The sequence below is a fragment of the Natrialba sp. INN-245 genome (assembly GCF_009807105.1).
GTDB classification, from domain to species: Archaea; Halobacteriota; Halobacteria; order Halobacteriales; family Natrialbaceae; genus Natrarchaeobius; species Natrarchaeobius swarupiae.
In genome coordinates, this window is the sequence record NZ_WUBV01000065.1 from 1 (window position 1) to 82259 (window position 82259).

An 82259-nucleotide genomic window follows, 5' to 3' on the forward strand; every position below is an offset into this window, starting at 1 on the left:
GCGTTCCATCTTTTCGATCGCCTCCTGGGCGGTGTCGGTGGTGTCGTCAGTGAGTTCCTCGGCGCGTTCGCTGGTGGCGCTTACCTCCTCGGCGTTGGAAGCGATCTCCTCGACGGTCGCCGAGAGGCCGGAGATCTCGCCTGCGATCTCGTTTATCGACCCCTCCTGTTCGTCTGCCAGATCGTCGATCCTCTCCGTCCGCCGTGTGACGTCGTCCGACACCGATCGAACCTCGTCGACCGACGATTTGACGCGCTCCGTCGCGGTTTCGAGGGCTTCTCGGCTGTCTTCGGTTCGTTCGAGTTTCGCTTCGTACTCCTCGATCTGGCGCTCGTAGTCGTCCAGTTTCGATTGCTGGCGCTCGAGTTTTGCCTCGTACGCCTCAACTTCATCGTCCCGTGCACTCGCGTACGCCCGCATCGCGAGTTGTTCGTCGACGTTTGCGATTCGGACGAACGCGAGCGCTCGATCGACGACGGCGTCGACTGCGTCCGAAACCCCGTTCGGTGAGTCGGCGTTGGTCGTGACGGCGCCACCGTCGGTTCGCTCGTCCTCGACCGGTTCGAGGTCGGTCTCGGGAGCGTATTCGGCTTTGACGTCGTCGGCGATCGCCCGGAGAACCCCCTCGTAGTATACTTCCCGAGATCCGAGGTAGGCGTCCGGACCGGCCGCGAGGAGTGTGGCGGTTTCGTTCCCCGAAAGCCGACGGTCGAAAAACGCCGCGTCGCACTCGCCGTGGGGGAGCTCCTCGAGTAATTCGCGTTGTTCTCGCTCGAGCGATCCGTCCAGCTCGTCTTGATCGAGGGCGTCGGCCGCTGGGTGTTCGCAAACGGCCTCGACGAATCCCGTGGCGAGGTCGTCGCGTTCCGCCGCGAACACGTGGGCGATCGACTCGAGCGTTCGTTCGTCGTCCGGACGAAGTGACGCAAGTTCTCTCGCCCGGTTCACGTCGGCGGATCCCACGTCGAACGTTTGAATGCGTCGGCTGGTATCGACGTCGGTATCGGTCGCTCCACCGTCGGATCTAGACATAGTCGAGAAAGTGGGAGACAGCTAAATAAGTGTTTTTGCACTTTGGACAGTGGTCGATGGTGCAGTCATGACAGTGGTCGATGGTGCAGTCATGACAGTGGTCGATAGTAGAGTCGTGACAGTGGTCGATAGTAGTGTCATGATCGTGGCCGGTGGTTCGGCCAGTGGTAATTCACTCGAGGGGTACGTAACCCACCGCTGGATACGGTGTCCAATTAGAACGATACCGTACAGCTGACCGTCCGATACGGTCTCTCGTCGCTCGGTACCGGTGATCGATGCTCCCGTTCGAGCGATCTCCGGTAACACGTGACAACAATTCGTATGGACCACGGGATCTCCCGTCCCCGTCGCGGACGGGGAGTTACCCCGTATTTTCGATAATCGCGTCGACGTCGAGCCAGGTGACGAGGCTGGTTCGGTTGTCGGTGTTTTTCTTGATGATCCCTTCGATGAACTCGTGTTGGTGGTCGGCCGTGGTGTCCATGACCGTTCCGGTCTCGTCGATCTGGGATTCCCGGTAGGTCACCGCCTGGGAGACGTCCGTGACGCGAATTCCGAGCTTCTGTTTGTCGTCGTCGCGTTTGAGGACGACGATGTACTGGTCGTCCGAACACTCGTTTCGTTCCACGTCGAGCATGGTCGTTGGATCGAGCACGCCGGTGATCTCTCCGCGGAGATCGGTGACGCCGTCGATCGCGTCCGGTCCACGAGGGAACCTGGTGATATCTTTCATCTCGACGATGGCGCTGATCCGGTCGATCTCGATGGCGTATCGGTTCTCGTTCAGGTAGAACTCGAGCATCTGAACGGTGTTTTTGGCGTCGTGGGCGGAGTGGATCAGCGTCTCGTCGCGATCGAAGACCCCCTCGTTTTCCCCGATCGAAGCCCTGCTCGCTTCGTCGACGTCAGCCTCGAGGGCGGACGCGTCGACGGTTGGTTCGGCCCCCATCGTCTCGGTCGCCGCCATCATGCTCGAGGTGTCGGCGATCGCCCCTTGGAGGGCGGCGTCGACGCCGCCCTGTGCGTCCGCCCCGGATGGATCGGTCGACTCCGCTCTCGATTCCGTCTCGGATGGGGCTGACACATTCGCCGTTGGCGGAGCGGTCGCCTCCGTATCGGGCGCACCAGCAGTCTCCGTGTCGGGCGCACCGCTCGCTGACGAAGCTGGCTCCGATTCGACGTGTTCGGATTCGTCGTACGAGACGGATTCTCCGCTCCCGTCGTCGCTGTTCGAGGCGTCGTCGCCCTCGATCGACTGTTCGTCCGCCTCGTCGGTCCGTTCGGATTCGGCGTCGGCGTTTTCGGCTGTGTCGTCTCGGCCGTTTCCGGTTCGGTTCCTGAGGTTACGAAGGCGTTCCGCTCTGTCGTCGGTCATGCGAGTACCTCCGTGTCGGTCATCGATTCCTCGACCTGTTCGGCGACATCTATGAATACCTCGGCCATATCGATCTCCTCGTCTGCTTCGAACACCGACGTTCCGGCGGTAAACGCCCGCTGGAGTGCGACGCGTTTTCGCACCCGGAAGATCGGGACATCCGGAAGCGCCTCCTCGAACCACGCGAGCATCGCTTCGTCTTCGCCCGTCGTTTCGATCCGGTTCGCGACGAGTGCGATCGGCTCGATCTCGAGGTCGTGTTCCATCTCGAGTGAGCCGACGTAATCGAACAGCAACTCGAGTGATCGCTTGCTCGTGGGTTCGGTCAGTGCGGGAATTACGATGTTCTCGGTCGCGTATAGGGCGTTGTCGGTGAGCACGCCGAGGTGGGGCGGACAGTCGACGACGACGTAGTCGTAATCGCCGTCGATCCCGTCCAACAGCGTCGCCAGACGCGTCTCGGGTCCGGACTCCTGTGCGAGCGCCGACGCGGCGGCGTTCATGTCGATGTTGCTGACGACGACGTCCATCTCCGCGTGCGAGTAGACGATCTCCTCGGGGGAGACGCCCGTCGGATCGATCAACGCATCGAGCAGCGACGGCGGTTCGGCGTCGTAGGCCTCGAGGAGGCCGAGTCCTTCCGTCGCGTTCCCCTGTGGATCGAGGTCGACGAACAGGACGTCGTGTCCGAGTTCGTTCAACGCACCGGCCAGGTTGACGGCTACGGTCGTCTTCCCGACGCCACCTTTCTGGTTTGTTACACACAGCCGAGCGGGTCCCGCCATTCGCTTGAGTCGTTTCAACTCTGCCTACATAACTGACACGGCCAAATCAGCCAGGGTTCCAGACAACGAGGCAACTCGACTGTCTCGATCGGCGGTATTGGCCGAATTCTTTATGCGCCGAACCTCACAATCCTGCCCCATGGCAGTGAACGTCTTGATCGTCGACAACTCCGAAGCGGTCCGATCAGTGCTTCGGGGGGCGATCTCCGAGGAGTTTCACGTCGTCGCGGAGGCTGGAGACGGCGAGGAAGCGATCGAGATCGCCCAAACGGCGGAGGTTGACGTCGTCGTCATGGATATCGTGATGCCGGGTGTCGACGGAATCGAAGCAACTGCCACGATCAAGGAACTCCATCCGGATGCGAAGATCATCTTCTGTACGAGCGTGACCCAACAGGAACGAATGGAACCGGCAATCGAGGCCGGGGCGGACGGCTACGTGACGAAGCCGTTCGAGAACAGTACGATTCAGAACGCGATCCACGACGTCATCTCCTGATGGTCCGAGCCGTCATTGCGGACGACTCCGCGGTCATGCGCGAAACGCTCGGCAAGATCCTGTCGGACGGCGGAATCGACGTCGTCGCGCGGGCAAAAGACGGGATCGAAGCGGTGGAACTCATCGCCGACTGCGAGCCGGATATCGCGACGATCGACATCCAGATGCCCGGATTGACCGGCCACGAGGTGATCGAACGCGTGATGGCGGAGAACCCGACGCCGATGCTCGTTATCAGCTCGCAGACGACCAGAAACGCCGACGCCACCTTCGAGGCGTTAGAGGCCGGCGCGGTCGACTTCATCGCGAAGCCCTCCGGGGACAACTCGGTCGACATCTGGACCCAACAGGACAAGATCGTCGACCGCGTTCGTGCGGTCGCGGGAGCGACCGTCGACACGAGAGACGACGATCGAGGGCGCACGATCCGAAGCGCGACGCCGACGGTCGACGCTACCGACGAGTTCCCGTCCGATCCGACGCTCGTCATCGGCGCATCGACCGGCGGTCCGCGAGTCGTAGAGCGCGTGCTGTCCGAACTTCCACACCGAGCAGGATTACGAATCCTGGTAGTACAACACATGGCTGATCATTACACGAAACGATTCGCGAAGCGTCTCGACGAACGAACCGACTACGAGATCCGTGAGGCAACCGACGGCGATACGGTCGGGCCCGGCGAGGGAATCCTCGCGAAAGGCGGGTATCACCTCGAGGTGACCGACGTGACCGGCGGTCGGCTCACGGTGGCGAACGACGACGGCCCCAAACGTCACAACGTCAGGCCGGCGATCGACGTGACGATGGAGACTGCAGCGACGCACGTCACCGGAAATCTCGTCGGCGTCGTCATGACCGGGATGGGTGCCGACGGCGCGGCGGGCCTCGAGTCGATCGCCGACGCCGGCGGCAAGACGATCGTCCAGGACGAGGAGAGCTCGCGGGTGTACGGGATGCCGAAGGTCGCCGCCGAGCGAGTCGACGTGGATATGGTTCTCCCCGAGGATCGGATCGCCGAGGGGATCACCAACGCGTTCAGGGGGTGGTCCTCGTGAGCGATCCGACGAGTACGTTCGTCCAGGAGAGCCAGGAGGACATCCAGCAACTCAACAACGCGCTGTTGGATCTCGAGAACGCCGACGACCCGGAGAACTCCGATTCGATCGAGACGGTGTTCCGGGTCGCACACAATCTCAAGGGTAACTTCGGCGTCATGGGGTACACCGACGCAAGCGAGATCGCCCACGCGGTCGAGGACTTACTCGACTGTATCCGAAGCGGCGAACTCGCGGTGACGGGCGAGCGGATGGACCTCATCTTCAGCGGCGTCGACCTGCTCGATCGGATGGTCCAGGAGATCTCCGAGGACGGAGAAACCGAGACCGACCCGGAGGCGACGATCGAGGAGATCCGGGCGTCGATCGACGACGAACGAACCGACGGCGAGGACGACGCTGGGGCCGACGAATCCGCCGGCAACGCCGAGAGCTTGGGCGACGTCTCGTCGGGACGGGACGTTCCACTCGAGGCGCTCTCCGAGGAGATCGACGCCGAGTTGCCGGCGGATGCCGACGTCTACCGTGCGGTCGTCGAGTTCGAGGAAACCGGCTCGGAACACGTCGACGCCATGTTCGTCATCGATGCGATCAAAGACGAGTACGACCTCGTCGGCCTCGAGCCGGACAGCGCAACGATCGAGGACGGCGAGTTCGACGCCTCGTTCGACGCCTACGTGCTGACCGATCCGGACGTCTCGACCGACGAGGTGGCGGCGTTTTACGAGGACAACCGATACGTCGATGCGGTTGCCGTCTCCCAGGTGACCGACGAGATCGCCGCCGAGCGGACGGAGACTGATGAGGACGGCGACTCGGACGGCGAGGACGACGCCTCGACAACCGACTCGGGTTCCGGGTTCGCCCACGCCAGCCAGGAGGTCGAGTCGATCAGGGTCGACGTCGAACAGATCGATCAGCTGTACAACCAGGTCGAGGAGATGGTGACGAGCCGGATCAAACTCCGGAAGATCGTCGAGGAAAACGAACTGGTCGAAGCGGAGGACGAACTCGAGGAACACGGCAAGATTACCGCGAGCCTCCAGGATACGGTCCTCGAAATCCGACTCGTTCCGCTGAAGAAGATCGTCGGTAACTTCCCGCGGGTCGTTCGCGACCTCGCTCGCAAGCAAGAAAAGGAGATCGACTTCCAGATGGACGGCGTCGACATCGAGATGGATCGGTCGATTCTGAACGAACTGGGGGATCCGCTGATGCATCTCATCCGTAACGCCGTCGATCACGGGATCGAGCCGCCGGAGGAACGCGAACGGAGGGGAAAACCGAGAGAAGGGACGATCAAGCTGATCGGCGAACGCGACCGCGACCGCGTCTCCGTTACGGTCCAGGACGATGGTCGCGGACTCGAGGTCGAGGAGATCCGAGAGAAGGCGATCAATCAGGGTGTCCTCACCGAGGAAGAAGCCCGTGTCCTCGAAGACTCGGAGGTGTACGACCTGATCTTCCACCCCGGATTCTCGACGACGGATGAGGTCACGGAGGTCAGCGGGCGCGGTGTCGGCATGGACGTGGTCAATCAGGTTGTCCGCGGCGTCGACGGTTCGATCAGCGTCGAAAGCGAACCAGGAGCGGGAACGAGCGTGACGCTAATGTTGCCGGTGAGCGTCGCCATCGTCCGCGTCCTCTTCGTTACCGTCGGGGACGAAACGTACGGGGTACCGATCAAGAACATCGACGAGATCTCCGAACTCGAGGACGTCACGATCGAATCGGTCGAGGGTCGCCAGACGGTGACACACGACGAGCAGGTCTATCCGTTGCTCTCTCTTGGCGAGCGACTCGACGTTCCGACCGACGAACCCTCGCCGGACGATATGGTCATTCGGATCACCGAGTCAGTTCGCCAGGTCTGTCTCCGGTGTTCGGACGTCGTCGGCCAGGAGGAGGTCGTGATCAAACCGTTCGAAGGGGTTCTGAGCGGTGCCCCGGGAATCAGCGGCGCATCGGTGCTCGGGGAAGGGGAGGTCGTGATGATCCTGGACGTGGACACGCTGTGACGGTGAACGTGTCCGGGTCTGACTCGAGCGCTGCTGGTCTCTCCGTCGTCGGGGATGTGGACCCGACTGGGTGTCGGCCGGAGTTGCTGTTCGGGGATGGTGGGCCCGACTGGGTGTCGGCCGGAGTCGCTGTTCGGGGATGGTGGGCCCGACTGGGCGTCGGCTCGAGTCGGTGGTGGCGACGATGACTGATCCGGCAGATGGGCCACATCGCCACGACCCGCCGGAGGGGGCCATCCTCGTCGGCATTGCCGACTTCGCGGTGACCGACGAGACGGTGTCGCTCAAGACGAGCGGGCTCGGCTCGTGTATCGGCGTTGCGATACACGACGAGTTCGCCGGCGTCAGCGGACTGTTACACTTCATGCTCCCATCGGCGACGGCCGCGAACAGTCGTCACCACCCGATGGCGAAGTTCGCCGATTCAGGGTTGTCGTCGATGCTGTCGGCGTTTCGTAACCTTGGTGGGGAGCCGAGCCGGGCGTGGGCGAAAAGCGCCGGCGCGGCGACGATGGTCGACTTCGACGGTGGCGATCGAACGATCGGCGAACGGAACGTCGACGCGCTCTGTCGTGAACTCGAGGACAACGGCGTGACGTTGGCCGCGACGGACTTTGGCGGACAGTACGGGCGGTCGATCGAGTTCGATCCGGAGACGGCGTCGCTCATCGTCAAGCGGGCGGATGGCGTCGAACGAGTCCTGTGATACGCTCTGCTGTACTGTGAGACTGCTGTGCGTCAGTACCGCCGCACCCGGAAAACGGGGCCCGTGTGCGGCAGACAGCGACAGCAATCCGTATGGGTCACAGAGGCGTCTCGAGAGAATTGCTCAGTACCGTCCCAAGCGTCGACTGATGAGTGAAACCAGTCACCCACACACGGTTTCACCCATCAGTGCAGGCTTGGGACGCCACTCAGTATCGAGTCAGCGGTCGTCGGTTCGGTTCTCGTCGGATCCTCGGTTCGACGAATCGGTCCCGTCCGAGTCGTCTGTCGGCTCTTTTCGTGGTGTCGTCCCGTCACCTTCGTCGCCGCTCGCTCCGGTGGTGTCCCGTTCGTTTGCGGTTCGATCGCCGCCTTCGGCCTCGTTCTCTGGCTCGTCGGTCGACTCCTCGTGGTCGGTGCGCTGGTGACTATCCCCGAGAGACCGACCGAACACCGATCGGTCCCCGTCCGACCCGCTCTGCGGTCTGGTTCCACCGCCCCTCTCGAGAAACGAGGGCTGTCGGACCCGATCGGTGCTGTCGTCCGGTCGGGAATCGACCGCCATACGGCGAAGTGCAGCGGGGACGGTCGTCTCCTCGAAGATATCTGCGTCAGGGTCGATGTCGTCGAATTCGTCGTCCTCACCCCGGTCGGGCGCTTCGACGACTGTTTTTTTCTCGACGAGCATCTCCCAGACCTCGTCGTCGTCGGCCGATTCATGCACTTCTCTCGCCTCGTTTCGGCCCTTCTGGTAGGCCAGATCGACGAAGCTCTGAGCGTAACTCGTCTCCGTCTGGGACTCGAGGCGCTCGAGTTCGCCCGGATGCGTTTCGCCAAGCCGTGCCGCCACGCCGAGTGCGAACGCACGTCGGACGACCTCTTCGCGGTCGTCGATGCGCTCCCAGTCGGTGCCGAAGGCTCGTTCGTACATCTCAGCTCTGGATCTTCTCGCTGGGGTCGACGCGCAGTCCGTGGTCCGTGAACTCGACCTTGCGGATATCACAGTCGATTTTCGTCCCCCGCATCTTGATGATCTGGATGCCCCGTGTCATCCCGCCGGACTCGAGGTAGTTGTGCATGAAGATGACGCCGTGAGCGAGATAGTGGCCGTCGGTGTAGGAGGTCGGGTCCGTCATCTCGGAGATCAAAAGCACCGTCGCGTCGGCTCGTTTCAGTTTCGTGAGGAACTTGATTAGCGCGTCGAGGTCGTCGGAGAAGTAGTACTCGAGCAACATCGCGGAGTCGATGACGAGTCGATCCACGCCTTTCGATTCGACGAACGCGACGAGCTGGTTCGCCAGGTTGTCGACGCTTTTGGGAAACTCGCTCGAGTTCCGTGACGACGACGAGAGGAGACGTTTGGCCTCGCTCTCGAAGGCGTTTATCACCTTCACGTGGCCCGAGTTGACCGCCTGGTCGAATCCGAACGAGTAGTTACCGAGATCCGAGACCAGCTCCGCTTCGGTTTCGTGAAGCGTCAGAAACAGCGTCGTCTCGCCGTCGATCGCCCCTTTCGTCACGAACTGTGCACAGAACGTCGTCTTCCCGCTTCCTGGGGGGCCGCTGATCACGTACAACCGGTCTTTCGGGATGCCGCCGTCGACCAGCGCGTCGAAGCCGGGTACGCCCGTTGTGATTCGCATTATCAACGAACAGGTTTGTCTCGAATAAATAAATTCTGTATTTATATTGAGTTTCACAGCTGGGAAATAACGTCGGACGACACCGTTCCGGCGGAACCGCCGCCCGGGTCGGGGGTTGCGCCGGAATTGACCGACAGGAAACCGTATGACTCGCGTGCTACCGCCGGTTACGTGTGGTTCGCGATGAGGATCCCGTCGGTCCGGAGAACGACGCCGATATCGCCGGAAACTCCCTGAAAGACCTCCTCGTGAGCGGTGATGTCGTCGACGCCAGCACCGACTTTGAACTGGCTGACGTTCGGCAACGATCCGAGATCGCGGCGTTCGTCCGGACCCAGTTCCATGTCCTCGAGAACGACCGTGTCGTCGGCGGTCTGACAGCGGACGCGGACGGTCGCCGCTCGAGGCAGTTCGTTCTGGACGACGAGCGTTCCCGGGCCGAGCCCGAGAATCGACTTGAGCGTCCCGACGTCGCCGTTTTTCGCGGCGGTGACGACGGCAGCAAGTGTGGTCTTCGCACGCGATGTGGCGGCCTCTGCGTGTGCCCGAATGGTGTCGCCGTCCGGCGGGAAGTTCTCCGGATCGTTTCGATACAGGAGTGTCGCGGCGGTGACGAGCAAGACCATCACCACGAGTACGAAAAAGACGACGGCTCCCACGGCGACGCGAAGCCAAGAGATCCCACTTTCCGGGTCTTCGACCGCTTCGCTCGGTTCGGATGGCTCGGCCGTTCCTGCAGGTTCGTCGTCGTCGGCAGGCTCGTCGTCGGATTCCGTCTCGTCAGGGTCGGCCGGCGCCTCGGTTGGCTCTTGGGTACTGCCAGTGATCGAGAGCGACTCCGTCGCCGTATGGTTCTCGGTCGACACCGCGTACTCGACCGTCTCCTCGCCCTCCGGTACCGTATCGGTGAACGTCACCGTCGTGTTCTCCACTGGGGGAAGGGTGGATCGATCGATGTGGACGAGTTCGTCGGCCGTCTCGATTTCGATGTACTGCGTTCCCCCAGCGGCACCCTCGTTCGTAATCTCCGCGGTGATCGGAATCTCCTCTCCCGCTTCGGCGGATTCCGGAAGCTCGATCTCCGTGACCTCGAAGCGTGGTGCGTCCGGTCGGACGGTCGCGGTCACTCGATCCTCGTCGTTCTCGCTTCTCGCGATCAGATCGACGACGGGTGGTTCGTTGCTTCCCGTCCGATAGCTAAACTGCTCGGTCGTCGTCTCGCCGACACCGAGGTTGATACTGGCGTTGTCCTGTCGTCGTTCGAGTCTGTTGTCCGGATCGTCTCCCGCCCGATCGACGATCAGTCGCACGTCCTGGGCGTCGGCGATGTCACCGATGTTCTGTATCGCGACGGTAGCCTGCATCCGTTCTGACTCGTTTACCGGCGCGTTCGTCTCGAGGATCTCGACCTGGAAGCCGCTGCCGAACACACGGACCGATTCGGACTGGCGATCGCCCGGCGTCCGAACGCCGGCAGTCACGTCCGGCGCATCGCCCTGGGTAGTCTCGTAGGTGAACGACTCCGAGACCGAATCGGAGCCCGGACCGGAAAGCGCCACGCTTCGCTCTTCGATCGTCTCGCCGTTCGCGTAGAAGACGACCGGGACGGTGTGGGATCCATCCGGGAGGTCGTCGTGTTCGATATCCGCCGTCAGCTCGAGGTCGTTGCCTTCCTCCGGTGCGTTCCAGCTGGTTAGATTCACCGCGGCCTCTTGTTTGTAGGCGTCCTCCGAGACGACCGGGACGGTTCGGTGGTCGACTCTGTTGTGCCACTCCGGATCGTCCGAAATATCTCCGTCGAACACCGTGAGCCCGACGTCGACGTCCGGGCCGTCACCCTCACTCGTCGAGTAGGTGAACGTCTCCGTCGTCGACGAACTCCCTGCGACCGGATCGACCGCCCTACTGCTGACCCGGCTCCAGTCGCCGTCCCGATCCCCGTCGACGAAAAACTCCATCAAAAACTGATCGTCGTAGTCGTCACGCGGAATGTCTCCGATGCGCTCGAGTTCCGCCGTCACCTCGAGATCGTCGCCTTCGGCGGGCCGGTTGTGATCGGCGACGTCGAGAACGATCTTCGCTTCCTCGACGTCGACGCTCGCGTTGTCGGGCGGTGCTGCGACACCGACGCTTCCCGACGCTCCCCCGATACTGGAACTGATATCGATCACCGGGGCGTCACCGTTTTTCGTCTCGTAGCTCTCCGTCGTGGTCGTCGACTCCCTGTGTTGCAAGCTGACGCCCGACTCGAACTCCTCGACTGGGCCCGACTCGTTCGCCATATTCACGGTAACCGTCCCGTCGAACTCGTGGTAGCCGAGGTACTCGACCTCGGTCGTCACATCGAGGGACTCACCCTCGGCGACTTCCGAGGTCGCCTCGACGATCTCGAGTGACAGCCGGGGATCACCGTCGAAGCGGACGCGGTCGTCGTCCACCCGAAGGTGTTGGTCCCCGTCGTCCTCGAGGACGACGAACCCGTCGTCGTCGACGACGAGCGACGAGTTGACGAACTCGCCGTCCGAGACGAGGAGATCGGGTTCCTGGCCGTCGAACTGGTGGATCTCCTTCCCGTCGACCGTGGCTTTCTCGCCGCTTTCGGTCCGGACGACGCCGTCGTCGATAGTCAACGTCTCACTCGAGTCCTCGACGTGGACGTACGGATCGGCGGGACAGTCGCCCGCGAGCGAGCCGCTGACGACGTTGTCGTCACCGAACCGGACGACGACATCGTCCGCCGCGGGATCACACTGCTCGTCGACCTGTAGCGGGACCTCAGGGCCGGCACCCGCCGTATCGGCGTAACTCGTACCGGCCGACGCCGCGGCGACGCCGATCGATCCGATGGCCGCGAGAAAACCGACGAGACAGACGACGACCGCGACGCGAACGAGCCGACGGGACCACCGAGTCGGTCGGCGTGGCGGGACGGCCACCTCGGTCGATCGTCCGATCCGCGACCGGCTCGGCGATGGCTCTTCTTCATCCGGGTGCAGCGGTCCGGCACACCCCTGTCCGGTATCGACTCGCCTCGGAGGGATCACGATAGCGGCGATAGGGAACCGACGTTTATTGTATTATCGGCCACGCCCGCGACTCGAGGCGGCCGGGTCGAGGCATCCCGTGGGAATGGCCGACGCGTTTTTGACCTCCTGGCGTAATTCTCACACAACGTATGCGAAAACCTCCTGTGGACACGGCTGACGCACCCGACGAGTCGGGACGACGCCACGACTCCGAGGAATCCGTGGCGAAACCGCGACTCTCCCGCCGGCAGACGCTCGGCGCGGTCGGTTCGCTCACGCTTTCGCTCACCGCCGGCTGTCTGGGCGTACTTCCGGACGACACACGCGTCGCCGCCGAACCCGAAGCGCCCGGCGACGACCCACAGGCGACCGCCGGGGAGTTTCACCACCTGCTCGAGGACAACGGCATCACCGTCGACGAACTGTATCACGACACCGAGGACGACGATCTCGTCCTCTTCTACGAGTCCGACGCGACGAACCGGGAGGAGTCCGACGAGGAGATCGGGCTCATCTACGTCGTGTTCCGGGATGGCATCGTCGCCGAAGGGGGGTCGTTCGACCACCTCTACACCGAAGTCGGCGATCGGTTCGAGGGACAGGTCGAAGGCTGGGGGGCGAACTCCCGGTGGGCAAAGCGCGACCTCGACGGCGAGATCGGCGAAATGGCCGTCTGGAACGCGATCGTCGATACGATGGTCTATCCGGACGGAACGGGCCGCCACGGGGAGGAGTTAAGCGCCACCGGTGTCCACGAACGCGAGTACGTCATCGGATCGAACACCAACGCCGACCGTCAGACGCTCTAACATGATCGGGTCTACCCTGCCAGTACCACCCTCCCGGGCGTGGTCTGCCGTGCGAACGCGAGACGTTCCGTCCGATTTCGGCCGGCAGTTCGGACTCGAGACGCCGCCACCGTTTCACCCCTCGACCGTCGGGGAAGATCGGTCCACGCGACGGCGCTCGATCCAGCAGCGACGGCGGGGGCCGCCGTCGTCGAGCAGGCGACCCACCCGTTCGAACTGCCCGCACAGCCGACACGAACAGAACTTTGAATACTCCTGGACGTCGTATCTCCGCCCAACGTCGACGGTGGGGTCGGGACTGGCGTATACGCACATATGACGCTGTTTGAACTCGAACGAAACGCGGATTTCGAACAACTCACGACGTATCTCGAGCGAAGCTCGAACCCCGACATTCGCCGTCGTGCAGCCGAGATCCTCGGCAGTCTGGCACCGAAGGCCGACGAGACGATCGAGCCCAACAACGACCCTGTCGACGCCCTCATTACGGCGGCCCAGGAAGACGACGAGCAGAAGGTGAAAGCGGCGTCGATCGACGCCCTCGATCAGTACGGCCAGGACGCACTCGAGCAGTTCATCGGCGAGATCTCCGGGCAGGATCTCGACTCCGTCGCGCAGTGGAAGAAAGCGGAACTGCTCGCGAAGGGGTTAGACGCCGACCAGCCGGAGCTTCGGATGGCGGCCGCGACCGGCCTCGGCCGGATCGGCGAGGACAACGTCCTCGAGGCGCTGGTCGAACGCCTCGACGACCCGAACGCTCGCGTGCGAATGCGCGTCTCGCGCGCCCTCGCGCGAATCGAGGATCCACGGGCCATCCCGGCGCTCGCTCGCAAACTCCACGAGGATCAGTACGACGTCCGGGTCGAGATCGCGTACGCGCTCGCGGATATCGGGACCCAAAACGCGCTTCGCGAACTGGTCGACATCGCCGATGACGACGACGAGACGCTCCGTCGGATCGCGGTGGACGCGCTCGGGCGACTCGGGAGCGTCGAGGCGGTCGAGATCCTCGCCGAGGCGTTGAGCGACGACGCGGAGGTCGTCCGCCGGACGGCGATGTTCTCGCTCGTCCAGTTGCTCTCGGAGGCTCCCGCGGATGCGAGTCACACGGTTCGGGAGAAGATCGTCGACGAACTCGAGGAGGCCAACGAACGCGAGGCGGTCCAGCCGCTGATCGAGATTCTCGACCGGAGTTCGGAGACCGCCCAGCGGCGAAACGCGGCGTGGCTGCTGGGGCGGATCGCCGACGAGGAGTACGTCCGCGAGGCCCAGGATGCGCTGATCGAGACGCTGGCAGACGACGACGAGATGACCTCGAAGTTCGCCGCGATGAGCCTCGCGTTGCTCGACGGCGAGGACCTCGAGAAGCGGTTGCTCGAACTGGTCGAGAGCGACCGGGACGACGGGATGTGCGTAAAGGCGTTGTTCGTCCTCGGGAAGATCGGCGGCGATCGATCCCGGGAGCGACTGTCGAAGTTCGTCGAGCAAACCGAGAACGATCGGCTGCGAAAGCGTGGGTTCTCCGCGCTGTCGAAGCTGGGTGGCTTCGAGATGGCGGGTAGTGATCTCTCATGAGCAAGTCCGAACAGAAACTCGCGGACGTGACGGGGCAGTTCACGCAGGTCGTCCGCGACGGGCGCAAGCTGTCGGATACGAGCTGGTCGAACGGCCGGATCGTCCTCTCGAACAAGCGGATGGTGATCGTCGGCAACGAGGGAAAAGAGACGGTTCCGTTGTCGAAAGTTCAGTCGATTCGGGGCCGCTACGACGTCAACCAGGCGATCGCGAAGGTCTCGAACTACATCAGTATCAACTACGGACAGAACGTGTATCTGATCTCGATGGAGGAGGTCGACACGTTCGAACTCGAGTTACAGAAGGCGATTCTAGACGGCGAGATCGTGTTGATCAAACATCCGGCGGTGAAAGGCGGCGTCGTCCAGGACTCCTCGTGGCAGAAGGCTCGCGTCAAGATCAACCCCGGTCTCGCGAACTTCGCGGTCGAGGACGGCAAACTGGTCCAGATCGAGGTCGACGACGTCGGTACCGTCGAGAGCGACGAGCGGACGGTCCACTCGAGCGAGCGGCCGGTGATCGAGGCCGAGCACACGGAGGAGGGCTCGAGCGTCCAGACCTATCTCTCGGGGTCGGCCCAGAACTGTGCGATTTTGAAGTCGGTGTTGGATCGCGGGGCGGAGAAAAACGCCTCGCAGATCGATCTCTCGGGGAAAGAAGAGGAGGTGTTGATGGCGATCTACTCGGGTGTCTCGCCGTTCGAGGTGCCGGAATTTCTCGACATGGATATCGACAGAGTCGAGGAGATCTACGAGCGGTTGATCGAACTCGACGTGTTAGAGGAGGTCCGGATTCGTCGCGAGGTCGCGTTGAAACCTCGCGGGCGTAACATCGCGAGCGAAGCGATGAACCACAAGTAGCTGCTCGAGGCGGAAAGGAGAAACGGCGACGACCTCGAGTCGTCTCGGTCGTTATTCGGTTTTGAGGTAGCTGACGTCGCGCTCGAGTTCGTACCCCTTCGGAACGCCGACGTTCTGGAGGCAGTCGTCACACAGCGGTTTCGCGTACGTTTGGTTGTTACTCTTTCCGAGGATGTTGGCGTCGTCGAGGTCGATGAGGTCCCCACACCGACTGCACTCGATCTTTTCGCCGTCGACGATATTCATGTGGTGGATATCGCCGGAGGTGGGAAATAAGTCTCTCGGCCGCGGGCGAAAACAGGTACGATAGGGTACACGTCTCGCCGAACTGCTCCTCGCTCGAGTCGCGATAGACTCCACGCTCGAGGTGCGATAGTGTATCCGACGACTACTGTGAAATCAACGTTCGAGGGGGTTTAAGCGGGGTTCCGGCGGCAACAAGATATAACCGTTGCTCTCGCCGTCGGCAAACACAGTTAAGTACCTCTACGGTCGGCAAGTAGAGTTAAATAGTGTCAGAACGGCGGATACGTTTATTACAGGACAGTCACAAGCCGTATGCACGCTTCGGGAGCCACTGAACTCGAGTCGACCAATCGCCCGCGATGCCGAGCGATCGACGTCGGCTCGAGTGGTTGCCGAAGACGATTGCAAACCAAAACCATGTTCGAACGAATCACAGACGAAGAAGAGCGCGGTCAGGTGGGTATCGGTACCCTCATCGTGTTCATCGCGATGGTACTCGTCGCGGCGATCGCGGCGGGTGTGCTGATCAACACCGCCGGTCTTCTTCAATCGCAGGCAGAGGCAACGGGTGAAGAGAGTACGGCACAGGTTTCGAACGTCGTCCAGATCGAGTCAGCCACCGGACAGGTTGCAAGTGGTAGTGAACCACTTGAAGGGTTCGATCTTGTTATTGATGATCTTGACGGGGGGGCAGAAGAAGCCACTGTCGAAATTAATGGTGAAGAGATAGCTACTACTGAACCAATTGATGGTGAATTGACGGTATATGACGTGGACGCCGAAAATGGGGATACAGTGGCCGTTACTGTCACTGACAATGACGGTACTGCCTACGGCACTACCGATAATGACAATATTGACATATACGAAAGCTATCTTGATGAAAATGGTAATATTGTCATAGAAATGGATGATGATGCAGACGACGTTGACCTATCGCATCCATTTGACGAAGGTGACCTGACTTTCAATATTGTCGAAGAAACTGGTGGTAGCGTTAATGAAGTCGATGTTATTGTAGGTAGTGAAAACCCTGAAACCGTTGGCGATCCGCTTCCGGAGACCACAACGGCTAGTTACACCCTTCATGAAGAAAATGAAGTAACCATTCGAGATGCTGATAACCCTGGTGAAGACACTGTCGAAGTTGATATGAGTGACTACGATGCAGCTAACTCATACGTTGAAATCACCATTACCGAAGCTGGCGAAGACTTTACCATTGAAACTCAGGGAGAAGGCCACACCAGCACTTCTGGTGACCAGATCGATAGCGTCTCAATGATGGTCTCTCTCGGTCCTGGTGCTGACGCTGTTGACCTTGAAGCTGCGACGTTTGAATACGTCGGTGAAGAAACTGAACGTGGTCAGGCCGGTGACTTAGAAAGTCTAGATATTGAAAGTCTAGAGGGAGACAGTCTTTCTGCTGGTGAACTTGATGATGCAGTCTTAACGTCGGACGATCGCTACCAGATCGAACTTGATCTGATGAGTGACAATGATGAAGACTTCACGCCGATCCCAGCCGGAGGATCTGCCGAGTTCACGATTGTCACCGCAGATAGTTCCCAGACCACCGAGGTCCTGATGGCACCGTCCACGCTCACCGAAGACTCGATCAGTCTCTAAGCAGTCGACAGAGACTGATTATCGATGGTGACAACAGGTGTATCGAACGACCGACGCGGTCAGGTCGGAATCGGAACGCTGATCATTTTTATCGCGATGATCCTCGTGGCGACCATCGCTGCGGGCGCGTTGATCCACACCGCCGGGACCCTCGAGTCCCAGGCGCAAGCCACCGGTGAGGAAAGCGCCCAGCAGGTCTCGAGCGGGCTCGTCGTGTTCTCCTCCGTCGGGGAGGTCTCCGACGACGGCGAGATCGAGACCGTCGAGATCACCGTCGGACCGACGCCCGGTTCGGGCGCGATCGACTTAGAGTCGCTCGTCGTCGACTACACCGGTGCGGGTTCGGGCGGCTACGAGGAGGTGGACGCCGACGACATCCACGATATCGAGGGGACGGTGCTTCGCTCCGGCTCCGACCGGGCGACGATCGTCCTCGACGACGTCGAACTCGAGGCCGGCGACGACGCACACGTCACGCTGATGACGTCGGAGGGTCTCGAGACCAGCACCGAACTGGTCGTCCCCTACGATCTCGAGGCCGGCGAAACGGTTTCGCTGTAAACTCGAGTCGACGACCGCGCTCGCTCGATCGGGACACGCCCGTCTCGTGGTCGGCGATTCGCGCCTCGAGAGCCGATGGCCGGTGCGCTTTTGACCGTGGCATTCGTGATACCGAACGAATGGGATTTAGCACGAGCGCTTCCGCTGCGATTTTGCTTATCGGCTGTCTCGTAGCGGCGAGCGTCTTCGTCCCCACCATGTTCTCGGTGAGCACCGACACCGGGAGCGCACTCGCGACCCAGAGCGACCAGACCCGCGACCGACTGAACACCGACCTCAACGTGACCACGGCGATCCAGGAGCTCCACGTCGTCGAATACGAAGATAGCAACGGTGATACGTACAACGAGACACACGTCGATGACGTCGTCGTTCGTATCGAAAACACGGGGACGACCGGGCTGGCGATCTCCAGTACCGACGTGTTGCTCGAGGGCAAGTACGTCCATCCGGACGACTACCAGACGACGGTCATCGACGGCGACGACGAGATCTCGGAGACCGACCTCTGGTACCCCGGCTCGACTCTCGAGGTCGTCGTCCCGATCGAAACCATCGAAACGATCTTCGGGGAGGAAGAGTACGAGGTCGACCGGATACAGCTCACGACCGAAACCGGGATATCGGCCGCCGAATCGATCACTCTCACGGAGACGGAGGGGTAACCCATGGCCAGCGTCTCTACCTCCCACCTCATCATGTTCATCGCGAGCGTCATCGTCGCGGCCAGCGTCGCCGGGACGGTCATCCTCGAGGTCAACCAGATGAGCACCGCGATCGAGATGCAAGGTTCGAACGTCGCGACCGAAGTCGAGACTGATATCGCGATCACGAGCGATCCCGGCTACCCGGAGTCGATTTACGACCGGGAAACCGAGACGGTGTCCGTACTGGTCAAAAACGTCGGCTCTGAGACGCTGCAGGTCCATCGCTCCGCGATCGACGTCCTGGTCGACGGCAGGTACGTCTCGAACGACCACCTCGCCGTCGACCGCCTCGACGTCGACGCGAACTCCTGGCGACCCGGCGGGATCGTCGAGGTGACGATCGACGTCGGCGAGATCGAGGACCTCGCGGTCGACGGCGATACGCGCGTGACGACGATCGTACACGGCAACGAGGACAGCATCGACTTCCACGTGGCGAACAACGCCGACTAGAGTGAACACAAATGAGTAGCATACTCGACGACGCTGACGAACCGGAGGACGATGGCGGTGACGACCTGCTGACCGACGACGATTCGCTGATCGACGGCGAGATGGAGTTCGGCGACGACGACGAAAACGACGACGACGAACTCGCCTACCGTCTCAACGAGGTCGAAAAGGAGATCGACTCCCTGCAGGGACAGGTCGAAACCGTCCGCGGCGAAAACGAGAAGATCAGCGACTCGATCCAATCCGTCGAGAAGAACGTCGACAAACTCGTCGACCTCTACGAGATCGTCACCCAGGGGATCAACCCGTTCGTCGGCGACCAGGAGATCGGCAACGCATTCGAGAACGCAACCGACGGCGGCTTCGGCGCGACCGACGACCCCGGCGAGGAGATCGACGAGGAAATCTCCGAAGCCAGCGCCGATGAGTTTCTCGACGACGATTTCGATGACGAAGACGACGAGGCGTTCAACGCCGAGTTCGCAGACGAGAGCGCACTCGAGGAGGAGGTAGACGACGACATGACCGACGACGACCTTGGCGACGAACTGACCGACGATACGCTCGAGGACGACGACGAGTTCGTCGACGACGATCCGTCCGCCGCGGATCCGTTCGACGCGGAGCCGACGGATGAATCCGACTTAGACGACGAGTTCCCGCTCGAGGAGGGGGACGACGACGCGTCCGCGGACGAGTTCGCCGACGCCGATTCGGCGGACGGGAAGTCCCCGGACGAGCAGATCGACGAGTTTCTGGCCCCGGACGAGGACGCGATGGCCGACGCCGACGACCCGCTCGAGGCGGACGAGCCGTTTGCGGACTCGGAGACGGAACTCCCCGAGGGAGACGACGTGGCCGACGAGTTCGACGACGCGAGCGCAGATCCCGACCTCGAGGGCGGCGAAAACGGTGAGATCGGCGACCCGCCGTATCTCGTCTCTCATCCCTCGCGGCCGGACGCCGAAATCCTGACCCTCGAGTTGCTCCAGTACCTCATCGAGGAGGCGGGAATCGACGGCACTGCCCGGACGATCGCCTACTACCGCTCGCTGGGCTGGATCTCCGAGCCTGTCGAGTCCTATTTCCACCGGCTGCTAAACGGCTTCACCGACCGGCCCGCGCCGATCGACGACCCCGAACCCCGCTCGTCGTTGACGACCGCCGAGCACAAACGGAGCCTCGAGTACATCGGTGCGATCGCAACCCCGGAGAAGAAGTCGTCGGTCGGGACCGACGCCGCTTCGGACGGCCGTTCGGACCGCCCCGCCACGGGCGAACGCAGCGACGACCAGAGCGACCTCGCGGACGACGAGGACGCGTTCGAACCCACCGCTGGATCCACCGATTTCGTCGAACCGACTGCCGTCTCCGATACCCCCGTCGAACCGACTGCTGTCTCAGACGCCCCCCTCGAATCCACTTCCTCAGCCGAGGAACCCGCGGAGCCGACCACTGCACCCGACGACCCTCTCGACGCTGCCGTCGGATCCGACGAACCCGATCTCGAGTCCGGATCGGACAGGAGTGCGGACGCCCTCGACATACCGGAAGACGATCCAACTCCGTCGAGCACTGGCGATACCGGGGCCGATGAACCGATCGATGCGGCCGTCCTCGACTCCGAACCCGGGGACATCCTCGATTCCGACTCCGAAGACGTCCTCGATTCCGACTCCGAAGACGTCCTCGACTCCGACTCCGAAGACGTCCTCGAGGACGGCGTCGACGGCGCTCACACTGATCCGTGAGCGGGTCGATCCGGTAGCCAGAAGTTTTGTATGGGGTGCAGACCGACGTAATTTGTGAGACGCGGGTGGAGATATGGTACTAGCCAGTGACGGAGCATCCATCAACGACCTGAGCAGGTCCATTATTCAGGCCTACGACGAGATGGAGCTCCCGGCGAGGATCTACGTCCTCTTGATCTTGCTGCCGGCGTTTGCGTTTTTCGTTGGCACTGTTGCCGTCGCCATGTTCCTCGAGACGTTTCTCGTCGTCCGTCTCCTCGTTCCCGTTTTGGGCTTGCTCATCCTCGTATCGGCGATCGGCTACCCACGGCTCGCGGTCGACCAGCGCCGAATCGAGATGGAAAATCGGTTCCACCTCTTTGTCATCCACATGACGATCCTCTCGACGACGAACATCGACCGGATGGAGGTCATGAGAAAACTCGCCCAGGAAGAGGAGTACGGCGAACTCGCCGACGAGATGCAACGGGTCGTCGACCTCGTCGACGTCTGGCACCTGAGCCTCGACGACGCCTGTCGGCGACGCGCCAAGGAGGTTCCGAGCGAATCCGTCGAGGACCTCCTCGAGCGCCTCGCGTACACGCTCGGTGCCGGTCAGGAACTCGACGAGTTCCTCTTTCAGGAACAGGACGTCCTGATCGACAAGTACTCCACCGTCTACCGCCAGTCGTTGTCGAACCTCGACGTGTTGAAAGACCTCTATCTCTCGCTTATCATCTCGATGACGTTCGCGCTGGTGTTCGCGATCGTGTTGCCGCTGCTGACGGGTAACAACCCGACGCTGACGACGAGCATCGTCATCGTTCTGTTCGTGTTCGTCCAGATCGGCTTCTTCTTCGTTATTCGTGCGATCGTCCCGGACGACCCGATCTGGTACCTCGAGGACGGCTACCGAACCGCGACGAAAAAACGGATGCTCGGGTCGACGATCGCCGGCGTCGGCCTTAGCGTGCTGGTGATCATCGGGATGACGCTCGCGTTCTTCGAGGTACTCCCGGGAACGGCGACGATTCAGTTTGGTTCGGTGCCGTTGCTGTTGTATATGCCGATCGCGACGCTTCCGCTTTTGATCCCGGGGGGTATCTTTCTCTACGAGGAACGGCGCGTCTTCGATCGGGACCGGGAGTTTCCGAACTTCATCCGTGCGTTGGGTACCAGCGAGAGCGTCAAACAGAGCACGACGACCGAGGTACTGGCCACGCTTCGAACGAAGGACTTCGGGCCGCTGACGCCCGATATCAACGACCTCTATCGCCGGTTGAACATGCGGCTGAACACGGAGAAATCCTGGCGACTCTTCACTGGCGATTCACACTCGTTTCTGGTCCAGAAGTTCAGCGAGATGTATCTCGTCGGTCGCGACATGGGTGGCGGACCGAAACGACTCGGCGAACTCATCAGCCAGAACATGAGCGAGATCGTCAACCTGCGCGAGGAACGTCGCCAGCAAACGACGACGCTCGTCGGCGTCATCTACGGGATCACGGCGGCGTCCTCGTTCTCGTTTTTCATCGGCCTCGAGCTCGCGTTGATGCTCTCGACGTTCGAGATCGACCTCGAGGGACAGGTCCTCGGCGGCTCGCTCGTCCACACCGAACAGTACAACGTTCCCGTCCTTCGGTTTCTCATCGTCTTCGTGTTGATCTTCAACGCATTTATCTCGTCGCTCGTGCTTCGGGTTGCTGACGGCGGCCACTTCGGCAACTCCTATCTCCACTTTACTGCGTTGCTCTGGGTGGGTGCGATCACCGGCACGCTGACCGAGCGATTGGTCGATCTGATCATCTCGGTCGATCTCTAACCGCCTTTCGCGCTTCGACGATCGACCGGTGGTGACTTCGAGACGCCTGCGGCCGCAAGATCAATGAGTCGATAGCGACGAGTGGCAGGTAACCACGTATGATTGGACACGGTATCAGTGACGACGCGAAATCACGCGCGATTCAGTCGGCTCAGAGCGGACTCGTTCTGTTCGGGTTTGCGATTTTGCTGACGCTGTATATGGCAGCAGTAATCTTCCTGAACGGCTCCTGACCGCCTGCTGTTTCCGACTGCCGGTCGGTGGCAGTGATCGCTCGAGTGAGGTCAGCGATCATTGGTAATGGCTGCCAACAGTTCCTGCCATCCGGTCTGCTATACACCGTTACAGCAAACCGTATCAGTCCTCGAGTGCGTCGAGGAGGTCGCCGAGGGTGCTGGATCTGTTGAGACCGTGGGCTCGTGCGGTTCGACGGATCTGTGCTGGCGACAGCGGTGGCGTGAATTCGGATTTGGCCATCAGCAGCGACGTGGTCCGCTGGGTCGGCGTCTCCGGTGCGACGTGCTGTGCGTACCAGAGAACGAGGTTGTCGAAAATACCGATCGGATCGTCCGAGGTCGTTCGGTGGCGAACGCCGTTGTCGTCGAACTGGGAGACGATATCGACTGCGAACCTGGCGTCGGCTCGCTCGAGTTCGCCCGCGAGTATCGATCGGGCCGCTTCCGGGCTCTGAATTGGCTGGTGGTCTCGCTGCGCATCGGCGGCTCGATCGGTCCCCCTCTCGTCCGTCTCTGATTTCTGCGTCGGCTGTGGGTTTGATCGGTTTCGTGACTGTGGCGGCGAGGAACGTGTGTCGTCGGCGACGTTCGGTGGGCTGTGGTCCGCCGAGACGACGTATCGCCCGTCGGAGACCTCTGACACGTACGGACTCTCCGTAAAGTCGAGGTCCTCGGGCGACAACGCGCCCCCACCGGCGGACGATCCCGATGGTTGTTCACCCGGAAGTACGGGCGGCACGTCGGCGTTCTCTTTCGGGTTTTTCTCGTTGTTGCTGTCCGTCATTCACTGCCCCTACGGAGAGTTCTATCCGAACCGAAAAGAATCATTTGTTGGATATACTGACAGTATACGTTCGAAACGCGTGCCGTCGCCGCTCGTCTGACCTTCGTCGGACAGTCGTCACATCGGCCGAAATCACTTAATACGTAGGTTCGTATAGTGTTCACAGATGATGTTTCGAGACCGTACTGAACGGGACGATACGGGTCTGGTCGGCCGTCGGTCCGGTCTCGAGTGCGGCGCCGTCAACGTGATGGGTTCACCATGTTACTGTCCATAATCGGTAATATACTCGGAAACGAGGACGACGACGGGAGTACTGACTCCGGGAACGGTGATGACCCCCTCGCGGACGGCAATCTCGCGGGAGGGATGAGCGAGGAGGCGCTCATGCCCGGAACGTCGACGGGCGGCGGCGAGAGCGCCACCGACGGCGGCAGCGGGAGTATGGGCGGCGGGATGGATGACACCGATCTCTTCGACGACGGCTCCGGGTCCGACGATAATCTCCTCGGTGACGACGGTTCCGGCTCCGACGGCGACCTCCTCGGCGGGGGCGACGAAATGGGCGGTGAGGCCGAATTCGAGATGGACGACGGCGGTGACGCGACGTTCGACGGCATGGACGAGGATACCGGCGGCGTCTCGAGTGAGATCGAAGCTCGCGTCGAGGAGATGGAAAACGAAGTCGGTTCGCTCTCGTCGACGGTCAACACGGTCCAAAGCGAGAACGAACAGATCGGCGAATCCTTAGAGGAGATCGAAGAGAACATCCGGAAACTCCTCGAGGTGTACGAGATGGTTACCCAGGGTGTCAACCCGTTCGTCGAGGGCGATTCGTTGAGCGACACGTTCGACGGCGGTGCCCAAGGCTCGGGCAACTTCGGCGGCCAGAGTTTGTTCGACGGCCAGGACGACGGCGACGACCAGGAGGACGTCGACGAGGACATCGCGAACGCCGAAGCGGAGGCGTTCCTCGACGAGAGTTTGATTGACGACGAGGACGACGAGGAGTTTGCCGACCCCGACGAGGGCGACGAATTTAGCGACCTCGACGAAGACGACGAGTTTGCCGATCTCGAGGCGGATGACGACTTCGAGACGGATGACGACCTCGAAGCGGACGACGAAACCGACGACGATGGCGGCGACCTCTCGTTTGACGAGTTAAAGTCACAGTACGACTCCGGCGATGCCGACTGGGAAGACGAGGAAGATGTCGGTGCGGATTCAGCCGATTCTGGTTCCGAACTAGACGCCGAGTCCGATTCCGAACTGGACGAACCGGACGACCCATTCGACGACGTGCAGGCGGACGACGAGTCGGAGGACCCACTGGCTGCGGACGATTCCCTGGCGGAACCCGATGCCGACGGTGACGACCTCGAGACCGACGACGCCGGCTTCGAGGCGGACGATCCCCTGCCAGCGGACGCTGGCGGAGCGGCCGTCGACGACGCCGACGCATCCGAGGAACCGTCACTTCCGGACCCGCCGTGGGACGATGGCGGCCGGCCGTATCTCGAGTCGATCCCGTCAGCGTACGACACCGAGTTCGTCGTGATGGACTGGCTCGACTACCTCGTCGACGAGGTCGGGTTGAACGGGGCGGCGCGGACGATTCGATTTTACGGCTCGATTCGATGGATCGATCCATCCGTCGAGTCCTACCTGCTAACGACGTTAAACGGGTTCGAGGACGGCCCCGACGTCGACGATCCCGAACCGAGTTCTGCACTCGGTGTCGACCACAAACGAAGTCTCTGGTGGATCAACCGGATCGCGACGCCCGAGAAAAAACGTGTCCCATTCGATCAGTGGCTGGTCGAAGAGGGCGTTACGGACGACCGGCCTGACGACCTCGAACCGTCCACGACCGGGGATACCGTCGAGGATGCCAACTCGACCGTGACCGAGGAGTCCGACTCGTTCGCACCGACCGACTCTCCCGCGGAGATGGAGGTTTCGTTCACCGAGGAAGCGATCGACCCGCCGTCGCCCGACGCCGACGGACACTCGAGCGAGACGGCTGTCGATGCAAAGACGGATCGGGATGTCACCTCGCTCGAGGTGTCAACGGACGATTCGGTCGACGACGAAGACCGGGGGGCGAGTGCTGGATCCGCCTGCAAGATCCACATCGACGAATCCGAGTCGACCGGCCGGAGCGATTCGGTTGGCGACGCTGACCGGTCGGTGGTCGAGGCGGACGAGCCCGACCGTCCGGTCGTCGCCGACCGGGACGCGCCGGAGCGCGACCAGCGGATGATCTGGGTCGACTCGGACGTTATCCTCTCGGAGTCGGGGATCGAACTCCGAGAACCACGTCCCGACCACGACGAGGACACCGCTCGATCGGTCCTTGAACCGGGTGCACAGTCGGAGGTCCGTGAGGTCGAGCGGGGCGACCGTGAATCCGTCAAACCGGTCGTCGAACGCGGCGGGGATTCCGAACTCGAGCGGTGGCAAGTCGAACTAATCACGTCGCTGTTCTCTGGGGCTGACGAGGGGCCACGACGATAGGTATGAGTCATCGAAATAACATCTTCTCTATCGGTCTCGACGATCGCGATCGCCTCAACAAGGAACTCGGTGGCGGCATTCCGACCGGAAGTATCGTCCTGATGGAGGGCGATTACGGAGCGGGAAAGAGTGCGATCTCACAGCGGTTCACCTACGGGCTGTGCGAGACGGGCAAGTCAGTGACGTTTCTCTCGACGGAACTCGAGGTCAAGGGGTTCGTCGATCAGATGAACTCGCTGAACTACAACGTCGAGGAACACCTGCTGTTCGAGAACCTGTTGTTCCTCCACGGCGATTTAGACAGCGGTGGCGTCCTCTCTTCCGATCCCGACGAGCAGAACCGGCAGGATCTCCTTACCGACCTCATGGACGAGGAGACGATCTGGTCGGCGGACGTGATCATTATCGATACGTTCGACGCGATACTGCGCAACGATCCGAAGTTCGAGGCGCTGGTCCGGGAAAACGAGGAACGTCAGGCCGCTCTCGAGATCATTTCCTTTTTCCGGAACGTGATATCCCAGGGGAAAGTCGTCATCCTCACGGTCGACCCTTCCACCGTCGGCGAGGAGGCGATCGGTCCGTTCCGGTCGATTGCGGACGTCTTTATCGAACTCGAGATGATCGAGGTCGGCAACGATATCCGGCGACAGCTGTTTATCAAGCGCTTTGCCGGGATGGGCGAACAGGTCGGTGACCGCGTCGGTTACTCGGTTCGGTCCGGTGTCGGAATCGTCATCGAGAACAGGAGTGTCGCCTGATTTCCAGTCAATGACTGAAATGGGAACGCCGAAGCCGTCGGACGAACTCCAGGAGCTGGCGGCTCGTCGGCCGCATCTTCGCGAGCACCTGAAGAAGTTTCGCCAGATCACCGGCGAGTTCCCGATACTGATCAACGAGCCGACTTCGGAGTACGAGGCTGAACATCCGAACGTGTTGTATCCCGTCGGTGGTCCGATCTACAGTCACGTCTACGGCGACGTCGGAACGAAGATGCAGTACTTCGCCGTCGAACCGACGCTCTCCGAGGACGAACAGGTCGTTTTCTCTCACGTCAAAGACTCGTTGCTTCGCCGAAGCGCGAGCAAGCAGGCTCCGGAGAAGGAAGCGGAGTACGACGACCGGATCGAGGAACTGCTCGAGGAGTCGACCCACATCAAAGGCGAGGAGGTCGACAACATCATCGAGCAGCTCAAAGTCAGGTTCCACCCGGGGATTCAGGAGGTCTCTCGGGAGACCTACGAGAACATCCGCTATCGGTTGAATCGCGACATCGTCGGACTTGGTCCACTCGAGCCGGTCATGCGAGATCCGGCGAACGAGGACATCCACGTGATCGGACCCAGCGAGTGTTACGTCGACCACGGCGTCTACGGCATGGTCGAGACGACCGTCGACTTCGGCACCAGGGAGGAGTTCGATCGCTGGCTGTCGAACATGGGTGAGCGCATCGGGAATCCGATGACGGATGCGGAGCCGATCATCGACTCGACGTTGCCGGACGGATCGCGTCTGAACGTCATTTACAGCGACGACGTAAGCGTCAAAGGACCGAGCCTCACGATCCGTCAGGGCGACGAGGTTCCGCTTACCGTCACCCAGATTACGAACTGGGGGACGCTTTCGCCGGAACTGGCGGCGTATCTGTGGCTCTGTCTCGAAAACGAGCGGACGGTGTTCGTCGTCGGCGAGACGGCCTCCGGCAAGACGACGACGCTGAACTCCATTATGTCCTTTATCCCGCGGGATTCGAAGATCTACACCGCGGAGGACACGGCTGAGGTGTTGCCACCCCACGACACCTGGCAGCAACTGTTGACTCGAGAGAGCCAAAGCGAGGACAGCGTCGACGTCGACATGTTCAATCTCGTCGAGGCCGCACTCCGTTCTCGCCCCGAGTACATCGTCGTGGGCGAGGTTCGTGGTGAGGAGGGTCGCATGGCGTTCCAGGCGGCACAGACCGGCCACCCGGTCATGCTGACGTTCCACGCCAGCGACATCGTCTCGATGATCCAGCGGTTTACCGGGGACCCGATCAACGTCCCCGAGACGTTCATGGACAACGCCGACGTCGCGCTGTTCCAGAACCGCGTCAAGCAAGGCGACGACGTGCTCCGCCGGGTGACGAGCGTCCAGGAGATCGAGGGCTACTCCGAGCAGATGGATGGCGTCGTCACTCGACAGGTCTTCTACTGGGACCCTGTCGAGGACGAAATCGTCTTCCAGGGGATGAACAACTCCTACGTGCTCGAAGAACAGATCGCGACCCTCCTCGGCTACGCGGACACCCGGGACATCTACGACGACCTGCAGTTCCGCGCCGACATCATCGAACGCATGATCCAGGAGAACATCCTCGAGTACCACGAGGTCAACTCGACCATCGACGCCTTCCAGCGTGACGGCGTCGAAGGGCTGCCGTTCCACGCGACGCGACCGGATTAGTACTTTTCCAAGCTCGATTCCAGGGTCAAATCTGATCACACCACCGAATTCGACCCTGCGCATTCGTTTCCGTCGATCGTGCTCTCTCCCAGTGTGTTCGTTTTCCCTGATACGGTCTGCTGTAAATCGTTACCGGCGAAACCCCGAGCCATCTGTGGTTTCACCGGTACACCGTTACAGCATCCGTATGACTGTCCGTGGTCTCTCGACCTCGAGGTCCTCCTCGTGGCGTTGTGCGGTTGCTTCGATCTCTATCGGATGAGTTTGACCCGCATTTCGTGTGCTGTGTCATGAACTTCCACACGTCGGCATAGGATGGATACCTCAGCTACCTATTCTAAATAGTTAGCTATTGCAACTATTGTGCATGTCGCCGGTGTATTCGAGAATTGGATCCACGAGAGCGCTACGGTCTCGGACGATTCTGACGTGGAAACCGCTGTAAAACGGCCGAATTGCCGTAGTCGGCACACGATCGAACCCTATCCTATAGTAACAACTCGTTGGTGGGAGTGGTACTCTCATGTTTGGTCTGACGCAGATGACCTTCCGAACGGTGGGGCGTACTCTCCGACCCAGCCGCACTCGATACGGAAAACTGTGGAAACAGGGAAGTCTTCTTTTCTACCACATTCTATACATGTATAATAGAGCTCAACTCACTCCCGAGATCGGAACTCGAGTCGCTGGAGTACTGTCTGGTGGTGGGTGTTACATCGACGAGAACGACGGTATCAGAGACGTCGTAATTTCCGGTAAGTTCTGCAGGAATAGCCCTGCCAGAAACAGGTTTGGAGTCGAGAACACCCGCGTATGATGTTTATCTGTTCGGTTCGGGAGTACCGACCACGTACCGCCAGTACCGTTGATCGTTCGATCGACGCCCCGTTTCGTCGAGTGTGATGCGTTTCGAACCACTACCGCCAGCAGGCTTCGGATCGAACGTATGCACCACACGTCAACAGTGTTTTGCGATCGTCGGTGTCAAAACTCTATACATCCAGAACTATCATTGAATCCGAGGGATCAGCGACGAAGAGTCGACCAGCAGGCACCGTCAGCGATTCAGCGTGTGAATCGCTTCCCCGAGTGCGTTCTCGGCCGCTTCCATCACCGACTCCGACAGCGTCGGGTGGGCGTGAACCGTCGAGGCGACGTCCTCGAGTGTCGCGCCGAGTTCGATCGCGAGGCCGAGTTCGGCGATCAGTTCGGAGGCCTCGGGCCCGACGATGCTCGCGCCGAGTACGTAGCCCGCCTCGGCGTCGGCGACGACCGTGACGAACCCGTCCGACTCGCCGGTCGTCAGCGCGCGACCGCTGGCCTGGAACGGGAACTGCCCGGTGACCGTCTCGAAGCCGGAGTCGATGGCCTCCGCCTCGCTCAGCCCGATCGTTGCGATCTCTGGATCGGTAAAGACGACGGCGGGTATCGCCTGATGATCGATCGCCGCGGGCTCGCCTGCGATGACTGCGGCGGCGACTGCACCCTCCGCACTGCTTTTGTGGGCGAGCATCGGTTCTCCGGCGACGTCGCCGACGGCGAAGATGTGCTCAGTGGATGTGCGTGCTTGCGAATCGGTCTCGACGAAGCCGCGCTCGTCGGTTTCTACACCGGCGGCCGCGAGGTCGAGCGTGTCCGAGACGGGTTCGCGACCGACGGCGACCAGGACGCCGTCGGCTTCGAGACTGAGAGCGTCGCCGGTGTCTGTCGTTTCGCCGGCTGCGACACCGCCGTCGGTCGCGGCCCGTTCGGCGAGGACCCGAATCCCGCCGTCGTCGCCGTGCTCGTGCCACTCCGAGGCCGTGTACCCGAACTCGAACTCGATGCCGAGATCGGCTGCTCGCTGTCTCACTGGCCGTGTCAGATCGTCGTCGTACCCCGGCAGGATCGAGTCACGCATCTCGATCACCGTCACGTCGGTTCCGAGCTTGGCGAAGACGCTTGCCAGTTCCATTCCGATGTAACCGGCACCGACGATGACGAGCGAGTCGGGAACGGACTCGAGGGCGAGTGCCTGCCGTGAGTTCAGAATGGGTTCGTCCGCGTAGGAGAAGTTCGGGATTTCGATCGGGCGCGAGCCAGTGGCGACGATGGCGTGTTCGAACGACACCGTTTCCGAGCCCTGCCCGTCGCCGTCGTGTGAGACGCGAACGGTGTTCTCGTCGACGAACGTCGCGGTTCCTTCGAGCAGGTCGACGCCGTTGGCTTTACAGAGCTTCTCGACGCCACCGGTCAGTTGCTCGACGATGTCGTCTTTCCAGTCGACCATCTCGGCGAAGTCGACGTCGGGGTCGGCGTGGATCCCCATCTCCTCGGCGTAGCGTGCCTCGTGAGCGACGTCCGTTGCGCTAATCAACGCCTTCGACGGGATACAGCCGTGATTGAGACAGGTACCGCCGTAGGCGTCCTTTTCGACGAGCGTCACGTCTAGTCCGAGCTGGCCGGCGCGGATGGCGGCCACGTAGCCGGCTGGGCCAGCGCCGATGACCAGAACGTCAGTTCCGGTCGTGACGTCACCGACGACCATCGGTCTCGACCTCGTTCGTGGGAGTGTGTCGTAGTATCATGAAATCTCTCTCGTTTGAATGGTGGTTCGGATCGTTCATTCGAGCAACAGCAGTTCGGGGTTTTCCAGGTGCTCGATTACCGTGTTGGTAAACCTTGCGCCGACTGCGCCGTCGATCAGGCGGTGATCGAACGATAACGAGAGCGTCAGTACCGAACGCGGTTCGATCGACTCTTCGCCGTGTTCGTCGGTGACGACGCGCGGTTTCCGTTTGATCTCGCCAACCCCGAGGATACCCGACTCCGGATAGTTCAGGATCGGCGTTGCGTACTCGCCGCCGATCCCGCCGACGTTCGTGATCGTAAACGTCGACCCGCGGAGTTCGCTCGGGCTGATCGAGCGTTCGCGTGCCTTTTTGGCCAACTCGTTTGTCTCCGAGGACAGCGACAGCAGCCCCTTCCGATCGGCGTTCTCGACGACGGGGACCATCAACCCGTTGTCCGTTGCTGCGGCGATTCCGATGTTGTAGTAGTCGCGATAGACGATCTCCTCGTTTTCCTCGTCGAGGACGGCGTTCATCTCGGGATACTCTTTGAGGGCGGCGATGACCGCTTTCGTGATAAACGGCATGTACGTGAGGTTGATCCCGCGCTCCTCGGCGTGCGGTTTGAGCCGTTCGCGTGCCTCGACGAGCGCCGTCACGTCGGCTTCGTCGTGGTGGGTGACGTGCGGGGCACTGTACTTCGATTCGACCATCGCCTCCGCGATTCGCTTTCGAACGCCCTGGAACGGCTCGCGGCGTTCGGACTCGCCGGGAGCGAACGCCTCCGTCCCGGCCCCGCCGACTGGTTTGCCGGCCTCGACCGCCGCTCGATCGGCGTCCTGCGCTCGTTTCTGGGCCGCCGCGTAGTTCTCGACGGCTTCGGCGGTGACGAACGCCTCTCCCTCGCGCTCCTCGACCGCCGGAACCGAATCGAGGTCGATCCCCTTCTCACGGGCGATCCGTCTGGTCGCGGGGGCGGCGAGTGTCCGATCCCTGTCTGCCGACTCGAGCGACGATGGTGGGGGGCTCGTCGCTCTCGAGTCGGTCTCGGGGCCTGTCCTCGTGTCGGCGGTTGTCTCCGCGTCGGAAGCCGCTGTGACGTCTGAGCCCGTCTTCGCGTCGGAATCGGCAGGTGCGTCTGCGCTCGTAACCCCGCCGCCAGTGATCGCCTGCGAGTCGCCGGCAACGGCACTACGAACGTCGGCGGCGGTGATCCGGCCGCCCGGGCCACTTCCCTGGATCGACGTCAGATCGATCCCCTCCTCGCGAGCCAGCCGCCGAACTCGCGGTGGCGCGAAGACGCGGTCCTGGGGCGTGGCAACCTCGTCGGCCTCCGCGCCGGTTGCGTCGGGGCTCCCGGCACCGTGCTCTGCTGATTCGGGGTCGTCCCCGGCCGTGTCGGCGGCGTCATCTGTCGATTCGACTGGCTCCTCGCCCTCGACGTCGAAGGTTACGAAGACGTCTCCGACGGGAATCACGTCGCCTTCCTCGTACCGAAGCTCCCGAATCGTCCCGTCGACGGGGGACGGAACGTCAACCAGCGCCTTGTCCGTCTCGACCTCGGCGATCGGCTGGTCTTCCGAAACCGCGTCGCCTTCTTCGACGAGCCAGCTAACCAGTTCGCCCTCTGCAACACCCTCGCCGACGTCCGGTAGTTCGAATTCCCTGACCATGTCAGAACTCCGTGACTGTTCGGATGCCGTCCTCGATGCGCGTCGCCTCGGGGAGATAGAACTCCTCGAGTGAGTACAGCGGGAACGGAACGTCGAACCCGGTAACTCGTTCGATCGGTGCCTCGAGGTAGAGCAACGCTTCCTCCTGAATCCGTGCGGTGACCTCGGCCCCGAGTCCGACCGACTTCGGGGCTTCGTGAACGACGGCGCTCCGTCCGGTCTTTTTGACCGATTCGACGATCGTCTCCGTATCGAGCGGGGACAGCGATCGAAGTTCGACGACCTCGACCGATATCTCGTCCTCGACGTTCTCGGCGGCCTCGAGCGTCGGCGGGGTCATCGAGCCCCAGGTAAACACCGAGACGTCCGATCCCTCGCGACGGACTGCTGCGTCGCCGATTGGGACGGTGTAGGACTCCTCTGGAACCTCGTCTTTGAAGCCGCGATACAGCCGCGCGGGCTCGAGGAAGACGACTGGGTCCGGATCGCGAATTGCGCTGGTCAACAGCCCCTTTGTGTCGTAGGGTGTACTCGGGACGACGACCTTCAGACCCGGGTAGTGTGCGAAGAAGGTCTCGGTGGACTCCGAGTGGTGTTCGGGTGCGCTAATCCCTCCGCCGTAGGGCGTTCGGATGACCATCTGACAGCTGTACTGGCCACAGCTTCTCGCCCGCAGCCGCGCGGCGTGGTTGATGATCTGCTCGAACGCCGGGTAACTAAAGCCGAGGAACTGCATCTCGGGGACGGGTTTCATCCCGTGGGCTGCGAGGCCGACGGCGGCACCGGCGATACAGCTCTCTGCAAGCGGGGTATCGACGACGCGATCCTCACCGTACTCCTCGTAGAGACCGTCGGTTGCCCGGAAGACGCCACCGTTCTGTCCGACGTCCTCGCCGAGAACGATGACGTCGTCGTCTCGAGCCATTTCGGATCGGAGTCCGTCTTGAACCGATTCAACGATCGTAAGCGACTGCGTGTCTTGGTCTGAGTCTGTCGTAGCCATGTTACTCGTGGTCGGTAAGTTCGTCGTCGCCGTACGTTTCGCGGAGGTACTCGAGCTGTTCGCGCTGGTCTTCGAGCAGCGGGGTCGCCTCTTCGTAGACGTGGTCGAACATCTGTTCGGGATCCGGCGGTTCGGTCGATTTGACCGTCTCGATTACGTCCGCGAGTTCGTCTTCGACGCTCGAGCGGATCGCATCGTCTTCCTCTTCGTCGAGACGTCCGGTCTCGATGAGATACGTTCGGAACCGGGGGATCGGATCCTTCTCCTGCCACTCTTCGGGTGGTTCGTCCCCGCGGTACTTGGTGGGGTCGTCGGCGGTGCTGTGGGCTCCCAGTCGGTACAGCATCGCCTCGATGAACGTCGGTCTGAGTTCGTCGTCGGCTGGCGATTTGGCCTTTTCGACGGCGGTCCGCATCACGTCGTAGACGGCCAGTGGATCCATCCCGTCGACCTGGATGCCCTCGAACCCGTACCCCTGAGCACGGCTCGCGAGGGAATCGGCCGCCGTCTGCTTTTCGAACGGGACCGAAATCGCCCACTGGTTGTTCTGACAGAAGAAGACGTTCGGCGTGTCGAACACGCCGGCGAAGTTCATCGCTTCGTGAACGTCTCCCTGACTGGTCGCGCCGTCTCCGAAGTAACACGCGTACACACTTTCGCTGTCGTTTACCAGTGAATCAGCCCACGCGAGGCCGACAGCGTGTGGTGGTTGTGAGCCGACCGAGCCGTTGATCGGGAACACGTTGACGTCGTCGGGAATGGCGTTTCCTTGCTCGATTCCCTTGTAGTAGAGCAAGATGTTCCCCAAGTCGAGCCCGTGTACGTGTAAGGCAGCGTGATCCCGATAGCTTGGAATCACCCAGTCTTCCGGCTCGAGGGCGTGAGCGCTTGCAACTTGCGCGGCCTCGTGGCCGTACAGCGGCGGAAAGGAACCAATCTCGCCGGTCCGGTTGAGCTTGACCGTTCGTCGGTCGAACCGACGAGCGAGATACATGTCACGATACAACTCGAGCATCGTGTCATCCGTCATCGATGGATGGTCGACGTCCTCTAATGGCATTCCGTCCGTGTCGATGAACTGAACTCGATCGGAAGGTTGCCGAAGTGTACTCATGATACGAAACTATATTACGGCAAGATTCATGAAATATATTTTTGCTCCCTTCTGTATCCCATTGGGCAATAACTGACATTGACGCTCAGTCTTTGGTACGATCTGTGATGACTGATTGCCGGTCGATCGCTCGTCGGTCTGCGGTCGACCGGTACTGACTCATAACCGTCCGCATGAAACAGTTCGATGTTCGAACGATTATCGCTACTCTCGGGTTTCGTTGACTCAGATCGAGAACCAATTCTCATACGGTTTCCCGTCAGTTAGTTCCGGTGTACCCGCCGTACTGGCTGCGGTTTCGCCGGTCGATCGGCACCGTAGCCCGCATCACGTGAACTGTGCTTCGAAGCCGGTCTTATCCTGTGACGATACTAATAATATAATTGTCTCGTTTCCATCTTCGATTGCGTTTGCCTGTTGAGTGATTGATGTGGTCACTGCGCGTTATATAGTTGTATAAAACAAACAACACTCGCCTGCCGACCGTCCGATTTCTCAGCCACGAGTTGTGGGGACAGCCAACTCACATCTATAGCGTATCAAACCTATTTACGATCGGGTTTCGCTCGACGTAATCAAGTTAATAGCTCGACGAAAGCCGAGTAACGGTAGTCTGGTGGCCGTAGCAATCGAGAAAAAACGCTGGCTCTGAGAACCCATCTATCTCGGCTAACCGATACAGGACTGTCGCGGCTAGATCGGTTCCTTGTCGTCCGATCACTGCGACGTCAAACACGATCCCGGATCGAAGTTACTTGTAGAATGTGTACAAGACTAATCGCTGGTGATCGTGATCGCAGTCTCATAGGGATTATCGTAGGAGTTCATCGTTTCCCAGTGAAGAACCGAGAGACAGTGCCGAAAGAGAGGATTCGAAACCGGTGGTTGGCTACGATAATCCCTATCAGCAACCGCGACCCGCGACGGATTCGCCGTCGACGGAATTGATACGTTGTAGAAAATAAACAAATTTGCTGTCTGATTATCGTCTGAGAACGACTCACGCTGATCAACGAAGAGTCGTTTGGCTCCCGGAGCGACGTCCTGTCGTGTGGTTTCGGACGACGAACATCCTGACGCGCGTCGCCGTCCTCTCGTACCGAATGTTGTACCGATGTACCGGCACGATCGCAGGACTGCTTGCGGTCGCACTGGAACTGACTGACAGTAGACCGTATCAAGGCGCTCGAGACTACGGTACTGATACGGTCTTCGATGGCTGATTGCCGGTCGATCGCAGACCGGCGGGTGATCGACCGGGACAGACTCATGACGGTCCGTATGATGCGTTTGGCGGGAACGGCCGGACACGTCAGCCAAATCTACATTTTGCACAACGTATTAGTCGGCCCGCGCCGATTCTCGGAACGACACGATGTGTACAAAGGTTATCGAGTGCCATACACTAGTAGATGGCATCAGTGACACGCCGGTCGACGATGCACGTCTCGTCGTCGACGACGGTCGGATTCAAGCCGCAGGACCGAAGGAGTCGGTTGCTGTCCCCGATGGCGCTGAGATCGTCGATCATTCGGAGCAAACGATCACTCCGGGGTTCATCGATGCGCACGTTCACCTGAACGGAACGCGATCGTTCTCCCCGTACGAACGCATTTCTCAGGACGTTCCGTACAAAACAGCGGTCGCCACGACCGATGCAAAGCGGCTCCTCGAGGCGGGATTCACTACGGTTCGGGACGTCGGCAGTGTGGCCGCCCTCGGACTCAGAGATGCAATCGACGCTGGCGAAATTCCTGGCCCACGGATACACGCGGCTGGGCGTGCATTCTCACAGACCGCTGGCCACGTCGACATGCACTCGCTGCCCCACGAGTGGGTCGACGAGGATCGAACGCTGGGCGTCCTGGCGGATGGCGTCCCCGAGTGTCGAAAGAAAGTCAGGCAAGAGCTTCGACGCGGAGTCGACGTCGTCAAGATCATGACGACCGGGGGGATGGCGTCGGAGAAAGATACGCCGGATCACGTTCACTACACGGACGAAGAGATTCGGACGTTCACCGAAGAGGCGCACCGACTCGACGTTCCGGTTGCGACACACGCACAGGGTGCAGCAGGTATCAACGCCGCGATCCGGAACGGAGTCGACACCATCGAACACGCGATCGGGTTCGACGACGAGGGAGTCGAGCTTGCCACCGAACACGGCGCGACGCTCGTCCCGACTCTCAGTGCAATCTACCGTCTCGCACACGACGGACCGGAGCACGATCTCCCCGACTACCACGTTCGAAAGGGGAAAGAGTACGTCGACATCCACGCCGAGTCGATCGTTCGAGCGTACGAGGCGGACGTTCCCATCGCACTTGGGACCGACTGCAACGGTTCGTACCTTCACCCCCACGGCGAGAACGGGATCGAATTCGAACTGCTGGTCTCACAGGTCGAGATGAGCGAAATGGACGCGCTCAAAGCGGGAACGAGCGTCGCCGCCCAGGCGCTCGAAGACGATTCGATTGGCTCACTCGAGCCAGGGAAGTACGCCGACATGGTCGTACTGGACCGGAACCCCCTCGAGGATATCGAAGCGGTTCGGGACGACGTCGCCGCCGTCTACAAGGGCGGGGATCGGGTCGACTCGCGTGGCCCCGTGGACGCGTGACCAGTTGACCTCCTGATCTTTCCTCCGAGTTTTCGAAGAACGGGCGTTTCGTAAGGATCGTTGCAACGACAGACCCGGGATCTACCTGTAACAGCGCGAGAGTCCCGCCCTTCCCGTGAGGGACGAGTGTTCCGACATCCGGTCGGAACCGAGGACCGAACAGGGCGGGCGTGAAGCGCGTAACCTTTAGTGAGATTCTGCCGAAAGCTCGCTGGCCCTGAGTCACCAACAAGACGGACGAGTTTCACTTCCACTGCGGATGGCTGACATTCAAACCAGAAGCGGACGTATACAGGAGTGGCTGATGAAGCGTACCAACACGTTCGCCGTGCGACCGCTCTCCGACGACGATGAGCAGGTGCTACGGGACCTGTTGGACGCTTCCGCCGCTCTCTGGAACGAAGTCAACTTTCAGCGTCTCATGCGGTACAACGACGAAAACGGCTTCGAGGGCGACGTGTTCGAGGCTGATACAGGCCGACTCGAAGGGAAGTACAAAGGCGTTCTCGGTGCGTCCACTGCCCAACAAGTAATTGGAAAAAACACCGAAGCGTGGAAGTCGTTTTTCACGCTCAAAGACCAGTATCACGACGAGTCAAACACGTCGGTCACGGAACACCCGGAGCCGCCGGGATTCCGTGGGAACGAAGACGACGGACGTGTTCTCAAAGGCGTCATTCGCAAAGATGCGTACACTGTCGAATGGGGCGCTCGCTCCCGACTTGAGACCGTTGTCGGAGAACAACTCCGAGACAGGCACAACAGCCCAAAAAGCCGTCTCCGGTTGGAAGTCGTCGGCGACCCGAACTGGCCCGACTACGAGGACCAGAGCCGGTTAGACCTGTGGTACGACGAGACTGATAGCACCTTCCGAGCTTCGCAACCCGTGACTGTTTCTGACGATTCACGGGGCACTCCACTGGCCGACCACAAGGCCGCTCTGGACATTGGTGCAAACAATCTCGTCGCCTGTACCACGACGACCGGCGACCAATATCTGTACGAAGGCCGCGAGTTGTTCCAGCGGTTCCGTGACACGACACGAGAAATCGCCCGGTTACAGTCGAAATTGCCCGAGAGACGAAGTCTCTCGGAATCACGGAAGACTTCGTCTTCCGAACGACTCGAAGAAGGCCGATACAGTAGCGAGCGTATCCGGCGGCTGTACCGGAAACGGACCCGCCGCCGCGACCACGCTCAAGAAGCACTGTGTCGTGACCTGCTCGAACGACTGTACGCCGAGGGTGTGGACACGGTGTATATCGGTGGCCTGACCGACGTGTTGGATACACACTGGTCGGTCGAAACGAACGCCAAGACGCACAACTTCTGGTCGTTCAAGAAGTTTACCGAGCGTCTAGCCTGTACCGCCGAGGAATACGGTATCTCCGTAGAGGTCCGGTCGGAAGCGTGGACCAGCCAAGAGTGCCCGCAATGCGGTTCGACAGACCGAACGACACGGCATCAGGACACGCTCACCTGCCCGTGTGGGTTCGAGGGGCACGCCGACCTTACGGCTTCAGAAACGTTTCTAAGACGGCACACAGAGAAGGCAGTCAGGCCGATGGCACGGCCCGTGCGGTTCGAGTGGGACGACCACAACTGGTCGGAGTCACCACGCTCTCACGAAAGTCCCAACGAACAGCGCACAGACCCGAGTACCGTCCACCGTGACGGGAATGTTGTCTCCGGGGAATCGGCATAGCCGAGACTCCCACGAAGGAAACCGCGCCGTTTACGGCGCGGAGGATGTCATGGATGGATCGGGTTGTTTCGCCGCTGCGTTCCCACTGTCCGTCTCAATCCGTGATCTCGAGGTCTTCTCCCGAGACGTCGTCGTGGTTGAACTCGCGCGTTCCGATTCGGGTTATCTCGAACACGCCGCCGACGTTCGGGTCCGGTCCTGCCACTCTGGTATCCGTCGTCATCCAGTCTTTCTCCCCGGTTTCGCGCTGCTTGGCAGGAAGGAGCGGGAGCAGGGACGAAAGCGCATAGAGCGAAAACGTCTGGCCCTCGGGCAGAACGATCTCTTCGCCGTGTACCTCGAAGTAGTCCCCGACTTCGTAGCTTGAAACGGCGTCGCCAGTTATTTCTACGCACTCGACTCGCAGGTCGTATAGAGTGAACGTATCGTCCTCTGTCATCAGCTATCGTTTGCCATATCGACTATGGGGAATTAAACCTTTCCACCTCGAAGACCTGATAATCGAGACTGGCTGTCGGTGTCTCCCCCTCAATCCGAGATGTCAGAGATACATTCACGGGTCTCTACTGTTCGGTCCCCTGTCTACCGTTTCTCCCTGACTGAAACTCACTCACCAGGACTGCCCAATCGGTAATACTATTACTGTAGAATATCTCCTATGTGATGTCGACTCATGCTAAAGTACGTCATCCGACGGTTACTGGTAATGATACCAGTCCTCCTTGGAGTCACTGTTCTTATTACACTACTCATCAATCTCTCACCGGGAGATCCCGCTCGAGCGGCACTCGGTGCACAGGCGGATGCACAGGCGGTCGCGAACCTTCGCCAGGAAATCGGGTTGGACCAACCGGTGTACATTCGGTACATCGAGTGGGTCGCCGGTGTTCTTCAGGGTGATCTCGGGACGTCGATCGTGACTGGTGAGCCGGTAAACCAGATGATCATGGAACGGTTGCCCGCCACGCTGGAACTGTCGATCGTTGCAATCGCCATCACGTTCGTTATCGCACTGCCGTTGGGCGTGATCAGCGCCGTCCGTCAGTACACGTGGATGGATACCGGATCGATGGTCTTTGCGATTTTCTGGCTCTCGATGCCCTCGTTCTGGCTCGGGCTGATCCTCATCTTACTGTTTTCCGTCGAACTGGGAATCACGCCGATATCCGGCCGCAGTGGGACAATTTTCACGGTAGAGTGGCTGAGTTATCTCGCGTTACCGGCGTTTGCGATCGGGGCTCGTCGGGCGGGCTTGTTGACGCGGTTGACGCGTTCTTCTATGCTCGAGATCATCAACGAAGAATACATTCGCACAGCTAAGGGGAAAGGAATCGGTGGTCGTGCGGTCATCTACACGCATGCGATGAAAAACGCGATGATACCGATCGCGACGCTCGTCGGATTACAGATACCGATGGTTCTCTCGGGGTCGGTGATCATCGAATACGTGTTCTCCTGGCCGGGAATCGGTCGGCTGCTGGTCGATTCGGTCAGCCGCCGTGATTATCCGGTGGTTCAGGGGATCGTTCTGGTGTACGCCGTTATCGTGTTGTTTGCGAACCTGATCGTCGATATCGCGTACACGCAGTTCGACCCACGAGTGACGTACGACTAACTTACCACAATGAGCTCTAAAACGAACCAATCGATACTCGGTCGACTCCGTACTTCAGCAACGGCTCTCAGAGAGAACAAGGTGTTGCGCCGCATTTTCCGGACGAAAACCGGGTTGATCGGCGCGTCGATAACGATCGGACTCGTAATGGTTGCCATCTTTGCACCGGAGATTGCCCCGTACGATCCGATCGAACAGAACTACGGCAGCGTAAACCAGGCCCCCAGCCTGTCCCATCCGTTCGGAACGGACCGATTCGGTCGGGATATCTTCTCGAGGGTAATATACGGATCCCGGTACGCCCTCGGTCTCGGCGTCGGCATTGTTGCGGTCCAGGTGCTGATCGGCGTTCCGCTCGGACTGATCGCGGGCTACTACGGGGGCCACATCGAGGCAGCGATCATGCGTCTCGTCGATATTACGCTGGCGATTCCCGGAATCGTACTGGCGCTCGCTATCGCCGGGATGCTCGGCGGTGGACTCGTCCCGCTGATCGTTGCCCTTGCAGGCGTCGGGTGGCGTGGCTTCGCTCGCCTCGTTCGTGGTGACGTAAAGAGTGTCATGGAAGAAGAGTACATCGAAGCTGCAAACGCGGCCGCGGTGAGCGACGTCAGAATCATGCTTCGTCACATTCTGCCAAACGCCAGCGCAAGCATCATCGTCTACGCGACGCTAACGTTGCCGTCAGTGATCCTTCAGACGGCTGCGCTGTCGTTTCTCGGTCTCGGTATTCAGGCACCTGCCCCCGAGTGGGGGGCGATCATCGAAGCCGGACGTGGTCAGCTCGCGACCGAATGGTGGATTTCGACCTTCCCCGGGTTTGCGATTATGATCGTTGTCATTGGGTTCAACGCTCTCGGTGATAGCCTGCGCGATGCGCTCGATCCCAAACAATCCAGACCGTTCTAACCATGACAGAACCACTCCTCGCAATAGACGACCTCAACGTTCGATTCCGGACCGAAGACGGACCAGTATACGCGTTAAACGGTGTCGACATAACAATCGAACATAACGAAGTGATGGGGATTATCGGTGAAAGTGGCTGCGGGAAAAGTGTGACCGCCCTCTCGGTGTTACAGTTGCTGCAGTCACCACCAGCAGAGATCATCGGTGGCGAGATCAGGTACAAAGGGGAGAATCTCCTCGAGCGGTCCGATTCGGAGATGGACGAGATCAGAGGGAACGAGATCAGTATGATCTATCAGGATCCGATGAAGGCCCTCAACCCGGTGCTTACGATCGGCCAACAGGTGACGGAACCGCTGTTGGCTCACCGGGACGTCACCAAAGACGAGGCCATCGACGAGGCGATCGAGATGCTACGGGCGTGCGGGTTAGCGGATGCAGAGCGACTCGTCGACGAGTATCCACATTCGCTCAGCGGGGGAATGCGCCAGCGTGTCATGATCGCGATGGGGTTGATAACGAAACCAGACCTGCTGATCGCCGACGAACCGACGACGGCCCTCGACGTTACGACACAGGCAAAAATCCTCGACCTCCTGGAAGACATCAGCGACGAGTTCGACATGTCGATCATGTATATCAGTCACAACCTCGCGACGGTAAGTGAGGTGGCAGATCGCATCACGGTGATGTACGCCGGAACTGTCGCAGAGCGATGCACGATGAACGAACTCTTCGAACGACCGTTGCATCCGTACACGCGAAAACTGATCGAGAGTATCCCGAAACTCGATACTGTCCACGAGCGTCTCCCGGCAATCGAGGGATCGGTCCCAACGTTCAACGAACCACCGTCAGGTTGCCCGTTTGCGTCTCGCTGTCCACAGTACATTGGCTCGGCCTGTGACGAGGTCGTTCCACAGGCGCAACCGCCAGGCGAAGCGTACGACGTCGAGGCAGAGCACACCGTTGCCTGTCACCTCTACACTGACGCGAGCAGCGAGAAACCACCATGGACCACCGAGGAACACACTCATGACTCAGCGTACTGAACGAGATCGAACGGACGCGACGGATTCGATACTAGCAGCGAACGACGTGTGTAAGTACTTCCCGGTCAACGGCGGGATACTCAACCGACAAGTCGGCTCCGTCAAAGCGGTCGACGGCGTTTCGCTCGAGATCGCCGACGGAGAGACGCTCGGTCTCGTCGGTGAGTCGGGCTGTGGCAAGTCGACGCTCGCCAGAACGTTGCTCCGGTTGCACGAACCGACCGGCGGTTCGATCCACTACCGCGGTGAGGATATTACGGCTGCGTCGTCTTCGCGCATGCAGGAACTGCGCGCAGACATGCAAATAATATTCCAGGACCCTGGCTCGAGTCTCAACCCGAGAATGACGGTCGAAGAATGCATCGAAGAGCCGATGCAGTCACTGACTGACTGGTCGAAACACGAACGGAAAGACCGGATCGCCGAGCTGATCACGGAAGTCGGCCTTACTGAAGACCACCTCTCACGGCCCCCTCATAAGCTCAGCGGCGGCCAACAACAGCGCGTTGGTATCGCTCGAGCACTCAGTATCGAACCAAAACTCGTGGTCGCCGACGAACCAACGAGCGCCCTCGACGTAAGCGTTCAGGCGAACATTCTGAACCTCCTGGACGATCTCCAGTCGGAATACGATCTCACCTATCTGTTCATCAGTCACGACCTCAGCGTCGTTCGCCACATTGCAGATCGGATCGCGGTCATGTATCTCGGGGAGATCGCGGAAATCGCTCCCACGGAAACACTCTTCGAGGACCCAAAACACCCCTACACCAGGGCGCTCCTCTCGTCGGTTCCCCGGGCGACACCCGAATCCATGGAGGACAGAATACTGCTCGAGGGATCCGTTCCGAGCCCGGAGAACCCACCGGCCGGCTGTAAGTTCCATACGCGATGTCAGGAGTATATCGGCGACATCTGCGAAACGGAGTGTCCGTCCCTCGAGTCCGTTGGACCTTCCCACGAGTGTGCCTGCCACCACCACGACTAACAGTTCACTCGACCGTCCAGCGTTCGACGCTCGAAAACGACATTCAAAACGGAAATCCGGTTCTAGAATTCGACTTCGCGCCAGTGGAGATGGTACTGTCCCCACCAGAGCGGGTTCTCGGTCCAGGTATCGATCCCTTGTAACTGGGTGTCGTATCCGTAGTTTCTGTTGAGGAGGTTGAGGTTCACAGCGACGGCATCGTCGTGGAGTATCCGCTGGGCCTCCATTGCGGCGTCGTCACGGGCGTCCGGGTCCGGGTCCGTCTGAATCTCGCCGATCAGGTCGTTCACTTCGGGGTTGTCGTAATTCGAGTAGTTACGCCCTCCCTCGGAGACCCGCTCACTCCCGTGGTAGTATCGGGAGAGAACCGACGACGCAAACGGCGTGAAGCTCCCGCCACTGGTCGCAATGTGGTGTTCGTCGTTTTCGAGGTCGGTGTAGAACGTCGAGGCTTCGGGTGCGCGATAATCGGTCGCGATCCCGACGTCTGTAAGCATACTCTGGATCGCCTCGGCCATATTCTCGAGCAAACCCAGTGGGAACGACAGCAGATCCAACTCGAGTTCTTCGCCGTCTCTCGACCGCACCGCTCCTTGTTCGTCGTTGGTCCAGCCCGCCTCCTCGAGCAGTTCGCGGGCTCGATCGGGATCGTATTCGTACGCCAGCTCTTGGTTTTCGGACTCGGAGAGTCCGCCGCCCCAGAATGGGGGGACGTACCCGTACAGGAGCTCACCTTCGCCGTCGAGACCGACCTGTAACAACGGTTCGCGATCGATCGCGTGTGAAATTGCACGGCGAACCTCGACCTCGTCGGTTGGTGAACGGTCGACGTTGATCGGAAGGAACGTCCACGTTCCCTGATTCCGCTCGACGTCGGTCCCATCGTTGGACTCGACCTCCCCGGTCTGAGCTAACGAGAGTTCGTATGCTGCGTCGACGTCGCCCACCATGAGTTCGTTCGTCAGTGTCGATGCCTCCGGAATGATTCGGATCTCGACCTCTTCGACGCTCGATTGCTGTTGTGTGGCGAAATCGGGCCCCCAATCGTAGTCGTCGTATCGCTCGAGACGGATGCGGTCTGCGGCTTCCCACTCGACGAATTCGTAGGGTCCAGTTCCGACGATCACCTCGCGGCCGAAATCGTCCCCTGCTTCTTCGACGGCTTCCCGCGAGACCATTCCGTGGAAATTACTGAACTCCGCGAGTTCCTGGAGCAACAGCGGAAACGGCGACTCCGTTTCGATCGTTAGTTCGTGTTCGCCAGTTACGTCGAAAGACGTAACGGGATCTAAATCACCCGAGTTGATTCCGATATCGATGATCCGATCGAAGTTCCACTCGACGACTTCGGCATCGAGTGGTTCGCCGTTGTGAAACGTTACGCCTTCTTGGAGCTGGAAGACGAACTCGGTCGCGTCCTCGTTAATTTCGTAGTCGGAAACGAGATGCGGTACCGGCTCGGCGTCCGGGTTGAGATAGAACAACGGTTCGTGAATCGCCGAGAGCGTTAATCGCTCCGGAATACGCGTCGATTCGTGGGCATCGAGCGTCGTCGGCTCGCTGTTTATCCCAACCGTCAGCTGGTCGGTATCGATCCCGCCGTTACCATTACCATTTCCGTTACCGTTCCCATTGTCGTCGTTCTCACCGAGACACCCAGCTAGTGCACCCGCGCTTACACCAAAGACGGTGAGGAGCCCCCGTCTATTGAGCTCACTGTGATTGTTTTTCACCATTCCGTACCACACTTAGAGAGGAACATACATATAGTTAACTAATGGCATGAGAGTTGTTCTCTCTTGGCTGGAACCGGGGTACGCGTATCGCTTCGGGGATACTTACGTTGGTAAGTACCGTAATCGTGTCATCGAGAACCAACCCTGGTCGGAGGCAGGTTGCGGTCGTTCACGAACACGATTTATACATTATATTCGCTCTACCTCGTCACGGTAGTTCCTCTCATTCAGTCTACGTATTCGAATTGTACTTCATAATATTCGCGTGTTTTGGGTCCTCACGCTCGGCGATATACACACCGCCGGGCACCCCGTCGAACTCGTCTAACGCTCGCTCGATTCGCTTCATATCCTGACTGTCGAGTTTGAATTCGGTCGTTCGAAGGTTATCGTCGATGTGGTTGGTATTGCGAGCACCGACGATTGCAGAACAGACGCGTGGGCGTTGTAAGATGTATCGACTCGCAACATTGGCGATCGATACCTCGTGTTTGTCCGCAATGGTGGAGAGTTCCTCGAGTAGCATCTGGAAATCGGACCAGCTGCCGTTTTCTTCGATGATGAGTTTGTACTTGGTCAGTGACCGATTCTCCATCGGGTGCTCCGGTTCGGGTTCGCCGAGGTATCGCTCCGTGAGAAAGCCGCCCGCGAGCGTTCCGTAACACAACAACTTGATATCGTGTTCTTCACAGAAATCTACGAGTTCCCTCTCGGGTCGGTCGTCGAGGAGGGAGTACTGAACCTGATTGCTGATAACCGGAATACCTGCATCGATGAGTTCCTCGAGATGCCGGACGTCGAAGTTCGTTACGCCCAGGTGGTCGATTTTCCCATCTTTTTTCAAGTCGTGCAGTATCTCCATCGTTTTGACGTAGTTGTCGATCTCGTAGTCCCACCAGTGGAACTGAACGAGATCGAGAGAGTCAACGTTGAGCCGACGCCGAGAGCGGTCGATGATCCGCTCTACGTACTCGGGGGTAATGCTGTCGAGTTTGCTTTTATCCGGGACGAACTTCGTATGAACGTTGATGCCTGGATAGCTGCCCGTCTCATCCCTGTACTGTTCGCGGAACGTTCCGAGTAGTTCTTCGACCCCGGTGTAGTGGTCAGCACAGTCGAACGTCGAGAACCCGGCGTCGACGAACGTAAATAAGTCTTCGACCGGCGTGTTGGTCCGGTTATCGCTATGATCTTCGGCTAGTTGCCACGCACCGGTGATTATCGGCTCGATAGTGTAGCCGTCGGTAAGTCTCCGAGACTCCATAGCCCCATATTTTCCGGCCCACCTATTTATTAGTATTGAATTTATACATACTGCTTAAAATAGCCGGGAATATAGGGTGAATAATTCAGAAAATAACGACCAATGCTTGCGTATCGTTTTCAAACGGGTAGGTTGTCGGTCCAACCAACAGATCGACCACGTCATTCGAATATGCGGAAGGTTGAAGTCTCTCTAACTCGTGTGGTTTCATAACATGGTGGATGGAACCGATCGACGAAACGAAGTACAGACCGCACACACGGCCTTCGATATTTTGGAATTGCTCAAGGAGACCGATGGTGCCGATCTCTCGACCGTCGCTTCACGACTGGATATCGCGAAGAGTACCGCCCATAGACACCTTTCGACGCTTCTCTCTCGGAACTACGTCGTAAAAGAAGGCGGTGAGTTCGTTGTGAGCCTCAAGTTCCTCGAGTTCGGCTCGTACGCGTCGAAACGGAAACCTGGATACGACCTTGCGACGGAACTGGTCGACCAACTTGCAGCCGAGACCGGGGAACACGTTCAGCTCTTCGTTGAAGAACACGGACAGGCGGTGTATTTGTACGGACAGGCTGGTGAACAGGCAGTCGAGAGCAGTCCGTTACTGGGTAAAAAGCTCCCACTACATGCAACCGCGGGGGGAAAAGCGATCCTTGCCCGTCTCTCGGACGCACGCGTAGAGGAGATCATCGAACAACACGGTCTCCCCGCTCTCACGGAGAATACGATCACTGACGAAGAACGGTTGTGGGAGGAAATTCGGACCGTTCGTACCCAAAACTACAGCCTGAATCGAGAGGAAGACCACGAGAACTTGTGTGCGGTCGGTGTGCCGATTCGGAAGGGGAAAGATGGGATTTTCGCTGCGGTGAGTATTTCTGGTCCAACGCGTCGAATGCAGGGCAATCGTCTCGAAAACGAGCTTCCCACGTACTTACTCGGCCGGGCTAACGAACTCGAACTGAACATCCAGTTTTCGAAGACGTCGTCGAACGATTCGCTCTGATCCGTGCCATGGTACTCTCACATTCCGTATAGTGGAATGGGTTCCTGGCCGAGCACATTTGGTTAATTTCGCCGTTGGAGCGTGTCTAGAGGATCTCTGAACAAGGGGTTACTCCGCCCCTCGATCCAACGTCACGCTGTGGCCTCGTCTTCTCCCACCGTCCAACACTCGGTCAAAATGCGATGATTGGACTCCCAAAGAGATCGGAGGAATACTGTCCATTTGACAGTAGTACTATTGTAATATTTGCGCCCGCTGCGCTCGAGAAACTGGGTCGAATGAGTGGGAGGTCCGTCCGTCATCACTGATATCGAGTTCGCGGTCGCAGTGATGATCGGTACGACTCGATCAATTTTCAAACCAATTCATGCACTTTAATATATTCTGTCTATACCACTATATGTATATAACACTAATAGTGTTGGCGTAACATATATCTTCTCGAAATATACAAAAAACCAAAATAAATCCTACGAAATCACTGTCTAAAACCCCAACCAACTAATTTGATCGGCAACAGTATTCTGTATGGCTATTACCTCATTAAATAGTATATAACTAGTGATTACTATATATCCGATGGGTCGTCCCATTCCAAACGTCGATCAATGAGTGATACGGTTTACTGTCCGTCGGTACCGCCGGACCCGCGACCAGTCTGCGGTTTCAGCGGTAACACGGTACAGCAATCCGTCTGAAACCGGGCGACCGCCATCGGTTTCACCACCTGTAAACTGTGGCGTGGCCGTACTCGCTTTAGCAACTTGTTTAACCCGCTGTGAATTATCCTGAGAGGGGAGCCCGGAAGGGATCTCGAGGAGCCACATGCATGTTACGACATCTCATACCAGTGGTGGAGCGTTTCGTCGGTCCACCCGATCACGGAGGCGAGTCGAACGCAGACGCACGCACCACGACGAACCGACCGTCGGAGGTGACGGTGCGTGAGTAACGTCCGAATCGGGGGTGTCGGAATGACGCCGTTCGAGAACGCCTCCGACCGGTCCGTCGTCGATCTCGCTGGGATTGCGGCCGAACGTGCCCTTGAGGACGGTGACTACTCGAGAGCGGAAATCACGTCAGTCCACGTCGGCAACGCGCTCTCGGAGGGACTCGGCACCCAGGCTGGTCTCGCGAACGCCCTGTCGTCGGCACTCGGCGTCGAAGGAGTCCGTTCCGACCGGATCGAGAACACGAGCGCGACCGGGGCGAGTGCCGTCCACCGGGGCGTCGAAGCCGTCGCGAGCGGCCAATCGGACGTCGCGCTCGTCGTCGGCGTCGAGAAGATGTCCGTCGGCGAGACCGCAGCCGTCACCGATTCGATACGCCAACTCGTCCATCCGCGGGAGTACGAACAGGGGTTGACCCTCCCGTCGTTCGCTGGATTGGCTGCGAACGTCTATCTCGACCGGTACGACGCACCCCGCGACGCGCTGGCTGCGGTCGCCGAGAAGAACCACCGGAACGCGGTCGACAACCCGGTGGCGCAGTTCCAGAAACGGATCTCCGTCGACGACGTTCTCGAGTCGCCGGTGATCGCCGATCCGCTTCGACTCTACGATTGCTGTCCGATGACCGACGGCGCCGCCGCGCTCGTCCTCTCGCGCGAGGAGGGGGTTCGGGTGGCGAGTATCGCCAGCGCGACGGGGACACACGCTGTCGCGGCCCGGTCGGACCCGCTGGCGATCGAGAGCGTCCGGCTCGCGGGCGAGCGGACGTTCGACGGGGTGGATCTCGAACGCGACGACGTCGACGTCGCCTGCATCCACGACGCGTTCACCGTCCTCGAGTTACTGGAACTCGAGGAACTCGGGTTCTACGATGCCGGAACCGCGTGGGAAGCGACGCTGGACGGTAAAACCCGGCTGGACGGCGAGCTCCCGGTCAACCCCGGTGGGGGGTTGAAAGCTCGCGGCCATCCGCTCGGAGCGACGGGGATCTCCCAACTGATCGAACTAGTGTGGCAGTTGCGGGGTGATCTTCCCGACCAGCGGCGCGTCCCCGACGCGGAGGTCGGATTCGCTATCAACGTCGCGGGATTCGGAAACAACAGCGTCTGTACTCTCCTGGAATCATGACTGACTCGAACGATACAGCCGAACTCGGTCCCGTCCCGGTCGACCATGCGTTCGTCTGTGCGGACTGCGGGCACCGGTGGTACTACACGCGTCGTCGGTGTCCCGACTGTGGCGGGACGGACGTCTCGACGTACGAACTTGCCGTCGGCGAACTCATCGCCTGGACCGAAAACAGGGTTACGCCGGCGGACATCCGGTCACCGAACCGGCTCGGTCTCGCCCGGTTCGGCGAGGTCCAGGTGATCGCACAGCTTACAGACGACGAGGCGTCGGTCGGCGACCAGGTCGCCTTCGAGGGTGCGTACCATCTCCGACACGGAAGCGAGACACCGAAGCCTCGATTGACTCCTCTCGAGTGAGGTGTTTCTGGCTCCACGGCGGTTTTCGGTGGACCGGACGACTCCGTGGTCCGGTCTCGCGGATACACTCTTTTCGAGTCTCGTATATTCGGAGCCATCTCTCATCTGATCCCGTCGTGTGGTCGTCTTTTCCTGCGAAATTCCATTCGTCCCACGATGTGGGATCTCTCCTCTCACGCCGGACGGACCGATCGGGAAGACGGGGACGTCGTCGGCAGATTACGCCCGTTGACCGCGTGCTGTGGCGGTCCGATTTCGAGTATTCGGATCGCGTTCGACGTTCGGTCTTAGCCGCGAACCGCGTGTGCGATCTCGAGTTCGAGTTCGTTGATCGCGCCCAGCACGTACTCCGGGAACTCCTCGGTCAACCGGTCGCCTTTCAGCCGATTTGCCGGTCCCGAGACACTCAACGCGCCGAGAACGCGTTGATCGGCGTCCGTCACGACGGCACCGACAGCGTTGACCCCTCGAGTCGTCTCCTCCACGTTGAACGCGTATCCCCGTTCCCGAATGGTTTCCAGTTCGTCGGACAACTCCTCGACCGATCCGATACTGGCGCTCGTTTCCGTCTCGAACGCGAGGTCGTCGACGATCTCGGTCCGTCGGTCGTCGGGGAGGTGCGCGAGGATGGCCTTTCCGCCCGCGCTCGTATACAGTTCGCCGCGTTTTCCGACGTGTGCTCCCGTCTGTACGGCGCTCTGTCCGACCTCGGTGTAGAGATAGATTCGCTCGCCGTGTTCCTCGACGATGAACTGGGCTCGCTCTCCCGTTTTCCTCGCCAGTTCGTCGACTTTCTCCTTGATCGTGGGAAACGCGGTAACCCGTCGCTGGGCGACGCCACCGACGGTCAGAAACTGGAGTCCGAGCCGATACCGGTTGTCGGTCTGCGTGACGAACTTGTGTTTTCGCAGCGTCGCCAGATGCCGGTGGGTGGTACTCGGCGAGAGATCCAGCTGGTCGGCGAGCTCTTCGAGCGTCGCCTCGCCGAGCTTCTCGAGTGCGTTCACTACCTCGATCGACGTTTCGGTCGTTTTTGCCACCGATTTGACCCCGTCTTCCATACGCCCACGACGCGTTCCTCGCACATAAAATCCCGCATATTCGGACGTGGCTCGGCCGCGGACGTACCGGAACTGGCGTGGGCGGATCGTCAGCCGTTCCGGTTCTCCACCCCGTCCGATTCGTCTTCGTCGCGCTGGACGACTCTCGGACGGATGCTGAACCTGAAGCAGCCGGTCCAGAACAGCGCGAGTACCAGACCGACGCCGAGCAACAGCACCCGGTCGTCGACGTCGAGCTGGATGACCGCGTATCCCGCCGAGAGGATCACGGCGTAGTTGTAGAACAGAACAACCAGATCGTCCATGGTCGGTCGCATACGTCAGTATCTCCCGGGTGAGTGATAAGTCATTATCTCTCGAGTGACGCCGAGTGGTCGTTCGGGTACGTTCGGAGCGGTCGCCGAGAACCGAACGCTTATATTTGTGATCCGACGAGCGCGTGTATGAACGATGCTGGCGAGGACGAGACGATCTACGACGAACTGGGGGTTCCCCCCGTGATCAATGCGGCCGGCACCAAAACCCGAATCGGCGGGAGTCGGATTCGTCCCGAAGCGGTTGCCGCGATGCAACGAGCGTCCCGTTCGTTCGTCCGCCTCTCCGATCTGCAGGCCGAAGCGAGTTCACGGATCGCCGACGCTACCGGGGCCGACGCCGGGTACGTGACCAGCGGTGCGTCCGCCGGGCTCGCACTCGCGTGCGCCGCAGCCCTCGCCGGGCGGGACATCGAACGGATGGCACAGCTCCCCGACACGACCGGCATTCCCGACGAGGTCGTCATGGCCCGGACCCACCGGACCGGTTACGATCACGCCTTTCGCGCCGTCGGCGCGACGATCGTCGACGTCGGAACGAACGACAGGCACCTCGGAACCGGCGCGTCGAACGTCGAACCCTGGGAGATCGAGGCTGCGATCTCCGAGGAGACGGCCGCGATCGGTTACGTTCAGAAACCGTACACCCAGCCTCCACTCGAGGTCGTCACCGACGTCGCCGCCGACTACGACGTCCCAGTGATCGTCGACGCGGCGGCCGAACTCCCTCCGGCCGAGAATCTCTCACGGTTCGTCGACGAGGGAGCGGATCTCGTCGTCTTCAGCGGCGGCAAGGCGATTCGCGGTCCGCAGACGACCGGAGTCGTGGCCGGGCGGGCGGAGTTGATCGAATCGATCGCCCTCCAACATCTCGACATGCACGCGGCGGCCGACGTCTGGACTCCCCCGTCGGGGCTCGTCGACGTCGACCAACTCGACGGCGTCCCCCGTCAGGGCATCGGCCGATCGATGAAAGTCGGGAAGGAAGAACTCGTCGGCCTCATCGTCGCCCTCGAGTCGTTCCTCGAGGAAGACCACGACGAGCGCCGGCGTGTGTGGCGAGAACGCGCCGACCGTATCGCGGCCGATCTCTCCGACGTCGCCGGACTCGAGACGGCCGTGACCACGGGCGACGGCGTCTCGGTCGCGCCGGAAGTCGTCGTGCGCGTGGATTCGGACGCCGCGCGGTCGTCGGCGACGAACCTCGTCCGTGTCCTCAGAGCGGAAACGCCACGCATTTTCGTCGGGTCAGACAGACTCGACGAGGAGGTCGTGATGATCTCCCCGCTCTGTCTCGAGGCGGGCGAGATCGACTACCTGCTCGAGCGAATTCGAGCGCACGCCGCGTGCGATTGTTGATCCAGGAAGTATCGATCAATCGAAACGACTCCGTGATCTCTCTCGAACGTAATCGTCGCTCACGTGCTTTTGCCGACTGTGATCACTGATCACGATACTGAACTTTCGATTACAGTGGTATGGCTGTAAATACTGCACGCGATAGGCGTCGGATCGCGCGTCGACTGGAACTCGTCTGGAGGGCGTCGATCCATCGGCTTCGTTGAGTTCGTTCGAAGAAAGATTCTTGTCCCGGCGCTTCGTGGTCGAACGTGATGCTCGATTACGTCGATCTCGAGGCCGACCTCGGGCCGGAAGAGCGATTGATTCGCGACACGACCCGTGAGTTCGTCGACGAGCGGATTCGCCCGGAGATCGCGGCCCACTACGAAGCCGGAACGTTTCCGACGGAGTTGATCCCCGAGATGGGTGAGATGGGATTTTACGCGCCGAATCTCGAGGGGTACGGGTTGCCGAACGTCTCGGAGACGGCCTACGGCGTGTTGATGCAGGAACTTGAGGCCTGTGACTCGGGGCTGCGGTCGATGGCGTCGGTCCAGGGGGCGCTCGTAATGTATCCGATCTACGCCTTCGGCAGCGAAGCACAGAAAGAGCGGTGGCTTCCGGCTCTCGGCGACGGCGACGCCGTGGGGTGTTTCGGCCTGACCGAACCCGAACACGGCTCGAATCCAGCGGGAATGGAGACCGCAGCTGAGCGGGACGGCGACGGCTACGTCCTCGACGGGTCGAAGACGTGGATCACGAACGCACCCATCGCCGACGTCGCGGTCGTCTGGGCGCGCGACCGCTCGCACGAGGACGATCCGGTTCGGGGCTTTCTCGTCGAAACCGACCGTGACGGCGTCTCGACGAACGAGATCTCCGAGAAGCTCTCGTTGCGGGCGTCGATCACGGGTGAAATCGGACTGAACGACGTCTACGTCCCCGAGGAGAACGTGCTTCCCGACGTCTCCGGGATGAAGGGGCCGCTGTCGTGTCTCACCCAGGCCCGCTACGGCATCGCGTGGGGTGCGGTCGGCGCGGCCAGAGACTGCTTCGAGACGGCGCGTGCGTACGCGACCGACCGCGAACAGTTCGGCGGACCGATCGCTCGCTACCAGCTTCAACAGGAAAAACTGGCCGAGATGGCGACGGCGATTACGCTCGCCCAACTGCTCGCATATCGGCTCGCAGATCTCAAGGAACGTGGCGACCTCCGGCCCCAACACGTCTCGATGGCCAAACGAAACAACGTCCGAACGGCTCGAGACCAGGCTCGAGTGGCCCGCGAGATACTGGGCGGAAACGGGATCACGACCGACTACTCCCCGATGCGCCACATGGCGAACATGGAGACGGTCTACACGTACGAGGGCACCCACGATATCCACACGCTGATCCTCGGCGAGGATCTGACCGGCATTCCGGCGTACAGCTGATCGGGACGACCTTCTACACCTCCCGCGGGACGAGCCCGCAGATCCAGTGTGTTCCGATCGTATCGAACCGGCCGTCGTCGCCGGCTGTTACCCGTCTCGGTCTGGCTCCGAGAGGGACTCGTCGTCGCCGGCTGTTACCCGTCTCGGTCTGGCTCCGAGAGGGACTCGTCGTCGCCGGCTGTTACTCCCGATCCGGCTCCGAGAGGGACTCGTCGTCGCCGGCTGTTACTCCCGATCCGGCTCCGAGAGGGACTCGTCGTCGCCGGCTGTTACTCCCGATCCGGCTCCGAGACGGGCTCGTCGACGCCGCGGTAGGCGAAAAAGCCCTGCTGTCGAAGCGTCTCGAGTAGCTCCCCTTCGCGGTTATTCATCGAGCCGTCGGGCGACGGCGTCCAGTAGTGAGCGAGTGCGCCCTCCCAGACGCGATCTGTGCCGGCGTAGAGTTCGTTCATCTCCTCGTAACAGGCCTCGAGAAGTTCGGGCGAGGGATCTTCGTAGGTGTCTTCGTGTACCACCGCGTCCAGGGGGATCCGCGGCGTCGGCTCGTCGTGTGTCTCGCCGACGGGGACGCCGATACAGAGCCCGAACGCCGGGAGGACTTCAGCAGGGAGATCGACGATTTCGGAGATCGTCGACAGTCCCTCGCTGATCGCACCGATCGGACAGACGCCGTAGCCGTAGCTCTCCGCCGCGGTGATCGTTCCCTGGGCGGCAAGGGCGGCGTCGACCGCCCCTTTGAGGACCGCGGTCATCGGCGCCATCTCGAACTCGAGGTCGCGGTGGTCGTGGAGCAGTCGGACCCGACGGAGGTCGATACAGACAAGGAAGAAGTGACTGGCCTCCTCGATGCGTGGCTGGCCGCCGCCTGCGGCCTCGTGGATTCGCGCCCGCATCTCCGGATCTCGGACCGACACGAAACTGTACATCTGGATGGTGCCGCTCGTAGGCGCTTTCCGGCCGGCGTCGAGGATTGCGCGAATCTCCTCGTCGGGGATCGTCGCGTCCGCGTCGTACTCTCGGACCGTTCGTCGTCGACTCAGCCACCCGGTCAGTTTCGGAACCGCTGGCATCTCGTCGGCGAGTGCCGGGCGGGCCGCCGTATCTCGAGCCGATTTCGGTGGGTTTTCGGTCATCGTAGAGCTTTCAGAACCGTTGCGCCTTGAGCGTACTGATCGACGACTGTGCGGACGAACCGACGTTCTCCGGCAACGACGGTACGTTCTCGGTGTGTATCGATTTATACACTATCGCTGAAATGGTCTATCACTAGGATAGTTCTCCGTTTCTGCCGGTATACCGACGATAAACCGGTGTTGTGCCGGTAGATCGCACGGTCATTCCTCTCAGTTGTCGACGGTTCCGATCGTTTCTCCCTGGGCTCACGGACGGACGGCGTTCTCGTCTGGCGGACGCCCGTGTCGTCTGCCGATAGTTGTGAGACTCGAGTTGTCCCGGCCTCGACCCGGTGTCGTTCGTCTCCACCGGTCGATCTGTCGGCTTCGTTTCGAACATACATCAGTACCAACTATTATGACAGTTCTCTGCGAATCCGAGCGTATGTCACTCCGAGTAGCAGTCATCGGAACTGGGACGGAACCGGACGAGCCGGGCGACGACGGGTACGCGATGGCCTATCACCACGCCGCAGGGTACGACGCCTTAGAGGAGTGTACCCTGGTCGCCTGTGCCGACATCGTCCGCGAGAACGCCGAGGCGTTCGCCGCGGAGTTTGGAATCGACGACGACGGCGTCTTCGAGGAGTACGACGTGATGCTCGAGAGGGCCGACCCTGATATCGTCTCGGTGTGCGTTCCGCCGGCGATCCACGACACGATCGCGATCGACTGTATCCGCTCGGGCGTCGTCGACGCGGTTCACTGTGAGAAGCCGATGGCCGACAGCTACGGCGGCGCTCGCACGATGGCCCAGGAGGCGAACAGACACGACGTCCAGTTGACGTTCAACCACCAGCGCCGGTTCAGCGACGCGGTTCGGACGGCAAAGCGGTTGCTCGACGACGGCGAGATCGGCGACCTCGAGCGGATCGAGTTCGCCGCGCCGGTCGGCATCTTCGATTACGGGAGTCACTCGTTCGACCTCTGTAACTACTTCAACGACGAACTGCCGGCGAGCTGGGCGCTCGGCCAGATCGAGTACTCCGAGCGGAACGTCCTGTTCGGAACGCACAACGAAAACCAGGCGCTCGTGCTCTGGGAGTACGAAAACGGCGTCCACGGGCTCGGAACCAGCGACAGCCTCGGGGAGAACAGCCCGACGAGTGCGATCGACTGTCACAACCGACTCGTCGGTACCGACGGGACGATCGAGCTCGGCCTCGCAGGCGACGGGAATCTCCCGACCTTGCGCATCCGAGGGGACGGACGCGAGGGCTGGGAGACAGTCGAGACCGACGACGGCCTCCACGACTGGGAACTCGTCTACCGCGCGATCGCCGATGTCGTTCGCTGTCTGGAGACCGGGGAGGAACCGGAACTCGGCGCGCGGAACGCGCTCAACGCAACCGAACTCATCTTCGCGACCTGGGAGTCTGCTCGCCGCCGCGGGCGGGTCGACCTCCCGCTCGAGATCGACGACAACCCACTCGAGTCGATGATCGACGACGGCGACGTTCGGCCGGAGCCGAGGGAGGCGGAGGGCGAGTAGATGCCGCGAATCTCCGTCTGCCTCGAGATGGTCTACGAGGACGAATCGTTCGCGCAGCGCGTGCGCCGGGCCGGTGCCGTCGGTGCCGACGCCGTCGAGTTCTGGGGCTGGCGCGAGAAGGACCTCGACGCCCTCGAGTCGGCTGCCGCCGATGCGGGTGTTCCGATAATCGGCTGTCTGGCGGGGGGAACGCTTACCGATCCAGACGAGATCGACGGGGCTGTCGCGACGATCCGTGAGTCGATCGAGACGGCGGCGACGCTCGGCGTCTCGACGCTCATCGCGACGACCGGCCCGGAGCAGGACGACCTCGACCGGGACATCCAGCGCGAGGCGGTCGTCGACGCACTCTCTCGAGTCGCTCCCGAGGCCGAACGGGCGGGCGTTACGATCGTTCTCGAGCCGTTGAACACGGCGGTCGACCATTCGGGACACTATCTCTCCCGTTCCGCGGAGGGGTTCGCGATCGTCGACGACGTCGGTTCGCCGAACGTGAAGCTGCTGTACGACGTCTATCACCAGCAGATCACCGAGGGGAACGTGATCCAGACGATCACGGAACACGTCGACCGAATCGGCCACTTCCACGTCGCCGACGTTCCGGGTCGACACGAACCCGGAACGGGAGAACTCGACTACGAGACCATCTTCGAGGCCATCGACGACACCGGGTACGATGGCTACGTCGGCTGTGAGTTCTCGCCGACCGGCGACCCGGACGAGGCGATGGAGGCCGTTCTCGAGTTGCGCTAACGCCGTCTTTCGACGTGTCTTCGAGGTCGCCGACGTCCGCCCGCGTCGCGTCGACGTCGATACCCGACTCGGTTCCGAGTTCGACGACGAGGGCCGCGCCGACGTTCGGATTCTCCGACGCCGCCGAGAACGCGTTCGGTCTGTACTCGAGCGAAATCCGGCTGATCCGATCCCATCTGGTGTGGGGTCGCACGGACCGGTCCCCCTGCGCTCGTTGCAATCTCGCTCGCGATAGAACTTGTCGTCACGGCCGTCGGATCACACCTCGGTGACCGTATTCGAGAGCGTTCCGATTCCCTCGATGCCGATCTCGATCCGATCGGCCGGCTCGAGGGTGAATTCGTCGTCGGGGACGAGTGACGTGCCGGTCAGCAAGACGGAGACGTCGGGGACCGCGTTGTGCCTGAGATACCAGTCGACCAGCTCGTCGATGGACCGAACCATCCGATTCGTGTTCGTCGACTCGTCGTACAACACGTCGCCGTCTCGTTCGATTCGCATCCAGATTTCGAGGTCGGCGGGATCGTCGATCGACGCGGCCGATCGAACCGCCGGACCGATAGCACAGCTTCGGTCGTACACCTTCGATTGCGGCAGATACAGCGGGTTCTCTCCCTCGATCGCCCGGCTACTCATGTCGTTGCCGATCGTGTAGCCGACGATCTCTCTGCCCGAGAGGACGACGCCGAGTTCGGGTTCGGGCACGTTCCAGTCCGAGTCGCCCCGGATTCCGACCCGGTCGTTCGGTCCGACGATCCGTTCGGGCGTGGCCTTGAAGAACAGCTCCGGGCGATCGCTGTCGTACACCTCGAGATAGAACTCCGGCTTCGAACTCTCGGCCTCTCGCGCCTCCTCGCTGATCCGATAGGTAACGCCTGCAGCCCACACTTCCTGGGGGGTTACGGGCTCGATCAACGACTCGCCGCCGACGTCCTCGGACGGAATCGGCTCCGCCTCGTCGATCAGTCGACGGCCGATCGTATCGATCTCCGTCTCCGCGACGTTCGACGCGTACAGGAGATCGGCGAACGTCTGCAGGCGCGGGTTCGCCGTCGAGAGGTCGGAATACGTCCCGTCTCGCTCTCCGACGAGGTGCGTATTTCCGTCGACGGATCGTTGATAATACCGCATACCTCTAGTTCTCTCCCCGATACACATCAACGTTTCTGTAAGATTAATATCCATTTTTCGCTTGTAACCGATGTCGTTCGGCGACGCGATTCACTCATCGCTTACACTCGAGCGGTCAGCAGGGCTGTCGTCGGCTGTTGGTTCGCGATCGGGACTGCGATGCCTGCCGACGACGACCCTCGGGTGTGCCGACTTTCGAAGCTCGAGTTCGGTGTCTTCGGTGTCGAGTCAGAATAGAATGATGATACAGTATCGGTCAGTTACGAATATTTTATACCACGTGTTCGTCACTCTCATCCAGCGCCGATCCACGGTCGGGTTTCGACGATTCCCGTCCGAGTCGCGGTCCCGGAACTCGTGAGCCGATTCGAGTACGAGGGAAGATTCGGGGCGTCACTGTCAGTGACCACGACTGACGTCGTGGACTTTCTCCTCGCAGTTCTGTAACGGCGCGTACGGACGTTGGATCATGTCGGCGTCGACGCCTCTCTTCACGTGCGTGTGCCAGTCACTCCGTCGCGATTACTTCTATTTCCACTCCGATATCGATCGGTAACTCGACGACCTGTACGGCACTACGAGCGGGATACGGATCGCTGAAATACTCCTGGTAGACCTCGTTTATCGCATCGTAGTCGTCCATGTCCGTGACGAACACGGTGGCTTTTACGGTGTTCTCGAGGGAGCTTCCCGCCGCCTCGAGGATCGCTTCGACGTTTTTCAGCGTCCGATGGGTCTGTTCTCGGATGTCCGTCGAAACGATCTCGCCGGTTTCCGGATCGACAGGCCCCTGTCCTGACACGAAAATTCGTCCGTCGTCGACGATCGCCTGTGAGAAGGGGCCGATACTCGCTGGTGCGTGCTCTGTTTCGATTTCGTTCATTCGACGGTACGAGATCGATCACCGCGGGGTAATAATGGCTTCGATCTCGTGGGTTCGTCACGCGCAGATCGGAACTGACTGTCCATCGACCGCTCCGTTCAGAATCGGTCGTCGCGGTGGTCGTGTCGACTCACTCCTCGAGACGGGACCGTTCGACGGAAACCGATTCTCGATCGAACGCCGGGGAGTTACCCATGTTCGAACGCCGGTTCGGCGGAGCGGTCGCTTGCGCTTCTCTCACCGGGGATATTACGAATGTATGACTGTAAATCCACGGCGACGGTTTCAGCCATGCTGAAATCAGTGTCCCTCGAACGGGTTGTTCCATGAGAACAGTTAATACAATTCAGAATAAAATAGCGATGATCAGAATCATGCCCCAAAACGACGAAAACGCCGTCAAAACGACGGCTCGGTCGCTGGACATCATCGAAATGCTCCGGGAACTGAACGGGGCTCGACTTACCGAAATCGCCGATGCCGTCGGATTGCCCAACAGTACGGTTCACAACCACCTTTCGACGCTTCTGGAACGCGGTTACGTCGTCAAGCAGGGACACCAGTACCACGTCGGACTGCGGTTCCTCGACTTCGGCGAATACGCCCGTCGAACTCGGGAAGCGTACCTGCCGGCCCAAGACGAGTTGGATCAACTCGCCGCCGAAACCGGCCAGACCGCCTTCCTCCTTACCGAGGAAAACGGCGTCGGCGTCGTACTCTACGTCTCTCGAGCCGATGGGGCGGTTCCGGTCGACCTCCGCCCCGGAAACCGACTGCCGTTGCACACTTCCGGGGTCGGCCAGGCGTACATGGCGTATCTGTCCGACGGGAAGATCGACGAGATCGTCGACCGATTCGGGCTACCCGAACGAACCGAGTCGACGATATCCGAACCGACTGAACTCCACGACACCCTCGCTGAGGTCCGAGAACGCGGTATCGCGGTCGAGGTTGGTGGTCGCCTTCCCGGCGTGACGAGTATCGGCACGGCGATCAAAGACGAGAGCGGAACGATCGTGGCGGCGATCGGAATCGCCGGCGCTGGGGGGAGTTTCGACGACGTCGACGGCGCAATCGACCACGTCAAACACACCGCGAACGTCATCGACCTCCGTATCGCTCACTCGTAACATCGCTCCAGAACTGTTGGGAACTCGGTTTCGACACTGCTGAAACGAGTCTACTCTCGTTCTGGCTCGAACCTCGGATTCCCATCACAAGGATTGATATAGGACGCCACGAGCATGGGGTACATGGCAATCACTGGGTTGGAGGCGATCCCCGTACGGATGGGTGTCGCCCCGCTCGAGGAGGACCTCGGGTTGGCTCCGTACGTCAGCAACCACGATCGGGTCGAATCGGTCGATCGCGTGCTCGTCCGACTGGAGACCGACGATGGAATCGTCGGCTGGGGGGAGATGTTGGTCGCCCTCAAATCGGCTATCGTCACGAAAACAGTCATCGAGGACGTGGTCGCACCGGAACTGATCGGCGAACCGATCGAGAACGCACACGCGGTCCTCGAGGAGTTTTACTACCCCTACGTTCGGATCGATCCGTTCCTGGGTGCGGTCGATACCGCCGTCTGGGACGCGCTCGGAAAGAAAAACGACGCGCCCATCTCGGAACTGCTCGGCGGACGCGTGACCGACGCCGTCGACGTCGCGTTCTGTCTGGGTATTCTCTCGCCCGAAGAGTCCGCAACCCACGCTCGAGAGGCCGCTGACGCGGGATTTACGGCGCTGAAGACGAAGGCGGGGCCGGACTGGAACGTCGACGTCGAGCGGTTGGCCGCGATGTACGACGCCGTCGACGGCGACCTCGACTTCCGTCTGGATCCGAATCAGGGGTGGACGATGACCGAGGCCGTTCGTGCGCTCACCAGGCTGGAAGAACAGGGAATCCTCCTCGAGTACATCGAACAGCCGCTTCGGACGGAGACGTTCGGAAGTTACGCGTCGCTGCGTTCCCGGACGCGGACGCCGATCGGTGTCAACGAGGATACGTACTTCAACGGCAATCTCCGGCAACTGCTCAAAGCTGACGCGATCGACGCCGCCGTCGTCGATCTCGTTCCGGCCGGCGGTCTCTCGGCGGCTCGAGGGCAGGCCGCGGAGGCCCAGGCGGCCGGCGTCTCGGTCTCCCATCACTGCGGGTTCGATCTCGGGATCAAAACCGCGGCGATGCTTCATCTCGTCGGCTCGACTCCTGCCATCGATCTCGCGCCGGATTCGGTCTATTACGGGTGGGACGATTACGTGATCGAGAATCCATTCGACGTCGAGGATGGGGCGTATCCGGTCCCCACCGGCCCCGGCCTCGGGATTACGGTCGACGAGTCAGCGGTCGAACGCTACCGTCTCGACGTATGATCGGCGGGAAGAACGCGGCCGGGATGCGAACGACTGGCAACGGGGATTCCGAATGACGGCCGTCTGGGCGTATCCGTGGGCACTCCGGGAGACGGGATTGGACCGAACCTGCCGGGAGCTCGCCGCTGCGGGCGTCGATCGAATCAACGTCGCGGCTCACTATCATTCGATCAGGACGCTCAATCCGCGCGCCGAATCGAACCCCTTTACCGATTCACCCGGTGGATGCTTCTTCCGTCCGACGGGAGAGCAGTTTCGTGACTCCCCGATCGAGCCACCCGTCTGTGACCTCCCGGGGTCGTCCGATCCCCTCGACGACGTGATCGCGGCTGCAGCCGACGCGGATCTAGAGGTATCCGCCTGGACCGTCTGTCTCCACAGCTCTCGGCTGGCGAGTGAACACCCCGAGTACCGTCCCGTCGGTCCCTTCGGCACCGAACACGAACACGGGCTCTGTCCCAGTGACCCGGCGGTCCAGAGCTACCTGTCGGCGCTCGTCAGCGCGCTCGCGGATCGCGGAGTGAGTCGGATCGACCTCGAGTCGATCGGCTACCCGACGGCGTTTCATCCCCACGGCGAGACCTACGGCCATCTGAAGAACTTCGCCGCGACCGACGACGTGAGCCGGGTCTTGCTCTCGCAGTGTTTCTGTGAGGCCTGTCGGGAGCGAGCCGACGTCGACCTCGAGGCGACTGCACAGTTGGTCCGGGATCTCCTCTCGCGGTCGTTAAACGGTGTCACCGAGCCCCAGGAGACGTCGATAACCGACCTCGTGGACGAACACCTACGTCTCGCAGATCTACTGGCGTTTAGACAGGAGACGATCACCCAGCTCGTCTCGAGTCTCGCTGGGAGTAGCGGCGACGTCCCGTTGAACTACTACGTCGCGGACGGATTGGGGAGGGGTGTCGACGACGGCCGGTGGGCGGGCGTCGATCTCGAACGACTCGCACCGCACCTGGATTCGGTGACGGCGCTGTATTACTCGGACGATACGGCGATGACAGACGGGCGCGTTCGCCGACTTCGGGACCGGACGGGGATCCGAACCGAGGCGGGGATCACGGTCGATCCGTCCCTCTGGGCCGACGAGTCGGAGTGGATGGAGGCGGTCGACGCGGTACTCGAGGAGGAGCCGGCGGCCGTCCACGTCTACAACCACTCGTTGATGACCGACCACCACGTCGACTGGCTTCGGCGGGTCGACCCGTGATCGGCGACCGAATCTTTAGCGGGTCGACCCGTGGTCGGCGACCGAACGGCGATAGTAGAAGCGTTTATTTACGATGGTCGTAGACTGATTTAGTAGAATGGTTACACTAGGGATCGAAGCGTTCCTCGATGCGGATCGGGGACGAGTGTCTCCGACGGTCGGGCTCGTCACGAACCCGTCGGGAGTCACGGCCGATCTCGAGTCGACGATCGATCTCTTGAACGGCAGTGACGCCGTCGACCTCGAGGCGCTGTTCGGTCCGACACACGGCATCCGTGGCAACGAACACTCCCAGGACGAGATCACCGAGCATATCGACGAGAAGACGGGGCTTCCGGTGTACGATCTGACGTCCCAGGGCACCGGTCGAAACGGCGGCCCGAACGGAACGACGGTCGAGCAGATCGCGAACCTCGATCGACTGATCTACGACATCCAGGAGGTCGGGACGCGCTTTTCGACGTTCGCCCGCGTCCTCGGACGCGTCCTCGCCGAGGCGGCGAAGGCGGGCACGCCCGTGACGGTGCTGGATCGGCCAAACCCTATCGCACCGTTCGGTCCTGCCGGGACACTCGCAGGACAACCCGGCGGGGCCGCGCTTCCGATCGTCCACGGGATGACGGTCGGGGAACTCGGACGCTACTTCGCAAACGAGATCGCCCTGGACGTGGATCTCACCATCGTCGAGATGGAGGGATGGTCCCGCGACCGGTGGTTCGACGACCTCGAGTTGACGTGGGTTCCGCCGTCTCCGAACATGCCGTCGTTGGATACCGCGCTCGTCTATCCGGGGACGTGTCTCTTCGAGGCGACGACGCTGTCAGAAGGTCGCGGGACCACGAACCCGTTCGAACTGATCGGCGCACCCTGGGTCGACGCGACGGCGTTCGCGGCGATGTTGAACGACATCGATCCCCCCGGGGTGAAGTTCAGACCCGCGTATTTCACCCCCATGTTCTCGAAACACGAGCGATCGGACGTCGAGGGAGTGCAGGTGCACGTTCTCGATCGAGCGGCGTTCGATCCGATCAGGGTCGGAGTTACGATGGTGCTTACCGCATTTTACGAGTACGCCGAGTGCGCCTGGGTCCGAACCAACGGTGGCTATCCGATCGACGGTCTCACGGGCGGGTCCGAACTGCGGACCGCGACGTCGGACGTTCGAAACGGGGCCAATCTCCGGATGACGATCGATCACATCGTCGAAGGGTGGGAACGCGAGGCCGCCCCGTTTCTCGAGGAGAACGCCGAGTATCTGCTCTACGACTAGCGTCTCGCCTCGAGCGGTTCGTTGACGCCCTCGTCTCGATCGCGCTCCTCGGTAGTTTTATATTGATCCAAGACAGTTCGCTACTCGAAGTATGCAACGCGATAGCAATGACGTCGGCATCTCTAGACGTAACGCTCTGCGTGCCGTCTCCGGAGTCGCGGTCGGAACCGCACTCGCAGGGTGTAGTGATGGCGACACGGAGCCACAGGAAGGAATCGGTGGGAACGGCAACGGAAATGGAAACGGCGTAGGGGCCGGTCAGGTTCTCAACGTGACGTTTCCCGACGATCCCGAGAACTTCGATCCGCACCTGACGACGATCAACATGGCTCAGCGGGTCCTCGAGAACGTCGTCGAAGGATTGTTCCGGCTCAACGCCGACCTCGAGCCGGAGCCGTTGCTCGCGACTGACTACGAGATCAGCGACGACGAGACCGAGTACACCATCTCGCTGAAAGAGGGCGTCCAGTTTCACGAACCGATCGGCGGCGAGATGACCGCCGCCGACGTCGTCTATACGTTCGAACGGGTGATGGATCCGGACGTCGGCTCGCCGCGTGCGGAGAATTTCACGCGAGTCGACTCCGTCGAGGCGGTCGACGAGTACACGGTGCGATTCGACCTCGAGGAACCGTTCGCACCGATGCTCACGGCGTTCGCGGAGTCCGTCGAGATCATCCCAGAGGGGGCCGCCGACGAGGTCGACCTCCAGGAACATCCGGTCGGCACGGGCCCGTTCTCGTTCGTCGACTGGACGGTCAATCAGGGCGTCGAGATCGAGGCCTTCGACGACTATCACGTCGACGGCGTTCCCACCCTCGAGAGCGTGGAGTTCGATATCGTCCCCGAGCCAGCGGCCCGACTGACGGCGCTTGAGGTCGGTGATACCCACCTTCTCGAGAGCGTTCCGTTCCAGGACATCGAGGGCGTCTCCGAGAGCAGCGAAACGGAGGTCGCGACCCAGACTGGTCTCTTCAACCAGGGCTACTGGTTCAACGGCGACGAAGCGCCGTTCGACGACGCACGCGTCCGGCGCGCCGTGAGCCACGCGATCGATCGAGACGCGATCATTCAAGGGGTACTCTTTGGCCACGGTGAACCGGTTCATTATCCGATCCCACCCGCCAGCGAGTGGGTGAACACGATCGATCCGGGTCCTGCCCCGTCCCAGGATATCGACCACGCACTCGAGTTACTCGACGACGCGGGTGTCGATCCGGAGTCGGTCGAAACGTCGATCAAGGTCTCCCGTACTCCCGGACCCGGTGCGGACGCGGCGACGCTGATCCAGGGACATCTCTCCGAACTCGGATTCGACGTCGAGGTCGTCGAACTCGACTTCTCGACCTGGCTCGACGAGGTCTGGGTCGACAACGACTACGAGATGGCGATCGGTTCCTGGAGCGGTCGCGTCGATCCCGACGGCTGGTACTACAGACAGTACCACTCGGAGGGTGCCTGGAATCACTGGGCGTACGAAAACGACCGGGTCGACGAACTGCTCGAGGAGGGACGGTCGGAAACTGATCCCGACGCTCGTGCGGATATTTACGGCGAGATCGAATCGATCGTCCAGGAGGAGGTGCCCATGACGTACCTCTACTTCGACGACGAGTCCGTCGGCTACCGAAGCGAAGTCGAGGGATACGAACTCGAGATCGCAAACCTCACCAGCTTCCACAACGTTACTATCGATAACTGACATCTCCCAAATGAAACGCTACGTCGTCAAGCGAATCGCCCAGTACGTTCCCGTCATGTTTGGCGTGACGTTGATCGCCTTTTTGCTGATCAACGTGGCTGGGGGCGATCCGGTCCGGACGATGCTCGGGACGGAAGCGTCCGAGGAACAGGTCCAGATGATCCGTGAAGATCTCGGGCTCGACCAGCCGTTGTACGTGAGATACGTCGATTGGCTGGGCGATGTCCTGACCGGGGATCTGGGCACGTCGATCATGTACGGACAGCCGGTGAGCGACCTCATCGTCCAGACGCTCCCGGTGACGTTCTGGCTGGCCGGTGGGGCTCTCCTCGTCTCGATCTTCATCGGCATTCCGGCCGGAATCGTCTCCGCAACTCGGCGGAACACGAAGTTCGACTCCGGCGCGACCATCGCCGCCTACTCCGGAATCGCGATTCCGAACTTCTTCCTCGGGATCCTCCTGATCCTGGTGTTTGCCGAGTATCTCCGGGTGCTTCCGGCGTCCGGATTCGTTTCGCCGCTTGCGGACCCGATCCAGGGAATCCGACACCTGATCCTCCCGTGGATCGCGCTGGGGACGGCACAGGCGGCGATCGTGATGCGGTACATGCGCTCGAGCCTGCTCGAGGTGATGGACCAGCAATACGTCGAAGTCGCACGATCGAAGGGGCTCGTCCCCGCGTTGATACAGAACAAACACTCGATCATGAACGCGCTCATCCCTACGGTGACGATCATCGGCATCAACCTGGGCTACCTGCTCGGCGGCTCGATCGTCATCGAGGAGATCTTCGCGCTCCCGGGATTCGGACGGCTCGCATTAAACGGCGTCCTGAACCGGGACTTCCTGATCTTACAGGGTGTCTTGTTGGTTACGGCGTTCCTATTTACGACGGTCAACTTCGTCGTCGACATCCTGTACACCTATCTCGATCCGAGGATTCGCTATGAGTGAGACACAGACAACCGCCGACGTCGACAGCGAACCGGCCGAGACATCGGACCAGCAGTCGTTTCTGTCGGTGTTCGCACGAACCGTCCGCAACGACCGACTCGCACTCGTCGGAACGATCGGGCTCGGAATCACCATCTTCGTTGCGGTGTTCGGTCCGTTCGTCCTTCCCCACGACCCGACGGCGACCAATCTGGACCAGATGAATCAGGCGCCGTCGTTCGTCCATCCGTTCGGCACCGATCGGTACGGCCGAGATATCCTCGCGCGGGTGGCACTCGGCGCTCGCACCTCGCTTATCGTCGCGTTCGTCGGGGTCGCCGTCGCGGCCGGGGTCGGCGTCACGCTCGGTGCGATCGCCGGCTACTACGAGGGCCTGCTGGGCGAGGGGATCATGCGCTTTGCCGATACGATCTTCTCGTTCCCGGCACTGTTGCTCGCACTCGCGATGGTCGCGATCATGGGCCAAAACTGGTACAACGTGATCATCGCTGTCGGGGTGGTCTACTGGCCGATCTTCGCCCGGATTACCCGCGGGAGCGTCCTGTCGGTCAAAGATGAGGAGTTCGTTCAGGCCGCCCGATCGATCGGGGAGTCAGATTTCCGGATCATTGGATCGGAGATCCTCCCGAATATTACGGCCCCGATCATCGTCCAGGGGACGATCAGTATGGCCGTCGCCATCTTACTCGAGAGTGCCCTTTCGTTTCTCGGACTCGGCGTTCCCCCACCGGACCCGTCCTGGGGACGTATGCTGGCGGATAGTCGCCAGTTCATGACGCACGCACCGTGGTGGACGATAGCCCCAGGTCTCGCGATCATGTTCACCGTGTTGAATCTCAACTTCGTGGGCGACGCGCTTCGCGACGCCCTCGACCCACACCAAGGAGACGAAATGGAGGCTACCCGATGAGCCACGATCGAAACGTCGAGACGGCGAGAACCGAGACGGAGCGAGATCAGTCGAACCCACCACAGCAGTTACTCGACATCAGCGACCTCTCGGTGACCTTTCCGTCCCAGGAGGGGCCAGTCGAAGCGGTCACGGATGTCTCGCTGTCGATCGAACCCGGAGAGACGGTCGGTCTCGTCGGCGAAAGCGGCAGCGGCAAGTCGGTCACCGCCGCGACGATTCTCGGATTGCTCGAGGAATCGGCCAGAATCGACGGCTCGGTCGAATTCGACGACCAACAGCTGCTCACGAAAACCGACGACGAACTCCGCGAAATCCGCGGCGATCGAATCTCGATGATCTTCCAGGAGACCGGGTCGTCGCTCAACCCCGTCCTTACGGTCGGCGACCAGATCTCCGAGACGATCCGGACCCATCGGTCGATCCCAAACGAGGGAATCAGCCGACTCGAGACGTCCGTACTCGGAAATCTGCTTCGGTCGAAGTCCCACCCGACGAACTACGAGCGGTCCTGGGAGCAGACCGTCGAGTTGTTCGAGCGAGTAGGTATTCCCGCCCCGGAACAGCGCGCACTCGAGTACCCCCACGAGTACTCGGGCGGCATGAAACAGCGTGCGATGATCGCGATGGCGATCAGCTGTCGGCCCGACCTGCTGATCGCGGACGAGCCGACGACGGCACTCGACGTGACCATCGAGGCACAGATTCTGGACCTGATCGACGAAGTGCAAGCCGAGTTCGATACGGCGGTGTTGTTCATCACCCACGACATGGGCGTCGTCAACGAAATTTGTGACCGTGTCGCCGTGATGTACGCCGGTCGAGTCGTCGAGCGGGCGCCGACCGACGAACTGTTCGCACACCCGAAACACCCCTACACGCAGGCGCTCCTCGACAGCATCCCGAGCCTCGAGGGCGGCCAGACGCTCGATCCGCTCGCGGGCCAGGTTCCGGACCCGACCGACAAACCGCCCGGCTGTCCGTTCGGTCCCCGGTGTCCGTCGGCGACGGCCTGCTGTGACGCCCGGTTCCCGCCGGAGTATCCGGTCACGACGGCGGACGAACCACTCCCCGTCCGGGAGGGCGGAGACGACGACGTTCCGTCTCCCCGGCGAAACGATCCGACGGGACACGCCGTCCACTGCGTGCTTTACGGGAACGGCGACGCCCTGGCACCGCGTCGGTCGCCGTCGGAGAGCGGTCGCTCCAACGCCAACCGAGACCGTCCGACGACGGATGGGGGTGAGCCATGAGCGCGAACGATTCACAGGATTCGACGGCCGAATCCGGCGGCGGTACGGAACCGATCCTCGAGGTCCGCGACCTCGAGAAGTACTTCCCAGTGAACGAGGGGGTGCTCGCCTCGCTCGTCGGCGGGACACAGTACGTCAGAGCGGTCGACGGCGTCTCGCTGACGCTCGCCGAGGGGGAGACGTTCGGCCTCGTCGGCGAGAGCGGCTGTGGCAAGTCGACGCTCGCACGAACGTTACTCCGGCTGGAGGAGCCGACGGGCGGATCGATCACCTTCCGTGGGACCGAGTTGACCACCCTGTCGGACCGCGAGTTGCGCCCCTTCCGCTCGGAGATCCAGTTCATCCACCAGGATCCGTCGTCGTCGCTGAACCCGCGAAAACGGATCGGGGACATCCTTCGGCGACCGCTCGAGCTTCACCGCGACCTCGACGAGACGGAGCGGGCGGCGGAGATCCGGTCGCTTCTCGACCGCGTCGGCCTCGATCCCGGGATGCGCCACCGGTATCCCCACGAACTCTCCGGCGGGCAGAAACAACGCGTCGAGATCGCACGGGCGATCAGCGTCAACCCGTCGTTCATCGTCGCGGACGAGCCCACGAGTGCCCTGGACGTCACCGTCCAGGCCCAGATTCTCGAGCTCATCACCGAGATTCAAGAGGAGTACGACCTGACGCTCGTCTTTATCTCTCATGACCTGCGGACCATCCGCTACATCACCGACCGCGTGGGCGTCATGTACCTCGGCGAACTGGTCGAGGTAGCGCCGACCGGGACAATATTCGATGAGCCGGCTCATCCTTACACTCAGTCGCTGCTCTCGGCAGTTCCGGAGATCGGCAGGAGCGAAACCGCACAGATCCGACTCGAGGGACAGCCACCGGACCCGATCGATACGCCGTCCGGCTGTCGATTCCACACCCGGTGCCCGCTCGCCCAGGAGGCGTGTTCGGCGGTCAAGCCCGAACCTGCTTCCGTCTCGCCCGACCATCAGTACCTGTGTCACTTCACCGATCCCGATACGCGGGCCGGCACGATCGGCGACCCGACGGACGCGGCCCCGGATCGGATCGAGGACACCGCCCCGGAGGTGTCGAATGACTGAATCGGCACCGTCCCACAACTCCTATCCGCTCCGACCGGTCCTCGAGCGCGGTCTCGACCGCGGCCTGTACGACGGTGCGGTCGTCCTCGTGGGCTCGAGCGCCGGCGTGGACGGAGAACTCACCGTCGGGGACCGAAACACCGCGGGCGACCCGGTCACGTCGGAGACGGCGTTCGACGTGGCGTCGCTCACGAAGGTGGTCGCGACGACGACGATCGCGGCCCGCCTCGTCGAGGCGGGAACATTGACGCTCTCCTCGACGATGAGCGATCACGTCGACGAACTCCAGGGAACGCCGCGGGGGGAGATCCCGCTTCGTTCCCTGCTGACGCACACCTCCGGCCTCCCGCCGTACAAGGCGTTTCCGTTCGGCTGGGAGTCCAGATCCGCCGTCCTCGAGTCGCTGTTCGACAGTCCGCTCTCGGTACTCGCCGATCCGGGCGAGTGGCACGTCTACAGCGATCTGAACTTCGTCTTCCTCGGGGAGGTCCTCCGCCGCGTGACTGGTGACTCTCTCGCGACGCTCTTCGAGCGCCACGTCACGGAACCGCTCGGACTCGAGGAGACCACGCTCGGGTCGGTTTCGACCGAGAACGTCGCGGCGACGCGCGACCGCCGCTGGGAGGGGCGGGTTCTCGAGGGGGAGCCCCACGATTATCTCGCCCGTGCGATGGAGGGCGAATCGGGGAACGCCGGCGTCTTTTCGACGGGTCGCGATCTGGCGACCGTCGCTCGGATGCTGCTGTGTGGCGGCGAGTTCGAGGGAGATCAGTATCTCTCGCCAGGGATGGTCGAACGGCTTCGAAGCGATGCGCTCGAATCGATGGAGGCGCGACAGGGTCTCGGCTGGAAACTCGGGGACGCCGATACGCCCGGAACGGCGTGGTCGGCGGAGGCCTTCGGCCACACCGGATTCACCGGCACCTCGATGTGGATGGATCCGCGTGCCGACCGATTCGCCGTGGTGCTCACCAACCACGTTCTGGCGATGGATCCGGACGGCTCCCTGGCCTCGTTTCGCCGGCGAGTCCACGACGTCGCCGCTGCGACTGACTCGAGCGCTGATTCCCCATGAGCGCGGACGTTCGACGATACGAGGACGACGACCTCGAGGCGATCAACGAGATTCTGGCGACGACCTCGCCGTGGACGGCCTACGAGGAGCGCTACCGACTCGAGGTGGCAGACGTCGCGGACGACGACCTGCTCGTCGTTGCGACCGTCGACGACACCGTCGCGGGCTTCGCGTGGACCGTTCCGAACGGCGCGTTCGATCGGTCGGGCTATCTCAAACTGATCGGCGTCGCCGAGGACGCACAGGGCCAGGGCATTGGCTCCGCGTTGCTGGACCACGCCGAACGGTTCGTCTCGACGGAGACGACGAGCGACGAGCTGTTCCTGCTCGTCTCGGACTTCAACGAGGCGGCACAGGCGTTCTACCGCCACCGCGGCTACGACCGGGTCGGCCAACTCGAGGGCTACGTACAGCCTGGGATCGACGAATACGTTTTCAGAAAATCACTCCATGACAGCTAACGCAGACGAGACGACGTCACGAGCGCATCGATCGGACGAACACTCCCGTGGGAGCCAGAGTTCGGATGGAGATCCACGAACCGGCCAGCCTCCCGTCAGAACGGACGGCGGGGACGCGCGATACGCCGTCGGGCTCATGTCGGGGACCTCTCTCGACGGGATCGACGCCGCCTGCTGTTCGGTGACGGAGACGGGAACGAACGAGGAGTATCCCTACGAAGTCGCCGTCGAGTCGTTCGTCTCCGAGGAGTATCCGGACGAACTCAGGGCGCGGCTCGTCGAACTCTGTGACGAGGAGACGGGGACCGTCGACGAGGCCTGCCGGCTGAACGTCGGACTCGGATACCTCCTCGCGGACGTCGCGACGCGGGCGATGGACGAGGCGGGAGTCGACCCCGATGACGTCGCGGTCATCGGCAGTCACGGCCAGACGATCTGGCACATCGGGACCCGGGAGTCGCTCCCCGGCGTCGCCACTCCCCGGCGGTCGACCCTCCAGATCGCGGATGGAAGCGTGATCGCGCGGGAGACGGGCGTGACGACCGTATCCGACTTCCGGACGGCCGACGTTGCGGCGGGGGGTCACGGCGCGCCGCTGGCGCCGTATCTGGACGCGACGGCGTTCAGCGACGGGGAACACCACCGTTCGTTGCAGAACGTCGGTGGTATCGGAAACTGTACGCTTCTCCCGCCGTCGCCCGGACGGGACGACGTCCGCGCGTTCGACACCGGGCCAGGAAACATGGTCATCGACGCCGTCGTCGAGATCCTCACGGACGGCGAACGGACCTACGACGTTGACGGGGAGATCGCGGCGCAGGGAACGCCCGACGAGTCGATGATCGATCGATTCATCGAAGACCCCTACTTCGACGAGTCACCGCCGAAGACGACCGGTCGGGAGGACTTCGGCCACGAATACGCTCGCCGGTTTATCGACGCGGGACGCGACCGCGGACTCGAGGATGCGGATCTCGTCGCGACGGCGACGGCGTTTACGGCCGAAACGATCGCCGAGGCCTACGAGCGCTTCGCGGAGCCCTACCCCGACGAGATGTTCGTCTCGGGCGGCGGGGCGTACAACCCCACGTTGATGGCCATGCTGTCCGAGCGCGTGGTGTGTGACGTCCATCGGCTGTCGACGCTCGGGTTCGATCCCGACGCGAAAGAAGCCGCACTGTTCGCACTCATGGGCGTCGCCCGCCTCGACGGTCGACCGAACAACGTCCCCGGGGCGACGGGAGCGGACGAACCGGTCGTGATGGGCAAGGTGAGCCTCCCGTGACGACCCGACCGATCGTCGACTCCCCCGACGTCTCGTTTCCCGAGGCGTCGACGTGGGGTACGAACCCGCGGCCGGAGCTCGCGGTGTTCGACTTCGACGGAACGCTCGTCGACCAGCGCGGCGGCTGGCTCCTCTTACAGGAGCTGTTCGGCACCCGTGAACAGGGGAAGGCTCTGACGGAGCGATACCGCGAGGACGAACTGACGTTCGCCGAGTGGTGTGACGAGAACGCGGCCCTGCTGGACGCCCGCGGCGTCGAGAAAACGCACATCGATCGTGCCGCGTCCGCCGTAAAGCTTACCCGTGGAGCGGGCGGGTTACTCGAGACGATCACGGACGCGAACGTTCCGTTCGGGACGGTCAGCGCCGGTGTGACGAACCTGCAGGACGTGTTGGCGGAATTCGAGCCCGCGTTCGTTCGGGGCAACGAGATTCGCTTCGACGATGCGGGGGCGATCACCGGGGTCGACGCCGGGGTGGGCCCGAACGAGAAAGACGACGTCCTCGAGCGGATCTGTCGCGACCGCGGGATCACCACGACGGACGTCTTCTACGTCGGCGACTCGCATACGGACGAGGAGGCGTTCGAAGTCGCAGGCACGTCGGTGTTGTTCGATCCGGACGATCGGATCGACGACGGCGTCTCCGAGACGGTCGACGCGGTGGTCGATACCAGGGATCTCCGCCTTGTCGAGCGACTGTTCGTTACCGCTGTCGGTCGGTAGTGGGTTGTCGGCGGGTCGAGGTCGAAGTTACCGATTCTGGACGTGGATCGCTTCGAAGAGGTCGGCGATCTCGTCCGTGAGATACTCGAAGAGCACCTCGCCTTTTTCTGCGGAGGCCCGTTCCGGGGCACCGATCGCACCCGATTCGGAGTACTCCTCGAACGGCCGGTAGACACCGAGTGGCCCCGGCTGGACGAGGTCCTCGTCGCCGAGGTCGTACGGTTCGTCGAACGGTTTGGCGTCCATGGCGTCTCGACCGACGAGCGAGGGATCCAGGTGGAACACGAGCGACGTCTCGAACTCACCACCGTGGGCCATGCCGCCGAGGTCGCTGTCTCGAATCTCCTCGACGAGATCGGTCGCGAGGTCGAAGTAGGTGAATCCGAGCACCTGACTGTCCGGATTCGCGTAGCCGACTTCGCTGACGACCGCGCCGACGAGCGCCCGGTTCCCGCCGTGGCCGTTGACGAGGACGACCGCGTCGAACCCGTTCGCCAGACCGGCTTCGACGATGCTCTGCGTGTGGGCGAGAAGCTGATCGAACGCGGCCGTGAGCGTCCCGCCGAGCGATCGGTGATGGGGCGAGTACCCACACCAGATCGGTGGCGTCACGAGTATCGGAACGTCGTCGACGGCGTCGGCGCTCGCCGAGGAGACGGCCGTCGCGAGGATCGTGTCCGTCCCCACCGGAAGGTGATAGCCGTGTTGTTCGACGCTCCCGACGGGAACGACCAACACGGACCCATCCTGGGAGCCGATCGCACGAATGTCGTTCGCTGGCCTCATTGCCCACGATACGGACCGATAGCTCTCGTCGAATCCGAACATACATCGAACTCACCGACAACCCCCATAAGACATTCGACGTGTCGAGCCGACAGGGAAACCTACTTCATGGATCTACGGCAACTGATATCACATGGACGATCGGGTACTCGAGGGACGGACAGCTATCGTCACGGGCGCGGCAAAGGGGATCGGACGGGAGATCGCGACGACGCTCGCGGCGGAGGGTGCTGACGTCGTCGCCGCGGATATAGACGTCGAGAACGCATCGGAGACCGTCTCCCTGATCGAAGAAGGCGGCGGATCGGCGCTGTTCGTCGAGACCGACGTCACGGAGACGGCGTGCGTCCGGTCGATGGTCGACGAGACGATCGCGGTGTTCGGATCGATCGACGTACTCGTGAACAACGCCGGCGGATCGCTCGACGACGACGTCGCCCACGCGGTAGATCCCGAAAGCTGGAAGCAGATCGTCGATCTGAACCTGACCGGACCGTACATCTGTACGCACGAGGTGTTGCCGGCGATGGTCGAGTCGGGTGGCGGCTCGATCGTCTTCGTCTCGTCGGCGAACGCACTCACCGGCATCGGTCTCCCGGCGTATTCGGCCGCGAAAAACGGATTACACGCCTTTTCGCGCCTCGTCGCGACCCAGTACGGACGGTACGGCATCCGATCGAACGCCGTCTGTCCGGGGACGATCGTCACCGACTCCCGACGCGAGCAACGCGCCGCCGACTGGGACGACGAGTTCCGCGAGCAACTCCTCGATCAGTACCCGATGGGGGAGTTCGGGACACCGGAAGACGTCGCGAACGCCGTGCTTTACCTCTCAAGCGACCTTGCACGCTTCGTGAGCGGAACCGAACTCGCGGTCGACGGCGGATTGACCTGTGGACTCGATCAAACCTTCCAGCGAACGCTCTACGACGTCGACCGCCTCGAGTGAGTCCCAGACTGCCCGGATGCCGTGCGTTCTCGGCGTGCTCGCAGGGCACAGCGTTTTCGGTACGTCTACGCTGAGTGTGGCGTCTTGGCACGTCTACGCTGGGCGTAACCGTTGGTACCGCTCGAATGTGAGCCACGAGGTGACGAGCAGACAGCCGACGAGTACGAGGAGAAATCCACCGTAGGCCACTGTGTATCCCAAGTGACCGCCCACGATTCCGACGTAGGCGGGGCCGAGACTTCCGAACGCCATATAGACCGTTCCGACGACGCCGTAGTCCCCTCCCTTGTGCTCCTCGGGAAACGCCGTGATGAGATACGACGACATCGGGGGCCAGAATCCGGTCAGTCCAACGGCGAGAAGCAGTATTCCAACAGCGACGCCGACGGTCGACGAAGAAAATAGAAGCACCGCGAGACCGACGAGACCGCTTCCGATTGCGGTGACGACGGCGGGGAGTGACCCGATGCGGTCGCCACAGTAACCCGAAAGCGGCGTGGCGAGAACGCCGACGGCGAACACCGCGGCGTAGGCCACGTTGCTCGCACTGCGAGAGAGCTCTCGGTCGGCCTCGAGGACGATCGGAAGGAAGCTGATCGTGCCGTTCCAGACGAACATGAACAGGCCCGCGACGACAATCGCCGATCGAAGCCCCGGGGTCAGTGCAATTCGGCGCAGCGTCGGACGAACCTCGAGCGTTGGTTTCTGGATCGTGTGCGGTTCCCTGCTCCAACCGCTGTACAGTACGGTAACGACTGCGAGGCCGATCAGAATCGGCGCGAACGCGTACCGCCAGGTTGCGACCGCGATCGCAACGGCGGCGAACCCGGATGCGAACACGCCGGCCAGGCTCACGGCCGCATCGTTCAACCCGAACGCGCGCCCCCGTTTGCGCTCGAAGACGTCCGAGAGCTGGGCGAACCCTGCGGGGACGTAGATCCCGAGTCCGATTCCGACGAACGACACGCCGAGAAGAAATGTCGGGTATCTCGTGGCAGTGGCGAGAAGACCGTAGCCGACGATCAGCGAGACCAGACCGAGGACGATCGCGGTCGTTCTCGAGAGGTCGTCGGAGATCCGACCCCCTGGATACCGGAATCCCGCCGTACAGGAGGCGAGTACGCTCAGTGCGAATCCCGCCCTCGCCTCGGAAATCGAGAGCGTCGTGATGATCTCGGGGAGCAACGGTGGGAGGACGAGAAAGCCGAGTTGTCCACAAAGCGTTCCGAGAGTAACGACGAGCAGGATTCGGCCGGAGTGGCCGCTCGTAAACGTCTCGTCCGCTCGTTGCTTTGCTGGCGCTTTGCTCACTACCATTTGATTATCGACCACAAACGTTAATCTTCAGATGGAGCACCGTAGCAACCAGTCCGAAACGGGTCAACGGCTCGACGATACACGCCTGATAGAGATACGAGCGCATACCCCCGCCTTCCCGTGAGTGACGAGTGTTCCGACGCTCTGTCGGAACCGAGGAGCGAACAGGCGGGGGTCGAGCGGACACCATAGTGTGGCAAGCACCGTTCTATTGCAGTGCCGGATTTCCCACGGGTTCACTTCCACTCCGGATGGCTGAGCTATATATCGAGCACAACCGAAATGCTCATACGGCGACGATGGGCGAACTCACGAAAACCCTCGAACTGAAGCTTGTAGCCCCCAACGCTCACAAGCGACAGAAACTTCGCGAGACACGCGACGCGTACCAGCGGGCGCTTCAGGCCGCCTTCGCCGCTGGCTGTGACACACAGTCAGCGGCCAACGACGTGGTTGTCGAGTACGACCTGAGCGGCTACGCGAAAAACGCCCTCAAGAAGTACGTCCCACAACTCTGTGGGAACAGCTACGACGCCAACGAGCTTCACGACGACCATCCGGTTCGGTTCACCAACGAGGGACTGCAACTTGACCATCAGCCACAGAACGCTATCGAGTGGTACGTCAAAGTCCCGCACCACGAAGATTACCACCTCTGGATTCCGGCATGCGCCAATCCCGAACAGCGGGATTGGCTCGAAGCGTTGTACGCAGACGCCGCCGAGATGGGTGAGAGTCGGCTGTTCGAGCGGGACGGAACGTGGTATCTCCATATCACCGCCACCCGCGACGTAGAGGACCAATCTGCGGCGTCCGACAACGAACAGACGCCGATTGGTGTAGACATCGGAGAAGCGAGTCTCGTCACGGTGTGTCACCGCGACGAGAGCGGTTCTCCTGTTCGCCCCCGACTGTGGACCGACGACGGTAAGACCGTTCGTCGGCTCCGCAAAACCTACTTCACCGCCAAGAGACGCCTTCAGAAGCGCGGCAGTGAGCGGATCGTAGAGTCCTACGGTGACGCACTGTGGGACCAGATTGACGATGTGTTCCACCGTGTAACCCGCGAGGTCGTGGAGTACGCCGAGTCTGTCGAGAATCCAGTGTTGGTACTGGAAGACCTGACGTACATCCGCGAGAACATGGACTACGGCGAGTACATGAATCGGCGGTTGCACGGGTGGGGATTTGCCAAGCTCCACGCACAGATTCGCTACAAAGCCGCCGAGAAGGGGATTCCCGTCGAGACGGTGAATCCCCGGAACACGTCGAAGGCGTGCCACGCTTGCGATGAACACGGCTACCGGCCACGACAGGCGACGTTCAGATGCTCGAACGGCGGCTGTTGGGTCACAGAATATCAGGCCGACGTGAACGGGGCGATAAACATTGCAGACCGCTACCGTAGTGGAGAGAGTCACCGCCGAAGCGACCGAGTTTCCCGGCAGAAGGCCGGTGACGATGACTCGGCTACGGATGGGGCCTCTTTGACCGGGCCACAAGACAGCCACACCGATGCTGAAGCCCAGCAGAAGACGTGTGGAACGTATGCGTCTTGAAACCAACAGGCCACAACGCTGGGCCTGAAATCACATGGTGGGATTCCCGCGTCTTCAGGCGCGGGAGGAGGTCAAGAGAAGGCCGATGCGGTATCACCCCGTCGTGAACAGTTGGTTTCCGTGTATATCCCCGATATGCCCAAATGCTTGTCATCGAACATATAATAATGACTTCAGCATCGCTACTGAGAATTATTTGTATATTTATGTGTCTGTTCGTGATGTGTTATAGTAATGTTGTAATTATACAAGATTCACTGTCATCTGTCGCCTACTCATCGATGAGTTGTGGAGCGGTTGACCCACACCTTTAGTGTATGAAATCACTTTCCTAGCAGTGCTGTCCGAATAGTCGAGTTGACGCTCGATCGTAATCAAAAGATGGCAATCAGATACTCGGGGTAATCGGGAAACTCAGCTTCCAAGAAAGTGCCACTCCATGCAAATATTACGACGTCGAAAAACAATTGTGAGTTGAGGCTAATTGTAGTATACACACAATATTAAAACCTGTTAAAACTAACAACTTTTTATTATTCTTGACATCACAATAGCTTCGCCATTGACGAGTTCGTCACATCATTACTTAGCTTTGCACGTAGTGTGAATGACGTATCTATCGCTCAAACAGCTACGAGAGGGTGTCTGCTGACTGATTTTCCCGATGCACGGAATGTTGAATTGATCACTACCCGAGGGAACTGCTCGCATTTTCGCATCGATAGGTGCACCGTCAACGTGGTCGGGTGCGAGACCAGCATCGGCATACCTGTTCAGCAGCGACTCTTCTACCGATCTGTCGACTCAAATTATAGGATATCCAACGTGGAAAGCCGAGATTGGTTCCTGATCGCCCACTACCCACCGCTCCACCCACCTTCCACGTTCCGGGCTGTTCACGGCCGACGAGCGTTTCGCTGTCGGCCTTTCGCACAATTCTCGTCTCACTGTCGTACCCAGCGCTTAACCCGATAGGGCGATTTACTTTAGTTGATGGAACGCCTTCCCCGCCAGAAAGAGCGCGATACTGAAACAGAGCACGAAACCACTGGACAGGAGGGCGTTCGAAGCTGTCCTGAATGTGAGTCAACGACGCTCACGAGAAGTGCAGATGGGAGTGAAATTAGCTGTGAGGACTGTGGACTGATTTTAGAAGAGGAGACGATCGATCGAGGACCGGAATGGCGGGCGTTCAACGCGGCTGAACGTGACTCTAAATCACGCGTTGGTGCACCGACGACGCAGACGATGCACGATAAGGGACTGACGACGACGATCGACTGGAAGAATCAGGACGCCTACGGACGGTCTCTCTCCTCGGAGAAACGCAGTCAAATGAACCGACTGCGGAAATGGCAAGAGCGAATCCGAACAAAGGACGCTGGCGAGCGAAACCTCCAGTTTGCGCTCTCTGAGACCGATCGGATGGCCTCTGCTCTGGGCGTTCCCCGCTCTGTCCGGGAGGTTGCAAGCGTCCTCTATCGACGTGCACTCGAGGAGGATCTCATTCGGGGACGCTCGATCGAAGGTGTGGCCACGAGCACGTTGTACGCAGCCTGCCGGATGGAAGGAATCCCACGATCCTTAGATGAGATTGCAGCCGTCTCACGGGTTGACCGAATGGAGATCGGTCGCACGTATCGATACATCTCGAAGGAACTGGGTCTCGAGATGCAGCCCGTCGATCCAAAAAAATACGTCCCCCGCTTTTGCTCTGAACTCGAACTTCCCGACGAAGTACAATCGAAGGCCAACGAAATCATCGATACGACTGCCGAGAAAGGGATGTTATCGGGGAAATCGCCAACAGGGTATGCCGCAGCTGCCATCTATGCTGGTGCACTTCTTTGTAACAAGAAAAAGACTCAGCGTGAAGTCGCTGACGTCGCGCAGGTAACTGAAGTCACGATTCGAAATCGGTATCAAGAGCAAATCGCCGCGATGGGTATTCACGAGTGAACTACCCCTGCCTACTCAGCCGCTGACGCGGCTTCCTTGAGGCAGGGGCTTCCTGTTTCAACGACGTTGTCAGACTGCGTCTGACAGCCTGTCGAGGGAACCTCGACAAACGCAACTTGCAGACACTGAAACAGAGTCCACAGCGTCCACGAGAACGGAGTTCTCGTGCGGCCCATCAGAACCTTCGGTTCTGAGGACGGTCGCAGTCTTTACAGGCGTTCGAAAATCGCTCAGCGATTTTCGCAGCCCATCAGAATCTTTCGATTCTAAGGACGTTGCTTCGGAGTGAACCACTCCTAGTTTCGACAATCCACGTGACTTCACGTTCAACGCTGCGTTCCAATCCCGATCAGTCTCGAACCCGCAGGAAGGACACGAGTGTTCCCGAATCCATAACGGTTTGTCGGTTTCCGCCCCACACGACGCGCACTCTTTCGTTGTACCTCTCGGATTGACCTCAACGTAGTGCGTGCCGTGCTTGTCACAGTGGTGTTCGAGAATCGCTCTGAACTCACTTCAACCCACTTCGGCCTTGTTCCGCGCGTTATCATCTAATTCCAGCATCGACTTCACATCGAGGTTCTCGACAAACACGGCATCGTACTCCGTCGCGTAGAAGTGCGTGAGCTTGTGCTTGTAATCGTGGTTCTTGTTCGACATCCGAGCGTGAACCTCGGCAAGGCGACGGCGCTGTTTCTCCCAGTTGTTCGACTCGTACTGTTTGCGAGAGAGCGAGCGTTGCTCCGTTCGCTCCTTGAGGACGGGGGCTTAGCACCCTCTACTTCAGCTAACTTAGGCGATTGCGATCTGGTTCACAGGTAGTAGTCCTCTCGTTCGACAACTTCACCGAAGCCGACGGTTTCTTTCACATCAGTGATTTCGATGGTCACCCGTTCTCCTTTCTCTGTCTCGGGGACGATGATCACATACCCTCGTTCGACGCGAGCAATACCATCTCCTTGCTCCCCGATACCTTCGATATCCACAGTGCGGTTTTCGCCTTCCTCAACAGGTGGCTCTGGACCCTCCACCGCTCGTCTCTGAGTACTGTCCTCTGTCGATGTGGGTGCTGTTCCAAGTAGTGCGACGCGGTACTTTTCGCCCTCTTGGAGGTTTCCAGTTTCAATTTCGCGGTCGGGAATTTCGAGAATGTAAGAATCGCGCTCTTCGATCACACGAGCACTGAACAGACATCGCAGGTTGTCGGGAATCTCCATCAGTATCGCTCCTTCTCAAAGAGCTATTTGGATAACCTCTTGAGACCATCGATAACAGACGTTCTCGATTGGGTCACGTCTCTGTTCCAGATGGTGATCACCGACGCGCTCGAGCCAGCGTTGACTTTGGCCGGACACAGGATCCATTCTTCGATCATCTGTTTCCAGATGTCCACGATCAGATGGATCTTTCTTCTCTCGATGAGGGAGATGGCGCCCCAGCAGCGTCAGATTCCCCGAGTGAGGACGTTGATGAGCCGGGAGAGTTTTTTCACCGATAGCCCGTTGCACGATTTCGAAATTAGCTCCGACCTATCGCGGTGTAGTCACTAGCGTCTAAATAGTCACTTTAACTAGACTAGAAGTCGGATCG

General features: G+C 60.8%; 68 protein-coding genes and 1 pseudogene. 45 read left to right on the forward strand and 24 right to left on the reverse strand.

What is annotated here, in order from left to right:
- From GRS80_RS19900 to GRS80_RS19910, 3 genes are all read right to left on the reverse strand, one after another.
- On the reverse strand, positions 1 to 1032 hold a 1032-nt coding region (locus tag GRS80_RS19900; protein ID WP_343161677.1), incomplete at its 3' end, for a protoglobin domain-containing protein.
- A 364-nt stretch (positions 1033 to 1396) separates the two neighbouring features.
- Positions 1397 to 2410 (reverse strand): chemotaxis protein CheW, encoded by a 1014-nt coding sequence (locus tag GRS80_RS19905; protein WP_160049109.1) that lies wholly within the window; start codon positions 2408 to 2410, stop codon positions 1397 to 1399.
- Positions 2407 to 3195 (reverse strand): ParA family protein, encoded by a 789-nt coding sequence (locus GRS80_RS19910; RefSeq protein ID WP_160049110.1) that lies wholly within the window; start codon positions 3193 to 3195, stop codon positions 2407 to 2409. The genes GRS80_RS19905 and GRS80_RS19910 overlap by 4 nt, the downstream gene beginning before the upstream one ends.
- Before the next feature lie 139 nt (positions 3196 to 3334).
- Between GRS80_RS19910 and GRS80_RS19915 the strand changes: the two genes are divergently transcribed.
- The 4 genes from GRS80_RS19915 to GRS80_RS19930 all read left to right on the forward strand — a co-directional run bounded on the left by GRS80_RS19915 (position 3335) and on the right by GRS80_RS19930 (position 7473).
- Entirely contained in the window at positions 3335 to 3694 is a 360-nt protein-coding gene (locus GRS80_RS19915; RefSeq protein WP_160049111.1) for a response regulator, read from the forward strand.
- Positions 3694 to 4749 carry a chemotaxis-specific protein-glutamate methyltransferase CheB gene (gene cheB / locus GRS80_RS19920; protein WP_160049112.1) on the forward strand — a complete coding sequence of 352 codons (1056 nt, stop codon included), beginning with the start codon at positions 3694 to 3696 and terminating at the stop codon, positions 4747 to 4749. The genes GRS80_RS19915 and cheB overlap by 1 nt, the downstream gene beginning before the upstream one ends.
- Entirely contained in the window at positions 4737 to 6767 is a 2031-nt protein-coding gene (gene cheA, locus GRS80_RS19925; protein WP_343161678.1) for a chemotaxis protein CheA, read from the forward strand. The genes cheB and cheA overlap by 13 nt, the downstream gene beginning before the upstream one ends.
- 184 nt (positions 6768 to 6951) lie before the next feature.
- Positions 6952 to 7473: a chemotaxis protein CheD gene (locus GRS80_RS19930; protein WP_160049113.1), complete on the forward strand. Its 522-nt coding sequence runs from the start codon at positions 6952 to 6954 to the stop codon at positions 7471 to 7473.
- Between the two features lie 219 nt (positions 7474 to 7692).
- Here the strand turns inward: GRS80_RS19930 and GRS80_RS19935 are convergent, their stop codons facing one another.
- The 3 genes from GRS80_RS19935 to GRS80_RS19945 all read right to left on the reverse strand — a co-directional run bounded on the left by GRS80_RS19935 (position 7693) and on the right by GRS80_RS19945 (position 12051).
- Positions 7693 to 8403: a hypothetical protein gene (locus GRS80_RS19935; RefSeq protein ID WP_160049114.1), complete on the reverse strand. Its 711-nt coding sequence runs from the start codon at positions 8401 to 8403 to the stop codon at positions 7693 to 7695.
- Between the two features lies 1 nt (position 8404).
- The gene (locus GRS80_RS19940) at positions 8405 to 9115 is read right to left on the reverse strand and encodes an ATPase domain-containing protein (protein ID WP_149081783.1); all 711 of its coding nucleotides are present in this window, start codon (positions 9113 to 9115) and stop codon (positions 8405 to 8407) included.
- Between the two features lie 167 nt (positions 9116 to 9282).
- Positions 9283 to 12051 carry a hypothetical protein gene (locus GRS80_RS19945; protein ID WP_160049115.1) on the reverse strand — a complete coding sequence of 923 codons (2769 nt, stop codon included), beginning with the start codon at positions 12049 to 12051 and terminating at the stop codon, positions 9283 to 9285.
- Between the two features lie 239 nt (positions 12052 to 12290).
- Between GRS80_RS19945 and GRS80_RS19950 the strand changes: the two genes are divergently transcribed.
- The 3 genes from GRS80_RS19950 (at position 12291) to GRS80_RS19960 (ending at position 15385) form a co-directional block, all read left to right on the forward strand.
- Positions 12291 to 12950 carry a hypothetical protein gene (locus GRS80_RS19950; protein ID WP_160049116.1) on the forward strand — a complete coding sequence of 220 codons (660 nt, stop codon included), beginning with the start codon at positions 12291 to 12293 and terminating at the stop codon, positions 12948 to 12950.
- 315 nt (positions 12951 to 13265) lie between these two features.
- Positions 13266 to 14525, forward strand: coding sequence for a HEAT repeat domain-containing protein (locus tag GRS80_RS19955; RefSeq protein WP_160049117.1), 1260 nt, complete (start codon positions 13266 to 13268; stop codon positions 14523 to 14525).
- The gene (locus GRS80_RS19960) at positions 14522 to 15385 is read left to right on the forward strand and encodes a CheF family chemotaxis protein (RefSeq protein ID WP_160049118.1); all 864 of its coding nucleotides are present in this window, start codon (positions 14522 to 14524) and stop codon (positions 15383 to 15385) included. Before GRS80_RS19955 ends, GRS80_RS19960 begins: the two co-directional genes overlap by 4 nt.
- 51 nt (positions 15386 to 15436) lie before the next feature.
- Here GRS80_RS19960 and GRS80_RS19965 read toward each other — a convergent pair whose 3' ends face one another.
- Entirely contained in the window at positions 15437 to 15631 is a 195-nt protein-coding gene (locus GRS80_RS19965) for a hypothetical protein (RefSeq protein ID WP_160049119.1), read from the reverse strand.
- A 417-nt stretch (positions 15632 to 16048) separates the two neighbouring features.
- Between GRS80_RS19965 and GRS80_RS19970 the strand changes: the two genes are divergently transcribed.
- The 6 genes from GRS80_RS19970 to flaJ all read left to right on the forward strand — a co-directional run bounded on the left by GRS80_RS19970 (position 16049) and on the right by flaJ (position 22533).
- Positions 16049 to 17260, forward strand: coding sequence for an archaellin/type IV pilin N-terminal domain-containing protein (locus tag GRS80_RS19970; protein ID WP_160049120.1), 1212 nt, complete (start codon positions 16049 to 16051; stop codon positions 17258 to 17260).
- 24 nt (positions 17261 to 17284) lie between these two features.
- The gene (locus GRS80_RS19975) at positions 17285 to 17821 is read left to right on the forward strand and encodes an archaellin/type IV pilin N-terminal domain-containing protein (RefSeq protein WP_160049121.1); all 537 of its coding nucleotides are present in this window, start codon (positions 17285 to 17287) and stop codon (positions 17819 to 17821) included.
- 119 nt (positions 17822 to 17940) lie between these two features.
- Complete coding sequence (locus tag GRS80_RS19980) at positions 17941 to 18486, forward strand: flagellin (protein ID WP_160049122.1); 546 nt, start codon at positions 17941 to 17943, stop codon at positions 18484 to 18486.
- A gap of 3 nt (positions 18487 to 18489) precedes the next feature.
- Positions 18490 to 18981 carry a flagellin gene (locus GRS80_RS19985; protein WP_160049123.1) on the forward strand — a complete coding sequence of 164 codons (492 nt, stop codon included), beginning with the start codon at positions 18490 to 18492 and terminating at the stop codon, positions 18979 to 18981.
- A gap of 11 nt (positions 18982 to 18992) precedes the next feature.
- Positions 18993 to 20732, forward strand: a complete 1740-nt coding sequence (locus GRS80_RS19990; RefSeq protein WP_160049124.1) for a FlaD/FlaE family flagellar protein — start codon at positions 18993 to 18995, stop codon at positions 20730 to 20732.
- 73 nt (positions 20733 to 20805) lie between these two features.
- Positions 20806 to 22533, forward strand: coding sequence for an archaellar assembly protein FlaJ (gene flaJ, locus GRS80_RS19995; RefSeq protein WP_160049125.1), 1728 nt, complete (start codon positions 20806 to 20808; stop codon positions 22531 to 22533).
- A 357-nt stretch (positions 22534 to 22890) separates the two neighbouring features.
- Here the strand turns inward: flaJ and GRS80_RS20000 are convergent, their stop codons facing one another.
- A complete protein-coding gene (locus tag GRS80_RS20000; RefSeq protein WP_160049126.1) occupies positions 22891 to 23553 on the reverse strand; it encodes a flagella cluster protein in 663 nt (220 codons plus the stop codon).
- A 261-nt stretch (positions 23554 to 23814) separates the two neighbouring features.
- On the opposite strand from GRS80_RS20000, the gene GRS80_RS20005 reads away from it, so the two are divergent.
- The 3 genes from GRS80_RS20005 to GRS80_RS20015 are packed head-to-tail and all read left to right on the forward strand — an operon-like array spanning position 23815 to position 28518.
- On the forward strand, positions 23815 to 26073 hold the full coding sequence (locus GRS80_RS20005; RefSeq protein WP_160049127.1) for a FlaD/FlaE family flagellar protein: 2259 nt from the start codon (positions 23815 to 23817) through the stop codon (positions 26071 to 26073).
- Positions 26074 to 26075: 2 nt separating this feature from the next.
- Positions 26076 to 26834: an ATPase domain-containing protein gene (locus GRS80_RS20010; RefSeq protein WP_160049128.1), complete on the forward strand. Its 759-nt coding sequence runs from the start codon at positions 26076 to 26078 to the stop codon at positions 26832 to 26834.
- 10 nt (positions 26835 to 26844) lie between these two features.
- Positions 26845 to 28518, forward strand: a complete 1674-nt coding sequence (locus GRS80_RS20015) for a type II/IV secretion system ATPase subunit (protein WP_149081797.1) — start codon at positions 26845 to 26847, stop codon at positions 28516 to 28518.
- A 1057-nt stretch (positions 28519 to 29575) separates the two neighbouring features.
- Here GRS80_RS20015 and lpdA read toward each other — a convergent pair.
- The 4 genes from lpdA to pdhA form a co-directional block, all read right to left on the reverse strand.
- On the reverse strand, positions 29576 to 31045 hold the full coding sequence (lpdA, locus tag GRS80_RS20020) for a dihydrolipoyl dehydrogenase (RefSeq protein WP_160049129.1): 1470 nt from the start codon (positions 31043 to 31045) through the stop codon (positions 29576 to 29578).
- A 75-nt stretch (positions 31046 to 31120) separates the two neighbouring features.
- Positions 31121 to 32740 carry a 2-oxo acid dehydrogenase subunit E2 gene (locus GRS80_RS20025; protein WP_160049130.1) on the reverse strand — a complete coding sequence of 540 codons (1620 nt, stop codon included), beginning with the start codon at positions 32738 to 32740 and terminating at the stop codon, positions 31121 to 31123.
- Between the two features lies 1 nt (position 32741).
- Positions 32742 to 33743 carry an alpha-ketoacid dehydrogenase subunit beta gene (locus GRS80_RS20030; protein ID WP_149081802.1) on the reverse strand — a complete coding sequence of 334 codons (1002 nt, stop codon included), beginning with the start codon at positions 33741 to 33743 and terminating at the stop codon, positions 32742 to 32744.
- A 1-nt stretch (position 33744) separates the two neighbouring features.
- Positions 33745 to 34857 carry a pyruvate dehydrogenase (acetyl-transferring) E1 component subunit alpha gene (gene pdhA / locus GRS80_RS20035; protein ID WP_149081803.1) on the reverse strand — a complete coding sequence of 371 codons (1113 nt, stop codon included), beginning with the start codon at positions 34855 to 34857 and terminating at the stop codon, positions 33745 to 33747.
- Positions 34858 to 36232: 1375 nt separating this feature from the next.
- Between pdhA and GRS80_RS20040 the strand changes: the two genes are divergently transcribed.
- Both GRS80_RS20040 and GRS80_RS20045 read left to right on the forward strand, forming a co-directional pair.
- Positions 36233 to 37477, forward strand: coding sequence for an amidohydrolase family protein (locus GRS80_RS20040; protein ID WP_149081804.1), 1245 nt, complete (start codon positions 36233 to 36235; stop codon positions 37475 to 37477).
- A gap of 304 nt (positions 37478 to 37781) precedes the next feature.
- Positions 37782 to 39182 (forward strand): RNA-guided endonuclease TnpB family protein, encoded by a 1401-nt coding sequence (locus GRS80_RS20045; RefSeq protein WP_160049131.1) that lies wholly within the window; start codon positions 37782 to 37784, stop codon positions 39180 to 39182.
- A 94-nt stretch (positions 39183 to 39276) separates the two neighbouring features.
- Here the strand turns inward: GRS80_RS20045 and GRS80_RS20050 are convergent, their stop codons facing one another.
- Positions 39277 to 39621 (reverse strand): TIGR04076 family protein, encoded by a 345-nt coding sequence (locus GRS80_RS20050; RefSeq protein WP_160049132.1) that lies wholly within the window; start codon positions 39619 to 39621, stop codon positions 39277 to 39279.
- Between the two features lie 234 nt (positions 39622 to 39855).
- On the opposite strand from GRS80_RS20050, the gene GRS80_RS20055 reads away from it, so the two are divergent.
- The 4 genes from GRS80_RS20055 to GRS80_RS20070 are packed head-to-tail and all read left to right on the forward strand — an operon-like array spanning position 39856 to position 43746.
- Positions 39856 to 40797, forward strand: coding sequence for an ABC transporter permease (locus GRS80_RS20055; protein WP_149081806.1), 942 nt, complete (start codon positions 39856 to 39858; stop codon positions 40795 to 40797).
- Positions 40798 to 40806: 9 nt separating this feature from the next.
- Positions 40807 to 41706: an ABC transporter permease gene (locus GRS80_RS20060; protein ID WP_160049133.1), complete on the forward strand. Its 900-nt coding sequence runs from the start codon at positions 40807 to 40809 to the stop codon at positions 41704 to 41706.
- 2 nt (positions 41707 to 41708) lie between these two features.
- Complete coding sequence (locus tag GRS80_RS20065) at positions 41709 to 42758, forward strand: ABC transporter ATP-binding protein (RefSeq protein ID WP_160049134.1); 1050 nt, start codon at positions 41709 to 41711, stop codon at positions 42756 to 42758.
- Positions 42742 to 43746: an oligopeptide/dipeptide ABC transporter ATP-binding protein gene (locus GRS80_RS20070; RefSeq protein ID WP_160049135.1), complete on the forward strand. Its 1005-nt coding sequence runs from the start codon at positions 42742 to 42744 to the stop codon at positions 43744 to 43746. The genes GRS80_RS20065 and GRS80_RS20070 overlap by 17 nt, the downstream gene beginning before the upstream one ends.
- A 62-nt stretch (positions 43747 to 43808) precedes the next feature.
- On the opposite strand, the gene GRS80_RS20075 is transcribed toward GRS80_RS20070, so the two are convergent.
- Entirely contained in the window at positions 43809 to 45482 is a 1674-nt protein-coding gene (locus GRS80_RS20075) for an ABC transporter substrate-binding protein (RefSeq protein WP_160049136.1), read from the reverse strand.
- Between the two features lie 232 nt (positions 45483 to 45714).
- Positions 45715 to 46746, reverse strand: coding sequence for an aldo/keto reductase (locus GRS80_RS20080; protein WP_160049137.1), 1032 nt, complete (start codon positions 46744 to 46746; stop codon positions 45715 to 45717).
- A gap of 214 nt (positions 46747 to 46960) precedes the next feature.
- Between GRS80_RS20080 and GRS80_RS20085 the strand changes: the two genes are divergently transcribed.
- The 3 genes from GRS80_RS20085 (at position 46961) to GRS80_RS20095 (ending at position 50192) form a co-directional block, all read left to right on the forward strand.
- The gene (locus tag GRS80_RS20085; protein WP_149081812.1) at positions 46961 to 47755 is read left to right on the forward strand and encodes an IclR family transcriptional regulator; all 795 of its coding nucleotides are present in this window, start codon (positions 46961 to 46963) and stop codon (positions 47753 to 47755) included.
- A 944-nt stretch (positions 47756 to 48699) separates the two neighbouring features.
- The gene (locus GRS80_RS20090) at positions 48700 to 49833 is read left to right on the forward strand and encodes a beta-ketoacyl synthase N-terminal-like domain-containing protein (RefSeq protein WP_343161679.1); all 1134 of its coding nucleotides are present in this window, start codon (positions 48700 to 48702) and stop codon (positions 49831 to 49833) included.
- Complete coding sequence (locus tag GRS80_RS20095) at positions 49830 to 50192, forward strand: hypothetical protein (protein WP_160049138.1); 363 nt, start codon at positions 49830 to 49832, stop codon at positions 50190 to 50192. Before GRS80_RS20090 ends, GRS80_RS20095 begins: the two co-directional genes overlap by 4 nt.
- A gap of 287 nt (positions 50193 to 50479) precedes the next feature.
- Here the strand turns inward: GRS80_RS20095 and GRS80_RS20100 are convergent, their stop codons facing one another.
- Entirely contained in the window at positions 50480 to 51253 is a 774-nt protein-coding gene (locus tag GRS80_RS20100; RefSeq protein WP_160049139.1) for an IclR family transcriptional regulator, read from the reverse strand.
- A gap of 89 nt (positions 51254 to 51342) precedes the next feature.
- On the reverse strand, positions 51343 to 51570 hold the full coding sequence (locus GRS80_RS20105) for a hypothetical protein (protein WP_160049140.1): 228 nt from the start codon (positions 51568 to 51570) through the stop codon (positions 51343 to 51345).
- 126 nt (positions 51571 to 51696) lie between these two features.
- On the opposite strand from GRS80_RS20105, the gene GRS80_RS20110 reads away from it, so the two are divergent.
- Both GRS80_RS20110 and GRS80_RS20115 read left to right on the forward strand, forming a co-directional pair.
- Complete coding sequence (locus tag GRS80_RS20110) at positions 51697 to 52926, forward strand: DegT/DnrJ/EryC1/StrS family aminotransferase (protein WP_160049141.1); 1230 nt, start codon at positions 51697 to 51699, stop codon at positions 52924 to 52926.
- Positions 52927 to 53180: 254 nt separating this feature from the next.
- On the forward strand, positions 53181 to 54344 hold the full coding sequence (locus GRS80_RS20115) for an acyl-CoA dehydrogenase family protein (protein WP_160049142.1): 1164 nt from the start codon (positions 53181 to 53183) through the stop codon (positions 54342 to 54344).
- A 269-nt stretch (positions 54345 to 54613) separates the two neighbouring features.
- Here the strand turns inward: GRS80_RS20115 and GRS80_RS20120 are convergent, their stop codons facing one another.
- Positions 54614 to 55477 carry a nitroreductase family protein gene (locus GRS80_RS20120; RefSeq protein WP_160049143.1) on the reverse strand — a complete coding sequence of 288 codons (864 nt, stop codon included), beginning with the start codon at positions 55475 to 55477 and terminating at the stop codon, positions 54614 to 54616.
- A 424-nt stretch (positions 55478 to 55901) separates the two neighbouring features.
- Between GRS80_RS20120 and GRS80_RS20125 the strand changes: the two genes are divergently transcribed.
- Together GRS80_RS20125 and GRS80_RS20130 are read left to right on the forward strand one after the other, a co-directional pair.
- Entirely contained in the window at positions 55902 to 57008 is a 1107-nt protein-coding gene (locus GRS80_RS20125; RefSeq protein WP_160049144.1) for a Gfo/Idh/MocA family oxidoreductase, read from the forward strand.
- A complete protein-coding gene (locus GRS80_RS20130) occupies positions 57009 to 57761 on the forward strand; it encodes a TIM barrel protein (protein ID WP_200840433.1) in 753 nt (250 codons plus the stop codon). It abuts the gene before it with no gap.
- A 258-nt stretch (positions 57762 to 58019) separates the two neighbouring features.
- On the opposite strand, the gene GRS80_RS20135 is transcribed toward GRS80_RS20130, so the two are convergent.
- Positions 58020 to 58892, reverse strand: a complete 873-nt coding sequence (locus GRS80_RS20135) for a fumarylacetoacetate hydrolase family protein (RefSeq protein ID WP_160049145.1) — start codon at positions 58890 to 58892, stop codon at positions 58020 to 58022.
- 508 nt (positions 58893 to 59400) lie between these two features.
- The gene (locus GRS80_RS20140) at positions 59401 to 59775 is read right to left on the reverse strand and encodes a RidA family protein (RefSeq protein WP_160049146.1); all 375 of its coding nucleotides are present in this window, start codon (positions 59773 to 59775) and stop codon (positions 59401 to 59403) included.
- 374 nt (positions 59776 to 60149) lie between these two features.
- Here GRS80_RS20140 and GRS80_RS20145 point away from each other — a divergent pair, with 374 nt between their 5' ends.
- From GRS80_RS20145 to GRS80_RS20205, 13 genes are all read left to right on the forward strand, one after another.
- Positions 60150 to 60905, forward strand: a complete 756-nt coding sequence (locus tag GRS80_RS20145) for an IclR family transcriptional regulator (RefSeq protein WP_160049147.1) — start codon at positions 60150 to 60152, stop codon at positions 60903 to 60905.
- 123 nt (positions 60906 to 61028) lie between these two features.
- Positions 61029 to 62147 (forward strand): mandelate racemase/muconate lactonizing enzyme family protein, encoded by a 1119-nt coding sequence (locus GRS80_RS20150; protein WP_200840434.1) that lies wholly within the window; start codon positions 61029 to 61031, stop codon positions 62145 to 62147.
- A gap of 52 nt (positions 62148 to 62199) precedes the next feature.
- Positions 62200 to 63360, forward strand: coding sequence for a hypothetical protein (locus GRS80_RS20155; protein ID WP_160049148.1), 1161 nt, complete (start codon positions 62200 to 62202; stop codon positions 63358 to 63360).
- 97 nt (positions 63361 to 63457) lie between these two features.
- A complete protein-coding gene (locus GRS80_RS20160; RefSeq protein WP_160049149.1) occupies positions 63458 to 64630 on the forward strand; it encodes a DUF1343 domain-containing protein in 1173 nt (390 codons plus the stop codon).
- 91 nt (positions 64631 to 64721) lie between these two features.
- Positions 64722 to 66332, forward strand: a complete 1611-nt coding sequence (locus GRS80_RS20165; protein ID WP_160049150.1) for an ABC transporter substrate-binding protein — start codon at positions 64722 to 64724, stop codon at positions 66330 to 66332.
- 10 nt (positions 66333 to 66342) lie between these two features.
- Entirely contained in the window at positions 66343 to 67287 is a 945-nt protein-coding gene (locus tag GRS80_RS20170; protein ID WP_160049151.1) for an ABC transporter permease, read from the forward strand.
- On the forward strand, positions 67280 to 68197 hold the full coding sequence (locus GRS80_RS20175; protein ID WP_149081827.1) for an ABC transporter permease: 918 nt from the start codon (positions 67280 to 67282) through the stop codon (positions 68195 to 68197). The genes GRS80_RS20170 and GRS80_RS20175 overlap by 8 nt, the downstream gene beginning before the upstream one ends.
- Positions 68194 to 69450: an ABC transporter ATP-binding protein gene (locus GRS80_RS20180; RefSeq protein ID WP_160049152.1), complete on the forward strand. Its 1257-nt coding sequence runs from the start codon at positions 68194 to 68196 to the stop codon at positions 69448 to 69450. Before GRS80_RS20175 ends, GRS80_RS20180 begins: the two co-directional genes overlap by 4 nt.
- Positions 69447 to 70553 (forward strand): ABC transporter ATP-binding protein, encoded by a 1107-nt coding sequence (locus tag GRS80_RS20185; RefSeq protein ID WP_160049153.1) that lies wholly within the window; start codon positions 69447 to 69449, stop codon positions 70551 to 70553. The genes GRS80_RS20180 and GRS80_RS20185 overlap by 4 nt, the downstream gene beginning before the upstream one ends.
- Positions 70546 to 71628 (forward strand): serine hydrolase domain-containing protein, encoded by a 1083-nt coding sequence (locus GRS80_RS20190; RefSeq protein WP_160049154.1) that lies wholly within the window; start codon positions 70546 to 70548, stop codon positions 71626 to 71628. Before GRS80_RS20185 ends, GRS80_RS20190 begins: the two co-directional genes overlap by 8 nt.
- Positions 71625 to 72089: an N-acetyltransferase gene (locus GRS80_RS20195; RefSeq protein WP_160049155.1), complete on the forward strand. Its 465-nt coding sequence runs from the start codon at positions 71625 to 71627 to the stop codon at positions 72087 to 72089. The genes GRS80_RS20190 and GRS80_RS20195 overlap by 4 nt, the downstream gene beginning before the upstream one ends.
- Positions 72079 to 73374, forward strand: coding sequence for an anhydro-N-acetylmuramic acid kinase (locus GRS80_RS20200; RefSeq protein WP_160049156.1), 1296 nt, complete (start codon positions 72079 to 72081; stop codon positions 73372 to 73374). The genes GRS80_RS20195 and GRS80_RS20200 overlap by 11 nt, the downstream gene beginning before the upstream one ends.
- The gene (locus GRS80_RS20205) at positions 73371 to 74099 is read left to right on the forward strand and encodes an HAD-IB family phosphatase (protein WP_160049157.1); all 729 of its coding nucleotides are present in this window, start codon (positions 73371 to 73373) and stop codon (positions 74097 to 74099) included. The genes GRS80_RS20200 and GRS80_RS20205 overlap by 4 nt, the downstream gene beginning before the upstream one ends.
- Before the next feature lie 27 nt (positions 74100 to 74126).
- On the opposite strand, the gene GRS80_RS20210 is transcribed toward GRS80_RS20205, so the two are convergent.
- A complete protein-coding gene (locus GRS80_RS20210; protein ID WP_200840435.1) occupies positions 74127 to 74885 on the reverse strand; it encodes a creatininase family protein in 759 nt (252 codons plus the stop codon).
- 133 nt (positions 74886 to 75018) lie between these two features.
- Between GRS80_RS20210 and GRS80_RS20215 the strand changes: the two genes are divergently transcribed.
- The gene (locus tag GRS80_RS20215) at positions 75019 to 75834 is read left to right on the forward strand and encodes an SDR family NAD(P)-dependent oxidoreductase (RefSeq protein ID WP_160049159.1); all 816 of its coding nucleotides are present in this window, start codon (positions 75019 to 75021) and stop codon (positions 75832 to 75834) included.
- Positions 75835 to 75927: 93 nt separating this feature from the next.
- On the opposite strand, the gene GRS80_RS20220 is transcribed toward GRS80_RS20215, so the two are convergent.
- On the reverse strand, positions 75928 to 77145 hold the full coding sequence (locus tag GRS80_RS20220) for an MFS transporter (protein ID WP_160049160.1): 1218 nt from the start codon (positions 77143 to 77145) through the stop codon (positions 75928 to 75930).
- A gap of 305 nt (positions 77146 to 77450) precedes the next feature.
- Here GRS80_RS20220 and GRS80_RS20225 point away from each other — a divergent pair, with 305 nt between their 5' ends.
- A complete protein-coding gene (locus tag GRS80_RS20225) occupies positions 77451 to 78710 on the forward strand; it encodes an RNA-guided endonuclease TnpB family protein (RefSeq protein ID WP_160049166.1) in 1260 nt (419 codons plus the stop codon).
- 993 nt (positions 78711 to 79703) lie between these two features.
- Positions 79704 to 80669: a transcription initiation factor IIB gene (locus GRS80_RS20230; RefSeq protein ID WP_160049161.1), complete on the forward strand. Its 966-nt coding sequence runs from the start codon at positions 79704 to 79706 to the stop codon at positions 80667 to 80669.
- A gap of 69 nt (positions 80670 to 80738) precedes the next feature.
- On the opposite strand, the pseudogene GRS80_RS20235 reads toward GRS80_RS20230, so the two are convergent.
- Both GRS80_RS20235 and GRS80_RS20240 read right to left on the reverse strand, forming a co-directional pair.
- Positions 80739 to 81425, reverse strand: a pseudogene (locus tag GRS80_RS20235) (transposase); the annotation flags it as partial.
- A gap of 56 nt (positions 81426 to 81481) precedes the next feature.
- On the reverse strand, positions 81482 to 81886 hold the full coding sequence (locus GRS80_RS20240) for a TRAM domain-containing protein (RefSeq protein ID WP_160049162.1): 405 nt from the start codon (positions 81884 to 81886) through the stop codon (positions 81482 to 81484).
- Positions 81887 to 82259 lie beyond the last annotated feature (373 nt).

Bases quoted from the DNA above. Each gene is read 5' to 3' on its own strand.
- GRS80_RS19905 (WP_160049109.1), bottom strand. From the start codon at position 2,410: ATGACCGACGACAGAGCGGAACGCCTTCGTAACCTCAGGAACCGAACC.
- GRS80_RS19910 (WP_160049110.1), bottom strand. From the start codon at position 3,195: ATGGCGGGACCCGCTCGGCTGTGTGTAACAAACCAGAAAGGTGGCGTC.
- GRS80_RS19915 (WP_160049111.1), top strand. From the start codon at position 3,335: ATGGCAGTGAACGTCTTGATCGTCGACAACTCCGAAGCGGTCCGATCA.
- cheB (WP_160049112.1), top strand. From the start codon at position 3,694: ATGGTCCGAGCCGTCATTGCGGACGACTCCGCGGTCATGCGCGAAACG.
- GRS80_RS19930 (WP_160049113.1), top strand. From the start codon at position 6,952: ATGACTGATCCGGCAGATGGGCCACATCGCCACGACCCGCCGGAGGGG.
- GRS80_RS19935 (WP_160049114.1), bottom strand. From the start codon at position 8,403: ATGTACGAACGAGCCTTCGGCACCGACTGGGAGCGCATCGACGACCGC.
- GRS80_RS19940 (WP_149081783.1), bottom strand. From the start codon at position 9,115: ATGCGAATCACAACGGGCGTACCCGGCTTCGACGCGCTGGTCGACGGC.
- GRS80_RS19950 (WP_160049116.1), top strand. From the start codon at position 12,291: ATGCGAAAACCTCCTGTGGACACGGCTGACGCACCCGACGAGTCGGGA.
- GRS80_RS19955 (WP_160049117.1), top strand. From the start codon at position 13,266: ATGACGCTGTTTGAACTCGAACGAAACGCGGATTTCGAACAACTCACG.
- GRS80_RS19960 (WP_160049118.1), top strand. From the start codon at position 14,522: ATGAGCAAGTCCGAACAGAAACTCGCGGACGTGACGGGGCAGTTCACG.
- GRS80_RS19965 (WP_160049119.1), bottom strand. From the start codon at position 15,631: ATGAATATCGTCGACGGCGAAAAGATCGAGTGCAGTCGGTGTGGGGAC.
- GRS80_RS19970 (WP_160049120.1), top strand. From the start codon at position 16,049: ATGTTCGAACGAATCACAGACGAAGAAGAGCGCGGTCAGGTGGGTATC.
- GRS80_RS19975 (WP_160049121.1), top strand. From the start codon at position 17,285: ATGGTGACAACAGGTGTATCGAACGACCGACGCGGTCAGGTCGGAATC.
- GRS80_RS19980 (WP_160049122.1), top strand. From the start codon at position 17,941: ATGGGATTTAGCACGAGCGCTTCCGCTGCGATTTTGCTTATCGGCTGT.
- GRS80_RS19985 (WP_160049123.1), top strand. From the start codon at position 18,490: ATGGCCAGCGTCTCTACCTCCCACCTCATCATGTTCATCGCGAGCGTC.
- GRS80_RS19990 (WP_160049124.1), top strand. From the start codon at position 18,993: ATGAGTAGCATACTCGACGACGCTGACGAACCGGAGGACGATGGCGGT.
- flaJ (WP_160049125.1), top strand. From the start codon at position 20,806: ATGGTACTAGCCAGTGACGGAGCATCCATCAACGACCTGAGCAGGTCC.
- GRS80_RS20000 (WP_160049126.1), bottom strand. From the start codon at position 23,553: ATGACGGACAGCAACAACGAGAAAAACCCGAAAGAGAACGCCGACGTG.
- GRS80_RS20005 (WP_160049127.1), top strand. From the start codon at position 23,815: ATGTTACTGTCCATAATCGGTAATATACTCGGAAACGAGGACGACGAC.
- GRS80_RS20010 (WP_160049128.1), top strand. From the start codon at position 26,076: ATGAGTCATCGAAATAACATCTTCTCTATCGGTCTCGACGATCGCGAT.
- GRS80_RS20015 (WP_149081797.1), top strand. From the start codon at position 26,845: ATGACTGAAATGGGAACGCCGAAGCCGTCGGACGAACTCCAGGAGCTG.
- lpdA (WP_160049129.1), bottom strand. From the start codon at position 31,045: ATGGTCGTCGGTGACGTCACGACCGGAACTGACGTTCTGGTCATCGGC.
- GRS80_RS20025 (WP_160049130.1), bottom strand. From the start codon at position 32,740: ATGGTCAGGGAATTCGAACTACCGGACGTCGGCGAGGGTGTTGCAGAG.
- GRS80_RS20030 (WP_149081802.1), bottom strand. From the start codon at position 33,743: ATGGCTACGACAGACTCAGACCAAGACACGCAGTCGCTTACGATCGTT.
- pdhA (WP_149081803.1), bottom strand. From the start codon at position 34,857: ATGAGTACACTTCGGCAACCTTCCGATCGAGTTCAGTTCATCGACACG.
- GRS80_RS20040 (WP_149081804.1), top strand. From the start codon at position 36,233: ATGTGTACAAAGGTTATCGAGTGCCATACACTAGTAGATGGCATCAGT.
- GRS80_RS20045 (WP_160049131.1), top strand. From the start codon at position 37,782: ATGAAGCGTACCAACACGTTCGCCGTGCGACCGCTCTCCGACGACGAT.
- GRS80_RS20050 (WP_160049132.1), bottom strand. From the start codon at position 39,621: ATGACAGAGGACGATACGTTCACTCTATACGACCTGCGAGTCGAGTGC.
- GRS80_RS20055 (WP_149081806.1), top strand. From the start codon at position 39,856: ATGCTAAAGTACGTCATCCGACGGTTACTGGTAATGATACCAGTCCTC.
- GRS80_RS20060 (WP_160049133.1), top strand. From the start codon at position 40,807: ATGAGCTCTAAAACGAACCAATCGATACTCGGTCGACTCCGTACTTCA.
- GRS80_RS20065 (WP_160049134.1), top strand. From the start codon at position 41,709: ATGACAGAACCACTCCTCGCAATAGACGACCTCAACGTTCGATTCCGG.
- GRS80_RS20070 (WP_160049135.1), top strand. From the start codon at position 42,742: ATGACTCAGCGTACTGAACGAGATCGAACGGACGCGACGGATTCGATA.
- GRS80_RS20075 (WP_160049136.1), bottom strand. From the start codon at position 45,482: ATGGTGAAAAACAATCACAGTGAGCTCAATAGACGGGGGCTCCTCACC.
- GRS80_RS20080 (WP_160049137.1), bottom strand. From the start codon at position 46,746: ATGGAGTCTCGGAGACTTACCGACGGCTACACTATCGAGCCGATAATC.
- GRS80_RS20085 (WP_149081812.1), top strand. From the start codon at position 46,961: ATGGTGGATGGAACCGATCGACGAAACGAAGTACAGACCGCACACACG.
- GRS80_RS20095 (WP_160049138.1), top strand. From the start codon at position 49,830: ATGACTGACTCGAACGATACAGCCGAACTCGGTCCCGTCCCGGTCGAC.
- GRS80_RS20100 (WP_160049139.1), bottom strand. From the start codon at position 51,253: ATGGAAGACGGGGTCAAATCGGTGGCAAAAACGACCGAAACGTCGATC.
- GRS80_RS20105 (WP_160049140.1), bottom strand. From the start codon at position 51,570: ATGCGACCGACCATGGACGATCTGGTTGTTCTGTTCTACAACTACGCC.
- GRS80_RS20110 (WP_160049141.1), top strand. From the start codon at position 51,697: ATGAACGATGCTGGCGAGGACGAGACGATCTACGACGAACTGGGGGTT.
- GRS80_RS20115 (WP_160049142.1), top strand. From the start codon at position 53,181: ATGCTCGATTACGTCGATCTCGAGGCCGACCTCGGGCCGGAAGAGCGA.
- GRS80_RS20120 (WP_160049143.1), bottom strand. From the start codon at position 55,477: ATGACCGAAAACCCACCGAAATCGGCTCGAGATACGGCGGCCCGCCCG.
- GRS80_RS20125 (WP_160049144.1), top strand. From the start codon at position 55,902: ATGTCACTCCGAGTAGCAGTCATCGGAACTGGGACGGAACCGGACGAG.
- GRS80_RS20130 (WP_200840433.1), top strand. From the start codon at position 57,009: ATGCCGCGAATCTCCGTCTGCCTCGAGATGGTCTACGAGGACGAATCG.
- GRS80_RS20135 (WP_160049145.1), bottom strand. From the start codon at position 58,892: ATGCGGTATTATCAACGATCCGTCGACGGAAATACGCACCTCGTCGGA.
- GRS80_RS20140 (WP_160049146.1), bottom strand. From the start codon at position 59,775: ATGAACGAAATCGAAACAGAGCACGCACCAGCGAGTATCGGCCCCTTC.
- GRS80_RS20145 (WP_160049147.1), top strand. From the start codon at position 60,150: ATGCCCCAAAACGACGAAAACGCCGTCAAAACGACGGCTCGGTCGCTG.
- GRS80_RS20150 (WP_200840434.1), top strand. From the start codon at position 61,029: ATGGCAATCACTGGGTTGGAGGCGATCCCCGTACGGATGGGTGTCGCC.
- GRS80_RS20155 (WP_160049148.1), top strand. From the start codon at position 62,200: ATGACGGCCGTCTGGGCGTATCCGTGGGCACTCCGGGAGACGGGATTG.
- GRS80_RS20160 (WP_160049149.1), top strand. From the start codon at position 63,458: ATGGTTACACTAGGGATCGAAGCGTTCCTCGATGCGGATCGGGGACGA.
- GRS80_RS20165 (WP_160049150.1), top strand. From the start codon at position 64,722: ATGCAACGCGATAGCAATGACGTCGGCATCTCTAGACGTAACGCTCTG.
- GRS80_RS20170 (WP_160049151.1), top strand. From the start codon at position 66,343: ATGAAACGCTACGTCGTCAAGCGAATCGCCCAGTACGTTCCCGTCATG.
- GRS80_RS20175 (WP_149081827.1), top strand. From the start codon at position 67,280: ATGAGTGAGACACAGACAACCGCCGACGTCGACAGCGAACCGGCCGAG.
- GRS80_RS20180 (WP_160049152.1), top strand. From the start codon at position 68,194: ATGAGCCACGATCGAAACGTCGAGACGGCGAGAACCGAGACGGAGCGA.
- GRS80_RS20185 (WP_160049153.1), top strand. From the start codon at position 69,447: ATGAGCGCGAACGATTCACAGGATTCGACGGCCGAATCCGGCGGCGGT.
- GRS80_RS20190 (WP_160049154.1), top strand. From the start codon at position 70,546: ATGACTGAATCGGCACCGTCCCACAACTCCTATCCGCTCCGACCGGTC.
- GRS80_RS20195 (WP_160049155.1), top strand. From the start codon at position 71,625: ATGAGCGCGGACGTTCGACGATACGAGGACGACGACCTCGAGGCGATC.
- GRS80_RS20200 (WP_160049156.1), top strand. From the start codon at position 72,079: ATGACAGCTAACGCAGACGAGACGACGTCACGAGCGCATCGATCGGAC.
- GRS80_RS20210 (WP_200840435.1), bottom strand. From the start codon at position 74,885: ATGAGGCCAGCGAACGACATTCGTGCGATCGGCTCCCAGGATGGGTCC.
- GRS80_RS20215 (WP_160049159.1), top strand. From the start codon at position 75,019: ATGGACGATCGGGTACTCGAGGGACGGACAGCTATCGTCACGGGCGCG.
- GRS80_RS20225 (WP_160049166.1), top strand. From the start codon at position 77,451: ATGGGCGAACTCACGAAAACCCTCGAACTGAAGCTTGTAGCCCCCAAC.
- GRS80_RS20230 (WP_160049161.1), top strand. From the start codon at position 79,704: ATGGAACGCCTTCCCCGCCAGAAAGAGCGCGATACTGAAACAGAGCAC.
- GRS80_RS20240 (WP_160049162.1), bottom strand. From the start codon at position 81,886: ATGGAGATTCCCGACAACCTGCGATGTCTGTTCAGTGCTCGTGTGATC.